We start from the raw sequence: 115343 nt of genomic DNA on the forward strand, positions 1-115343 counted from the left end.
TGATACGCGACGGTGTCGTGATCGATCTCGGAGATACCGCCTTCCTGAGCACGCACGGCGCCGGCGAAATAGCGGAAGTGATCGATCGCGAGCGGAATGTCGGCGGCCATGGTTTCGCGTAGCGGCTTGCCGTTGTCGATCGTCTCGGCTACGGCCAGGCGTTGGAGGTTCGCTTCCATGCGGTCGGCGATGCGGTTCAGGATGTTCGCGCGTTCCGCGACCGCGGTTTTACCCCACGCCGTTTTCGCTTTATGCGCGGCGTCGAGCGCGAGTTCGATATCGGCTTCGCGTGAACGTGGAATCGACGTAAACGGCTCGCCGGTGATCGGCGACACGTTGTCGAAATACTCGCCGCCCACGGGTTTCACCCATTCCCCGCCGATAAAATTCGCATACTGCTTTTTGTACGGGAATTCGGTGGTCAGAAATTGCATCTCTGCGTGATTCATCTGTGTGCTCCTCACATGTTTGAATGGGCTATATCCGGCGCGATATATCGCTCGGCCGTGACTGCCTAGAGCCAGAAGTGTGCCAATGCACCGCGCCGGTGAGCCGTGCACGCACAGCAAGCATCGGCGCACGACGTCATGCGCGCTGCCGTTCAAGCCGCAGCAGTGGAGCGTTTCGTTTCTGATCAGTGTGCGCAGTGGTGTTCATGAATTGAACAAGGCGCGTGGCACAGGCTGATACCACGCGCGCGGGAAAGCGGCCGATGCGTTTCGGCATGGGACTTGCCTTGCCGTCCTCTTCAATCTTCCGTTTGCGCAGATCCGGTATGACGACCGATACCCGACATGACAGCCCGACCAGTCCGATGCTCACACCGCAGCCCAGCTTTCGCGTGCAGACGCGCGTCGCGCATGACGCCGACGAACAGGCGGGCAACCTGCATGGCTGGAATCAGACCTACGATCAGTTGACCGCGGGCTGCTTCGTCGGCGGATTGACGGAGTTGTGCGTCGACCACATGCAGGTGTTCGTCGAGACGACGAGCCACACGTTGCGGCAAACCTGCGAGGTGCAGAAGGACGCGTACTGGTTCGGCATTCCGACGTGCCCAACGGGCTCGGGCCGCATCGACGCGCAGGTGATCGCGGGCGACGCGCTCGCGTTTCGGCCGGGCGGCGTCGAATTCGAATTGCTGACCTCGGCGGGCTACGAGATTTTCGGCGTGGTGGTGAAGGGCGACGTGCTGCGCCGGTACGCGGCGCAGGTGGAACGCGTCGGTCTGGCCGAGCATGTACCGGGTACGGAAGTCGTGCCGATCGGCGTCGCGCGCAAGGAGCGATTGTGCGCGTCGCTGCGTCAGTTGCTCGACGACGGAGCGGCGAGCGGTGCGCCACTGTCTCCGTTCGCGCGCAACAGTTTGCAGGCGTCGGTGCTGGCGGCGTTGTTCGACGTCGGCGCGCTACCCGCTGCCGAGCCGGTTGCGATGTCGGCACGTCCGCGTCGTCAGTCGATCGTGTCTGAAGCGCGCGAGTACGTGCTGGTCAATCGCGACCGCGCGGTGGGCGTGCCCGAGTTGTGCGAACGACTGCATGTGAGCCGGCGCACGCTGCAATACTGCTTTCAGGATGTGCTCGGCATGGCGCCCGCTACCTATCTGCGGGCAATTCGCCTGAATGGCGCGCGGCGCGATTTGTCGAATGCATCGCGCGAATCGCGTTCGGTGCAGGACGTTGCGGCGGCGTGGGGCTTCTGGCATCTGAGCCAGTTCGCGACCGATTACCGGAAGCTGTTCGGCATGCGGCCTTCGGAGACCTTGAAGGCAGCGGTGGGTGGTCGTCGGGGAGCGGATTCGTTCGCTCATTAGCCGCGCGGGCGCGGCAAACGCATCATCGCGTCTGCGCGCCTGCTCGCTTCAACTCACTTGCGCAACAGCCGCAACCCATTCCCCACCACCAGCAAGCTCGCGCCCACATCGGCGAACACCGCCATCCACATCGTGCCGAGACCCATCAACGTCAGCACGAGAAACACGCTCTTGATGCCGAGCGCCAACGCGATGTTCTGCACCAGCACCGCGTGCGTCGCCTTCGACAGCCGGATGAACACCGGCAGTTTGCGCAGGTCGTCGTCCATCAGCGCGACGTCGGCGGTCTCGATTGCGGTGTCGGTGCCCATCGCGCCCATCGCGAAGCCGATGTCGGCGCGCGCCAGCGCGGGCGCATCGTTGATGCCGTCGCCGACCATGCCGACCGTCGCGCCATCCGTCGACCATTGCGTGACCGCGTTCAGCTTGTCTTCGGGCAACTGGTTGCCGCGCGCTTCGTCGACGCCGACCTGCCGCGCGATCGCCGACGCGGTGTGCCGGTTGTCGCCGGTGAGCATCGTCGTCGCGACGCCGAGGCGCCGCAATTCGGCGATGGCGGCGCGGCTCGTCTCCTTCACCGTATCGGCGACGGCGAACAGCGCCAGCACCCGCTCGGCGTCGATTAGCATCACGACGGTTTTGCCTTCGCCTTCGAGCGAGTCGAGACGTGCCTCCAGCGCAGGCGAACAGCGCCCAAGTTCTTCGACCAGCCGATGATTGCCGAGCCAGTACGGCGAGCCGTCGATCGAGCCGCGCACGCCGCGTCCGGCGAGCGCTTCGAATGCATCGACCGGAAGCTGCGCAATGCCGTCGCTTTGCGCAGCCGTTGCGATTGCCATCGACACCGGATGATCGGAGCGTCCCGCGAGACTCGCCGCGAGCGTGCGGCAGCGGACGGTGTCAGTGACGTCAGCGCCATGCAACGGCTCGAACTCCGTCTGAGCCGGTTTGCCATGCGTGATCGTGCCGGTCTTGTCGAGCGCGAGCCGGTTCAGCTTGCGGCCCTGTTCAAGGTAGACGCCGCCTTTGACCAGGATGCCCTTGCGCGCGGCGGCCGCGAGTCCGCTGACGATCGTCACTGGCGTCGAGATCACGAGCGCGCACGGACACGCGATCACGAGCATCACCAGCGCCTTGTAGACCCACTCGTGCCACGCTCCGCCGAACAGCAGCGGCGGCACGAGCGCGACGGCGAGCGCGATCGCAAACACGATCGGCGTATAGACCCGCGCGAACCGGTCGACGAAACGTTGGGTCGGCGCCTTCGTGCCCTGCGCTGCTTCGACCGCGTGAATGATCCGCGCGAGCGTCGTGTTGCTGGCCCCGACCGTGACACGATAGTCGAGCGAGCCGGCCTGGTTGATCGTGCCGGCGAACACGGCGTCGCCGATGGTCTTGTCGACCGGCAGGCTCTCGCCGGTGATCGGCGCCTGATCTACGCTCGAACGGCCCGCGACGATCTCGCCGTCGAGCGCGATCCGCTCGCCCGGCTTCGCGCGCACCACCGCGCCGAGCGGGATCGCGTCGAGTCTGGTAAGTTGCCAGCCGCCGTCGGGCTGTTGCACGCTCGCCTGTTCGGGCGTGAGCTGCATCAAGCCCTGGATCGCGTTGCGGGCGCGATCGAGCGACTTCGCCTCGATCAATTCGGCGATCGTAAAGAGCACCATCACCATCGCAGCTTCAGGCCACTGGCCGAGGATCAGCGCGCCGGTCACCGCAATGCTCATCAACGCGTTGATGTTCAGGTTGCCGTTGCGGATCGCGAGCCAGCCCTTGCGGTACGTTGTGACGCCGCTGGCGGCGATTGCGACGATCGCCAGACCCGCAGCCAGCCAGGCCGGAGCGCCCAGCCAGCCAACGGCCTCTGAGGCCGCCGCGGCGACGCCCGCGAGCGCGAGCGGCCACCACGCCTTCGACGGCGCGGGCGGAGTGTCGGAGGGGGCTGTGCCGGCGGCGGTGTCCGCGAGTTCGGGCGTGAAGTCGAGCGAACGGAGCGCGGCGAGGATCGAGTCGAGCGCATGCGGCGCGTGGACGACGGTCAACACACGCTGCATCAGGTTGAAGTCCATGCTGCGCACGTCGGGCATCCGGCTGAATTTCTTGCGGATCAGCGCTTCTTCGGTCGGGCAGTCCATCTGCATGATGCAGATCGTGGTGCGCAGATCGTCGCCGACGGCTTCGGAGCGGGGCAGCGGGAGGGATGCGAGCAGCACGGTTGCGGGGGCGCAGCAGGCGGCGTGAGCGTGGGTTTCTGCGTGGGCGTGGCCCTCTGCATGCGCGTGGCTGTGCTCACGCTCGTGCGTGTGCGTTTTCTCGTGCGTATGCGTGTGCTCCTGCATCCGCGCATGCCCGCAGCACCCATCTTTCCCGTGCGCGTCCTCATGCACATGAGCCTGCCGCTCATGCTCCCCGTGCCCATGAGCACAGGCATTTCCCTCTTCATGACGGTCTGTTTCGGATTCGCTGGCGTGACGCATGGGTGGCTTCCTGGGTCGATTTGTGGTCTAGTAAACACCTTGAAGCCACTACAAGGTCAAGGCCGCCATCCGGAGGGTCCATGAAAATTGGCGAATTGGCGAAAATCGCCCATTGCACGACCGAAACCATCCGTTTCTACGAAAAAGAGGGCCTGTTGCCCGAAGCGGATCGCACCGAGGCCAACTACCGCAGCTATACGGCGAAGCATGTCGAGCGTCTGCGCTTCATCCGGAACTGTCGTGCGCTCGACATGACCCACGACGAAATCCGCGCGCTGCTGCTGTTGACCGACGCGCCGGCGAACGGCTGCGGCGGCATCAATACGCTGATCGACGAGCACATTGCGCACGTCGACACGCGCATCGACGAATTGAAACAACTGAAGCTGCAATTGACCACGCTGCGTGAGCAATGCCACGGCGAGCAGGCCGTCGAGGACTGCGGCATCGTCCACGGTCTGAGCGAAATGGATGTGAGCGCGCCGCGTGCGCGCCATACGCATCTGGGCTGAAACGTTCCGGCCGCGCCGCGTCGATCCGGCCGCGGCGACCCCATTCATGGCCGGGCCGTTCGTGCGGCCCGCCAATAAAACCACCGAATCCAGTTGGAGAATCAACGTGTTTACCTGTAGAAATCAGTCCTGCGACGCGCAGTGGGAACTGTCGGACGTCGTCATCAAAAACGAAGGGCAGGGGCTGCTGTTCCGTTGCCCGATGTGCGGCGCGCGCAATTACGTCGAGCGTTTCGACGGCGAAGACGGCTCGGTCCTGTACGAACAGATCGAAGGCCGTCCCGACGCCGGCCCCATGGCCGACTAGTCTCCAGTCAATAGCGAACCTCATCCTATGAACAGTCCCACCACCGCCGGCGCGCCGTTTAGCGAGTTGTCGCTGCCGAGCGCGACCCTCGCGAACCTGACGCAGCTCGGCTACGTCGAGATGACGCCGATTCAGGCCGCGAGCCTGCCGATCGCGCTCGCCGGCCACGACCTGATTGCCCAGGCGAAAACCGGCAGCGGCAAGACCGCGGCGTTTTCGCTCGCGCTGCTCTCGCGCCTCGACGCGCGCAACTTCGCCGTGCAGGCGATGGTGCTGTGCCCCACCCGCGAACTCGCCGATCAGGTCACGCAGGAAATCCGCCGCCTCGCGCGCGCGGAAGAAAACATCAAGGTGCTGACGCTGTGCGGCGGCACGCCGATGCGCCCGCAAACGGCGAGTCTCGAACACGGCGCACACATCGTGGTCGGCACGCCGGGCCGCATCATGGATCACCTCGAACGCGGCAGCCTGCCGTTGCAAGCGCTCAACACGCTGGTGCTCGACGAAGCCGACCGCATGCTCGACATGGGTTTCTTCGACGACATCGCGACCGTCGTGAAGCAATGCCCGAAAGAGCGGCAAACGCTGCTGTTCTCGGCGACCTACCCCGACGGTATCGTCAAGCTGAGCCAGCAGTTCCTGCGCAATCCGAAGGAAGTGAAGCTCGCCGAACGGCACGACAACACCAAGATTCGCCAGCGCTTCTACGAAGTGACCGAAGACGGGCGTCTGCATGCGGTCGGTCTGTTGCTGAACCACTATCGTCCGGTCAGCACGCTCGCGTTCTGCAACACCAAGCAGCAATGCCGCGATCTGCTCGACGTGCTGCGCGCGCAAGGTTTTCATGCGCTCGCGCTGCACGGCGAACTCGATCAGCGCGAACGCGATCAGGTGCTGATCCAGTTCGCGAACCGCAGCTGCTCGGTGCTGGTCGCCACCGACGTCGCCGCGCGCGGTCTCGACATCGCTCAACTCGAAGCGGTGATCAACGTCGACGTGACGCCGGACCCGGAAGTGCATGTGCACCGTATCGGCCGCACGGGCCGCGCCGATCAGGAAGGCTGGGCGCTGAGCCTCGCGAGCATGAACGAGATGGGCCGCGTGGGCAGTCTCGAACAGGCACAAAAGCGCGAAGTCGAATGGCACAAGCTGTCCGAACTCACGGCGGCGAGCAACGAGCGGCTGTTGCCGCCTATGGAAACGCTGCAGATTCTCGGCGGCCGCAAGGAAAAGATCCGCCCCGGCGACGTGCTCGGCGCGCTGACCGGCGAGGCGGGTTTCGCCGGCTCGCAGATCGGCAAGATCAACGTGACCGAAATGTCGACCTACGTGGCGGTGGAGCGCAGCATCGCGCGCGACGCGCTGCGCAAGCTCAGCGCGGGCAAGGTGAAGGGCAAGAAGGTCAAGGTCCGTCTGATGGACGACGCGTGATCGCCGCCTAGCCGGATCAGGGACGGCGGCGCTCGCGGCCGTCCCTTCCACGCATCACATTACGTCATACCTGCGCGTTATCCCGGGCGCTTCGCGCTGTCCCATTTCTTCCCTCAAGCTTCGATCCCACTGGTCTCGCCCGATGCGGCGCCCCTTCGCGCTAGCCATGACATAAACGCATGCCGCGCATGACAAAGTTTCGATTGTGACGGTTCTTTGGCTGATGCCTAATCACCGGACCGGAAGGACCGCCGCGTCGTCGCTGTGTCCGTGAATCCGCAGCTGGATGAAGAATGGGAGAAAGCCTTATGCAGAGCGCCACGCAAGCCCGCTCGAAACTGCCTGATGTGGGCACGACGATTTTTACCGTGATCGGTCAATTGGCCGCGCAACACGATGCGCTGAACCTGTCGCAAGGTGCGCCCAATTTCGCGCCGGACGCGAAGCTTGTCGACGGTGTCGCGCAAGCCATGCGCGCCGGCCATAACCAGTACGCGCCGATGGCCGGCATCGCCGCGTTGCGCGAAGCGCTCGCCGATAAGGTGGAGACGTTGTACGGCGTGCGCTACGACCCGGTCAGCGAAGTGACCGTGATCGCGAGCGCGAGCGAAGGGCTGTATTCGACGATCAGCGCGCTCGTGCACCCCGGCGATGAAGTGATTTACTTCGAGCCGTCGTTCGACAGCTACGGTCCGATCGTCCGGCTGCAAGGCGCGACGCCGGTGGCGATCAAACTGTCGTTGAACGATTTCCGCGTGGATTGGGACGAGGTCGCCGCCGCGATCACGCCGAAGACGCGGATGATCATCGTCAACACACCGCACAACCCGACGGCGACCGTGTTCAGCGAGACCGACGTCGCGCGGCTGAAGGCCATCACGCGCAACACTGACATCGTGATTCTGGCCGACGAGGTCTACGAACACGTGGTGTTCGACGGCGCGAAGCACCAGAGCATGGCGTGCCATTCTGAACTCGCGGAGCGCAGCGTGATTGTCTCGTCGTTCGGCAAGTCGTATCACGTGACTGGCTGGCGCGTTGGCTATTGCCTCGCGCCCGCCGAGCTGATGGACGAGATTCGCAAAGTCCACCAGTTCATGGTCTTTTCCGCCGATACGCCGATGCAATACGCGTTCGTCGATGCGTTGGCCAATCGCGAAAGCTATCTCGGCCTTTCCGCGTTCTATCAGAAGAAGCGCGATCTGCTCGCGCACGCGCTGCGCGAGTCGCGCTTCGAACTGTTGCCCAGCGAAGGTAGCTTCTTCATGCTCGCGCGTTTTCGCGGCTTCTCCGACGAAAGCGATAGCGACTTCGTGCTGCGCCTGATTCGCGATGCGCGCGTCGCGACGATCCCGTTGTCGGCGTTCTATACGGACGGCACGGATTCCGGCCTGATCCGCCTGAGCTTCTCGAAGGACGACGCGACGCTGCTCGAAGGCGCGCGTCGTTTGTGCGAGATTTGAGGGCTCGCGTGCAATGCGGCACGCGCCAGGCGTTGGCCATTTTTTTGAACGCAGTATGATCGTCGCGCTCCGGTGACGCCGCTATGTGCATCAGCGTATGGCGGCGCGGACGTTACGATGAAATTCGAAGGAAAAGGGATTTGCCATGAAGTTGCTCAAGCCTCTATTGGCGCTGGCCTGCGCATTCGCGTCGCTCGCGGCTTCGTCTGCCGCGAATGCCGCCGACACCGCGACGCTGCGTTTCGGCGTCGAAGCGCAGTATCCGCCGTTCGAATCGAAAGGCCCGAGCGGTGAGTTGCAGGGGCTCGATATCGACGTGGGCAATGCGGTCTGCGTCGCCGCGCACATGACCTGCAAATGGGTCGAGACCTCGTTCGACGGATTGATTCCCGCGCTGCAGGGTCGCAAGTTCGACGCGATCAATTCGGCGATGAACGCGACCGAGCAACGCCGTCAGGCGATCGATTTCACCACCGTCGTGTATCGCGTGCCGACGCAGTTGATCGCGCGGCGCGACAGCGGTCTGCTGCCGAAGCCCGAGTCGTTGAAGGGCAAGCGGGTGGGCGTGTTGCAGGCGTCGATTCAGGAGACCTTCGCGAAGACGCATTGGGAACCGGCTGGCGTGATCATCGTCCCGTATCAGGACCAGAACCAGGTGTACACGGATATGGTCGCGGGTCGTCTCGACGCGACGCTCGTGCTGGCGCCCGCGGGGCAAACGGGTTTTCTGTCGAAGCCCAACGGCAAGGACTACGCGTTCGTCGGTCAGCCGGTGCGTGACGACAAGATTCTCGGCAGCGGCATCGCGTACGGGATTCGCAAGGGCGATACGGCGCTGCGCGATCAGCTGAACGCGGCGATCGCGAAGGTGCAGGCGGACGGAACGGTGAAGACGTTGGCGACGAAGTATCTCGGCAATATCGATGTGAGCGCGAAGTAGGTCTTTGCGATGCGCGTCTGCGTGCGCAGGCCCGGCGCCGCTCACCGCTGCTGACGCTTCGCAGGGACTTGGTTGTTGACCGCGCGTTTGGCGGCTACGATAGGTAGGCTTCGCTATGGCGAGGTCTACGTACGGATCGGAGAGCACGCGCATGAGCGGGATGACAGAGACGGCAAGTCACGTTAAGAGCGCTTCCGCGCCGAAGTTCTGGCGCAGCGACGCATTGCCGTTCATCGAAGCGCGTTCCATCGACGACGGTCGCGAGGTCTGCTACGCCAAGCACTCGCACGAAACGTTTTCGATCGGCGCCGTGACCGGCGGCCGCAGCGTGTATCTGAATCGGCATGCGCGTGAGTGGATCGGCGCGGGCGCGGTCGTGATGATGAACCCGGACGACGTGCATGCGTGCAACCCGATCGCCGACGAGCGCTGGTCGTATCGGATGCTGCACGTCGAGGTCGAGTGGCTCACGAAGCTGCAACACGAACTGGGCTTCAGCGAAAACCACGCGTTTCGCGCGTTCTCGCAGACCATGACGCTGGACCCGGTGTTATTCGACGGCTTGAACCGGCTGTGCGCGATTCTCGTCGACGGTGACGCCGACACGCTGCGCAAGGAAAGCGCGGCGATCACCTTTTTCTCCGAAGTGCAGCAGAAGCTGAATCCGGCGTCCTTGCCGGATCACGACGCGAGCCGACAGCTGACACGGGCCGCGGAATTCATCGCCGAAAACTGTACGCGCTCGCTGACGCTCGACGATATGTGCGAAGTGGCGGAGCTGTCCGCGTCGCATCTGATTCGCGCGTTCAAACAGCGCTATGGGATGACTCCGCATGCGTACCTGATCAACCGGCGCATTCAGTACAGCCGCGCGCAACTCAAACGCGGCCGGCTGATCGCGGACGTCGCGCTCGATGCCGGTTTCGCCGATCAGGCGCATTTGCAGCGCACATTCAAGCGGCTGGTTGCGGCGACGCCGGGGCAGTACCGCAGTTGATCCGGCCAATGCGCCGGTCGGCGCGCCGCGTTATCTCACGCGTTCGGTCATTCATTCCATCAACAGATACAGCGCGCTGGCTGCGAGCAGCGCGGCCATCACGCGATTGAACAGCCGGACCTGTTTTGGTTCCTGCAAGTACCGGCGCAGGAACGTGCCGGCGTACGCCCAACTCGCTATCGACACGTAGCAGATCACGAAGTACAGCGCGGTGAATTGCCAGACGAGGCTGCTGTCACCGCCGGCCGCGTAGGCGCCCATGCCGGCCAGCGACGCGAGCCAGGCTTTCGGATTGAGCCATTGCATCGCCGCGCCGTGGGCGAAGGACGGTGCGCGAGACGGTTTGTCGGCGCCGAGTTGACCGTCGTCGACGGCGAGTTTGTAGGCCATGTACAGCAGGAAGCCGATGCCGGCCCACTTGACGAAGTCGATCAGGTTGGGGAAATGAGCCAGCATCTCATGCAGACCCAGGCCGATGAGCAGAAGCAGCACCGTGAAGCCGACGGTCGCACCGCTCACGTGCCGCATGCTCGCGACGAGCCCGTGCCGGGCGCCCGCGCTGAGCGCGACGACGTTCACCGGACCCGGGGTAATGGAACTGGCGAGCGCGAATGCGGCCATGGAGAGTAAGACGGTCATCTGATGCCTCGATACGTGAGTGCGTTGCGCAGGATTGGCGACGGTCAACGGTAACGGGCGAGGGGGCGGGGTGTATTGAAGGAAATTGCTTCGGGGGCAGATTGAGGGCTGCTGCCGGAAAGCAAAAAGCCCGGTCAGCTTTCGCTAACCGGGCTTCGGAATGCTTGGTGGGGCGTGAGTGACTCGAACACTCGACCTACGGATTAAGAGTCCGCTGCTCTACCAACTGAGCTAACGCCCCAACAGAAGCGAAATTATGCAGTAACTTTTCGAGCTTGCCAAGCCCCTTTAGTAAATTTCTTAAAAAATATTGGGGCAGCCGGTTCGAGCCATCCGTCCATAGCGCCGCGCGTGTGAAAAAGGCGCGGCGTTTATCGTCCCGGTATCATGTCGCGGACATCTCGCCGCGCGACGCGCTGCGGCTTTCGACCGGGAACTGCCATGGATGAGAAAGAGATTATCGAGTTGCTCGACCGCATCCTCGCACCTTGGGTCCGCGCACTCACGCTGACCCCGGTCAAGGTCGACGAAGAAAGCGCGACGCTGCGCCTGCCGTTTTCCGGCGGCCTGCGCCATGCGGGCGGCGTGATTTGCGGCCAGGTGTTCATGGCGGCCGCCGACACGGCGATGATCGTCGCCATTTCAGCCGCGCTCGGTGGCTTCAAGCCGATGTCCACGGTGTCGCTGAATATCAACTTCATGCGCGCGGTCCGCAAGGGCGACGTGATGATCACCGCCCGCGTGCTGCGCATGGGCCGCAATCTGGTGTTCGGTGAGGTCGGATTGTTCGATGAAACCGGCAATATGGCGGTCCACGCCACCACCACCTACGCGCTGCTCGACTGAGTCTGAAGTTGAGACAGCGCGGCAAGCCGTACAAGAGGAAAAACCAGGATGTTCGATCAGGTCGTATTCGCCGGCGGCGGCAACCGCTGCTGGTGGCAGGCGGGTTTCTGGGACGTGGTGCAGCCGGAGCTGCATGTCCGGCCACGCGTCATCACCGGCATTTCGGCCGGCGCCGCCACCGCGTGCATGCTCTACACGCGCGATTCCGACTGGGTGATGCGCTACTACCAGGACGCGCTGCGTCACAACACTCGCAACGCTTACTGGGGCAATCTGCTGCGCGGCGAATCGGTGTTTCCGCATTACCGGATCTACCGGCAGGCGCTGCTCGACATCTACGGCGATAAGTTTTCGACGCTCGCCGACGCGCCCGAAATCCGCATCGGCGTGTCGCATCTGCCGCGCTGGCTCGGCGCACGCAGCGCGGTCGCCGCGGGGTTGATCGCATACAACATCGAGAAATACGTGCGCAAGACGCTGCATCCGACCTTGGGTCAGACGCTCGGTTTTCATCCGGAATTCGTGCGGGCGCAGGACTGCGCGACAGTCGAGGATCTCGCGGATCTGATCCTGCAATCGTCGAGTACGCCGCCGTTCACGCCGGTTCTGCGGCGCAACGGCAGGCCAGTGCTTGACGGCGGCATGGTCGACAACGTGCCGGTCGGCGCGCTCGACGCCGACGCGCCCGGCAACGTGCTGGTGATGGTCACGCGCATCTATCCGCGGCCGCAGATGTTCGTCGTACCCCACGGCGTGCAGCAGCGGCTTTACGTGCAACCGTCGCGGAAGGTGCCGATTTCGAGCTGGGATTACACGAGCCCTTCGCAGATGGCGCACGCATACAACCTCGGCCGCGCCGATGGCGAGACTTTCCTTGAGCGCGTGCCCGAACTGTTGGAGGCCGGCGCGCGCGAAGCGCGCTAAGGTGCGTGGCGGCGCGGGTTTCTGACGGTAGAGCTTCTTGCAGGGTCATGCCGACGTGCGGCTTGGAGGGCGACACGTCGGCAAACCCGTCGCCTGCATCTGTGTGCGCGGAAGAGCCCGCGCATGCAGGCCCCGGCAAGCAATCGTCGCCGGACGCCGATGCACGTCTTCCGAAGTTACCGCCGCCGCCCGCCCTGCAATGCTTCCGGATTCGCGACGCTGGCGGTGTCGCCGGCATCGAACGCCAGAATGTTGTTGAACGCCGCCGTGAAGTAAAGCTCGTAGCTCTCGCGCTCCACGTAGCCGATGTGCGGCGTGCAGATCACGTTTTCCATCCGCAGCAGGCTGTAGCCCTGCAGGATCGGCTCGCTTTCGTAGACGTCGATCGCGACCATCCCCGGACGATTGTGGGACAGCGCGTTCACCAGCGCGTTTTCGTCGAGCAGCTCGGCCCGGCTCGTGTTCACGAGCAAGGCGGTCGGCTTCATGCGCATCAGGTCTTCCTGCTTGACGATGCCCCGCGTGTCGTCGTGCAGACGCAGGTGCAACGACAGCACGTCGCTCTGCTCGAACAGCGCGTCGCGGCTCTCGGCCACGCCGTACCCATCGGCGCGGGCGGCTTCACGCGAATGCTCGCGACCCCAGATCAGCACGTTCATGCCGAAAGCCTTGCCGTATCCGGCGACCAGGCGGCCGATCTTGCCGTACCCCCAAATCCCCAGCGTCTGACCGCGCAACACCTGACCCAGGCCGAAATTCGGCGGCAGCGCGGACGTCTTCAGACCGGATTGCTGCCAGGCCCCTTGCTTAAGGTTAGCTACGTATTGCGGAATGCGGCGCTGCGCCGCCATGATGAGAGCCCACGTGAGTTCGGCCGGCGCGTACGGCGAGCCGCTGCCCTCCAGCACGGCGACGCCGCGCTCCGTGCACGCCGCGAGATCGATGTGGCTGGACACTTTGCCGGTCTGGCTGATCATGCGCAAACGCGGCAATTTGTCGAGCAGTTGCGAATTGATGCGAGTACGTTCGCGTATCAGGACGAGCGCGTCGACTTCGGCGAGACGGCTTGCCAACTGACCGAGACCGCGCACGGTGTTGTTGAAAACTTTGACTTCGTGATCGGCCAGCAGTTGAAAGCAGTCGAGCTTACGAACGGCGTCCTGGTAATCGTCGAGGATGGCAATCTTCATGGTATGTGTCTTGCGGCGCACCATGACGGTGCGGAACCGAGTGTTATGCTCACTGTCCCACCATGTGACTTAGGTCACATGCCGGTGTGGCAGGATGCCTTACCGTAGATGCTGCTGCAAAGCACGGCAGCACCACGTTAAGGGCAAATTGAGATCGTTTTTAACAGTTTGTTGCGTGTTGAGGCAAGCCGCTTTACAGACGGTTGCAGAAGCCCCGCCCGTCAAGTGCCTCCGCGCGGCAAGCTGGCTGGCCCAGGATGACCTGCGCCATTGCGTCGAGTGGGCGTTACCTCGGCGTGATGAAATGAAATGCCTCTCGCATGCAGCGTCGCCGGGCTTGTACCGTTTTTCTATTGCTTTCAAACGGAGACAGGTCGATGAATCATCCCTCATTCGAAGGACAGCCCACCATCGAGGCGTCCACAGGGGCGCCCGCGTGGGTCAGGAACCGAAAACTGATCGACTGGGTCCGGCAGGTCGCTGCGATGACCAAGCCGGACAAGATCGTCTGGTGCGACGGCTCGCAAGAGGAGTATGACCGTCTTTGCACGCAGATGGTCGAAGCCGGCACGCTCAAGAAACTCAATCCGGCGAAACGTCCCAATTCTTACCTGGCATGGTCCGATCCTTCGGACGTCGCGCGCGTCGAAGACCGCACCTTCATCTGCTCGCAGCGAGCGGAAGACGCCGGCCCGACCAATAACTGGATCGCTCCGAACGAAATGCGTACCACGCTCGACGGGCTGTTCGACGGCGCGATGCGCGGCCGCACGATGTACGTGGTGCCGTTTTCGATGGGCCCGCTCGGGTCGCCGATCGCGCACATCGGCGTCGAATTGAGCGACAGCCCGTACGTGGCGACCAACATGCGCATCATGACGCGCATGGGCCGCAAGGTGTACGACGTGCTGGGTGAAGACGGCGAGTTCGTGCCGTGCGTCCATTCGGTCGGCGCGCCGCTCGCGGCGGGCGAGAAGGACGTCCCGTGGCCGTGCAACAAGACCAAATACATCGTCCATTTTCCGGAATCGCGCGAGATCTGGAGCTACGGCTCGGGCTATGGCGGCAATGCGCTGCTCGGCAAGAAGTGTTTCGCGCTGCGCATCGCGTCGACAATGGGCCGCGCCGAAGGCTGGCTCGCCGAACACATGTTGATTCTCGGCGTGACGTCGCCGGAAGGGCGCAAGCATCACGTCGCGGCGGCGTTTCCGTCGGCGTGCGGCAAGACCAACTTCGCAATGCTGATCCCGCCGGAAGGGCTGAATGGCTGGAAAATCTCGACGATCGGGGACGATATCGCCTGGATCAAACCGGGTTCGGACGGCCGCCTGTACGCGATCAATCCGGAGGCCGGCTATTTCGGCGTGGCGCCGGGCACGAGTGAGAAGACCAACTTCAACGCGATGGCTACGTTGAAGGAAAACGTGATCTTCACAAACGTCGCGCTGACCGACGACGGCGACGTCTGGTGGGAAGGCATGACCGACGAGGCGCCCGCGCACCTGATCGACTGGCAGGGCAAGGACTGGACGCCGGCAAGCGCCAAGGAAAGCGGCCGCAAGGCGGCGCATCCTAACGCGCGCTTCACGGCGCCGGCCTCGCAATGTCCGTCGATTGATGCCGACTGGGAAAACCCGGCGGGCGTGGCCATCGACGCGTTCATCTTCGGCGGCCGCCGTTCGACAACCGTGCCGCTCGTCACCGAAGCGCGCAACTGGATCGAGGGTGTCTACATGGCGGCGACCATGGGCTCCGAAACGACCGCCGCCGCAGCTGGCCAGCAGGGCGTGGTGCGGCGCGACCCGTTCGCGATGCTGCCGTTCTGCGGCTACAACATGAGCGACTACTTCGGTCACTGGCTGAAAACGGGCGAGCGGCTGGAAAAACTGAACGCGAAACTGCCGAAAATCTTCTGCGTCAACTGGTTCCGCAAGGGCGCGGACGGCAAGTTCGTCTGGCCGGGCTTCGGCGAAAACATGCGCGTGCTGAGCTGGATGGTCGGCCGGATCGAAGGCACCGCGCACGGTGAGGAGCACGCGTTCGGCGTGTCGCCGCACTACGAGGACATCGACTGGAGCGGACTCAACTTCACCCGCGAGCAATTCGAGCAGGTCATCTCGGTCGACGACGCCGCGTGGCGCGATGAACTCGCGCTGCACGCAGAGCTATTCGACACTCTGCAACAACGTTTGCCGCCCGCTTTGACGCAAGCGAAACGTGCTCTCGAAGGGAAGCTTGCGGCATGATCAGGTGAGTATTCACTTCGTGAGGAAAGCCGCCTTCGGGCGGCTTTCCTTTTTCGCACTGTCCTCGGCCGACGATTTTTTCTGATTCCGCAATGCCGGGACGACCTTTACGTCTATTCGAACAAATAAGACAGCGCTAACTGCGCCGCAGCAGATTGTTTCGTTTCGGGGAACAATTGACGATCCTGCCCCACATTGGGGAATACAGTCGCACGAAAATTGACAATATTTCGGGTTTCGCGGGCAACTTCTGCACGAATTTGAGAGTCGTAGGAGAATTCCAAGTTCGCTTCACTGGTTTTCACTAATTGTCAGGAAGCTGTAACACGGCAGGGAGTTGTCTTATGGATCATTTGCAGTCGATGCGAGTTTTCGTCAAAGTGGCGGACCTCGGCAGTTTTGCCCGCGCTGCGAGCGCGATGGATATTTCCAACGCGGTCGCCACCCGTCACGTTGCCGACCTCGAAGGCCGCCTTGGTACGCGGCTGCTCAATCGCACAACCCGCAGCTTGTCTCTGACCGAATCCGGACAGGTGTATCTCGAGCGTGCGCGCCAGATTCTCGACGAACTGGAAGACGTCGAACAGATGGTGGTCGCGCGCAATCACGAACCCGTTGGCACGTTGCGAATAGTTGCGCCGGTCGTGTTCGGCTTGCACAACCTCGCGCCAGTGCTGCAGACGTACGCGGAGCGCTATCCGAAAGTGATCCCGGACGTCACGCTGGTCGACCGCCAGGTCGATCTGGTCGAGGAAGGTTTCGACGTCGGCGTGGTGATCGCGCGGCAAATGCGCAGCGCCAGTATCGTCACGCGGCGTCTGACCACCGGCTGCATGACCGTGTGCGCGACGCCGGCCTATCTGGAGAAGCACGGCACCCCGACGCGTCCCGAGCATCTGCTGGAGCATCCGTGCCTGAGCCTGCCGTCCGAGTATTGGGGCGACGAGCGTGTGTTTACGGGCCCGGAAGGCGAAGTGCGCGTACGTCCGTCGAACGTGATCGTCGCGAACAACACGGAAATGCTGCGTCAGTTCGCGTTGCTCGGCATGGGCATCGCGATTCTGCCGAGCTATTTGATCGGCCGCGATATGACGCGCGGCAGACTGGTGCGTCTGCTCGGCGATTACCGCTTGCCGCAGGTCGAGATCAACATCGCGTACCCGAGCCGTCGTCACTTGCCGGCGAAGGTGCGCACGTTTATCGATCATCTGGTCGAGCATTTCAACCAGACGCCGAACAGTCTGCTCGGCGAGCAGTGGATCAAGGACGGCCTCGAGCGGCCCGCCACGTCGGCGGCATACGATTCCGCCGAGTCGCCCATGCCGCCGGAAGCGTTCGACGGCGCGGAGCCGCTGTCGCGATTGCTGGATAGCGAGTTGTCGCCGGTTCCGAAGACGTTGGCAAAGACGACCAATCGCCCCCGGCCGACGGCTCTATCGCCGCTGTAGTTGTCGGGACGATAGAAGTCAGCAGCGCAGGCGCAAGCTTGCAGATGTTAAAAAAGGCGCAGTCACTTGAAATGACTGCGCCTTTTTTCATGGCAAAAGCGAATGAAGCCGGCCGGCCGGAAGCGAAACGTCTTCCGGACTAGCCGCCAGCCCAAATCACGAGCCGGTTTTACGCGCCACCGCTTTCTTCGCGGGCGCTTTCTTGGCCGCCGCGGTTTTGGTTGCGGGTGCCTTCTTCGCCGCTGCCTTCTTGGCCGCCGGCGCAGTCTTCACCGCTACCGCCGTTTCTCCATCGTCCGACTCCGGCGCCGCTTTCGCAGCCGACTTGGCCGCCGCGGTCTTCGCGGCAGTCTTCGCCGACGGCTCCTTCTTCTCGAATTCGAAACCGATCTTGCCGTCGTTCTGCTTGACGAGGAACGCCTTGAAATTCCGTCCCGTGCGCGACGACTTGAAGTTCGTCAGCAGATCCGTGCGGCCTTCTTCGAGCAGCTTCGCCATCTGCTCGCGCGCGATTTCCTGTTGCAGGATCACCTTGCCCGAGCGGAAGTCGCAAGTCTTCGGATTAGCCACCGAGTTTTCGCAGACGTAGCTCATCCCGTGTTCAAACACGCGGGCCTTGCACTTCGGGCACGCGCCCACCGGCTGCTGATCGGAGAAGTCAGGCGGTTCGCCGTCTTCACCGCCCGCATCCTGGCCGAAATCGAACTCCAGCTTGTAGTTCTTGATCTCGTCGTCGAACGACAGCTTGAGGATTGCCGAGAACGGCCGGCCCATTTTGCTGCGGAAGCCCGACAGCGGTCCGATCGTCTTGTTCTGCAACAGCTCTTCGACTTCCGGGATTTCGAACTGGCGTCCGCCCGGAATCTTCGAAATCGAGAACTCGCATTTCGAGCAGGCAAACCGCCGATAGTTCTCCTTCACCTGACCGCCGCAATTCGGACACGGCGTTTCCAACGTCGCGTAATCGCCCGGGATCGTGTCGGAATCGTATTCCTTCGCGCGCTTGACGATGGTCTGCGTCATGCGGGCGATTTCCTGCATGAACGCGTCTCGCGGCAGGTTGCCCCGTTCCATTTGCGAGAGCTTGTATTCCCACTCGCCGGTCAATTCCGGCGCGGTCAGCTCCTTCACGCCGAGACCGCGCAACAGCGTCATCAACTGGAAAGCCTTGGCGGTCGGGATCAGATCGCGCCCTTCGCGGATCAGATACTTTTCGCCGAGCAGACCTTCGATGATCGCCGCGCGCGTGGCCGGTGTGCCGAGGCCCTTGGCCGCCATCGCTTCGCGCAACTCGTCGTCTTCGACGAGCTTGCCCGCGCCTTCCATCGCCGACAACAGGGTCGCTTCGTTGTAGCGTGCGGGCGGCTTCGTCACGAGTTGCTGGGCGGCGATCTTGTCCGTCTTGACCTTCTCGTCCTTCTGCACGGGCACGAGGTTCGCGTCTTCGCCGCTGATTTCGCGGCCGTAGACCTGCAACCAGCCCGGTTCGACGAGCACCTTGCCTTCGGTCTTGAAGTGATGGCCGACCACTTGTGTGATCCGCGTCGTCACCCGGTATTCGGCGGCAGGGAAGAACACCGACAGGAAGCGCTTGACGACGAGGTCGTAGAGCTTCTGTTCCGGCTCGGACAGATTCTTCGGCGCTTGCTGCGTCGGGATGATTGCGAAGTGGTCGCTGATCTTCGAGTTGTCGAAGATGCGCTTGTTCGGCTTCACCCAGCCCTTGTCGAGCACCTGCTTGGCAAACGGCAGATAGTTGTTGCTCTCCTTGAGCATGCCGAGCGTGTCCTTGACCGTATCCATATAGTCTTCCGGCAGCGCGCGAGCGTCGGTCCGGGGATAGGTCAGCACCTTGTGCTTTTCATACAGCGCCTGGGCCAGGCCCAAGGTGTTCTTCGCCGAGAAGCCGAAGCGGCCGTTGGCCTCGCGCTGCAAACTGGTCAGGTCGAACAGTGCCGGCGACAGTTGCGTGGACGGCTTCGATTCTTCCGTCACCGTACCGGTCTGGCCGCGGCAGGCGGCGACGATCGTTTCAGCCGCGGGCAACGCCCACAGACGCGAATCGCGCTTTTCCGGATCGAACTCGTCGCGCTTGAATTTCGGATCGAACCAGCGGCCTTCGTAGAAACCGGCCGCGCAGACGAACTCCGCCTTCACTTCCCAGTAGTCGCGCGGCACGAAGCGGCGAATCTTCTCTTCGCGCTCGACGACGATGGACAGCGTCGGCGTCTGCACCCGCCCGACCGTGGTCAGGAAGAAACCGCCGCCTTTGCTGTTGAACGCGGTCATCGCGCGGGTGCCGTTGATGCCGACCAGCCAGTCCGCTTCCGAGCGGCAGCGTGCCGCATCGGCGAGCGGCTGCATCTCTTCGTCGCTGCGCAGACGGGCGAAGCCGTCGCGGATCGCACCGGCGGTCATCGATTGCAGCCACAGACGCTGCACCGGCTGTTTGGCCTTGGCGTGCTGCGCGATCAGGCGGAAGATCAGCTCGCCCTCGCGCCCCGCGTCGCATGCGTTGATCAGACGGTCGACGTCCTTACGCTTGAGCAGCTTGGTCAGCACCTTCAGGCGCGACTCGCTCTTGGCGATCGGGTTCAGATCGAAATGCGGCGGAATGACGGGCAGATTGGCGAAGCTCCACTTGCCGCGCTTGACTTCATAGTCTTCGGGCGCGGCAATTTCCAGCAAGTGGCCGACTGCCGAGGAAAGGACGTAGTCGTCGCTTTCGTAGTACTCGTCATGCTTGGTAAAGCCGCCCAAAGCCCGCGCGATGTCGTTCGCGACGGAAGGCTTTTCGGCGATGATCAGTGCTTTGGACATGACTCGATGTGAGGTTGGTGGAACCGGGTTGATGGCCTTGAGTGCGCCAAATTAGCGCGCGACCCTCGTTTGCGACCTTTGGGACCCATTAACGACCGCTTTATAGCACACGGCGCGAAAGCAACGTGTCAAGTGCCATAAAAGCGCGCCATCATAATTGCGCGCTCAGCCGTTGGGCAAGCTGCGGCAAACATGCTGTGTACCGCTTCCGACACGCTGCTGCAACCTTCGGGCGCCGGCGCCGCCACCTTCAGGCGACCGTCAGCGCGGGCCGCAGCTTGGGCGCGCCGGTGACGCCGGGCACGGCCGTCAGGTCCAACAGCATCCGCTCCACAATCGACGCCTGCGGCAAAACGGTACCGAAAAAGCGTGTCGTGACCGAGTCTTCGATCAGGATGGTCGGGAAATTCTCGACATCCAGATCGTCGAAACGGTCCGCGTGGGTTTCGATGTCGATCCATGCGAAACAGATATCCGGATGCCGGTCGGCCAGTTTGTCGAACGCATCCCGATACTCACGGCAGGTCCCGCACCACTCTGCGCACAGGCAGGCAACGAACAACGTGTCGGGTTCGTTGACGCGCTCGGCGATCCGGTCTTGGTCGGTGTCGAGATTCAGCGCGGGCATGTAGTGGGTTCCTTGCGTACTTTGTGAGGTGCTTTGGCGCGAATGTAGCATGGCCGATCCCGAAGGGTGGTCAACCCTGATCAAGATGGGACCGGCCGTGGCCGGCCCGCATGAAGCGGCCGCCGGGCAGCACGCTTACCTGGCCGGCAAGTTCCAGTTGCAGCAGGGTGGTTTGCAGCGACGAGTCCTCCATCTCGGTGCGGGTGGCCAGAATTTCAAGCGTGGTGGGCGAGTGACCCAGTGCTGCGAGGAGTCGTTGCGCGTCGGTGTCGATGGGAGCGGTTGCCACCGTCGACTGATCCGCTCCGGCGGACCGCGCTGCCGCCAGTTCCCGCTGAACCATGGCCGAAGCTCCGACCGCTGGCGCATTCCGCGAAGTGGCGCCATCCCAAGGAACCGTCTGCCTCGAAGACGGAGCGGCAGCACGGACTGCCGGACGCCTTGCGAAGCCCAGTTCCTCCAGTACCTCCTCGGGTGTCTCAACGAGCTTTGCGCCCTGCTTGATGATCCGATGACATCCGCGCGACAGCGGCGCGTGAATCGAGCCGGGCAGCGCGAAAATATCGCGGCCCATTTCATTGGCGAGCCGCGCCGTGATCAGCGAACCGGAGCGCATCGCCGCTTCGACGATCACCACACCGCTAACCAGCCCGGCGATCAACCGATTGCGCTGCGGAAAATTGGCGGCGCGCGCGGGCGTGCCGAGCGGCCATTCCGAAAGAATCGCGCCCTGCGCCGCAATCTGCCGCGCCAGGGCGTGATGAGCTGCCGGGTACACGAGGTCCGCACCGGTACCGATCACGGCCACCGTACTGCCGATGCCGTCCAGTCCGCCCCGATGCGCGGCGCCGTCGATGCCGAGCGCCAGTCCCGACACGACGGTCACGCCCGCTGCCGACCAGCGCGACCGCCCGCGTATGCAGCAGATCGAGCCGGCCTTTTATATATAGCAGCGGTGGCGGATCGGGCATGGTCAGCAGCGCGGGCGGATACGCAGGGTCGTCGAGCGTCACGACCTGATTGCCGGGCAGCTCGCGCCACGCGATCACCGCGTCGAGTTGCGCGTCGAAATCGGGACCCGTCGGCGCCAGCGCGGCACGCGCCGCGGCTTCGCCGGCGACCCCGGCAAGCGCTTCCGGTGCTTGAGCGAAAATCGCTTCCGGCAGCCCAAAAGCGCTGAGCAACAGACGCAGCGCCGCGGGCGTCAGGCCCGGTGCGAGCGCCAGCCGCAGCCACGCGGCGAGTTCGATATTGGTTGCGGGCAAGGTGTGCATTGCGAGTCGCTCCTCTTGCAGGGCCAGCGGGCAGGCGGGCACCATGCTAAAATTTTCATCATCCGAAATAACCGCAGCGCCGCGCCCACCCGCGCGGGCTCGTCGTCTGGCGCATGTGGCGCGTTGAATCGAACCGGTTCGACACCATCTATCCTCGGCGCAATACGACGGGCTCACAACCTGGCCGAACGGCCAACGCGAGCCCTCCAACGGTCAGCGGCGCCTCAAATCACACTCAAAATCATGGCTTTACTGAACATCCTCAACTATCCGGACAAGCGTCTGCACAAGGTTGCGAAGCCGGTCGAAAAGGTCAACGACCGCATCCGCCGTCTCGTCGCCGACATGGCCGAGACCATGTACGCGGCGCCCGGAGTCGGCCTTGCCGCGACCCAAGTCGACGTGCACGAGCGCGTGATCGTGATCGACGTATCGGACGCGCACGATCAGTTGCTCGCTTTCATCAATCCAGAAATCATCTGGTCGAGCGACGAGCGCAAGCTGTCGGAAGAAGGCTGTCTCTCGGTGCCAGGCATTTACGACAACGTCGAGCGCGCCGAGAAAGTGCGCGTGCGCGCATTGAACGAGAAGGGCGAGACCTTCGAACTGGATTGCGAAGGGCTGCTCGCCGTGTGCATTCAGCACGAAATGGATCACCTGATGGGCCGCGTGTTCGTCGAGTATCTGTCGTCGCTGAAGCAGACGCGCATCAAGAGCAAGATGAAGAAGCTCGCCCACGCGATGTAATGCGCGTCCACCTCGCCTACCGTCCCCGTTCATGAGTCATTCGTTGCGCGTCATCTTTGCCGGTACGCCGGAGTTCGCCGCGGCGGCGCTGGCCGCGATTCACCGTGCCGGGTTTCCGGTGCCGCTCGTGCTGACCCAGCCGGACCGGCCCGCCGGGCGCGGTATGAAATTGCAGGCGAGTCCGGTCAAGCGCTTCGCGCAGGAGCACGGGCTCGACGTCGCGCAGCCGCCTTCGCTGCGCCGCGCCGGCAGATTCCCCGCGGAAGCCGCCGCCGCGATCGAACAACTGCGCGCCACGCCGCACGACGTCATGGTGGTCGCGGCCTATGGGCTGATCCTGCCGCAGGAAGTGCTGGATATTGCGCCGCTCGGCTGCATCAACATTCACGCGTCGTTGTTGCCGCGTTGGCGCGGCGCGGCGCCGATTCATCGCGCGATCGAAGCAGGCGACGCGGAAACCGGCATCACGCTGATGCAGATGGACGTCGGCCTCGATACCGGCGCGATGATCTCCGAGGCTCGCACGCCGATTTCCTCCGACGACACCACCGCCACGTTGCACGATCGCCTGGCGCAGGACGGCGCGAGGCTGATCGTCGACGCGCTGATCGAACTCGAGCGCAACGGCAAGCTGGCATCGACTCCGCAACCGGCGGACGGCGTGACCTACGCGGAAAAGATCGGCAAGCAGGAAGCCGCGCTCGACTGGCGCCGTCCGGCCGCGGTCCTCGCGCGCCAGGTGCGGGCGTTCGACCCGTTCCCCGGCGGCGTGGGGACGCTGGAAGACGGCAGCTCGGTCAAAATCTGGGCGGCTGTCCCCGTCGAGGCGCAAGGCGACAACGCGCCCGGCACGATTACCGAAGTCTCCGCGGACGGCGTGATCGTGGCCTGTGGAGAAGCTGCGCTGCGTCTGACGCAATTGCAGAAACCCGGTGGCAAGCGCCTGCCGGTGCGCGAATTCCTGGCCGGTTCGACGCTGGCCGCGGGACAGCGCTTTCAACTTCCTGAAGCAAAGTAACAGCCCGCGGATGTCTTGAACATCGACCGTTTGGCCGATGTTCGAGACCCTCCGCCGCGACCCCGCCGCGCGTTAGAATCCTCCATGCAGTCACCCCCAGGTTTCGAGGATTTTCAATGTTTGGCATTACCCATTTCGAGTTTTTCGTCGTCGCGGTCTTTCTTCTGAACGTGACGCCCGGTCCGGATACCGCGTATATCGTCGGGCGCAGCGTCGCTCAAGGCCGGGGTGCCGGCCTCATGTCCGCACTCGGCATCTCGGCGGGTTGCTGCGTGCATTCGCTGGCGTGCGCATTCGGTTTGACCGCGCTGCTGGCCGCTTCTACCACGGCGTTCACGGTCATCAAATTCGCCGGCGCGCTTTACCTGATCTATCTCGGCGCGCGGCTGATTTTCGCGCGGCCCGCAGCGCACGCGACAGCCGGCGACGCACGCGCGGCTGACGCGCCCAAATCGTTGAAGCAGCTTTTTCTGCAAGGCTTCTGGACCAATGTGTTGAACCCGAAGGTCGTGCTCTTCTTCGTATCGTTTTTCCCGCAGTTCGTAACGACCGGCAGCGAACACAAAACGTTCGCGTTCCTCACGCTCGGCGCGGTGTTCGTCGTGATGAGCATGCTTTGGAACAGTTTTGTCGCCTGGATCGCGGGCAGCGTGACGCAGCGTTTTTCCGGCAAGCCTTCGGTGAAGAAGTGGCTGGACCGCGGGGTCGGCAGCGCGTTCGTCGGCTTGGGCATCAAGCTCGCCACTGCATCACGATGACGATTGAATTTTCCCGATCCATCCTTATCTAACGTTTCGCTTACAATCGGGCGCTGCGTTCAGGCGGCGCAGATATGAGGCTCACGTTTTAGGAGTTGCAGACATGTTCAATTGGGTCAAAACCGCGATGTTGATGGCCGCGATCACGGCCCTTTTCATCGTGATCGGCGGGATGATCGGCGGGTCGCGGGGCATGATGATCGCGCTCGTAATCGCCCTTGGGATGAATTTCTTCTCGTACTGGTTTTCGGACAAGATGGTGCTGCGCATGTACAACGCGCAGGAAGTCGACGAAAGCAGCGCGCCACAGTTCTATCGCATGGTGCGTGAGCTCTCCACGCGCGCTAACCTGCCGATGCCGCGCGTCTATCTGATCAACGAAGACGCGCCGAACGCGTTCGCCACTGGCCGCAATCCGGAGCATGCGGCGGTTGCCGCCACCACTGGCATCCTGCGCGTGCTGTCCGAGCGCGAAATGCGCGGTGTGATGGCGCACGAGCTGGCGCACGTGAAGCACCGCGACATCCTGATCTCGACGGTGTCGGCAACCATGGCAGGCGCCATTTCCGCGTTGGCGAACTTCGCGATGTTCTTCGGCGGCCGTGACGAAAACGGTAATCGGTCGAACCCGATCGCCAGCATCGCCGTGGCGCTGCTGGCGCCGCTCGCCGGCGCGCTGATCCAGATGGCGATTTCGCGTGCGCGTGAATTCGAAGCCGACCGTGGCGGCGCGCAGATTTCCGGCGACCCGCAAGCGCTCGCTTCGGCGCTCGACAAGATCCATCGCTACGCGAGCGGCATTCCGTTTCCCGTCGCCGAGCAGCATCCGGCCACGGCGCAGATGATGATCATGAATCCGCTGTCGGGCGGCGGTATCGCGAATCTGTTCTCGACGCACCCGGCCACCGAGGAACGCATCGCGCGTTTGATGGAAATGGCGCGCACGGGGCGTTTCGAATAACGCCGAGTGAATTGACGAAAGGCGGGTCCGCGGACTCGCCTTTTTTATTCCAGCGGACGGCGAGTGAGAAGCGGGCTGCGGTGTAACGGGCCTGATTTCGCAAACAAGCTGCGAAAGTGGTGGCCGGCGACGCCACTCCTCCTTGCCGTTTGAGCAAACCGGCAGCCCGCATCACTGCCCCACGGCGCTGGGCCTCTGCACTATTTCCCGACCTCGATCTGCGGCCGCCCCACCGCCTGCCACCCAACCACGGCGGCCCACACACGACGCCACGCTACAATGTGTGCTGATTGCGCCGCGCGCACCGCGCGGCCTGCCTTTGCCTCTTTCATGACACCAAAGCCTTCTTCGCGTTCTGCTTCTCCGTTGGCGCGTCCGCGCGAATCCCGGTTGTCGATGCTGCATCTCGCGCCCGAGTCGCTGGGTTTCGCGCTCGACTGTGCCGGACAGGCGGTCGGCGCCGTGCGTCTCGGCGCGGCTCTGCCGGCCGCGCTGCAAGCCGTCTTCGTGCCCGCGCCTGAGGGCAGCGCCGCAGCCGCGCGCGGCGCGGTGCAGGACATCGCCTATCGCACGATGCGGCGTCTCGCGACCGTCGAATGGCTGATCGCGAAGCTGGTGAAGAAAGCGCCGCCGCCGCACGTCGGTCATGTGCTCGCCTGCTCGCTCGCGTTGCTGGTCGACGATGAAGCGAACGCCGCCTACGCGCCATTCACGGTGGTCGATCAGGCGGTAAGCGCCATCGGCGCGCGTCGCGAATTCGCATTCGCGAAGGGCCTGGTCAACGCGGTGTTGCGAAATTTCCTGCGTGAGCGCGAGACTTTGCTGAATGCCGCGCAAGCCGACGAAGTCGCGCGCTGGAATTATCCGGCGTGGTGGATCGACGCGGTCAAACGCGCATGGCCCGACACATGGCAAGCGGTGCTCGCGGCCGGCACCACGCAAGGTCCGCTCACGTTGCGCGTGAACGCGCGCCGCTCGACGGTCGACGCCTACCTGCAAGTGCTGCAGAACCATCACATTGCCGCGAGCCGGGCCGGCGACTACGCGGTCAAGCTCGACACGCCGATGCCGGTGGACCGCATCCCCGGTTTCAACGACGGCGTGGTCTCGGTGCAGGACGCCGGTGCGCAACTGGCCGCGCAACTGCTCGGCGTGCGTGACGGCATGCGCGTGCTCGACGCGTGCGCGGCGCCCGGCGGCAAGACCGGCCATCTGCTCGAACTCGCGAATCTGCAACTCGTGGCGCTCGAAAGCGATGCGTCGCGCGCGCGCCGCATCGGCGAAAACCTGCAGCGGCTCAAGCTCGAAGCGGAAGTGCGTATCGGCGACGCGGGCGCGCCCGCCAAATGGCACGACGACATCGATCAACCGTTCGACCGTATCCTCGCCGACGTGCCGTGTTCGGCGTCGGGCATCGTGCGGCGTCATCCGGACATTCGCTGGCTGCGCCGCGCGTCCGACATTCCCGCGCTGGTCGCCGAACAGCGCCGCATTCTCGATGCGCTCTGGCCGCTCGTGAAGTCAGGCGGCGAGTTGCTCTACGTTACGTGTTCGATCTTTCCCGAAGAGGGCGAGTTGCAGGCGCAGTGGTTTGGAGACAAGCATCAGGATGCGGTACGATTGGACGCGCCGGGGCAACTGTTACCCTCAGTTGCCCGCGCGCCCGCCGATACCTCGGCCGGTTCCGATGCCGGACAACCCGCTGAAGACAGCGCCGGTGCGAACTCAGACCACGACGGATTTTTCTACGCGCGCTTTCAGAAACGGTGACCATCAAACGCTTCTTCCCGCTTCGGCTCGCTGCCGTGCTCTGGATTGCGCTGGCCGTATGGCTGACGGCGCCGGGCGTGGCGCACGCCGACTCGATCGCGGTGCAGCGGGCGTCGCTGCAAGCCGACAACACTGGCTGGAGTCTCGACGCGCGTTTCGACTTCGACCTCAACAGCAATCTCGAAGACGCAGTCAACAAAGGCATTCCGCTTTATTTCACGACCGACTTCGAATTGAGCCGGCCGCGCTGGTACTGGTTCGACGAGCAGCCGGTGAGCGTGTCGCAGAGCATCCGCCTGTCGTTCCAGCCGTTGACGCGCGAGTACCGCGTGTCGAGCGTGTCGTCGGGCGGGTTGCAGCTTGCGTTCAGCACGCTCAAGGATGCGCTCGCGGTGATCAAGCACGTCACATCATGGCATGTGATCGAGCGCAATCAGGTGCGCGTCGGCGAGACCTACACCGCGTCTGTGCGCATGCAACTCGACATCGCGTTGATGCCCAAGCCGTTCCAGATCGACGCGGTCAACAACCGCGACTGGAACCTCGCTTCCGAATGGAAGCGCTTCACTTTCACGGCGACCGAACGTGCTAAATAAAGTGCGCTCAACCACCAGCGTCACCAGCATCGTCGTGCGCGTGCTGGTGTCGACGGTCGCCGTGACGGCCGTGTTGCTGCTCGTGCTGCTGGCCGCGGCGAGCGCGAATACCGAATTCTTCGACCGCTATTACCAGTGGCTGTACGGCGCGAACGTCGCGGTCGCGATGATCTTTCTGCTGGTGGTGGCGACCCTCATCATCATCATCATCGCGCGGCTGCGCAAGGGTAAGTTCGGCACGCGATTGCTGGCGAAGCTCGCGTTTTTTATGGCGCTGGTCGGTGTCGTGCCAGGTGGGATCATCTACGTGGTCTCATATCAGTTCGTGTCGCGCAGTATCGAATCGTGGTTCGACGTGAACGTCGAAACGGCGCTCACGGCCGGTCTGAATCTCGGGCGTGGCATGCTCGACGCGTCGCTGTCCGATCTGCAGACCAAGGGGCGCCTGATGTCCGAGCAGATCGCCAGCGCGGACGCCGCCGGCACCACGCTCACGCTGCTGCGTCTGCGCGATCAGTTCGGCGTGCAGGACGCGATCATCATCGAGCCCACGCGCAGCATGTCGGGCGCGACACCCGAAATGCACGTGGTCGCGCAGGCCTCCGGCAATTACGCGATGCTCGTGCCGAACGACCTGCCCACGCCGCTGATGATCGACCAGGCGCGCGGCCGCGGCTATGCGGCGATCGAAGGCGAAGTGGACGGCGATCCGCACGCGCATGGCAGCAAGGGCGCGCTGCGGCTGCGCGTCGTGCAGCGCATCCCCGACTCGAATGCTTCGCTGCTGCAGCCCGCCGAACGCTTCCTGCAACTCACGCAGCCGGTGTCGCCCTCGCTCGCGCGCAATGCGGACGCGGTGCAGCGCGCGTATCGCGAGTACCAGGAAAAGGCGCTCGGCCGCACGGGCTTGCGCAAGATGTACATCGGCACGCTCACGCTCGCGCTGTTCCTCGCCACTTTCATCGCGATGATGCTGGCGCTCGCGCTTGGCAATCAACTCGCGCGGCCGCTGTTCCTGCTCGCGCAAGGCACGAAGGAAATCACCGAGGGCGACTACACGCCGAAGCGCGAAATCAAATCGCGCGACGAACTGGGCTTCCTCACGCAGTCGTTCAATGCGATGACGCGGCAACTGTCCGAAGCGCGCGCGGCGGTCGAGAACAACCGCATCGCGCTTGAACACTCGAAGGCGTATCTGGAAAGCATCCTCGCGAATCTGACCGCGGGCGTGTTCGTGTTCGACCGGCAGTTCAGGCTCACCACCGCAAATCGCGGCGCCGAGCGCATTTTCCGGCAGCCGTTCCAGACCGTGCTCGGTTCGTCGCTCGATCAGATCGGCGCGCTGAGCGAGTTCGGCGGGATGGTGCGCAAGGCGTTTGCCGATCGCGAAGCGGCGAGTGGCGACGGTCACGACGATCGCGGTCACTGGCAGCAGCAGTTCTCGATTCAGGTGCAGGGCGAAACCGAACCGCTCACGCTGCTCGTGCGCGGCGCGCGCCTCGTGTCGGCAACCGACCGCGATGCCGAAGACATGCAGACCTCCGGCTACGTCGTCGTGTTCGACGATATCTCCGACGTGATCTCCGCGCAGCGTTCGATTGCATGGGGTGAAGTCGCGCGGCGGCTCGCGCATGAGATCAAGAATCCGCTCACGCCGATCCAGCTTTCCGCCGAGCGTTTGCAGATGAAGCTCGCCGACAAGCTGTCGCCGTCGGACGCCGACGTGTTGAAGCGCGGCGCGACGACGATCGTGAACCAGGTCGCCGCGATGAAGCAGATGGTCGACAATTTCCGCGACTACGCACGCACGCCTCCCGCCGTGCTCGCGCATTTGCAATTGAACGATCTGGTCAGCGAGGTGCTCACGCTGTACGGTATCGAGGAAGGCAAGGGCGCGATCCGGGTGGAACTCGCCACATTGCCGGCGATTCGCGGCGACGCGACGCAATTGCGTCAGGTCATTCACAACCTGCTGCAGAACGCGCAGGATGCGGTAGCCGATGTCGAGCATCCGCGTGTGTTGCTCGAGACGAGGACAGTAGAATACGGAGACCCCGACACGGAAGGCAAAGTACGTGTCGCGGTGCGTCTGACCGTGTCGGATAACGGACCGGGGTTCCCCGCGCGCATCCTCACACGCGCATTCGAACCTTATGTGACGACCAAGGCCAAAGGTACGGGTCTGGGTCTTGCAATGGTCAAGAAGATCGTCGACGAGCATGGCGCGCGCATCGACGTTCGCAACCGCATGAAAGCGGGCGACGTGATCGAAGGCGCGCAGATTTCGATCCTCTTCCTTCAACTGGCGGACGATGCCGCGGCACCTGGTACAGGGCCGCGGCCGGCGCACGGCAGCGGTGCGTCGCAGGGAAAGACAAAAGCAACAGTGCAGACAAGGGCAGCGTAAATGGCAACCATCCTGGTGGTAGATGATGAAATGGGCATCCGGGAATTGCTCTCGGAGATCCTGAGCGACGAGGGGCATGTCGTGGAGGCCGCTGAAAATGCGCAGGAAGCGCGCGAATTCCGTTTGCGTCAGGCGCCGGACCTCGTGCTGCTCGACATTTGGATGCCCGACACCGACGGCGTGACCTTGCTCAAGGAATGGGCCGCGCAAGGGCAATTGACGATGCCGGTCATCATGATGTCGGGCCATGCAACCATCGACACGGCGGTCGAGGCGACCAAGATCGGCGCGCTCAATTTTCTCGAGAAGCCGATTGCATTGCAGAAGCTGCTGAAGGCCGTCGAGCAGGGTCTCGCGCGCGGCAATTCGGCGAGTGCGCCCGGCGGCGCGGCGGCGAAGCCGGTGTTGCCGGTGAGCGCGTCGGCGGTGGCGTCGGCGGCCGCGTTACCGATGCTGTCCACCGACGGCATGGGCAGCGGCGCGCTGGCTGCGCAAACGGCATCGATCTCGTTCGACATTCCGCTACGCGATGCGCGCGACGCGTTCGAGCGCGCGTACTTCGAATATCACCTCGCGCGTGAGAACGGCAGCATGACGCGCGTCGCGGAGAAGACCGGCCTTGAACGCACGCACCTGTATCGCAAGCTCAAGCAGCTCGGCGTCGATCTCGGCAAGAACAAAGGGGAGTGACGACGTGTGTGAGCGCGTTGCTCCCGCCTCGACAGATTTTTTCACGAAGGGGCTTGTCAGACTGAAGACCCCTTGATATCATTTCGTTCTTCGTTGGCCCGGTAGCTCAGTTGGTAGAGCAGCGGATTGAAAATCCGCGTGTCGATGGTTCGATTCCGTCCCAGGCCACCAGGATTCAGCCCCAGGAAATCGCAAGATTCCTGGGGCTTTTCCTTTTCTGACGGGCATTCGTGGCTTCGGCTTGCTCGCACGATGCGCGAGGGCGCGCTCGGCGGCATTCGGCGTCGCGTGATAAAATCGCGCCGGTTCAAGGACTTGCGCGCAAGTGTGTCATCCGATTCGCGCCTGGATGCCACGCGGCACCGGCCGCCATCCGCACCGAACCCTTCGCCCGACGATTAACGGTATAAGCGCCCAGCGACTCTGCCCGCAGAAGGCGCGGCCTATACTGCTTTGGGCCGGCAGCAGTGCCGGCACGCGTCGCACCGCGTTGCTCGCATGGCGCACCTCGCGCAGCGCGACGCGGCACTCATCATTCACGGAGTTTCACGGTGATCCGCAAAGACGCCAAGCGTAGCGCTCTCGTGCTGTTTTCCGGCGGCCAGGATTCCGCCACGTGCCTCGCCTGGGCGCTCGATCGTTATGAAACGGTCGAAACGCTCGGCTTCGATTACGGTCAGCGACACCGCGTCGAACTCGAATGCCGCGAAGGATTCCGTCAGGCTGTCACGCGGTCGTTTCCTGCGTGGGCGGAGCGTCTCGGCGACGACCACATGATCGACCTGTCGGTGCTCGGCTCGATCAGCGATACCGCGATGACGCGCGAGATTGAGATCGAAGCCACGGCCAACGGTTTGCCGAACACGTTCGTGCCGGGCCGCAATCTGATGTTCATGACCATCGCGGCGGCGATTGCTTATCGGCGCGGTTTGCAGGTGCTCGTCGGCGGAATGTGCGAGACGGACTTCTCGGGCTATCCCGATTGCCGCGACGACACGATGAAGGCGTTGCAGGTCGCGCTAAATCTCGGCATGGACACGCGCTTCCTGCTCGAAACGCCGCTAATGTGGCTCGACAAGGCCGACACGTGGCGTCTCGCGCACGAGCTGGGCGGCGACGCGCTGGTCGAACTGGTGCGCGTCGAAACGCACACCTGCTACGTCGGCGAACGTGCGGAGTTGCATGCGTGGGGTTTCGGCTGCGGCGAATGCCCGGCGTGCCGCTTGCGCAAGCGCGGCTACGAAGCATACCTGGCCGGCGAAAAAGTCACCGAGCCGCCGCTCTGACATCCGGCGCACGGCGCAACAACGCACGGCGAATCGCACGGAAAAGCAGCGCCATGCAGGCCATCATTTTCAGGAACACAAGGCAGAAAGCAGCATGACTTACGCGGTCAAGGAAATCTTCTACACGTTGCAGGGCGAAGGCGCGAATGCCGGGCGTCCGGCCGTGTTCTGCCGGTTCGCCGGCTGCAATCTGTGGTCGGGCCGCGAAGAAGATCGTGCGGAGGCCGTGTGCCGCTTCTGCGATACCGATTTCGTCGGCACCGATGGCGAGAACGGCGGCAAGTACCGCAGCGCCGAAGAACTGGTGCAGATGATCGCGTCGCAATGGCCGCAAGGCGAGGGCGAGCGCTTCGTGGTCTGCACGGGCGGCGAGCCGATGCTGCAGATCGATCAGCCGCTGGTCGATGCGCTGCACGCCGCGGGCTTTGAAATCGCGATCGAGACCAACGGCTCGCTGCCGGTGCTCGACACGATCGACTGGATCTGCGTGAGCCCGAAGGCCGACGCGCCACTCGTCGTGACCAAAGGCAACGAACTGAAGGTCGTGTTTCCGCAGGACAACCAGCGGCTGTCCGACTATGCGAAGCTCGACTTCGAGTATTTCCTCGTCCAGCCGATGGACGGCCCGTCGCGCGACATCAACACGAAGCTCGCGATCGACTGGTGCAAACGCCATCCGCAATGGCGCCTGTCGATGCAGACCCACAAGTACCTGAACATTCCCTGATTTGCCGTGCTGACGATTACACGAAAACTCGAATTCGACGCGGGTCACCGCATCCCCGATCACCGCAGCCAGTGCCGCAATCTGCACGGCCATCGCTATGTGCTCGAAATCACGCTGCAAGGCGATCTGGTCGACACCGAGGGCGCGCCCGATCGCGGCATGGTGATGGACTTCGCCGACGTGAAGTCGCTCGCGAATGAGCATCTGGTCGACAAGTGGGATCACGCATTCCTCGTCTACGAAGGCGACACGCAGGTGCGCGGCTTTCTGGAAAGCATGACGGGCCACAAGACGGTGGTGCTCGACCGCATCCCGACGGTAGAAAATCTCGCCGCCGTCGCGTTCGATATTCTCGCGAACGTGTACGACGCGCACTACGGCGTGAATCTGCGTCTGCACAAAGTGCGTCTGTACGAGACGCCGAATTGCTGGGCCGACGTGGTCCGCGATTAAACCGCGGGTTCTGCCGCGCGCCGCATAGAAAGCCCGCTTCGGCGACGGCCCCACCGCCGCGTTATTGACACGGTATGATCGCTCCGATAACCACACGGAGCGAGACATGCCGGTCACCGCATTGCGTCGCAGCAGCTTTCCAGGCCGACACGGCCTGCGCCTTGGTCCTTACCTGATTCCTTGCTCGGCCCACGAGGCCAGCCCGTTTTCCCGCACTGCAGGCGAGGTGTTCGGTCATCGCCAGGGAGTGCGGCGATGAGCACCTTCACCAATCCCCTCAAGCAACGCCTGCGCGAAGCCGATCCGCTGTTCGGCCTATGGCTGTCGCTCGGCAGCGATGCCGCCGCCGAAGCGCTCGCGCACGCCGGTTTCGACTGGCTGCTGATCGACATGGAGCACGCGCCGAACGATAGCGTCGACGTCGCTTCGCAACTGCGCGCGATCGCCGCCGCGCATCTGCCGAGCGAGCCGGTGGTGCGCGTGCCCGCCAGCGAAGGTTGGCTCGTCAAGCGTGTGCTGGATGCCGGCGCGCGCACGTTGATGTTCCCGAACATCGAGTCCGCCGAGGACGCCGCCCACGCTGTGCGCCTTACGCAATATCCGACCGCCGAGGCGCTCGACGGTCAGCGCGGGGTCGCCGGCGTAGTGCGCGCGTCGGGCTACGGCATGCGGCGCGATTATGTGCAGACGGCTAACGCGCAGATCGCGACCATCGTGCAGATCGAGTCGGCGCGCGGCTTGCAGGAGGTCGAGAAGATCGCGGCGACGCCGGGCGTCGATTGCCTGTTTGTCGGACCGGCCGATCTGGCCGCGAGTCTCGGTCATCTCGGCGACTCGAAGCACGCGGACGTGCAAGCCGCGATGGCGCGCATCGTCAGCGCCGCCGACAAGGTCGGCATCGCAACTGGCATCTTCGCCATGGACGTCGCGAGCGCAAGGCAGCATCGCGACGCCGGTTTTCGTTTCATCGCGCTGGCCGCCGACGTCATGTGGATGTTGCGCGCGACCCGTCAGGCGTTGCAGGAGGTGAGGTCATGAAGGGCTGGGTGCAGGGTGTCGTCGTGCGGGCGGCGCTCACGGCGGCGGTGCTGGCGAGCATGGTGGCGAATGGCGCGGCCCATGCGCAGGACCGCGTCGCGAAGCCGAACGATCCGGAGACGCAAACCGCAGTGGCCGACTACAACGCCGGCAACCTCGGCGCGGCACTAGCCGAATTCCGTAAGGCCGCCGAGCGCGGCAGCCGGCTCGCCGAATTCAATTACGCGATGATGCTGCTCAACGGCGAAGGCACAGCGGTCAATGTCGACGAAGGCAAGAAGTGGCTGCGCAAGGCCGCCGACGCCAACATGTCGCACGCGCAATACGTGTACGGCAAGATGTATGACGATGGCGAGTTCGTCGGGCGTGATCCGGTCGAGGCGCACCGCTGGTTCCTGAAGGCAGCGGAGCAGGGCCACGTGCAGGCGGAACTCGCGCTGGCCAACCAGTTCCTCGACGGACGCGGCACCGAGCGCGACAACAAGCAGGCGTTCGTCTGGTACAAGAAGGCGGCGCAGGGCGGCGATATGACCGCGCAATACGTGACCGGTTCGTTCTATGAGCGCGGCGGCGACGGCGTCGACAAGAATCTGAACGTCGCGCGCGCCTACTATGCGGCTGCGGCGGCGCAAGGCGATCCGGCGGCGCGTCTGAAGTATCAGCAACTCAGCGCGCAGTTGCGGGATCAGAAGGAAGTGAAGCCGCAGTAAATGAAAAAGGGGCGCTCCCGTGAACGGTGCGCCCCTTTCTGCATTTTGCTTCTTCGTTTGCCTGCCTACTCGAGTCTGTTCACTCAAGCCCGGCTTCGATTTCGGCGATTGCCGCGCGCCGATCGTACGCCGCGCTAGCTCTGCATCAACCGCTTCTGCCGCGCGACGCTCATGATGAGGCCGATCGCAACCCCCAGCGTCGTCAGCGCAGTGCCGCCGTAGCTCATGAACGGCAACGGCACGCCGACCACCGGCAAGATCCCGCTCACCATGCCGATATTGACGAACGCGTAAGTGAAGAACGCCATCGTCAGCGATCCGGCCAGCAGCCGCCCGAACAGCGTCGCGCCGTTCGCCGCGATGTACAGCCCGCGTGCGATCAGCAGCATGTAGAGCGTAAGCAGCACGATCCCGCCGGCGAGGCCGAACTCCTCGGAGAACACCGCGAAGATGAAGTCGGTGTGCTTCTCGGGGATGAACTCCAGATGCGCCTGCGTGCCCTTCAACCAACCCTTCCCGAGCGGGCCGCCAGAGCCGATCGCGATGACCGCCTGAATCGTGTGGAAGCCCTTGCCGAGCGGATCGGACGTCGGATCGAGCAGCGTGCAGATGCGGTGCTTCTGATAGTCGTGCATCAGCGGCCATTGCACTTCGGGCTGACAGATCTTGTCCTGAAACGCCGCAATCGAGCCGACCGCGATCACACCCGCAATCAGCACCGGCACGATCAGCTTGAAACTCAGGCCCGCGAAGTAGATCACGAAGAGGCCGGCCGCGAACACCAGCACGGCTGTCCCCAGGTCGGGCTGCTTGGCGATCAGGCCGACCGGCACCGCGAGGATCAGCAGGCCGACCAGATAGTCGTACCAGCGCATTACGCCTTCGCGTCGCTGGTAGTACCAGGCGAGCATCAGCGGGGTGGCGATTTTCAGAATCTCCGACGGCTGGATCACCACGCCGACGTTGATCCAACGCTTCGCGCCCTTGCGTGTGAGGCCGAACAGCGCCACCGCGATCAGTAGCGCGATTCCGAATGTGTAGAGCGGAACCGCGAAGCGCATCAGCGTGGTGGGCGGCACATTGGCGAGTCCCCACATCAGCACGAACGTCAGCAGGATGTTCCGCAACTGATCTTCCACACGACCGGGGACGTCCAGACTCGCGCTGTACAGCGTGACGATGCCGACGCACAGCAGCAGAAACACGATCAGTGCGAGCGGGCGGTCGAAGCCCGCGAACATCCGCTTGATGCGGTCGAGCCAGGCGCGCTTGTCGATTTGCATGCCTTTCTCCTTACTCGTCGATGCCGCCGGTCACCGGCTGGCGTGGCGACGTGGCCTGAATGTCGTCGTCGCGCGACGGGGCCGCGGCGGTTGGCGCGGATTCGCTGGCCGGACGAGGTTTATGCGGCGCGCCGGATTTACGCGGCGCGGTTTTCTTTGCGGTGGCGGAGGCGGGCACTGCCGCTGATGCCGATGCGCCTGTGGCCACCACAGCGGAAGCTGCCGCCGGTGCGGACGCGGCGGTCGCAGCCGAAGCAGCCGCAGCCGCGGAAGCAGCCGCCGCCGCCGAAGCCGCGCCGGGCATCGGCAGCGCGGTGAAGCCCGCGGCGATCTTGACCGGCTGCGCGCCTTCGGCCGGCGCCGGTGCGTCGCCGACCTGAGGTGCGGACGCGTCCTGAGTCGCCGACGCCGCCGCCGCGATGGCCGCAGCAGCAGCGCCCGGCTTGTTCTTGCCGACGAGGTAATAGTCGAGCACCTTGCGAGCAATCGGGCCTGCCGACTCCGCACCCCAGCCGCCGTTTTCGACGATCAGCGCGAGCGCGATCTTCGGCTGCTCGGCCGGAGCGAACGCGATGAACAGCGCGTGGTCGCGCAGATGCTCGGCGATCGCGTGACCCTTGTAGTTCGCGCCTTGCAGCGAGTAGACCTGCGCCGTCCCCGTCTTGCCGGCCGCCTGGTACGGCGCGCCGATGAACAGTTTGGATGCCGTACCGTTGGTCACGACGCCCATCATCGCGCGCTTGATGATGTCGATGTCCGACTGCTTCACCGCGATCTTGTCGCTCGGATCGCGCACGACCGCGCGGGTGTCCTTGGTAATGGGATTTTCGATGTCGCGCACGAGGTGCGGTTTCATCACGACACCGTTGTTCGCGAGCGTCGCGGTGGCGTGAGCAAGCTGCAGAATGGTGAACGAGTTGTAGCCCTGGCCGATGCCGAGACTGATCGTTTCGCCTTCATACCAGCGCTGCTGCTCGGGCCTGCGGTACGCCTTGCGCTTCCAGTCCGTGGACGGCAGGATGCCCTTCGCCTCGCCCGAGATATCGATGCCGGTGATCTGGCCGAAGCCCCACGGCTTCATGAAGTTGGCGATGTTGTTCACGCCGAGGTCGTGCGCGAGCATGTAGAAGTACGTGTCGTTCGACACCACGATTGCGCGGTTCATGTCGACCCAGCCCTGGCCTGAGCGCACGTCGTTGCGGAACGTGTGGCCGCCGAACGTGTACGAGCCCGGATCCTGGAAGCCCCAGCCCGGCGTGCGCTTGTGCAGCGTCAGCGCGGCGAGCGCCATGAACGGCTTGTAGGTCGAGCCCGGCGGATAGGTGCCGTGCAGCGGCCGGTTCAGAAGCGGATGGTCCGGCGAGTTATTCAGTTCGTCCCAGGTCTGCTGGTCGATGCCGTCGACGAACGAATTCGGATCGAAGCTCGGCGCCGACACGAACGCGAGCACGTCGCCGGTCGACGGTTCGATCGCGACGAGCGCGCCCCGGCGTCCGGCGAACGCCTGCTCGGCCACTTGCTGCAAGCCGATATCGAGCGACAGCACCAGGTTGTTGCCCGGCGTCGCCTGAGTGCGCGACAGCGTGCGCACCGGCCGGCCGCCGGCCGTCACTTCCACTTCCTCGAAACCGGTCTGACCGTGCAACTCGGTTTCGTAGCTCTGCTCGACGCCGATCTTGCCGATGTAGTCGGTGCCCTTGTAGTTGTTCGCGTCCAGACGCGGATCGTAGTGATCCGGATCGCTGTCGTTCTGGTCGCTCGCGTCGTCGATGCGGTCCTGGTCGCGCTGGGAAATCCGGCCGATGTAGCCGATCACGTGCGCCGCGGTCGGCCCGAGCGGGTATTGGCGGAACAGCCGCGCGCGCACTTCGACGCCGGGAAAACGGAAGCGCTGGGCGGTGAAGCGCGCGACTTCATCGTCGGTCAGGCGGGTGCGGATCGGCAGGCTTTCGAAGTTCTTCGAATCTTCCTGCAGCTTTTTGAAGCGGCGGCGATCGCGTGCGTCGATCGACACGACCGTGGCCAGATTGTCGATCACGTTTTCGAGCGAGTCGTTCAGCTTCGACGGCGTGATTTCGAGCGTGTAGGCGGAGTAGTTCTTCGCGAGCACCACGCCGTTGCGATCGGTGATGATGCCGCGGTTCGGCACGATCGGCGCGACGGAGATGCGGTTTTCATCGGCCTGCAGCGAGTACTTGCTGTAGTGCCAGACCTGCAGGAACAGGAAACGGAAGCCGATCAGCCCGAAGCAGACGAACACGAACAGGCCCGCCGCCGCGACGCGCAGGCGGAATTTCGAGAGCTGTTGCTGGGTGTCCTTGAATTCGGTCATGCGATTCTGCAAAAGGCCGGACAACGGCCATCATGAGTGTGCGCCCGATCCGGCCGGAACCGGAAGGCATGAACAGCGATGCGCGTCGGGCGGGCCGGGCGGATGAGTTCCATCAGAACGGAACGGCCGGCGAGCCCGATGCGGGATCAAATGGGCCGCGTATCGTCCGGATCGGCCGGGCGGCGTTGCGGCATCAACAACAGCACGCTGGCGATGGGCCACAGCGCGGCTTCGACGAAACCGTCGATCAGGTAACCCCAGCCCGGAAATGCCGCGCCCGCGAGGAGCCGGATCAGGAACGGCACCAGTTGCGCGGCGACCAGCAGGGGCATCACCGCGAAAGTCTGCACGCCGAGCGACATCCACAGCACGCGGCGGTGGATCGTGATCGCACCATACGACAACAGCGTGTACGCCAGCGCGTGCTCGCCGAGCAGGCTGGCGTTGTGAACGTCCATCAGCAAGCCAAGGAAAAACGCGATGCCCATGCCGACTTTGCGCGGCTGGTGCACGTTCCAGAACAGCAGCACGAGCGCGACGAAGTCAGGCACGCCGACGAGACGCCCCCACGGCATCAGGTTCAGCAGGAACGCCGCGGCGAGGCTGAACGCGATGAAGTACGGATTGACCGGCTGCAGAATGTATTGCGGTCGGTTCATGGCTTGGCCCCCGGTGCGGCTTGCGGCTTCGCGTTCTTGTCGGCGGCCGGTTTTTTCTCGGCGGCGGACTTCTTCTCAGCGGCGGCCGGCTTGGCCGGGGCTTTGTCGGCGGGCTTCGCGGCGGGTTTTTCGGCCGCGGTCTTGTCGCCCGTGGCCTTTTCACCCGGCCTGGCGGCGGATTTATCCGCCGGGCCCTTGCCGTCCGCCGGCTTGCCGCCCTTTTTCTTCGCTTCCTTCGCGGTGGTGGCCGCGTCCGGTTCTTCGGGCGGACGCGCCGGCACATCGTTCACGTAGTGCAGCACCAGCAACTGACGCGCGCCGCGCACCGGTGCGACCGGCACGCAGACCACGCGCGCGAAAGCCGTGTCCGCCTGCTTGTCGACCCGCATGACCTTGGCGACCGGCAGTCCCGGCGGATACACGCCGTCGAGTCCGCTGGTGACGAGTTCGTCGCCGGTTTGCACGTCGGCGCTGATCGGCACGAAACGCAGGTCGAGCGTGTCGCCCTTCGGCGTGCCGTAGATCACGCTGCGCAAGCCGGTCCGCACGATCTGCACGGGCACGGCCTGATCCTTGTCCGTGAGCAGCGTGACTTCGGCTTGCAGCGGGAATACGCGCGTCACCTGGCCGATTACACCGTCTTCGTTGACGACCGGCGAGCCGTTCTGGATGCCCTGCTGCGCGCCGCGCCCGATCACCACCTTCTGCGTGAACGGATCGCGCGTGTCGTACTGGATCTCGGCGGGCAGCGATTGCGTGGTTGCACGCTGCGACAGTTGCAGCAGCGAGCGCAAATGGGCGTTTTCGGCGGCGAGCTCGCCGGCCGTATTGGCCTGCTGCGAGAGCTGCAGGTCTTTGGTGCGCAGCTTGTCGTTTTCGCTGCGCAGCGTGGCGCTGGTCACGGCCAGATCGGCCGCGCCCATGAAGATGTCGCGCGGTACAAGCGCCGCGCGTTGCAACGGATAAAGACCCGCGCCGAGCACGCCGCGCACGATTTCGAGCGTCTGGAAGCGGGCGTCGGAGATCAGCAGGGCGAGCGCCAGCACGACGAAGAACAGCAGTCGTGCGAGTGCGGACGGGCCTTGCTTGAACAGGGGCGGCGGACTGTATTCCATGGTCGGCGCCGGGGGCGTGAACAGTTGGGTGAGACAGCGGCGCGCGACTAACGCGCGGTCAGCGCGCGGCAGCTGGTTGGGCCAGCCAACGGCAAACCGGCCCGCAAGGGGCCGTGTGCCAGATCCGCGCTACTGACATGGAGGGAGGCTCGCTTACTCGTACGAGAAGATGCTGCCGAGCTTGTCCATGCGTTCGAGCGCCATGCCCGAGCCGCGCACGACGCAGGTCAGCGGGTCTTCGGCGACGAGCACCGGCAGGCCGGTTTCTTCGGCGAGCAGGCGGTCCAGATCGCGCAGCAGTGCGCCACCGCCCGTGAGCATCATGCCGCGTTCGGCGATGTCCGCGCCCAGTTCCGGCGGCGTTTGTTCCAACGCGATCTTCACCGACGACACGATCTGGTTCAGCGGATCGGTGAGGGCTTCGAGGATTTCGTTGCTGGAGATCGTGAAGCTGCGCGGAATGCCTTCCGACAGATTGCGGCCCTTCACTTCCATTTCCTTGACTTCGGAGCCGGGGAATGCGGAGCCGATTTCCTTCTTGATGGCTTCGGCGGTTTGCTCGCCGATCAGCATGCCGTAGTTGCGGCGGATGTAGTTGACGATCGCTTCGTCGAACTTGTCGCCGCCCACGCGCACCGAACCCTTGTACACGATGCCGCCGAGCGAGATCACGCCGACTTCCGTCGTGCCGCCGCCGATGTCGACGACCATCGAGCCGGTGGCTTCCGATACCGGCAAGCCCGCGCCGATTGCGGCGGCCATCGGTTCTTCAATGAGATAAACCTGCGAAGCGCCCGCACCGTGCGCGGCTTCCTTGATCGCGCGACGCTCAACCTGGGTCGAACCGCACGGCACGCAGATGATGATGCGCGGCGACGGCGAGAACATACGCGATTCGTGAGCCGTCTTGATGAACTGCTTGATCATCTGTTCGGTGACGGTGAAGTCGGCGATCACACCGTCTTTCATCGGGCGGATCGCCTCGATGTTGCCCGGCACCTTGCCAAGCATCTGCTTGGCTTCCTTGCCGACTGCCTGGATGGTTTTCTTGCCGTTGGGACCGCCTTCCTGGCGGATCGAGACCACCGACGGTTCATCGAGGACGATTCCCTTGCCACGCATGTAGATGAGCGTGTTGGCGGTGCCGAGGTCAATCGCCAGATCGTTGGAGAAGTAGCTGCGCAAAAAACCGAACATTCAAAATCCTGTCTCGCTTGGGGCCGGGGGCCTCGCAACGTATGCGTAGGGCGGCGGCGGAAAAATAACAGCTTCAACCGGGCGGAAGCGGCGCCACAGGAACTTGAAGCTGCGAGGGAGTCTACCGGAGGCCGTTGCAAAGCCAGGGCGGAAAAATCCGAACGATCTTTGGGAATAGTTCAGAAAGGCCTTGGTAAGTCGGTCCGGGTTTGAATCGAACGCGTAATGATACCTTATAATTTTGGATGTTTTGAAGGAAACGGATGGCACTTTTTGCCACCGCCGACCCCTTTTTCGAGGTCGTCCTATTGCGTCGTAACCTGCTGTCGCAGCGTCGTTTTTTCCTTGCTGCGGCGGTCCACCACATTTTCCGGTGACTGCATGGCTCTGACCCTGACCGATGTTAAGCGCATCGCGCATCTCGCGCGGCTCGAACTGGCCGACGCCGACGCTGAGCACACGCGTGCTCAGCTCAACGATTTTTTCGGCCTTGTCGAGCAAATGCAGGCGGTCGATACCACCGGCATCGCCCCGCTTGCCCACCCGATCGAGCAGATCGAAGACGTCGCACTGCGTCTGCGTGACGACGCCGTGACCGAAACGGTCGAACGCGAAGCCTTCCAGCGCCCGGCGCCGGCCGTGCAGGACGGCCTGTACCTCGTGCCGAAGGTGATCGAGTAAGACCCGCGCAGCAAGCCCGGCGCGGCTCGCCAGCCCGCGGCATGCCGCCCGCTCCCGCAGCGCGCGCGTGTCCGCCGCCGGCTTCTTCGGCCCGGGCCGCCGGCGGGCAGCCGGACGCCTCCACGGCAGCGTGACCACGCTGCCGCGCTTTCCAGGATAAAACGCAATGTATGAAAAGAGTCTGACCGAACTGCGCGCCGCACTGACGGCCAAGGAATGCTCCGCCGTCGAACTCGCGCAGCTGTACCTGAAGCGGATCGACGCGGCCAATAGCCTGAACGCGTTCATCCAGGTCGATCAAGATTTGACGCTCGCGCAGGCGAAAGCCGCCGACGCGCTGCTCCACACCGGCCATGCCGGTCCGCTGGTCGGCCTGCCGATCGCGCACAAGGACGTGTTCGTCACCAAGGGCTGGCGCTCCACTGCCGGCTCGAAGATGCTGGCGAACTACGAAAGTCCGTTCGACGCCACCGTGGTCGCGCGTCTGCAGAACGCCGGCATGGTGTGCGTGGGCAAGACCAACATGGACGAGTTCGCGATGGGCTCGTCCAACGAGAATTCGTACTTCGGCCCGGTGCAGAATCCATGGGACCGCAAGTCGGTGCCCGGCGGTTCGTCGGGCGGCTCGGCGGCGGCGGTGGCCGCGCGGCTCGCGCCCGCCGCGACCGGCACCGACACGGGCGGCTCCATCCGTCAGCCGGCGTCGTTCTCGGGCATCACCGGCATCAAGCCGACGTACGGCCGCGTGTCGCGTTACGGGATGATCGCGTTCGCGTCATCGCTGGATCAGGGCGGCCCGATGGCGCAAAGCGCCGCGGATTGCGCGACGCTGCTCAACGCGATGGCCGGCTTCGATGAGCGCGATTCCACGAGCCTCGTGCGCGACGACGAAGATTACACGCGCTACCTCGGCAAGTCGTGGAAGGAAGACGGTGCGGACAAGCCGCTCGCCGGCCTGCGTATCGGCCTGCCGAAAGAGTACTTCGGCGCGGGTCTCGCCGACGACGTGCGTGCATCGATCGACGCCGCCCTGAAGCAATACGAAGCGCTCGGCGCCACGCTGGTCGACGTCTCTCTGCCGAAAACCGAACTGTCGATCCCGGTCTACTACGTGATCGCGCCGGCCGAGGCGTCGTCGAACCTGTCGCGTTTCGACGGCGTGCGCTTCGGCCATCGCGCTGCTGAGTACCGCGATCTGCTCGACATGTACAAGAAGTCCCGCGCCGAAGGCTTCGGCCCGGAAGTGAAGCGTCGCATCATGGTCGGCGCGTACGTGCTGTCGCACGGCTACTACGACGCGTACTACCTGCAGGCGCAAAAGATCCGCCGCATCATCGCGCAGGACTTCCAGGAAGCGTTCAAGCAGTGCGACGTGATCATGGGACCGGTGGCGCCGTCGGTGGCGTGGGACATCGGCGCGAAGGGCGACGATCCGGTGCAGATGTATCTGGCCGACATCTACACGCTGTCGGTGAGCCTCGCCGGCTTGCCCGGCATGAGCGTGCCGTGCGGTTTCGGCGCCGGCGCAAATGCGCAGCGTCCGGTGGGTCTGCAGATCATCGGCAACTATTTCAATGAAGCCCGGATGCTGCAAGTGGCCGACGCGTTCCAGCGCGCGACCGACTGGCATCGCAAAGCACCGGCAGGAGTGTGAGCACCATGGCCAAACAATGGGAAGTCGTGATCGGTCTGGAGACCCACGCGCAACTGTCGACTCAATCGAAAATTTTCTCGGGCGCCGCCACGCGATTCGGCGCGGCTCCGAACACGCAGGCTTGCCCCGTCGACCTCGCATTGCCGGGCACCTTGCCGGTGATGAATCGCGGCGCGGTGGAACGCGCGATCCAGTTCGGCCTCGCGATCGGCGCGACGGTGGCGCCGCGCAGCATCTTCGCGCGCAAGAATTATTTCTACCCGGATCTGCCGAAGGGCTATCAGATCAGCCAGTACGAAATTCCCGTCGTGCAAGGCGGCCAGGTGACGATTCAGGTGCCGGCCAATGAGAAGGCGGGCAAGGAAGCGTACGAGAAGGTCGTCAATCTCACGCGCGCTCACCTCGAAGAAGACGCGGGCAAGTCGCTGCACGAAGACTTCGCGGGCATGACCGGCATCGACCTGAATCGCGCCGGCACGCCGCTGCTCGAAATCGTCACCGAGCCGGAAATGCGCAGCGCGGCCGAAGCGGTCGCCTACGCGAAGACGTTGCATACGCTCGTCACGTGGCTCGGCATCTGCGACGGCAACATGCAGGAAGGCTCGTTCCGTTGCGACGCGAACGTGTCGGTGCGCCCGGTCGGTCAGGCGGAATTCGGCACGCGTGCCGAGATCAAGAACCTGAACTCGTTCCGCTTCCTCGAAGAAGCGATCCAGTACGAAGTGCGCCGTCAGATCGAGCTGATCGAAGACGGCGGCACGGTGGTGCAGGAAACGCGTCTGTACGATCCGGACAAACGCGAAACGCGCTCGATGCGCAGCAAGGAAGACGCGCACGATTACCGCTATTTCCCCGACCCCGATCTGATGCCGCTCGTGATCGACGCGGCTTGGGTCGAGCGCGTGAAGGGCGAGATGCCGGAACTGCCGGAAGCGATCCAGCAGCGTTTCGTGTCGCAATACGGCCTGACGCCGTACGACGCCAACGTGCTGACGTCGAGCAAGGCGATGGCCGCGTACTACGAAGCGGTGGTCGTCAAGGTCGGCCCGGCTCACGCGAAGGTCGCGGCGAACTGGCTGATGGGTGAGGTGTCGTCGCAACTGAATCGCGAAGGGCTGGAGATCGACGCGTCGCCGGTGTCGTCCGCGCAACTCGCGCTGCTGTTGCAACGCATTGCCGACGGCACGATCTCGAACAAGATCGCGAAGGAAATCTTCCTCGCGATCTGGGAAGAGAAGGCCACCGACGAAGCCGCCGCCGATCGCATCATCGAAGCGAAGGGCCTCAAGCAGATCTCGGATACCGGCGCGCTCGAAGCGATCATCGACGAAGTGCTCGCCGCGAACCAGAAGTCGGTCGAGGAATTCCGCGCCGGCAAGGAAAAGGCGTTCAACGCGCTGATCGGTCAGGCGATGAAGGCGACCAAGGGCAAGGCCAATCCGGCGCAGGTGAACGAACTGCTGAAGAAGAAGCTGTCCTGAGTTGAAGAAGCGCGGCCCGGGCGTTGCCGCTCGGATCATCACGGGCTGTTGCCGGAAACGAAAGTGGGGCAACGGCCCGTTTCATTTTGCGGGCCCGCCGGGAGCCGCATGAACGTACCGCTGAACGCAGATCACGGAGTGTGTGGATGGCCAAGCAACCCGAACTCGACGATTTCCGCGTGCCGTACTTCGACGGCGGCAAGAAAAACAGCAAGTTCTCGCTCGATGCTTTCGATCCCGCCGCGAAGCCATTTTCAACCGGCTCGAAGGACTCGGACCGCGTGCGTCTCTCGGCGATCGGCGCGGAGCTCGAAACCCTGCAGGAGTGCCTGCACGCGCAGCAGAAGCGTCGTGTGTTGCTGGTGTTGCAAGGCATGGACACGAGCGGCAAGGACGGCACGATCCGCGCGGTGTTTCACGACGTTGATCCGCTCGGTCTGCGCATCGTGCCGTTCAAGGCGCCGACGCCCGTCGAAGTCGCGCACGACTTCCTCTGGCGCGTGCATGCGCAGGCGCCGGCCGCCGGCGAACTGACGATCTTCAACCGCAGTCACTACGAAGATCTGCTGGTGCCCACCGTTCTCGGCGAACTGGATGCGCAGGCGTTCGAGCAACGCTGCCGTCACATTCGCGAGTTCGAGGAGATGCTTGCCGACAGCTGCACGACGATCATCAAATGCATGCTGCACATTTCGAAAGACGAGCAGCGCACGCGTTTGCAGGCGCGTATCGACGACCCGACCAAGCACTGGAAATTCGACCTCGCCGACCTCGACGCGCGCAAGCAGTGGGATGCGTATCAGTCGGCGTATCGCGACGCGCTGGCCGCGACGTCGACGGAATACGCGCCGTGGTACGTGATTCCGGCCGACTCGAAGACGCATCGCAACGTGATGGTCGCCGAGTTGCTGTTGCGCGCGCTGGAAGCGTTGAAGCTCGAATATCCGCCTCCCAAAGAATCGCTGAAGGGGATCAAGGTCGAATGAGACCGTTGCGCCCCTCGGCTCCAGAAACGAATCGAACATAAAGGAACGACATGTTGCGTGTGATTACCGCGAACCTGAACGGCATCCGCTCGGCGGCGAAGAAAGGTTTTTTCGAATGGTTTGGCGAACAGAATGCCGACGTGCTGTGCGTGCAGGAAATCAAATGCTCGCAGGACGACATGACGCCGGAATTCCTGGCGCCGCACGATTTCACCGGCTATTTTCAGCACGCAGTAAAGAAGGGCTATAGCGGCGCGGGCGTGTACACGCGACACGAACCGGACGAAGTGGTGATCGGCTTCGGCAGCGAGGAGTTCGATCCGGAAGGGCGCTATGTCGAACTGCGTTTCGGCAAGCTGTCGGTGATTTCGGTGTATGTGCCGTCCGGTTCGAGCGGCGATGAGCGCCAGCAGGCCAAGTACCGGTTCATGGACGAGTTCATGCCGCATCTGACCGAGCTGGCCAAGGAGCGTGAAGTGATCGTGTGCGGCGACGTGAACATCGTCCACAAGGAAATCGACATCAAGAACTGGAAGAGCAACCAGAAGAACTCGGGCTGCCTGCCGGAAGAGCGCGCGTGGCTGACCAAACTGTTCGACGAAGTGGGTTACGTCGACGTGTTCCGCACGCTCGACCAGCGCCCGGAACAATATACGTGGTGGAGCAATCGCGGTCAGGCGTACGCGAAGAACGTCGGGTGGCGCATCGATTATCAGATCGCGACGCCGGGCATCGCGGGCAAGGCGAAACGTACCGACGTGTTCCGCGATATCAAGTTCAGCGACCATGCGCCGCTGACGGTCGACTACGACCATAAGGTCAAGAAATAAGCGTTTCCCGGCCCGTGCCGTTCAAGCCGCTCAACGTCTGTCGATCAATCGCGGATCGGCTTGCGGCGCGGACGGCCCATGCCGGCGTAATCCGGCAGCGCGTCCACGCTCTTGCCGATCGCCTTCGCATAGAGCGGCAGCATGTCCGGCAGGCGCTTGATGATGTCCTGACGCCGCGCCGGCGTGTACGGATGCACGTAGATAAAGCCGCGCTCGCGATCGCCGCGCGTCGCTTGTGCGAGGGTGTCCCATAGCGTGACCGCCGCGCGCGGATCGAAGCCGGCACGCGAGGCGATGTCGCTGCCGATCACATCGGCCTCGGTTTCGTCGGTGCTCTCGTACTTCATTTCCAGCAGGCGCGATCCGATGCCGAGCGGCGCCGCGCCGAGGTCGGCGAGGCCAAACAACTGCGGGATCGTGCCGGTCGAATCGAGCTGGCTCGCCTGGAGCTGGCCGAGCCGTTCGCGTGCATGCTCGCGCAATGCGTGCGCGATCTCGTGGCCGATCAGCATGCCGAGTTCGTTGTCGTTCAGGCGCAGGCGGTCGAGCAGCCCACCGTACACGACAATCTTGCCACCCGGCAGACAGTACATGCGGATATCGGGCGAGCGCACCACCGCCACATCCCACTTCCAGTTTTTGGCCCGCTCGTTCCATTTCAGCGAGTACGGGATCATCCGGTCGACGATCGAGCGCACGCGCGTGACGTGCGCGTCGGTGTCGGCGTACAGGCGGTTTGCGTGCTCCGCGCCGTAGGCGATCTGGCCGAACTCTTCGGCGGCTTGCGCCTCCAGCATCGGCGACGGAATCAGGTTGCGGAACACCATGTAGCCGCCGAAGCGCAACTGGTTGTTCGGGGTGTACGGCGGCGGCGAGGATGCGGACGGTGCGGAGGTTGCTGCGGGTGTCTTCGCGGTGACGGGCGACTGGGTCGGCGCCGCCGCGGCCGGTGCGCTGCCGGCGTTGGGCGTGCCGGGTGCGCTCGTGGCGTTGGCCGCATTGGCCGTGCCGTTTGTGCCTGGGCCTGCAGGTGTCGTGCTCTCGGCGTTTGTCGGGCTTGCCGCGCTCGCCGCGGACTTCGCGCTCGGCGCGGTCGCGGTACCGGTCGCGGCAGCCTGTGCGGTTGCCGCCGGCGCGGACGCCGCGTCGGCGCTCGACGGCACGACCAACGCGAGACTACCCGCCCACCCGAGCGCGCATGCCGCGCGCCACGCCTTGCGGCTCGCGTCAAACGACGCCACGCGGTTCATGGCGAGGCGCAACGCGCGCAGAGTGGTCCGCGTCTTCACGAGCGGGTTCTCCACGGCGCGATCCGCACCAGCAGCAACATGCCGGGCAATGCCAGCACCGTGCACGCGATGAAGTAATCGAACCAGCCGATCTGCGCGACCACATAGCCGCTCGCCGCCGACGCCAACGTACGCGGCACCGAAGCCAGACTCGTGAACAGCGCGAACTGCGTGGCCGTGTAGCGCGGATCGGTAGTGCTGGCGATGTACGCGGTGAACGCCGCCATCGTCAGACCGGTGGTGAAGGTTTCGAAGCCGTAGACCAGCGCGAGCGCGACCGAGCGGGGTTCCAACTGCACGGTCCAATCGATGCCGACCAGCGCGAGCAGCTTCGTCGTCCCTTCGCTGAGCCAGACGGCGATGTTGTAAATCTCCGTGAGCCCCGGCGATGCCGGACCGAGATGCGCGAGCCACGCGAAGCCGAGCGTCGACACCATTTGCAGGACGCCGAAGATCCACAGGCCGCGGCCGATGCCGATCTTCATCAGCCAGATCCCGCCGACAATGCCGCCCGCGAGACTCGCGCCGAACGCAGTCGTCTTCGCGATCACGCCGATCTGCGTGCGCGAGAAACCGATGTCGAGGAAGAACGACGTGGACAGCGTGGTCGCCATCGTGTCGCCGAGCTTGTACAGAAAGATGAAGCCGAGCACGAACAGCGCGCCACGCCAGCCGTCGCGTTGAATGAATTCCTTGAACGGCTGCACGATCGCTTCGCGCAGGTTCTTCGGCGGCTTGCCGTGCACTTCGGGCTCGCTGACCACCAGCGTCATCACCATGCCCGGCAGCATGAACGCGGCGGTGACCATGAACACGGTGGTCCACGGCAAATGGTCGGACAGAATCAGCGCGAGCGAGCCGGGCACCAGCGCCGCGATCTTGTACGCGTTCACATGCACCGCGTTGCCGAGACCTTGTTGCGTGTCGCTTAGCAACTCGCGCCGATACGCGTCGATCACGATGTCCTGGCTCGCGCCGAAAAACGCGACCAGTGCGGTCAACGCCGCGACGGTCCAGATCGACTCGCGCGGCGACACAAAGCCCAGAGTCGCGATCGCGCCGGCCACGAGAATCTGCGTGACCAGCATCCAGCCGCGCCGTCTGCCCGGCCGCCAGCCCGGAAAGCGCGGCACGTAGCGGTCCATCAGCGGCGCCCAGATGAACTTCCAGGTGTACGGGAACTGAATCAGCGCAAACAGGCCGATTTCCTTCAGATTGACGCCTTCGGAGCGCAGCCATGCCTGCACCAGATAGACGAGCGTGAACAGCGGCAATCCCGACGTAAAGCCGAGAAAGACACAGATCAGCATGCGCGTATTCAGGAACGCGCGCCAGCCGGGATGTTCTTCGTGAGCGTTAAGTGCAGGCGCCTCGTGCGGCGGGTTCGACATGTGGATAACTTGCGTTAGCTTTTCTTGACGCGATAGACCGCAAGACTACCACGCCAGTTCACGCCCCAGCGCACGGTCTGCCCGTCGTGCAGCACGACTCGATCAAGAATTTCGATGCCGACTTCGGGCGCGAGCGCTTCAAAGTCTTCGATCGTGAGCACCCGCACGTTCGGCGTGTTGTGCCACTGATAAGGCAGCGACTTCGACACCGGCATGCGCCCCTGCAACACGGACAGCCGATGCGCCCAGTAGCCGAAATTCGGAAAAGACACGATGCATTCCTTGCCCACCCGCACCGTCTCGCGCAGGATCGCGGCGGTCTGATGAATGGTTTGCAGCGTCTGCGACAGAATCGCGAAATCGAAACTGCCGTCCTCGAACAGCCGCAGGCCGTCTTCGAGATTCTGCTGGATCACGTTGACGCCGTTTTGCGTCGAGGCCAGCACGCCCGCATCGTTGATTTCGATGCCGTAGCCCTGCACTTCGAGTTCTTCGGTCAACAGCGACAGCAGCGAGCCGTCGCCGCAGCCCAGATCCAGCACGGTGGCGCGCGGTTCGACCCAGCGGGCGATCGCGCGGAAGTCCGGGCGCAGCGCCAGGTAATCGAGTGCTCGCTGGTTCATGCGTTCACCTCGTTCGCAATACGTTCGTAGTAGGCGCGCATCAGGTTGTGATAGCGCGCGTCGTCGAGCAGGAAGGCGTCGTGGCCGTGCGGCGCGTCGATCTCCGCGTACGTGACCGTGCGCTTGTGGTCGAGCAGCGCCTTCACCAGTTCACGCGAGCGGGCCGGCGCGAAACGCCAGTCGGTCGTGAAACTCGCAATCAGGTATTTCGCCGTGGTGTGCGCGACTGCTTTGGTCAGATCACCTTCAAAGGCTTTGGCCGGATCGAAGTAATCGAGCGCGCGGGTGATCAGCAGATAGGTGTTCGCGTCGAAGTAGTCGGCGAATTTGTCGCCCTGGTAGCGCAGGTACGATTCCACTTCGAACTCGACGTCGAAGTTGAAGTTGTACGCGTCCAGCGCGCCTTCCGCGCGGCGCAGCGAGCGGCCGAATTTCTCGGCCATGTCGTCGTCCGACAGATACGTGATGTGGCCGATCATCCGCGCGACGCGCAGGCCGCGCTTCGGCTTCACGTTGTGCGCGTAGTAGTTGCCGCCGTGGAAGTCCGGGTCGGACAGGATCGCCGAGCGGGCGACCTCGTTGAACGCGATGTTTTGCGCCGACAGCTTCGGCGTGGACGCGACCACGATGCAATGTGCGACGCGCTCCGGATACATCATGCTCCACGCAAGCGCCTGCATGCCGCCGAGGCTGCCGCCCATGACGGCGGCGAAACGCGTGATGCCGAACTGATCGGCGACGCGCGCCTGGGCGTTGACCCAATCTTCGACTGTCACGACCGGAAAGGTCGCGCCATACGGATTGCCGGTGGCCGGGTCGATGCTCATTGGCCCGGTCGAGCCGAAACACGAGCCGAGGTTGTTCACGCCGATCACGAAGAACTTGTCGGTGTCGAGCGGCTTGCCCGGACCAACCATGTTGTCCCACCAGCCGACGTCCTTCGGATTCTCCGCGTAGACGCCCGCCACGTGATGCGACGCGTTGAGCGCGTGGCACACCAGCACCGCATTGCTGCGCGCGGCATTGAGCGTGCCGTAGGTCTCGACCATCAGGTCGTAACCGGCTAGCGAGCTGCCGTTCTGCAACTGCAGCGGCTCGGGGAAATGCATTTTTTGGGGAGCGACGATACCGATCGATTCCATTCATCCGCCATTAAAAAAACAGGGCGGCTAGACGGCGTCGGCGAAGCACGGAGGAGAGACTGTGTGCGCGGCTGACGACCTCTTTAGCCGCATTTATAGTGAACCGCGGGAGTATTCCCAGTGGTTCGCGCGCCCGCAATCGAGTCAGCAAATCGGCGCGTGATGGATGTTCAGGGTGTTCCGGATCGCGGTCTTATGTGCTTCAAGGGGCCGCGGTCAGGCGCAAAGTATAGCGGAAAATCTCGCGCGGGGAGCGTCGCCGACGGCCCTCCGCGCGATGCGTGCCGCGCGGCCTACTGGAGGATCAGCAGCAGTTGCGCGTCGGCGTGTTCGGCGGGCAGCCGCGCGAAACCGCTGCGCACATAGCGATGCCAGCGGCCGATGATGTAGCTCAGCAGCAAGCTCGCACGGATCGCGGGATCGTAGTCGGCGGGCAATGGCGCTGTGGCTTGTGTAGTGGTCTGGACGGCGGAGGTCGCGCCTTCGCTCGCGGCCGCGTGCGCTTCCATCTGCGCGAGCCGCAAGCACTGCTTCAGGGACGCCTCCACACGTTCGAGCATCTGATTAACGCGTTCAGTCAGCCGCTCATGTTCGCCGACCAACGCCTCGCACGTCAGCACACGCGTCATGCCCGGATTCTTTGCGGGGAAGTTGAGCAGCATCAGCGCGATGGCGCGTGCCTGGAGCACGCCGTTGCTTTCCTTATCGGCGATCTGGTTGATGAGGCCGAACAGCGTCTGCTCGATGAACTCGATCAGCCCTTCGAACATTTGCGCCTTGCTGGCGAAATGGCGGTACAGCGCGGCTTCCGATACGCCGAGCCGGGCGGCCAGCGCCGCCGTGGTGATCTTTTCGCTTTTCGGCGCTTCCAGCATCGCAGCGAGCGTCTGCAGGATGTGCACGCGGCGCTCGCCGGGCTTCAGGCGCTGCGCGCGCGTGGCGCCCGGTGCAGTGGCTTCGTGTTCGGCTAAGGCTTCGTCAGGCTTGTCGATCGGCTGCATGGCTGTCGTCCCGGCTGCTGTCCCTTCAATCGAACCGAGCGGGTGCCCAGTCGTAGCGATTTTAACGAACGAATGCACCGGTCAACATAATGCGGCCGGCCCGTGCCCGGTAGGCGCGTCGGCACGCCGTCCGCGTGTGGCTTGCGCGGCAGATGGCCGGTGATCCACACCGTGCGGATGCCGAGGCGCCGGTAGTTCTTCAGATGCGAGCGCGTGTCTTCGACCAGGATCGCATCCTTGAGCGACACGTGCGCGTCGCGCATCGCTTTGCGCAACATTGCGTGATCGGGCTTGGCGCGCCAGAGGCGGCGATCGCGCATGTGCTCGATCGCGATCACCTGCTCGAACAGTCGCTCGATGCGCAACTCGGCCAGCACCGCGCGCGCATACGCCTCAGGCGCGTTGGTCAGCACGATCTTGCGGCCCGGCAGCGCCGCGACGAGGCGTGCGATGCCGCGCTCGTGACGGATCATCGAGCCGAGATCGGGGAACGTGTGCACGACCTTCAGGAAGTCGTGCGCGTCGAGCGGATGGTGGCGCGTCAGGCCGAGCAACGCCGCGCCGTAACGCTGCGTGTAGCCGGTGCGCAGACGGTTGGCTTCGTCGATATCCACTTGCAGCGCGTCGATGATGTACTGCGTCATCCCGTGATTGATCGCCGGGAAGATCGCGTGCGATGCGTGGTGCAACGTGTTGTCGAGGTCGAACAGCCAGACCGGTGTGCCGCTTGCGATGTGCGGACGACGCCGCCGGGAAGTGGGAGTGCGCATGGTGGAAAACGCCATTCAGGCGCGGACGGTTGCTGCACGCGCCGAACGCGGAGGGTTCGCGATGCGGGCGGCGGGAAAGGAGGGGAGAGCTTGCGGGTGCAACGCGGCGGCGCGTGACGGGCCGTCGGATGGGCCGCACTGGCAGGACGGCGGCGCCGTGTTGCCAGATGACACACGCGGCACACAGGACGCGCCATTGCGACGCGCCGCGTGTGCCGGATTTGAGGCAGGGATCAATGAGGAATCAGTGCGAGCGGATCATCGTGCCGAACGGCTGTTCGGTGAGAATCTCCAGCAGCACCGAGTGCTCGATACGGCCGTCGATGATGTGCACCGAGCGCACGCCGCTCTTGGCCGCGTCCAGCGCAGACGAGATTTTCGGCAGCATGCCGCCGGAGATCGTGCCGTCGGCGAACAGGCCGTCGATTTCGCGCGCCGACAGATCGGTCAGCAGATTGCCTTCCTTGTCCATCACGCCGGGGATGTTGGTCATCATCACGAGCTTTTCGGCGTTCAGCACGACCGCCAGCTTGCCCGCGACCAGGTCCGCGTTGATGTTGTACGACAGGCCGTCTTCGCCGAAGCCGATCGGCGAGATCACCGGAATGAACGCGTCGTCCTGCAGCGCCTTCACGACCGCTGGATTGATCGCCTCGACTTCGCCCACCTGGCCGATGTCGACGTACTGGCCGGGGTTGTCGCGATCCGGCATCAGCATCTTGCGAGCGTGGATCAGGCCGCCGTCCTTGCCGGTCAGGCCGACCGCATGGCCGCCGAAGTGGTTGATCAGCGTGACGATGTCCTGTTGCACTTCGCCGCCAAGCACCCATTCGACGACTTCCATCGTCTCTTCGTCGGTGACGCGCATGCCCTGGATGAACGTGCCCTGCTTGCCGATCTTTTTCAGTGCCTGGTCGATTTGCGGACCACCGCCGTGCACGATGACCGGATTGATGCCGACCAGCTTCAGCAGGATCACGTCGCGCGCGAAGCCCTGCTTCAGACGCTCCTCGGTCATGGCGTTGCCGCCGTATTTGATGACCACGGTCTTACCGTGATACTGGCGAATGTAGGGCAGCGCCTCGGCCAGGATTTCAGCCTTCAGGGTGGGCGCGATCTGCGAAAGGTCGGGAAGCTCGGACATGGCGGCAGGCTCAGGCACGGAACAGTTAAAACAGCGCGAATTGTACAGGACTGGCGCGCCGCAACAGGGTTTTCGATAGTAGCGCGGGCGACGGCGGCGCGGGCTTTGCGCGCCGCGCAACGGTAGGCGGCGGGCTTTGCATGACGGTCAAGCTTAACTCCCTCGCGTGACCTCTGTGAATTGGCCGAACGGACGACTCACGCGGGGCGGGCAGTCGTGGCATCATTTCCGGAACTTACCCGCAATACCCTTCAGGCCGTCATGAAACCGTCCGCTTCCCGCTCGACCAGCAGCGCGCGCTGCCCGCGCTGCGGTAATGCGTTCGACTGTGGCAGGCATGGGCAGCCATTCGAGTGCTGGTGCCGCGAGATGCCGTCGTTGCCAGCCGACCAGCTCGATGCGGCCCGCCCCTGCCTGTGTCCTGAATGTCTGGCCGCGGAGATCGCGCGCGCGTCTCACGTGGGGCCGGCGGCCGATTCGCGTTGAGCGCTAAGCCGTGAGCCGTGAGCGTGCCGCGACCGCTGGCTCGCTTAGCGCCGCGTTGGCGAAGCCGAAGCGGGCCTATGCCGCGCGATGTCGAGCCGCCAGCGCGCGCAGATCGCGGGCGACGGCTTCCAGCACCGGCTCCCATTCGCCGAATTGCAACTGCCGGTACAGTGTCGCGCTCGGATACCACGGGCTGTCGCTACGCTCGAGCAGCCATACCCAGTGCGGGTTGACGTCGAGCAGCACCCAAGTGCGCTGGCCGAGCGCGCCGCTCAGATGCGCCGCGGACGTGCACACCGAGATAACGAGATCGAGCTCGCTGACGAACGCGGCGGTGTCGTCGAAGCTCGTGAATTCGGCGGTGTAGTCGGTCATTGCGAGACCCGCTGCTCGCGCGGCGGCCACGTCGGTGTCCGCACCCGGTTGCAGCGAATAGAACGCGACGTCCCGCATGCCGCCAAAATGCGCGGCATAGCGCTCCCAACCCACGCGCCGGAACGGATTGCGTTGATGGCCGAGGCTGCCGGTCCACGTGAGTCCGACCTTGAGCCGCGATTCTCCTGCGAGCCGCTTGCGCCACGACTCGCGCGCAGCCGCGTCAGCGAACAGATACGGCGACACAGCCGGGATCGTTGCCTCGCGCGTGTCGAATAGCAAGGGCAGGCTGAGCAGCGGCATTTCATAGTCGAACGGCGGCAGTGTTTCGACCTCGCCGCCGCAACAGTACTCGTCCACATGGCCGCCAAGGCTGCGCGCGAGCAACGCGCCCATGTGCGGGAACGAGTTCCACACCAGCCGGCCGCCTTCGCGATGAACGCGTGCGGCCAGCGTCGGGATATAGCGGCAGAACTGCAGGACGTCGCCCATGCCCTGTTCGCCCCACACCAGCAGAGTCCTGCCGGCGAGCGGTTCGCTGCGCCAGGTCGGCGCGGGCATTCGCGGACGATTGCCGCCGAGTTCGTGCGAGCCGTCCCAGCGAGCCTCGTGCGACACCCAGCCGTTCGCGTAATCGCCGAGCATGAGCTGCAGCATCGCGAGATTGGAGCGCATCGTGGCGTCGTGCGGAGCCAGTGCGTGAGCCGTCGTCGCGACTTGCTGCGCTTCGTTCCAGCGTTGCGCTTCGCGTAGTGCTAGCGCATAGTTGTTCTGCGCCAGCGGGCTGTGCGGCGCACATTGCACCGCGCGCGCACCTGCTTCCAGCGCAGGCGCCAGCTCCAGACTCATCCGGTATGCGTTGGTGAGATTGGTCCAGGCGTCGCTATTAGTGGGGTCGTCGCGGACCGCGCTTTCCAGCAGTGCCCGTTGTTCGCTCAGGTCGCCGCCGCTGAGCATCAGTGCGCCGGCGAGGTTGCTGCGCAGTTGCGGCAGCGTGGGGTCGATGGCGAGCGCGCGGCGATACGGGGCGACGGCTTCATGATGTCGGTTGACCATCTGCAAGGTATAGCCAATTCGAAAGTGCGCCACAGCCCTGTGCGGATCGAGTTGAGCAATAATGGCGGCGAGTTCGAGCGCGTCGGCATGACGATGCTGTTCGAGCAGGGAGCCGATGAGTGATGCGAGCGAAGCGTCGTCGAGCGGATGCAGTTGTGCCGCTGCATTCAGACATTCGGCTTCGGTGGCTGCGCTGGCGCTTTCCCGGGCCGCGGCGGCGTCGCGCAAAAAATTCAGGAAAGCTGATGAGGTGTCGGCGTCGTGATTGGAAGTAGGCTGCATGGAATGGATGCGCGGCGCAGGAGCCGATGGCAAAGAACCGGCCTCTGCGGCGCTGTCGCAAAAGCGATATGTTAGCGGCGGCGCAGCGTGAAGCAATTCGGATCAGTCCGAACGGGTAGACAAAAGTGATGCATCGTATAACTAACACCGGCCGGGTCAATCTAGGCCATCTGTTCTGGCTGCGCAGCCTTGCCATTATCGGTCAACTGGTGACGATCGCATTCGTGCAGATCTTCATCGGCGTGAAGTTGCCGTTGCCCGCGATGCTGCTCGTGATCGCGCTCGAAGTGGTGTTCAACGCGCTCACATGGTGGCGGGTTTCGCAGCAGCGTCCCGAGTCCAACATGGAATTGTTCGGCCAGATCTGGGTCGATCTCGGCGCGTTGTCAGCGTTGCTGTTTCTCTCCGGTGGCACCACCAATCCCTTTGTTTCGCTGTACCTGCCATCGCTCGCGATCGCCGCCGCGGTGTTGCCGTGGCAACTGATGGCGTGGCTCGCGGCGTTCGCGGTGGCGTGCTACGCGGTGCTCGGTTTCGATTCCGTGCCGCTCAATCTCGATAATCCCGCGAACCTGTTCGACTACTACCGCGCCGGCATGTGGGTCAACTTCATGGTCAGCGTCGGACTGATTGCATGGTTCGTCGCGCGCATGTCGCGTGCTCTGCGGCTACGTGACGCAGCGCTCGGAGAAGCGCAGCAGCGCTTGCTTCACGACGAACGCGCGGTCGCACTCGGCGTGCAGGCGGCGACTGTCGCTCACGAAATCGGTACGCCTCTGTCTACAATCGCGATGTTGTCCGAAGAATTACGCGACGCGGCGCGCGGCGACAAGGGGCTCGCTCCGTATAGCGCCGATCTCGAATTGCTCGAACAGCAGATGACGTTGTGCACATCGGCGCTGGCCCGCTTGCGCAGCCGCGCGTCGACCACGACGAATCGGCAGCCGGTCGGCGAGTGGCTCGAATCGTTCGGCGAGCAGTGGCGCTTGCGGCATCCCCATGTGAAGTTCGAACGGATCGGCGTGCCGCCCGCGGATGTCAGTCTCGACGACACGGTGGCCGTCAGTCAGATTCTCACGATTCTGCTCGACAACGCCGCGCGTGCGAGCCGCGATCACGTGACGCTGTCGTGCTCGCTCGGAGCGCACGGCGAGCAGATCGTGTTCGAAGTCTGCGACGCGGGTCCGGGCATTCCGGTCGCGTTACGCGGCTCGCTTGGCGCGATGCCGGTGGACAGCACCCAGGGCGGACACGGCGTGGGCCTCTATCTGGCCTTCTCGGCGGCGTCGCGCCTGAAGGGTTCGATCGAGCTGAACGACGTCAGTGCGATCAAGCCGCGAGGCACGCGTGCGGTGTTGAAACTTCCGCTCGCTGCCGGGCGCACATTTTCTGGCGTGGGCCGTCAAGGCGCCGCGCCATCCAACACGGAGAAACAGGCATGAGCGAAAAGAATTTTCTGGTGATCGACGACGATGAGGTGTTCTCCGGCATCCTCGCTCGCGGTCTGACGCGGCGCGGTTATACCGTGAGCGAAGCGCACAACGCGGATGAGGCGATCAAACTGGCGAACCAGCAGAAGTTCAGCCAGATCACGGTGGATCTGCATCTCGGCAACGACTCCGGCCTGACGCTCGTCGCGCCGTTGCGCGATCTGCAGCCCGACGCGCGCATGCTGGTTCTGACCGGCTATGCGAGCATTGCCACCGCGGTGCAGGCGGTGAAAGACGGCGCGGATAACTACCTCGCGAAGCCCGCCAACGTCGAGACGATTCTGTCAGCGCTGCAGGCGGAAGCCAGCTCGCTGCAAGCAGAAGATGCGATCGAACATCCGATGCCTTTGTCGGTGGCGCGTCTGGAGTGGGAGCATATTCAGCGCGTGCTCGCCGAACACGGCGGCAATATTTCGGCTACGGCGCGAGCGTTGAACATGCATCGTCGAACGCTGCAGCGCAAGCTCGCGAAACGGCCGGTCAAACAGTAAGCGCCGCGTCTGTGCTTTCGCACAGGCGATGACAAAATGAAACGGGCTGCCTTAGCAAAGGCAGCCCGTTTTTTTGTGCGTCAGATTTGATGTGCGTCAGGCAATCTGTACCGACTGACGCAGCATGCACATTCTCACGGCGTCACAGCACGTAACGCGACAGGTCCTCGTCTTCCGCTACTTCGTTTAGCGCGCGATCGACATACGCTGCGTCGATCTGCACGGCCCGACCCGAGTGATTGCCCGCCGAGAACGACACTTCTTCGAGCAGCTTTTCGATCACCGTGTATAGACGCCGCGCGCCGATGTTCTCGGTCTTCTCGTTCACCGAATAAGCGATTTCAGCGAGACGGCGAATTCCGTCGTCGGCGAAATCGAGATGCACATCTTCGGTGGCGAGGAGTGCCTGGTATTGCTTGACGAGGCTCGCATCGGTGGACACGAGGATCGATTCGAAGTCGTTCACCGACAGCGAGTCGAGTTCGACGCGAATCGGAAAGCGGCCTTGCAGCTCGGGAATCAGATCGCTCGGCTTGGCCAGATGGAACGCACCGCTTGCGATGAACAGAATGTGATCGGTCTTCACCATCCCGTACTTGGTGTTGATCGTCGTGCCTTCGACGAGCGGCAGCAGATCGCGCTGCACACCCTGACGGGACACTTCGCCGCCGCCGGCTTCGTTGCGCGACGCGATCTTGTCGATCTCGTCGAGGAAGACGATGCCGTTCTGCTCGACGTTCTGCACCGCTTTGGTTTTCACCTCTTCGTCGTTGAGCATCTTGCCGGCTTCTTCGTCGGTGAGCACCTTCAGCGCTTCCTTCACCTTCATCTTGCGGCGCGTTTTTTTGCCGCCGCCGATGTTCGCGAACATCGAGCGGATCTGCTCGGTCATGTCTTCCATGCCCGGCGGCCCCATGATGTCCATGCCCGCTTGCGGCTGTTCGACGTCGAGTTCGATTTCCTTGTCGTCGAGCAGGCCTTCGCGCAGACGCTTGCGGAAGGTCTGGCGCGTGCTGCCACTTTCGTCGGCAGTATCGGTCGCGCTCGAACTCGCACCGAAACCGATCGGGCGTGCGCCCGGCAGCAGGATGTCGAGGATGCGGTCTTCGGCCTGGTCTCCGGCCTTGGTCCGCACTTTGCGCATTTCCGTTTCGCGGGTCTGCTTGACCGAGATTTCGATCAGATCGCGCACGATGCTGTCGACGTCGCGGCCCACATAGCCGACTTCGGTGAACTTGGTGGCTTCGATCTTGATGAACGGCGCGTCCGCGAGCTTCGCCAGACGCCGCGCGATTTCGGTCTTGCCGACGCCGGTCGGTCCGATCATCAGAATGTTCTTCGGCGTGATTTCCTGACGCAGCGGATCTTCGACCTGCTGACGGCGCCAGCGATTGCGCAGCGCGACGGCCACGGCTTTTTTCGCGCGGCCTTGGCCGATGATGTGTTTGTCGAGTTCGGAGACGATCTCGGCAGGGGTCATTGTGCTCATCGTGGGTCCTTACTCGATCGTCTCGATAACGCGGTTGTGGTTCGTGTAGATGCACATGTCGCCGGCAATCTCCAGCGACTTCTCCACGATTTCGCGGGGCGACATTTCGGTGTTGTCGGCGAGCGCTTTCGCCGCCGCTTGCGCGTAGGCGCCGCCCGAACCGATCGCGCAGATGCCGCCTTCGGGATCGAGCACGTCGCCGTTGCCGGTGATGACGAGGGTAGTGGTCGCGTCCGCGGTGATCAGCATCGCTTCCAGACGACGCAGCATGCGGTCGGTGCGCCAGTCTTTCGCGAGTTCCACGGCGGCGCGCGTGAGGTTGCCTTGGTGTTTTTCCAGCTTCGCTTCGAAGCGGTCGAGCAGCGAGAAGGCGTCGGCCGTGCCGCCGGCGAAGCCGACCAGCACCTTGCCGTTATAGATGCGCCGGACTTTCTTCGCACCGCCTTTCATGACAATGTTGCCCAGCGTCACCTGGCCGTCGCCGCCGAGCGCGACTTTGTCGCCGCGGCGCACGGAGACGATCGTCGTGCCGTGAAATTGCTCCATATGCGTTCCTCTTTGCAAAACGGGTAGGACGCGGCAGCGCGACGCGCTACCGCATGAATCCTGAAAACGGACGGCGCGCGACGTGAAGTCCAACCGGTCGGCGCGCGCTCGTGCAGCGCATGTCCGATTTATTTTAGGGCGTGCGCGGTCATATCAAGAGCTGCCAAATGGCATAAGACAAAAAACTGGGGATTCGGTGCAGGCGCGGGACTATGGCGGAGGCGGGCAGCGAGGCGAGTGGCGGGCCGGAAGGTCATAGTTGCGCAGCGGCGGACGCGCGGCAGAGGCAGCAACGGACATCCGCATGGCGGCTGCATGAAGCCGCACATGAACGGCGCGTGGTCGCTCCGCCCCAAACGCAATATAAAACGCAGTCCAAAAGCGCCGCACAAAAGAAAAGGCGCACGGTTCACCGTGCGCCTCTCGACGAAGCAGCGTGTCAGGGCGCGGAGCCGAAGCCGCGCCGCAAGCGTTCAGTCGCCGAACAGCTTCTGGCGCAGTTCGCGGCGTTCCTGCGCTTCGAGCGACAGGGTTGCCGTGGGGCGCGCGAGCAGACGCGGGATGCCGATCGGCTCACCGGTTTCCTCGCACCAGCCATAGTCGCCCGAATCGATGCGTGCGATCGATTGCTGCACCTTCTTCAGCAGCTTGCGTTCGCGGTCGCGCGTGCGCAGTTCGAGCGCATGCTCTTCCTCGATCGTTGCGCGGTCGGCCGGGTCCGGCACGATTACGGTTTCGCGCAGGTTCTCGGTCGTCTGGCCGGCATTGCGGAGAATGTCCGCCTGTAGCTGTTCGAGCTTGTTCTTGAAGAAGGCGAGCTGATCCTCATTCATGTAATCCTTGTCGCTCATCTTCAGGATTTCGGCTTCGGTCAAGAGTCGTTTCGTCGTCATCTGGCTTACTTCTTCAATGTGAGGCAAAACTCTTACATAGTGCCCGCACTTTCGTATTGCCCGCAAAGGCGCATCGAGGACGCGGAGCGCGAGGGCGGGCACGGACGGTGGACTGTCGTGACGCCGAAGCGCCGGGCGCCCACACGCCGGGCGTCGCAACGCCAATGCGGGGCCGAACTCCTCTGGAAACCGATTCTCAAATGCTCCTGAGGTATTGCTTGCCGGCAGCGCACCTTTTCAGGCTGTACCAGCCGGCATTGTCGGCGTGTCTCCGGACAAGATTTTCCGGCGCCGCTTCAGGCCCGATGCAGCGTATGCGCTGGCCGGGCAATTCGTTGTCATTCTCCAGTGGGGTCGTATTGTAACTGAATCACAATCCGGCACCGCAACTAGCGAAAATCTCCTTGCCGCGCACTGATATCCCGAAAATATAACGCGCGCACGAGCAAAAAGCGATGGTCGTGCACGTATTAATACAGCAGGGTTTTCACGCGCTTTTCATACGCACGACTTTTCCGCGGCTCTCACCACGGACGTCGCGCGCATTCAGCAGATGATTAACGCCGCGCGCGTATCACGGCGCGTTTGCCGAGGGCAGTAGCACGCTGCGTGCCGCGCTGTCGGAGAGCGGCGCGGCAGGCCCAGGTCGAGCAACCGGAGCGCGACTTCAGGCGAGGCAGGCGTCCAGACCGTCGGTGATCAGGTCTTGCGGCAGTTCGATGCCGATGAACACCATCTTGTTGGTCTTCTTCTCGACCGGCTGCCATTTCGCGGCCAGATCGCTGCCCATCATCTGATGCACGCCCTGGAACACGACCTTGCGATCGACGCCCTTCATGTACAGCACACCCTTGTAGCGCAGCAGACGCTCGCCGTAAATCTGCAGGATGCCGCCGAGGAAATCTTCGAGCTTGTTCGGATCGAACGGACGATCGTTGCGGTACACAAACGACTTGATCTTGTCGTCATGATGCGCGTGGTGATGGTGCGCGTGATCGTGGCCTTCGTGGTCGCACTTGCCGTGGTCGTGATCGCAGTTCTCGTGATCGTGGTCGCCGTGGGTATGACCGTGTTCGTCATGCGCATGCGCGTGGCTGTGCGCGTGTTCGTCTTCGACGAGGAAGTCCGGATCGATCTCCAGCTTCGAATTCAGGTTGAAGCCGCGCAGATCGAAGATTTCCTTGATGTCCGCTTCGCCGAAATTGACGACCTTGATCGCCGCCTTGGGGTTCATGTGCAGCAGACGGTGACGCAGATCGGCCACGTGCTGCTCGTCGACCAGATCCGCCTTGGTGATGAACAGGCGATCGGCGAAACCGACCTGGCGCTGCACCACTTCGTGCTCGTCCAGTTGATGATTCGCGTGCTTCGCGTCGACCAGCGTGATGATCGCGTCGAGCAGGAATTCGCTGGCGATCTGATCGTCCATGAAGAACGTCTGCGCGACCGGGCCCGGATTCGCGAGACCGGTGGTTTCGATCACGACGCGGTCGAAGTCCACTTCGCCCGCCTGCTTCTTCGCAGCCAGATCGTTCAGCACACGCGACAGGTCGCCGCGAATCGTGCAGCAGATGCAGCCGTTGCTCATCTGGATGATCTGCTCGCTGGTGTCTTGCACGAGGATCTCGTTGTCGATGTTCTCTTCGCCGAACTCGTTTTCGATCACGGCGATCTTCATGCCGTGTTTTTCATTCAGGATGCGCTTGAGCAGGGTGGTTTTGCCGCTGCCGAGAAAGCCGGTCAGGATGGTGACTGGGATCATGTTGGTCGCCTGTAGGTCGTGAAACGGTGCGTGTTCGAAAGCGTAGGCGGGGCGCGGCTGCCGGATGGCGCGCAGCCCTGTCTAGCCGGTTATTGAAACATATCTGTCAAGCCTGCGCTGACGGGCGGCGTTCGAGCCCGCTTGCGCCAGCGCCGCCCTTGCGCGAAATAGCTGTGAAATTATGGGCGATCAGGCGATTTGCAACAGCAGGCCCTTCAGGTATTCGCCTTCCGGGAACGCCGTGAGCAGCGGATGATCGACGCCCGCGCCGAGACGCTTCAGGATGCGCGCATCGACGCGCGCGTCGGCGGCCGCGCTCGCGACGATCTTCTGGAACAGCTCCGAATCGATCGCGCCCGAGCACGAGTAGGTGAACAGCAAGCCGCCCGGGCGCAGCAGCTTGAGGCCGGTCAGATTGATGTCTTTATAAGCGCGCGACGCGCGGTCCACGTGTTCGCGCGACGGCGCGAATTTCGGCGGATCGAGCACGATCAGGTCGAAGCGCTCGCCGTCGTCGTACAGCTTGCGCAGCGTCTTGAACGCGTCGGCATCGAGCCACGCGGCGCGTTCGGCGTCGAAGCCATTGGCCGCCACGTTCTGCTGGGCGAGCGCCAGCGCTTCGCCCGACGAATCGATCGACACCACCCGTTTGGCGCCGCCTTTCAACGCCGCGAGCGAGAAGCCACCGGTGTAGCAGAAGCAGTTCAGCACGTCGCGATCCTGCGCGAGCTGCTGGACCAGCAGGCGGTTGTCGCGCTGGTCGACGTAGAAGCCCGTCTTGTGGCCGTTGCGCACGTCGACGTGGTAGCGCACGCCGTTTTCGCTCGCGATCAGCACGTCCGACGGCGGCTCGCCGGCCAGCACGCCGGTGATCTGCTCCAGCCCTTCCTTCTGGCGAATCGCCACGTCCGAACGTTCGTAGACATTCGGGCAACCGGTCGCGCCGACCAGCGCCGCGACGATCGCGTCCTTCCACACCTCGACGCCCGCCGCCATGAACTGGCAGACCAGCTGGCTGCGCTGACCTTCGTCCTCGGCGACGTAGTGATCGACGATCAGGCCGGGCAAGCCGTCCGCTTCGCCGAAAATCAGCCGCACCGCGCCGGTGTCGTGCACCATCGTCCGACGATGCGCGAGCGCGCGTTGCACGCGGCGCTTGAAGAACGCGTGATCGATCGGCTCGGCTTCGTCGAAGCTCCACACGCGCGCGCGAATCTGCGAGTGCGGGCTATAGGCGGCGCGCGCGAGAAAGCGGCCGTCGTGCGCGCGCACCAGCACGGTCGCGCCGGGCGCGGGATTGCCATCGACGCGGTCGATCGCGTTCGCATAGACCCACGGGTGGCGGCGCAGCAGCGACTTTTCTTTCGACGGTTTGAGCGTAACGGTATTCATCAGGGTGTCAGAGAGAGCATTGGGCCGCGTCGCGAGGCGCACACGGCGGGTGAAGCGAAGCGGAGAAGACTGCCGGCCGCAGCAGGCGGCGTCAGTCGCGTTTTTTGGCGCGCGGATGCGCCTGGTCGTAGACGTGGGCGAGATGCTGGAAATCGAGCGCGGTGTAGACCTGCGTGGCGGTGATGCTGGCATGGCCGAGCAGTTCCTGCACGGCGCGCAGATCGCCGCTCGACTGCAGCACGTGCGTGGCGAACGAATGCCGCAGCACGTGCGGATGCACGTTCGCGGGAATGCCCGCAACCAGCGCCGCGCGTTTCACACGCTCGCGCACGACATTCGGCGACAGCCGGTTGCCGCGCGCCGACAGAAACAGCGGATGCGGATCGTGCTTCACCATTTCGCCGCGCACCGCGAGCCAAGCGTTCAGCGCGTCGACCGCTTTGCTGCCGACTGGCACGACACGGCGCCGGTTGCCCTTGCCGAGCACTTCGACTTCAGCGGAATCGAGCTTGAGCCAGCCGGCGGAGCGGTAGCCGTCGCTGTCGGCGAAACGGACGTCGAGGCCGACCAGTTCCGCGAGACGCAGCCCGGACGAGTAGAAGAGTTCGAGCATCGCGTGATCGCGCAAACCTTCGGGTGAGGCGGGGGGCGGCCTTTCCATCAGACGCGTGGCGTCGTCGACGGACAGCGCCTTGGGCAGCGTTTTGGCCTGCTTCGGCGCGCGCACGGTGGCGACCGGATTGGCCGGCAGATCGACGCGGCCGGCGAGCCAGCGGTAAAACGCGCGCCATGCCGAGAGCCGGTGGCTGATCGAGCGCGCCGTCAGACCGCCCGCATGCGCGCGTGACACGGCGCCGCGAATGTCGACGGCGGTGAGGCTTTCGAGCGGCCGGCCTTTGGCCAGCAGCTTGAGTTCCTCGAGTTCGTGCGTGTAGCCGCGCAGCGTATGCGCCGACAAGCGCCGCTCATGTTCGAGATTCGACAGGTAGGCGGCGATCGGGTCGGCGGCGGTCACGGTGGCGGGCTTGGGCGGCTGGCGCGGGGGAGCGTGCGTGCGGGTGCCGGATCAGCGCGGCAGCAGACGGCTCAGCGCGGCGCTGGCCAGCGCGCCGATCTGCGTCAGGAAATCCGTAGCCATGCCGTCGTGAAAGCGGCGCGCGTCGGCCGAACCCATCACGAGCAGGCCGAAAGTGGGCGCATCTTCGCTGCCCTCGGGGTCGCGCAACGCGAGCAACGCGATCGACTCGGTGACGTGCGCCGACTCGGATGTGGCGACGCCGGATGCGTTCTCGTCGGCCACGGCGCTCATCGCCGGAACGAGCCATTGCGCGGCTTCGAAGCCGGTGTTCGCGCCGCAATACGGCGTGGTCAGGCTGCCGGCGAAAATGCGCACTTCCTCGCCGACATGGCGCGCGAACTCGGCCTGAGCGTAGGGCTCGGCGACATCCCACACGCGCAGCGCGGCTTGCGGCACGTCGAAAATCTCACGCAGGCCGGTGGCGATCGTGCGCGGCAGCGCGTACGGATCGCGCTCGGCCATCACGCGGATGGTCCAGCGGTTGAACTTCGACGCGATGCTGTCGTTCTCGTGACCGTAACGCAGCAGCTCGGCAAGGCGCCGTTCAAGATGCTTGTTCTTGTCGCGCAGCATTTCCATCTGCCGTTCCTGCAGCGACACCGCGGCTTTGCCGTGCGGGTTCCCGAGCCGGATGGTCGCGAGCATTTCCGCGTTTTCGGCGAAAAATTCGGGGTTGGCGAGCAGGTATTCGGCGACTTCGCGATCGTTCATGGTTTCGGCTAAAGGACTACGGGACGACGCCCTGAGGCGGCGCATCGGTCAATGGGTTTTAAGCGGCCAGTGAGTCGGCCAGTTCAATCTCGCCTTCGAAGACGGTAGCGGCGGGGCCCGCCATTAGCAGCGGCTCGCCCTCGCGGGTGCTGTCCCACGTGATCGTCAGCTTGCCGCCGTGCGTGTGGACCAGCACCGGCGCGTCGAGCAGTCCGCGGCGGATACCGGCCGCGACCGCCGCGCAGGCGCCCGTGCCGCACGCGAGCGTTTCGCCGGCGCCGCGCTCGTACACGCGCAGCTTGATCTCGCTACGGCCGACGATCTGCATGAAGCCCGCGTTCACCCGCTGCGGAAAGCGCGCGTGGCGCTCGATCGCCGGGCCTTCGACCAGCACCGGGAACGCTTCGGCGTCGTCGACCACCTGCACCGCGTGCGGATTGCCCATCGATACCACCGAAATCCAGCGCGTCGTGCCGTTCACGTCGAGCGGCCAGAGCGTGTCCGCGCCTTCGCGGCGACCTTCGATGCCTTTGGTGGCGAAGGGTACGCATTCCGGGTCGAACACTGGCGAGCCCATGTCCACGACGACTTCGCCGTTGTCCTGCATGGTCAGCGTGATGATGCCCTTCTGCACCTGCACGCGCACGCTGCGCCGATCGGTCAGGCCGCTGTCGCGCACGAACTTGACGAAGCAGCGCGCGCCGTTGCCGCAATGCTCGACCTCGCCGCCGTCGCAATTGAAGATGCGATATCTGAAATCGACGCCATCCACGGTGGGCTTTTCGACCAGCAGCAATTGATCGGCGCCGACGCCGAAATGCCGGTCCGCGAGCGCGCGCACCTGCGCCGGGCTCAGGTTGACCGGTTGTGTGTAGCCGTCGAGCACGACAAAGTCGTTGCCCGCGCCGTGCATTTTGGTGAATTTCAGTTTCATCGCGCTATTGTAAGTGACGCGCCAGCAGGTGCGCCGGACGCCGCGTTATTTCCGGGTTCGGGCGTCTTTTCGGTTGGCGGCGCCAAGGGCCGTGCGGCCAGAGTCCAGGCTTTCGGCTCAGTACACGCTCGGCACACCCGGCGGCCGGGTCTTGAAGCGCTTGTGCACCCAGTAGTACTGCTCAGGCATCGACGGAATCTGCTCTTCGAGAAACGCGTTCATGCGCCGCGCGTCCGCGTCGTCGTTGCCGGTCGGATAGTTGTCCCAAGGTTTGAACACCTTGAGGCGATAACCCTTGTAGTTCGGCAGCACTTCGCCGATGAACGGCACCACCTGCGCATGGCCGACCTTCGCGAGCCGCCCCACGGCCGTCAGCGTGCAGGTCGGCACGCCGAAGAACGGCACGAAGGTCGAATTGCGTGCGCCGTAGTCCATGTCCGCGCCGAGCATCACCGGCTTGCGCTCGCGCAGCCAGCGCAGCACGATGCGTGCGCTGTCGGCGCGGCTCGCCATATCTGCGCCGAAACGCGCGCGCGCCGCTTTGGCGACTTCTTCGAGCTCCGGGTTCGACATCGGCTGATAAAGCGACCCGCATTGACGCTTGAGCGAGTAGTTCAGGAAGATCGAGCCGGCCTCGATCCCGACGAAGTGAAAACCGAGAAACAGCGTGGGCGGCAGATTCGGGTCCGTCAGATCGATCGCGCTGTCCAGCTGGATCAGCTTTTCCAGCTTCTTCGCGGAGCCGAACCATTGCACGCTGCGTTCGAGGTAGCTGCGGATCGCGTGACGGAAATGCTTCTGCGCGACGTCTTCGCGGCGCTCGTCGGACCATTCGGGAAAGCACAGCTTCAGATTGGTGTGGACGATGCGCTTGCGGCGGCTCGGAATCTGGTAGAGCAGCCAGCCGAGCCCATCGCCGAAACGGGCGACGAGACCATAAGGGAGCAGTGCAAAAAGTTTCAACAGCCCGATCGCGAGCTTTGCGCCATAGCGGCTCAGCATGCGGCCTCCGCAAAAGAGGCGCTGCGCGTGACGGAATTCAGGAAAGCGGAAAAATTGACGTAATACCGCACTCGTGGACACTCTGTGACAATCGAAGGAAGTCGCTATAATAAGGGCTTCGCCGAGTTAATAGACAACTTGCGGGGCGAAGCTGGCAGGCGCGATCCATGCGATACGCGCCGGTTGGTCAAAGTAATCCGCTAAAGCGTCGCCGCTTCAAGGCTCCCCGAAGCTGGCTACGTGAAACTCAACCGTAACCACCAAACAGGAGTCTGCAACGTGGCAAACGACTATCTCTTCACTTCCGAATCCGTCTCCGAAGGCCACCCCGACAAAGTCGCGGATCAAATCTCGGACGCTATTCTCGACGCAATTCTGGCTCAGGACAAATACTCGCGTGTCGCAGCCGAAACGCTGTGCAACACGGGTCTGGTGGTCCTCGCCGGCGAAATCACCACCACCGCGAACGTCGATTACATCCAGGTCGCGCGCAACACCATCAAGCGCATCGGGTACGACAACACCGACTACGGCATCGACTACCGCGGCTGCGCGGTGCTCGTCGCGTACGACAAGCAATCGCCGGACATCGCCCAGGGTGTGGACCGTGCGCACGACAATAACCTCGATCAAGGCGCCGGCGACCAAGGCCTGATGTTCGGTTACGCGTGCGAAGAAACGCCGGAACTGATGCCGTTGCCGATCCACCTGTCGCACCGTCTGGTCGAGCGCCAGGCGGATTTGCGCCGTGACGGCCGTCTGCCGTGGCTGCGTCCGGATGCGAAGTCGCAGGTCACCGTGCGCTACGTCGACGGCAAGCCGCATGCGATCGACACCGTCGTGCTGTCCACCCAGCATTCGCCGGACATCGATCTGGACACGCTGCGCGAAGCCGTGATCGAAGAAGTCATCAAGCCGACGCTGCCGGCCAACCTGATCAAGGGCGATATCAAGTTCCTGGTGAACCCGACCGGCCGTTTCGTGATTGGCGGCCCGCAAGGCGACTGCGGTTTGACCGGCCGCAAGATCATCGTCGATACATACGGTGGCGCGGCGCCCCACGGCGGCGGCGCGTTCTCGGGCAAGGATCCGTCGAAGGTCGACCGTTCGGCGGCTTACGCCGGCCGTTATGTCGCGAAGAACATCGTGGCCGCCGGCCTTGCGTCGCGTTGCCTGATTCAGGTGTCGTACGCGATCGGCGTTGCTCAGCCGACTTCGGTGATGGTCAACACGTTCGGCACGGGCCGCGTGTCGGATGCGACGATCACGCGTCTGGTGCAGGAGCATTTCGACCTGCGTCCGAAGGGCATCATCCAGATGCTCGACCTGCTGCGTCCGATCTACGAGAAGAGCGCGGCGTACGGTCACTTCGGCCGCGAAGAGCCGGAATTCACGTGGGAAGCCACTGATAAGGCGTTGGCGCTCGCCGAAGCGGCTGGCACCGAACCGATTGCCGCGCTGGCCGAATAAGCGCGAGCTGTCCGCTTCAAGCAAAAAACCCCGCCGGCGCGAGCCGGGCGGGGTTTTTTATTGGGCGTTGCGTACGCTGTCTTTGTCGCGCGGGTCTGATTCACCGCAAGCCAGGCGCGGTAGGCGGCCCTGCAAACCTGCAAGCCTGCAAAAACTCACTCATGCTGCCGACACGGCAGCGCCTTCGATCACCGCCTTAACGGCTCGCGAACGCAAACACAAACCAGCCGCTGCTACTGCTCGTCGACATACGGCGCGGTCGGCGGCTCGTGTTCTGCGGCACGACGACCGGTGCGCGTTGCGCGGCGCTCAGACGCAGCGGCGTCGGTTTGCGCAACAGCGTGCGCAACGAAAAACGGCGCGAGCCGCCTTGCAGACGCAGCGCGGAGAAGAACGTATTGAACCAGGTGCGAATGCCGTCGACCGCTTTGGCATCGCGCCATTGTTCGCCCAACGCGCGGGTGCGCGTCGCATGGTGACGCAGCGCTCGCACGACGTGGCGGCGCGCAGGGCGTGCCGCTTTCAGTGCGGCGCGGGTAAGTCGGGTGCTCAGAAGGGTATGCATGGCTTCACAGGTAGGCAACGTGTCGCGCGTCGGAAAATGCGCCAAGAGCAGCACCAAATGTGCCAATGGCGGTGTCTCGATGGACGGCGCGAAGGCCCGGAATTCGTCGGGAGAAAGCACGGAGATCGGCGGCGCGGGCCTGGACGGCCAGCGCACGGCGCAAGAGTGCGGGAGCGGCGATCAACATGCGTGCAGGCTACACGTGATTCATGACGCCAGAAAGTCGGGTTTTTACCCTGCGAGCCGTAACTCACGAGAATCGACCGTCGCGCGCAGCGATGCGCTCGGGCGGTTTGCGGTCGATTATCGTGCGTGTTTGCCCCTTCACTGTGCCGCGCGATCGCTCGCTGCACCTGAAAGTAGTGCGTAAGGCGTCGCTGCCGCAGGGGCGAAACTGCGCGCAGTGCGATCGCGCCCGCTTTACAATCGAGCATCAGCTAGTCGACAGTAACGGATCACCATGTCACTCCATTCGAAGAAAGAGCAGATTTACACGTTGCGGGAGCAGGGCTTTGTCGTGGTGCCGGGGTTGGTGTCGCCCGAGCGTTGCGCGGAATTGAAGGAGATCGCGCAGCATCAGTTGCAGGAAGCCGCGGCGCCGATCGAGCTCGAAGCGGATCTGCAATACCCCGGCGCGCCGTCGTCGCGCGGCGCGCCCGGTGGCCATACGGTGCGGCGGCTGCTGGATGCGTATGGGCGTCATCCGGCTTTCGCGCAATGGGCGACCGCGCCGGAAATTCGCGGCTGGATGGAGTTGTATTTCGGTGAAGAGCCGCGTCTGTCACGCGCGCATCACAACTGCATGATGACCAAGCATCCCGCGTACGGCAGCTTGACCGGCTGGCATCGCGACGTGCGCTACTGGTCGTTCGAGCGTGACGATCTGGTGTCGGTGTGGCTCGCGGTCGGTCCGGAAACCGTCGATAACGGCGCGCTGTGGTTCGTGCCGAAGTCGCATAGCGAACCGTTCACGTCCGAGCGTTTCGACGAAGCCAAGTTTTTCCGCTCCGACCTCGAAGAGAATCAGGCCTGGATTCGCACGGCGGTGTCGCCCGAGCTGAAGGCCGGGGACGTCGTGTTCTTCCACTGCAACACGCTTCATTCGGCCGGCAAGAATCTTAGCGATCAGGTGAAGTTTTCTCTGGTGTACACGTATCACGGCGCGAGCAACGTGCCGTTGCCGGGCACCCGTTCGGCGGCGAAACCCGAGGTGGCGTTTTAGATCTTTCGAAGACGGCGCTTGTGCGCATTCATTCGGCCGGACGCCGAACGAACGCAGAGCGCCGCCTCCGCTCGCCGCGCCTAGCGCTTGCGCCCAGACAACGCAAATCCGGTCAGCCCGGCGAGCGTCGCGACCACGCCAGCCACGATCAGCATGATCGCCTTGTTGCTCGGCGACCCCGTGAACACGCGCGCGACGTCGCTGCTCACCGAGTTGAACGCCTGCCCGCCGAAATACAGCAACACGATGCCGCCGACAATCAGCGCGATTGAAATGGCCTTCGTCATGCACTCCTCCCATAAGCTTCGATCGGCCAAAGTGTAGGGGACCTGCAAGCCATCGTCCATCCCGCATACTGAGCGTCTGCACGTATCGCTTCGATTGGCTACCATAGCGCTCTAGCCGCACGTCGGCACATACCTATAAACAGTCTGCCTCTCGCAACGTGTGATCGCCTCACGCCCGCATGACCGGGCGACTTCACCAACAAGGACACTAGCAATGGCTTACGAAGCAGCTTCAGAACGCTATTCGGACATGCAATACCGCGTCTGCGGCAAGTCGGGTCTTAAACTGCCGGCGCTGTCGCTCGGCTTGTGGCACAACTTCGGCGATACCACGCCCATCTCCACGCAGCGCGACATCCTGCGCACGGCGTTCGATCTCGGCATCACGCACTTCGACCTCGCGAACAACTACGGCCCGCCGTACGGCAGCGCGGAAACGAATTTCGGCCGTCTGTTCAAGGACGATTTCAAACCGTATCGCGACGAGTTGCTGATTTCGTCGAAGGCCGGTTGGGACATGTGGCCGGGTCCGTACGGCCAGGGCGGCGGCTCGCGCAAGTACGTGCTCGCGAGTCTCGATCAGAGCCTGCAGCGCATGGGTCTCGACTACGTCGACATCTTCTACTCGCATCGTTTCGATGCCGACACGCCGCTCGAAGAAACCGCCGGCGCGCTGGCGAGCGCCGTGCAGCAGGGCAAGGCGTTGTACATCGGCATCTCGTCGTACTCGGCTGCCAAGACGCTCGAAATGACGAAGCTGCTCGCCGAGTACAAGGTGCCGCTGCTGATCCATCAACCCGCGTACAACATGCTCAATCGCTGGATCGAGCACGATCTGCTGGATACGCTGGAGAAGGTCGGCGCGGGCACGATTGCGTTCACGCCGCTTGCGCAGGGACTGCTCACCGGCAAATACCTGAACGGCGTGCCGGACGATGCACGCGTCAACAAGCCGGGCGGCGGTTCGTTGAAGCAGGAGCATTTGAGCCCGCAAAACATCGAGCACGTGCGCAAGCTCAACGACATCGCGCAGCGTCGCGGACAGAGCCTCGCGCAGATGGCGCTCGCGTGGGCGTTGCGCGATTCACGCGTGACGTCGGTGCTGATCGGTGCGAGCCGTGCGGAGCAGGTGCGCGAGAACGTCGGCGCGTTGAAGAATCTCGCGTTCTCGAAGGATGAACTCGCGGAGATCGATCGCTACGCGACCGAAGGCGGCGTCAATCTGTGGGAGAAGCCGTCGACGGATCAGGCGATCTGATCCGGTCGTCGCGACCCGCGCCTCTGCGGGAGCAAACAGGCAGAAGCGAAAAAGCCGCCCGTGAGGCGGCTTTTTTTTGCAGCGCTACACCAGCGCCGGCAAACCTTCGACCAGTGCGACCGCGCACATCACGCCGATCAGCGCGCCGAGCACACGCAGCGCGTTGTGCCGCATTTCCGTCTTGCAAGGCAGCGCACCGACGAATAGCGCGCCTGCCAACGCCATCGGAATGACGAGGATGAAATCGCCGATCGTGAAGTAGGTCGTCATGTTCGTCTCCTTATGTTTTACCCGCGAAGGGACGGCTCGAATGCCGGAGCCATGTCCACATCATGCGCGCCTCCGCTCGATTTGAGTATAGAAGACCGTTAGAACGACATAGCACCGACGCGCGGCGTGACAGCAACTTTTCGCAAGGCGCTGAACCCAGCGCGGCAAGGCTTGCGGCGATTGGCGCAGCGCAGCAAACAGATCGAAAAAAATGAAGTGTTTGCTTACGCCGGCCTTACTTTTTGATTCGATTCGATGCGTGCTGAATCGCGAGGCCTATGGCTCGCGGTCGACGAGTCAAAGCTCACGCGCCGGCCTGTTCGCGTCCACGCAAACGCATCGCCGCAATCAGGCCGATGACGAGCAGAGCGCCCACGAGTCCCGCGACACCATTCCATCCGTGACCGGCCCACACGTGACCGCCATACGAACCGATCACGCTCGACCCGATGTAGTACGCGAGCAGATAGAGCGCGGCGGCCTGGCCCTTCGCGTCCTTGGCGAGACGTCCTACCCAGCCGCTCGCGACCGAGTGTCCGGCGAAGAAGCCGAACGTCACGCATGCAATGCCGGTTGCGATCATCGCCAGCGGATGAAGCATCGTGAGCGCGAGACCGAGCAGCATCAGCAGCAAACTGCCGGTGAGCACGCGAGCGCGGCCGAACGTGTCGGCCATGCGCCCCGACCACGGCGACGCGATCACGCCGGTCAGATACACGACGAAGATCGCGCCGATCTCCGTCTGATTCAATCGATAAGGCGGCGCCAGCAGCCGGTAGCCGATGTAGTTGTACAGCGTGACGAAGCTGCCCATCAGCACGAAGCCGAGCAGGAACAGCAAGGGCAGACCCGGCCGGGTGAACTGCCTGAGCAGTGCGGTGCGATGATGCGTGAAACCAAGCCCGCGCCGCGGCACGAAGTGACGCGACGGCGGCAGCAGCGCGCGAAACGCGAGCATCGATAGAAGGCCGAGCACGCCGATCGTACCGATCGCCATGCGCCACGAAAACAGATCCGCGACGACGCCGGTAATCACGCGTCCCGCCATGCCGCCGATCGCGGTGCCGCCGACGTAGAGACCCATCGCGAGACCGAGACCGTCGGGATGCACTTCCTCCGCGAGGTAGGCCATCGCGACGGCCGGCACGCCGCCGAGCGCGAGGCCGAGGAGCGTGCGCAGCACGAGCAACTGATGCCAGTGCGGTGCAATCGACACGCCGATGGTCAGCAACGCCGACACGGTGAGCGACAGCGTCATCAGCTTGTGACGGCTCCAGCCTTCGGAGACGAAGCCGGCGACGAACACGGCGAGTGCGAGCGCGGCGGTGGTGAGCGAGAGCGACAGACTGCTTTGCGCCGGTGTCACGTTGAACGCCTCGGAAAACGACGGCAACAGGGGCTGCACGCAGTAGAGCAACGAGAAGGTCGCATAACCGGCGAACAGCAGCGCGATGCTGGCGCGCCAGTAAGCGCGCGTACCGCGTTCGAGGAAGGGTATGTCGGGCACGGCGGAAGCGTTGGAAGAAGCAGATGAAGCAGGAACAGCCGAGGTAGCGGTCCGCTGGGATTCCGGCGGCGGGGTCACGAAAAAAATCTCCTTGGGGAAAGCAGCATACGCAAAGGAGTTAAGGATACGCTGAAATGGCGGTACAGGCCGGCGCCGCATGCAGCGTGGCTCGCTGAACCCGCACGCCTGCGCAACCTAACACCGTGCAACGTACAGCACATACAGCGGCCTTTTCGATGCAGCGAACCCACTGAGCTGACCACTACCCCTGCGTCGCAGTCTCGCTGGCCGGCGCGGACGGATGCACGAGCTGTTCATCGGTTGGCAGCGCGGATGCGTCCCAACCGCCGCCCAGTGCCTTGACCAACGCGACGCTCGCGGCCATCCGGCGGCGCGCGATCGACACCGCGTTGCGCTCGTTGGTGAGCGCTGTCGTTTGCGCGACGACGACGTCGAGATACGTGATCGCGCCGTTCTTGTAGCGGTCCGACACGACCGCCAGCGCTCGCTGCGCGGCGGCTACCGCGTCGTCCTGGGTGGCGGCTTCCTGTTCGAGCACGCGCAGCGCGGCGAGATTGTCCTCGACCTGGCCGAACGCCGTGAGCACCGTTTGCCGGTATTGCGCGACGCTTTCGTCATAGTGCGCGCGGGCCTGTTCTTTCACCGACGCGCGTCCGCCGAAGTCGAGCAGCGTGCCCGCTAGCGCCGGCCCGAGCGACCAGAGACGGCTCGGCGCGAGCAGCCATTGACTGTAGTTGGTCGCTTCAAGGCCGCCTGTCACCGACAGAATCAGGTTCGGAAAAAACGCCGCCGTCGCCACGCCGATCTGTGCGTTCATCGCGGCGACCTGCCGTTCCGCAGACGCGATGTCGGGCCGTCGTTCGAGCAGCGCGGAGGGCACGCCGGTTTGCGCGACTACCGGCACGGCGGAGAGCGGCGCGACCGGCAGCGAGAACGTCGACGGTGGCTGGCCGATCAGGATCGCGATCGCATGCTCGAGTTGCGCGCGTTGCACGCCGAGGTCGAGTGCTTGCGCCTGGGTGGTCTTCAATTGCGTTTGCGCCTGCGCGACATCGGCGTCGGTGGCGATGCCGCCCGCGTAGCGGTGCTGCGTCAGATCCAGCGCTTCGCGATAGGCGGCGATCGTGTCGTCGAGAAGTTGGCGCTCCTGATCGAGTCCGCGCAACTCGAAGTAGTCGGTCGCGAGTTCGGCCTGCATCGACAGGAGCACGGCCTGGGCGTCGGCGGCGCTGGCCTGCGCGTCGGCCTTCGCGCCCTCGACGCTGCGCGATACGCGGCCCCACAGGTCCGGTTCCCATGACGCGTCGGCTTGCACGAGGTAGTCGTTCAGCGTGAGGCCGGCGGTCGATTTGTGCAGCACGTTCTCCGAGGACCGCGCGCGCGAATAGGCGGCGTTCGCGGTGACCACCGGGAAATAGCTCGAACGATATTGCGCGACGGTGGCGCGCGCGGCGCGAAAGCGCGCTTCGGCGGCCTGCACGTTCTGGTTCGCGCCAGCGACCTGCTGTTCGAGCGCATCGAGCGATGGGTCCGCGTAGAGGTTCCACCACGCGCCGCGCGTGAGCGTGTCGGCGGGTTGCGCGGGCTTCCAGCCGGTGCCTTCGAGTTCCTTGTACGTGGCGGCGATAGGTGTCGGCGGTTTAACGTAGTCGGGGCCGAGCGTGCAGGCGGAGAGCGCGCACGCGAGGAGCAGTGCGAATGCCGGGGTGCGTGTGGGAACTCGCGTGACGGTACGGGTGCGCGGCGACGCGATAGCGTGTTGTCGTGCTCGCGCGTTCATGACGGTGTCCTCGCGGACGGTGAAGCTGCGATGTGCGTCGGGGGTGAGGTTGTTAATACTGGTGCTGTTGCTGTTGCTGTTGTTGGTACTGAGGCGCTTGCGGTTTTCTCGTCGCTCATCGCTGCGCCGGAAGCGCCTGCGCTTTTCTCACCAGTCGCCGCCCCAGTCGCGTCCGCTCCACCATCACCCTTCGCCGCCGCGCCCGAAGCGCCGGAACCACCCGTCGCCCCTTCCGCCTTGCGTGGCACGATCCGCACCGGCGCGCCATCGACGATCGAGTCCTGCGGATTCAGAATCACCTGCTCGTCGCCCTTTAAACCCGACGCAATCGCGACCCGCGTGCCGAAGTCCGTCCCGAGCGACACCGGCATCAGCTTCACCTTGCGCTGCGCATCGACGGTCGCGACCTTCACGCCGTCCGGCCGGAACAGCAGCGCGTTACCCGGCAGCGTGAACGGCGCCGCGCCCGCGCCCAACGCGAAATGCACCTGCGCGTACGCACCCGGCAGCAAATCGCCGTTGCGATTGTCGACGTCGACTTCGACCAGCATCGTTCGTTGTTGCTGATCGACTGCGCCCGCGGTGCGCGCGACCGTGCCCGGATAATGCCGCGACGGCGTCTCGGTCAGCGTCAGGAACGCTGTCTGCTGTGCGCGGACCTGCTGCGCGTAGGCTTGCGGCACATTGACGTACACACGCAGACGATCCGCCTGCGCGACATGAAACAGCTCCTTCGCCGGACCGCCCGCGCTGCCCGCATCGATCAGTGCGCCGACGTCGATGTTGCGCGCCGTCACCGTGCCGTCGAACGGCGCGTAGACCTTCTGGAACGACTGCGTCTTCTCCAGGCGCGCCACATTGAAACGCGCCGCGTCGAGCGTGGCCTTTTTTGCGAGCATGTCGCCGACCTTCTCGTCGGTCTCCTGCTTCGACACCGATTTGCTCTTCAGCATTTCCGTCCAGCGATCGGCGGTGCTTTTCGCTAGCGCATAGTTGGCGTTGGCGTTCGCGAGATCGGCGCGGGCCGCGCGCAATTGATCGTCGACTTCAGGCGTGTCGATTTCCGCGAGCAGCTGGCCGCTTTTGACGCGCGCGCCGATGTCGGCGTACCACTTCTTCAGATAGCCGTTGGTGCGCGCGTAGATCGGCGTGTCGAGAAAGGCCTGCACGTTGCCGGGCAACACGAGATCGAGCCCGGCCGACGACTTCTGCGGCCGCACGACTTCGACGCTCATCTGGCTCGCATGCTCGGCATCGCGTTCGAGCGCCGCGTGCGCGCTGTGACGCGACCAGATGCCTTGGGCCGCGAGCGCGATCACCACCACGGCCGCCACGACGACGAGCCAGCGCGTGCGCTTCGCTTTCGCGGGATCGCGCGCGCTGCCGGAACCGTCTGGACGTTGTGCTTCCATCAAACTTTCCCCTTGAATTGGCGTGGGCAGTCGATGCTGCCTCTTGTGGTACATGCGGTGCTAAACGCGGTGATACATGCGATATCGCATGCGGCGCTACCTGCTGCCGTTTTCGCGCGCCGCATCATGGCTTGCCCACCACATGCTTGGCCGCGCGTTGGCGCCGCGCCGCGAGCCGCCGGTAGATCATCGAGAACACCACCGGCACGAAGATCAGCGTCGCCAGCGTGCCGACCGTCAGCCCGCCGATCACCGCGCGCCCGAGCGGCGCGTTCTGCTCGCCGCCCTCGCCGAGACCGATCGCCATCGGCACCATGCCGATGATCATCGCGAGCGCCGTCATCAGCACCGGACGAAAACGCGTGAAGCCTGCTTCGACCGCTGCGCGCGTCGCGTCGCCGTGTTCGAGCAACTGTTCGCGCGCGAAGCTGATCACGAGAATCGAGTTGGCGGTCGCGATGCCTATACACATGATCGCACCCGTCAAGGCGGGAATCGACAGCGTGGTGTGCGTGAGAAACAGCATCCACACGATGCCCGCCAGCGCGCCCGGCAGCGCGGTGATGATGATGAACGGATCGAGCCACGACTGGAAGTTCACTACGATCAGCAGATACACCAGCAGGATCGCGAACACGAGACCGGCGAACAGGCCCGAGAACGAATCGTTCATGGTCTGCACCTGGCCGCGGATTTCGACGGTCGAGGTCTTCGGCAACTCGGCGCGAGAGTCGTCGACAATCTTGCGGATGTCGTCGGAGACGCCGCCGAGGTCGCGGCCGTCGGCGGTGCCGAAGATGTCGATGGTGGTCTGCGCGTTGTAGTGTGTGAGCACCGCGTTGCCGGCCTCGCGCCGCATGGTCGCGAGCGAGCCGAGAATATTGGTGCGGCCGTTCGCGTTCAACGGAATGTTCGCGAGCGCCTGCAGCGAATCGATCGTGTATTGCGGCGCTTCGGTGATCACGTTGTAGCTCACGCCGTTGCGCGGATTGAGCCAGAACGTCGGCGTCGTTTGCTGGCTGCCGGACAGCGTGATCAGCAAATTACTCGCGATGTCGCGTTGCGAGAAACCGGCTTGCTGCGCGCGCGTGCGATCCACGTCGATAAAGATGCGCGGCATGTCGGCGGGCTGCTGGATGCGTACGTCGGCGAGTCCCGGCACCGTGCGCAGACGGTGCAGCAGGTTCGCGGCGAACACGCGGTTTCCCGCCACGTCGCGGCCGACGATCTGAATATCGATCGGCGACGGCATGCCGAAGTTGAGTGTCTGGCTGACGATATCCGCGGGCAGAAACGCGAACTGCACGCCGGGGAATTCGTCGGTGAGCGTGCGCCGCAGCGTCCGTACGTAGTCGGCGCTCGGACGGTGATCGGGATTCAACGTGATGAGCACGTCCGCATCCGACGTGCCGATCGTCCCCGTGTTGCTATACGACAGGTTGATGCCCGACACCGGCAGGCCGATGTTGTCGATGATCGAATGCAGTTCGTCCGCCGGGATCAACTGACGAATCCGCGTATCGACGCGATCGGTCATCACCGCGGTTTCCTCGACCCGCATGCCGGTTTTCGCGCGCAGATGCAGCGCGATCGTGCCGGCGTCGACGGCCGGGAAAAAGTCGCGGCCGAGGAACGGCATCAGCAGCATCGACGCGCCACAGCACAGCAGAAACAGCGTCACGAACAAACCCGGCCGCGCGACGCGCGCTTCGAGAAACACGCGATAACGCGCGCGTAGCCGCGCAAAACCGCGCTCGAAAGCGTAGTGCACACGCATGAACGGATTGCGCGTTTGCGCGGGCGCGTGATGCAGGTCCGCCGGTTTGTGGTGATGACGCAGCAGATACTTCGCGAGCGTCGGCACGAGCGTACGCGAGAAGAAATACGAAGCCAGCATCGCGAACACCACGGCCTCGGCGAGCGGAATGAACAGGTAATGCGCGACGCCCGTCAGCAGAAACATCGGCACGAACACGATGCAGATCGACAACGTCGACACCAGCGTCGGAATCGCGATCTGATGCGCGCCGTCGAGAATCGCCTGTTCGAGCGTCTTGCCCTGTTCCAGTTGATGGCTGATGTTTTCGATCGCCACCGTCGCGTCGTCGACGAGAATCCCGACCGCGAGCGCGAGCCCGCCGAGCGTCATGATGTTGATGGTTTCGCCGAGCAGCGACAGCGCGATGATCGACGTGATCATCGACAACGGAATCGACACGGCGATGATCAGCGTCGCGCGCCAGTTGCCGAGGAACAGCAGAATCATCAGACCGGTCAGGCACGCGGCGATCAACGCTTCGCGCAGCACGCCCTGCACGGAAGCGCGCACGAACAGCGATTGATCGGCCACCGGATCGATGTTCAGTGACGCCGGCACGAGATTGCGCAGCGTCGGCATCATCGTCTTGATGCGATCGACGATTTCGAGCGTGGACGTGTTGCCGCTTTTGTTGATGGTCAGCAACGCGGCGCGCTGGCCGTTCACGCGCACGATGTTGGTCTGCGGCTGGAAACCATCGCGCACGTGCGCGACGTCGCGGATATAGATGGTGCCGTTGGCCGTCGAGCGGATCGGGAGGTTGTTCAGGCCGGCCAGCGAATCCGGGCTGCCGTTCATTTCCACCGAGTATTCGGTCGAGCCGATTTTCGCGGTGCCCGAAGGCAGGATCAGATTCTGCGCGCTGACGGCGTTGACCACGTCGAGCGGCGACAGATTGCGCTCCTGCAACTTGCGCGAATCGATATCGACCATGATCTGCCGCTGCTTGCCGCCATAGGGCAGCGGCGCCGATGCGCCCGGCACGGTGGCGAGCTGCGTCTTAAGGAAGTTGTTGCCGAAGTCGAACAGCTCCTGCTCGGTCAGCGACGCGGACGACAGCGCCAGCCGCAAAATCGGCACCGTCGACGCGTTGTAGCGCAGGATGTTCGGCGGCGTGATGCCGGGTGGCAGCGAGCGCAATTGCGTTTGCGACAGCGCGGTGACCTGCGCGAGCGCTTCGTCGATATTCGCATGCGGCTGAAAAAAGATCTTGACCACCGCGATGCCGTTCAGCGAGGTCGATTCCGTGTGCTCGATATCGTTGACCGCCGTCGACAACCCGCGCTCGTAGTTGAGCACGATGCGCTTTTCCATCTCGTCGGCGGGCAGGCCGTTGTACGACCAGATCACCGAGAGCACCGGAATGTCGATGTTCGGGAAGATGTCGGTCGGCGTGCGCAAAATGGTCAGCGGCCCGACGATCAGTAGAAGCAGCGCCAGCACGACGAACGTATAGGGGCGCCGCAGCGCGAGACGAACGATCCACATGACTAGTGCGCCTGCGTGATATCACGGAGAGCGGCGCGGCGCGTGCGCGCAACGCGGCGGCCATACTGGACATGGTGCGAGCCGCTGCGCGATGCGGCCGCGATGCATGGATTGAGCGAGTCGTTCTGGCAGTACACGTTTTTGATATCCCACCCCAGCAGGGTTTATGATGATCTCGTTACGGGGATTGACGCCCCAGATCATCGGTCGCGCGCACCGTAATTGGAATAGGGCGAAACGACGGTTGAAGAGCCTTTAATTCGCGCTTTCCAAAGCCCCGCAAAACGGGAACAATGACTCGAACCTCTCACGCGTATCACGCGCAGCAGATTGGGTGCGTACGCAACGTTAGCGGCGAAGCGGCGCTTTTATCATCACCTTGACCGGCATGAAATCACAAAGCCGGCTACGGGAGAAACGGGGAAACATCATGCAAATCGGTTCCATTGTCCGGTCGGTGCATATTGCCGTGCCGCAAGGCGCGCGCGGAATCGTCATGCGCATTCTTGGCGACATGGCGATGGTGGCGTGGTATGCCGGCGAACCCGGCGCATCGCCGCATCTGAATACTGAACCCTTTTTCCTCGAAGACCTGATCGATACGGGCGAGCAGGTTCGCCCGTCGAGCGCGCAAATGCATTGACGGCATTTCCCTGTCAAAGTGTAGGCTCGTTGTAGACGCGATGTAATCCGTATCGTGAATCGTCGCGCTCGTCTTTGACGCCGGCGCGGCGCACAATGCGGGCATGAACGACGACAACCTCGACTCACAGAACGGCGCGCAGAGCGCCGTGCCTTTCACCCGGCTCCAGCCGGAGATCGTGCTCGACGCGCTCGACAGCGTGCTCAGCACGGTCGGCGTGCGCACCGACGGTCGCATGTTGCCGCTCAACAGCTACGAGAACCGCGTGTACCAGGTGGGCGTCGAAGATGGTCCGCCGGTGGTCGCGAAGTTCTATCGTCCTGAGCGCTGGAGCGATGCCGCGATTCTCGAAGAACATGCGTTCGTTGCCGAGCTCGCCGCGCGCGAAATTCCGGCGGTGCCCGCGCGCGAGTTGGACGGCCGCACGCTGCATACCTTCGACGGTTTCCGCTTCTCGATCTTTGAGCGTCGCGGTGGCCGCGCGCCGGATCTCGACCGGCGCGACACGCTCGAATGGCTGGGGCGTTTCATCGGCCGTATTCATGCGGTTGGGCAAACGCAGAACTACGCCGAACGTCCCACGCTCGACATCCATACGTTCGGCTACGAGCCGCGCGACTTCCTGCTCGCGCAGCGCTTCGTGCCTGCCGACGCGCGCACCGCGTGGGAAACCGCAGTGAACCTCGCGCTCGAAGACGTCGAGCGCGCGTTCGAGCGAGCCGGCGATATCCGCATGTTGCGCATGCATGGCGACTGCCATCCGAGCAACGTGTTGTGGACCGATGCGGGGCCGCATTTCGTCGACTTCGACGATAGCCGCATGGGTCCGGCGGTGCAGGATTTGTGGCTGCTGCTGCCGGGCGAGCGCGCGGAAGCGTCGCGCGCGCTGGCGGATCTGCTCGCCGGTTACGAGGACTTCTGCGAGTTCGAGCCGCGCGAACTGTACCTGGTCGAAGCGTTGCGCACACTGCGGCTGATTCACTATCAGGCGTGGCTCGCGCGTCGCTGGGACGACCCGGCGTTTCCGGCCGCGTTCCCGTGGTTCAACACGCAGCGCTATTGGGAAGACCGCATCCTCGAAATGCGCGAGCAGATCGGCGCGATGCAGGAAGGGCCGCTCTGGCCGGTGTGAGTGTCAGCGTTTGCCGTGCTGGGCGTGGCCGTGCATCGGGTGCAACGGACGGCGGCAACGGAGAGCGATGCAACTCGCGCATCCGAAAACCCGCGCGTTTCAAGGCGCCCGCGACACCACGCTCGGCGATTCCACCAGCGTCGACTTGACGATCACCTCGGCGCGCACGTCGCGCCCGATCGCTTCGAGCGCGGGACGCATCTGCGCGAAGTCGTCGGGCGTGCAGACGTCGCTGTCGAAATGCGTGACGCCGTCGCGTGTCATCGTGACGACATTGCTGAGCGGGTCGAACGTGTACTGCGACTGGAAATCGACGAAGCGGTCCTGCGTGCGCTTCGCCTCCGGCATGTCGAGCACGCGAAAGTTGGCGGGCAACTCGATACGCGCGCGTTCATGCATCGCGAGGTTGTGGCAGATGAACGGCTGCGTGCGCTGACGTTCGCCGAGCCAGTAGCGCGTGTCCGCCTCGACGCCACCCGCGAGACTCGTCAGCGCGCGAATCGACGCCGCCGTGCCGGGCACCACGAGATTTTCCAGCGTGCCTTTCATCGTCACCGTGAGTGGGCCGTCGGCCACTGTCAGGTCGCTGGTGGAAAGCGTAGCGGTGCCGCGCAGATTGGCGCTGCGCAATTCGGCTTCGATCGATTCCTCGCGCTGCGCGGGCGACTGCGTGCGCAACCTCGCGCGCGCCTGTTCGGCGAAGGGTCCGGCGTCGTCCATGCGATACGTGAAGCTCGCGGAACCGTCCGGTTCGACCTTGATCGACAGATCGGTGCTGCGCGTCATCAACGCGGTGGCGGGCGTACGGGCGAGCACGCCCTGATCGACCAGCACGGTCGGCCGGTTCATATCCGACGACGGCAAAAACCCGAACTCGACATTCGACGCGGTCGAATCCGCGTATTGCTGCAGATCCGGCAGCCACGTGATTACGTGATTGATGACGCCGTAGCCGGGCACGCTCGGCAGCGTGTAGATTGTCCCGCTGCTGATCAGCGCCGGCTCGTTACGCACGCCGACCGCGTCGAGTAGCGCGCCGTACAGCGCGACGTGATCCTTGCAGTCGCCGTAGCGGTTCGCGAGGATCGCGCTCGCGCGATGCGGCACGACCGCGCCGCGTCCCACGTTGATCGCCACGTAGCGGACATTGCGGCGCACCCAGTCGTACAGCGTCTTGGCTTTGTCGCGCGGCGCGGGGTCGTGCGCGGTGAGCTGCTGCGCGAGACGCGTGACGGCGGCCTCGTGGATGCTCGGGTCCGCCGCGGACTCGCGATAGCTGGCGGCGAACGCGGCGTAGTCGGGGAAAGTCGAGACCATCAGCCGGTCGCCGTACGACACGTAGGCGATCGAGCCGCGCTCCAGCCGGCTGAAATGCGCCTTGTCGTAGCGATACTCGTAGCGCGTGCGACCGTCGCGCGTCACGGGTGGCTGCGCGATGAAACCGCGCGCGTCGGCGTAGAGCGGTTTGCCGGCGGGCAGATCGTAGATCAGGCGGAAGTTGTGGGTCGGCGCGAGGTCTGGCGGCGTGAAGTCGCTGAACTCGCCGGGCACGATCGGCTGCTTCTGCGTCTTGCGGTACGTGAGATGCACGCGCGCCCCCGGCTCGACAGCAGGGAACACGATCACCTTTTCCTGGATGTCCTGGAACATCGGTGCGTCGAACGAGCGGGCCTCCTGCACGTCGCGGATCTGCTCGGGCTCCACGTCGTGGCGCACGCCGTCGGCGGTGGTCGTGTAGGCCTCGAGAATCTCCACGTCGGCCATGTTGCGGTTAAACCAGACGTATTGCTGCGCGGCCCGCGCGACGCCGGCTTCGTTGTTCACGCGCAGCGTCATCGAGTTGAGCTTGGTGTAGGAGCCGTCGGCGTTGACGGTGAAGGTCTGCGTTTCGCCTTCGTTCGTATAGGGATCGTCCAGCCGGGTCGGCACCGCGCCGCTCGCCGCGTGGACGCCAGCAAGCCAGCCGAAAGAGGCAACACAGACCACGGAACAGAGGCGCATGGCGGGCAGATGTCCGAACGGTGACGTTGACGGGATCTGACGGCTAGAGTCGGTTTGCCCCGTGCGGATGTCAAGCGGTTGTCACGCTTTGAAATAGAGCGAAGATTGAGCAAATCGCTTAGTTGTGTAATGATAGTCGTTCTCAATTGAAAGGCGTCGCCAGCTATTTGTCACATTTCTCCTCCTCTGTGACTGCCAGCCAGCCTCTCAACCGGACGACCTGGACCGCAAGCCGGGTCGTTCGGTCCCTTCCCTCAAAAGACTTTTATAACCGCAGCCGGTAAGCGCGCGTGACGTGCCGCGCGCCGGCGACGGCGTATCCCGTTGCGCCGCCTGGAGCCCGAAGTGAACGCGCCTGATTCGATCGAAATAAAACCAGCCGCCGGCAGCGGCACCCAGTACACCGCCCATACGCCCGAGCGCGACCATCATCTGATGGACGACGCCGAGCAGGCGGCGCGGCGTCAGCGTTCGCGCCGCGCGACTTTCATCAAGTGGCTGCGCAAGGTGCATGGCTGGGTCGGTTTGTGGGGCGCGGTACTCGGTCTGATGTTCGGCGTGACCGGCTTCCTGCTGAACCACCGGGGCGGTCCACTAAAGGTGCCGACCGGCGAGCCGCAGGTCGAGGAAATGCAGATTCCCGTGCCGCAAAAGCCGCTACGTTCCCCGATGGAAATGGCGAAGTGGCTTAAGAAGGAGCTGAACATCTACGGCAAGCCGGGGCGCTCACGGCGCGAGCCGGCGCATCCGGTCGCGTGGGGCGACCGCAGCACGATTCAGCCGGAGTTCTGGCAGATCGGCATCATGGGGCCGTCGCATGGCGTGCAAGCGGAGTATTGGGTCGGCAACGGCTTCGTCTCGGTGAAGCGCACGCAGAACTCGTTCCTCGCGACGATGAACAATCTGCACAAGGGCGTGGGCTTGAGCGTCGGTTGGGTGTTGCTGATCGACACGATCGCGGGCAGCCTGATTCTGCTTTCGCTGACCGGTGTGCTGCTGTGGACCGAGCTGAATAAACGCCGGGTGGTAGGCGTCGTGCTGATTGGCGGATCGGTGATCGCGGCCGTTGTGTGCGGGTTGATGTAAGCGGCTGGGTCGTGCGGCGCGCTGTGCGCTGTGCGAAGCGTACGGCACGCAGCACATAGCAATGGCGGCGCGACACGCGCCGCGGCAACCCGCCAGCCACCAACCGCCATCCTTCACCGCGCTTCCAAAAAAGCCTCCGCTAACCCCTAAACGCTACACGCCCTGCCACCTGAAGCGGCGATCTCCCGTGCCGCCTTCGCGCCTTCGACCTGAAGCAGCGTAGGCAGCGAAACCCCATTCTTCGCCGCCGTCACCTCGGCGAGAATCGACACGGCGATCTCCGGCGGCGTGCGGCTGCCAATATAAATCCCGACCGGCCCATGCAACCGGCCCAGTTCGTTATCGTTCAGATCAAACTCTTTCAGCCGCTCGCGCCGCGCTTGGTTATTCCTGCGCGAACCCAGCGCGCCGACATAGAATGCCGGCGTCTTTAGCGCTTCCATTAGCGCGAGATCGTCGAGCTTGGGATCGTGCGTCAGCGCAATCACCGCGCAGCGCTCGTCGAGTTTCATGTCGATCACCGTGTCGTCCGGCATGGTCCGCACGATCTTCGTGCCGGGGATGTTCCACTCCTCGGTGTACTCCTCGCGCGGATCGCACACCGTCACCTGATAATCGAGTCCCACCGCGATGTTGCACAGATAGCGCGACAATTGCCCCGCGCCGATCACCAGCATCCGGTAGCGCGGGCCGTGGATCGTCAACAGCCGCGCGCCGTCGAAATGCACGCCGTCGGTCGCCTGCGCATCGTCGAGCCGCACCGCGCCGGTCGTCATGTGGACTTCGCGCGCGACGAGCCGGCCGCTCTCCACCGCCTTGCACAGTTCGGCGATGCCGCTTTGCGGCGTCAGCGGTTCGAGCACCAGCTGAATCGTGCCGCCGCACGGCAGCCCGAAGCGATGCGCTTCCTCCGCCGTGATGCCGTACTTCACCGCTTCCGGATGCGTCTGCTCGATACCCCTCTGCCGCACGCGGTCGATCAGATCGTCTTCGATGCAGCCGCCCGATACCGAGCCCACCACGAGTCCGTCGTCGCGCACCGCGAGCATCGCGCCCTCGGGACGCGGCGACGAGCCCCACGTCTTGACCACCGTCACCAGTAGCGCGCGATGTCCCTCTTCCAGCCAGCGCGCGCTGGACTTCAGGACTTCGAGATCCACGCTGTCCATGATTTTTTCCTCTTGCTCGTATCGGTTGTGTCGCTTGCCTCGGCGCCGGACTCGTTGTCAGCGGCGTCGTTCGATTCCGCGTCGGTCTGCCCAGTTGTGGCGGTGGCTTCAGCACCCTCTCCCACAAGCTGCGCGCCAAAGCGCTTGAAGAACTCGCCGGCGATTTTACGCGCCGCGCCGTCGACCAGCCGCGAGCCGATCTGCGCGAGCTTGCCGCCGACCTGCGCGTTCGCCGTGTAGGTCAGCTTCGTCGCCGCGTCGCCGTCGGGCTCCAGGGTGACGCGCGCGTTGCCTTTCGCGAAACCCGCTGCGCCGCCCTGGCCTTCGAACACGATGTTGTACGCGTTCGGCGCGTCGATGTCGGCGAGTTGCATGCGGCCTTTGAAGCGCGCCTTGACTGGACCGACGGCGGCGCTCAGCGCCACCAGATACGCGTTCTCGCCGTCCGGGTCGATGCTTTCGCAGCCCGGGATGCATGCGCGCAAAATCTCCGTGTCGTTCAGCGCGTCCCACGTGCGCTGCTGCGGCACCGGCAGCGTGTGGGTTTCGGTCAATTCCATGACGTTGCTCCTGCGGTTGTCGTGGCCGCGCGAGTCGGACGAGGCGCGCGCGCGCGTTGCGCGAGGTCGCGGCCGAACGCAGCCAGACTGTCCAGATTATGAACCGGCCGATGCGCGTCGACGTACGGCAGGATCGCCTGCACGCCGCGCGCCTTCGGAGAAAAGCCGCTGAAACGCAGCAGCGGATTGAGCCAGACGATGCGGTGCGCGAAGCGGCGCAGACGCGCCATCTCGGTGTCGAGCACGTCGATCGCTTCGTGATCCAGGCCGTCGGTGACGAGCAGCACCGTCGCCCTGCCTGTGAGCACGCGGCGCGCCCAGCGGCGATTGAACTCGGCGAGCGTCGCGCCGATCCGCGTGCCGCCCGACCAGTCGAGCACCTGATCGGTGAGTGTGGCGATCGCCACGTCGGGGTCGCGCTCGCGCAGCGCGCGCGTCGCGTTGGTCAGGCGCGTGCCGAACAGGAACACCTGCAGGCGTTCGCGCGACTGCAAAAGCGCATGGCAGAAATACAGCACCGCGCGCGAATAGCTGCTCATCGAGCCGGAGATGTCGAGCAACAACACGAGCGGCGGCTTGCGCTCGACCACCGCGCGGTACTTCCACACCGTCCAGTCGCCGCCCGCGCGCACCGCATGCCGCGCGCTCGCGCGCAAGTCCGCATGCGTGCCGTGCGACGCGGCCTTCAGGCGACGCGTCCGCTCGGTCGCGAGCGGCAGCCGCTGGCCGCGAATCAGATGACGCAAGGTGCGCCATTCATCGGCGGACAGCGTGTCGAAGTCGCGATGACGCAGCCGCTCTTCGGCGCTGAACGTGACGTGTGCGCGCAGTTCGTGCTGCTCGGTTTCCTGCGGCGCGTTGCTGTGCGGCGATGGCGGCGCGCGGACCGCGAGCGCATCGGCGAGACGATTGTTGCGTTTGGGCGGCGGCAGGCCGTCGCGGACTTTCGGCAACAGCAGCGCGCGCAGCTTGCCTTCCCAATCCGGATCGCGCCAGAACAGGTCGAAGGCCGCGTTGAACAGGTCGCGCTCGTCGGGCGCGGACACCAGCAGCGCGGCGAGGGCAGCGCGCACGTCGTCGCGGCGGCCGAGGTCGATCCAATGCAGGGCGGCGAGCGCGTCGACGGCTTGCGCGGGCGACATCGGCAAACCCGCGCCGCGCAGCACGCGCACGAAATGGACGACGTTGCGGGCGAGGGTGGGGGTGGTTTCGAGCGGCGGCGTGGTGGGTTCGCCTGCAGATGTCGTTGTGGTTCGGTTGTCGGCCAGGCCGGCGGCGAATGAGCTGATGCCCGCGTGCGCGTCGAAGCCCGTGGATGAGGCGCTGTCCGTGGCGTCGCTGTCGCCGGGTGCGGTTGGCTTAGACATGCTAACTATTCAGGCGCCGCAAGACACTGCGCGATTTGCGCGGCGTCCACGCGCGCCAGATCGTCCTGATACTTGAGCAGCACACCGAGCGTGTTCTGCACCGACTGCGGGTCGAGTTCCGTCACCGACAGCGCCTCCAACGCGCGGCACCAGTCGATCGTTTCGGCGATGCCGGGCGCCTTGAACAGATCCATGCCGCGCAGCCGATGCACGAAATCGACCGCGCGCCGCTGCAATTCCGCCGACGTGTGCGGCGCGCGTGCCGCGACGATTTCCAGTTCCCGATCGCGCTCGGGATAGCCGATCCATTGATAGAGGCAGCGGCGCTTCAACGCGTCGTGCACTTCGCGCGTGCGGTTCGACGTCATCACGACGAGCGGCGGTTGCGCCGCGCGCACGGTGCCGTACTCGGGAATCGACACCTGGAAGTCCGACAGCAGTTCCAGCAGGAACGCTTCGAACGGTTCATCGGCGCGGTCGATCTCATCGATCAGCAGCACGCGCCGCGCGCCGGGGTGATGTTCGTCTGGCATCAGCGCCTGCAATAGCGGCCGCTTCAGCAGAAATTCGCCGCGATACAACGTGTCGTTGTCGGGATGTTCGCCGGCGGCTTCGGCGAGACGCAGCGCCATGATCTGGCGCGGGTAGTCCCACTCGTAGAGCGCGCTGGCCGTGTCGAGGCCCTCGTAGCATTGCAGCCGCAGCATCGTCGTACCGAGCATGCCCGCCGCGGCCTTCGCAAGCTCGGTCTTACCGACGCCCGGCTCGCCTTCGACGAACAACGGCCGCTCCATGCGCAACGCGAGATACAACGCGGTCGCCAGCTCGCGGCTGGCGAAATAGCGTTGGGCGGCGAGTTGCGCGAGGGTGTCGTCGATCGAGGCTGGCTGCATGGTGGTCCTGAATCTGCGCGCTGCTCGCGCGGTGATGCGCGACGCGGGCGAGACGCGCAGCGGGCGGGGCGGCGCCGCCACGCTTTGCGTCGCGTGTGATAGCGAAACGGCCGGCGTGCTGAAGCAGCAAAGCAGGCACGACAGCACGTCAGCCGCCGATAGCAAGGATCGCTAAGCGTTCGCCTTCGTCACCGCGCGTGCGGCCAGCACCGGGATCAGATGCGCGCGGTACTCGGCGCTCGCGTGCATGTCGGTGTTCAGATCGGCGGCCGACACGCTGACCGCGCGCGCGGCGTCCGGCGTGAAATTCGCCGACAGTGCGCTTTCCAGCTCCGGCACGCGAAATACCGATGACGCGGCGCCCGTCACCGCGACGCGCACGCCGCTCGCGAACTTTGCGACGAACACGCCGACCAGCGCAAAGTGCGACGCGGGATTGCGGAATTTCTCGTAGGCCGCGCGCTCGGGCACCGGAAACTCGACCGAAACGATCAACTCGTCAGGCTCAAGCGCGGTCTCGTACATGCCGACGAAGAAGTCGCTCGACGAGATGCGCCGCCGGTCGGTGACGATGGTCGCATCCAGCGCGAGCGCCGCCGCCGGATAGCAGGCGGCGGGGTCGTTGTTGGCCAGCGAGCCGCCGATCGTGCCGAGCGCGCGCACCTGGCGGTCGCCGATGTGCGCGGCGAGATCCGCAAGTCCCGGCGACACGCGCCGCAATTCGGCGTGATCGGCTACATCGGCATGACAGACGGCCGCGCCTATCGTCACTTTGTTGGCGTCGACGGCGATCGACTTGAGCGCGGCAATCCGCGTCACGTCGACCAGTTGCGACGGCTGCGCGAGACGCAGCCGCATCGTCGGCAAGAGGCTTTGGCCGCCGGCCAGAAACTTCGCGTCGCTGTCGGCGGTGAGAATGGCGGCGGCCGCTTGAGGATCCGTCGCGCGTTGATATTCGAATGAATACATGTCGATTGCTCCGCTCAGGATCTCAGAGGGTTTTCGCCGCCTGGCTTGCCGCGTGAATCGCGGACCATACGCGATGCGGCGTCGCCGGCATTTGCAGGTCGGTCACGCCGAGCGGCGCGAGCGCGTCGATGATCGCGTTGATCACCGCCGGCGGCGAGCCGATCGCGCCCGCCTCGCCGCAGCCTTTGACGCCGAGCGGATTGTGCGTACACGGTGTGCCTTTCGACGTCTCGACGGTGAAGTCCGGCAGATCGGACGCATGCGGCATCGCGTAGTCCATGTACGAGCCGGACAGCAACTGGCCGCTGTCGTTGTCGTACACGCAGCGCTCCAGCATCGCCTGGCCGATACCTTGCGCGAGGCCGCCATGCACTTGCCCTTCGACGATCATCGGATTGATCACGTTGCCGAAATCGTCCACTGCGGTGAACTGCTGGATGCGGCACACGCCTGTGTCCGGATCGACTTCGACCTCGCAGATGTACGCGCCCGATGGATACGTGAAGTTGCTCGGATCGTAGAACGCGCTTTCTTCGAGGCCCGGTTCGAGCACGTCGAGCGGATAGTTGTGCGGCACGTACGCGGCGAGCGAGATTTCGGCGAACGCCTTGGTGCGGTCGGTGCCCGCGACGCGGAACACGCCGTCCTTGAACTCGATGTCTTCGGCCGCGGCTTCGAGCAGATGCGCGGCGATCTTCTTTGCCTTCGTTTCGATCTTGTCGAGCGCCTTCATGATCGCCGAACCGCCGACCGCGATCGAGCGCGAGCCATACGTGCCCATGCCGAACGGAATCCGGCCGGTGTCGCCGTGGACGATCTCGACGCTTTCCAGCGCAATGCCGAGCCGGTCGGCGACCACTTGCGCGAAGGTCGTCTCGTGTCCCTGGCCATGACTGTGGGAGCCGGTGAACACGGTGACCGAGCCCGTGGGATGCACGCGAATCTGGCCGACTTCGAACAGACCTGCGCGCGCGCCGAGCGCGCCCGCGATGTTCGACGGTGCGAGGCCGCATGCTTCGATGTAGCACGAGTAGCCCAGACCGCGCCGCTTGCCATTTCTTTCGGATTCCTGCCGACGTGCTTCGAAGCCTTTGACGTCCGCGAGTTCGAGCGAGCGCGCGAGGATGGTTTCGTAGTCGCCGGTGTCGTAGGTGAGGCCCACTGGCGTCGCGTATGGAAACTCGCGGATGAAATTGCGGCGGCGGATTTCCGCCGGATCGAGCTTCATCTCGCGCGCAGCGGTTTCGACGAGGCGCTCCACGACGTAGGTCGCTTCAGGGCGGCCCGCGCCGCGATAGGCGTCGACGGGGACGGTGTGGGTGAAGACCGCTTTCACTTCCGCGTAGATCGCGGGGGTCGCGTACTGGCCGGCGAGCAACGTCGCGTACAGTATGGTCGGCACGCTCGACGCGAACGTCGACAGGTACGCGCCCATGTTCGCAATCGTGTGGATGCGCATCGCGAGGAACTTGCCGTCCGCGTCCATCGCGAGTTCGGCTTTCGTCACATGATCGCGGCCGTGCGCATCGGAGACGAACGCTTCCGAGCGCTCGGCGGTCCATTTCACCGGCCGGCGGATCTTCTTCGAGGCCCACGTCAGCGCGACGTCTTCGGCGTACAGGAAGATCTTCGAGCCGAAGCCGCCGCCGACGTCCGGCGCGATCACGCGCAGTTTCGATTCCGGCAGCGACAGCACGAACGCGGCCATCAACAGACGCTCGACGTGCGGATTCTGATTCGCGACGTACAGCGTGTAGCTGTCGTCCTGCACCGAGTAGCTCGCGTTGACCGCGCGCGGTTCGATCGCGTTCGGGATCAGCCGGTTGTTGACGATGTCGAGCGTGGTGACGTGCGCGGCTTTGGCGAACGCGGCGTCGGTTGCGGCTTTGTCGCCGTGGCCCCAGTTGTAGCAGACGTTGTCGGGCACTTCGTCGTGAACCGCGGGCTGTCCGGCGTCGGCCGCATGCGCCGTGTCGACCACGGCCGGCAGCACGTCGTAGTCGACTTCGATCAGTTCGGCGGCGTCTTTCGCGGCCTTGATCGAATCGGCGATCACGAGCGCGACCTGGTCGCCGACGTGCCGGACTTTCGTATGCGCGATGATCGGATGCGGCGGCTCGTTCATCGGCTTGCCGTCGGTGCTGTGGATCAGCCAGCCGCACGGCAGGCCGCCGACGTTCTCCGCGGCCATGTCCGCGCCGGTGAAGATCGCGACCACGCCCGGCGACTGTTTGGCGGCCGCGATGTCGATGCTGTTGATCTTCGCGTGCGCGTGCGGCGAGCGCAGAAAGATCGCGTAGGTTTGCTGGGGCAGGACGATGTCGTCGGTGTACTGGCCGTTGCCGGTCAGAAACCGGTAGTCTTCCTTACGTTCGACGGATGCGCCGATGAGGTGGGTGTCGGGTGCGTTCATCGTCGGCTCCTCAGGCGGTGGCCGGCGCGGCGGCCGTGGCGGTGGTCGCTGCGTCGGCACTGGCGCTGGCCGTGCCGGCGGACTTCATGCCTTTGGCGCCTTCGAGGACTGCCTTGACGATGTTGTGATAGCCCGTACAGCGGCACAGATTGCCGTCGAGCTGGCTGCGCACGTCGTCGCCGGTGAGATCGGGCTGACGTTCGACGAGCGACACCGCGCTCATCACCATGCCGGGCGTACAGAAGCCGCACTGTAGACCGTGGCAGTGTTTGAAAGCGGCTTGCATTGGGTGCAGTGAGCCGTTCTGCGCGAGCCCTTCGATAGTGGTGACCGTTGCGCCTTCGGCTTGCACCGCGAGGATGTTGCAGGATTTGATCGCGCGTCCGTTCAGGTGGACCGTGCAGGCGCCGCACTGGGCCGTATCGCAGCCGACGTGTGTGCCGGTGAGGCGAAGTTGGTCGCGCAGGAACTGGACAAGTAGGGTGCCGGGGTCGATTGAGGCGCTGATGGGCGCGCCGTTCACCGTCAGACTGATGCTGATCGCCATGAACTGTCTCCTGTCGACCAGAGTGAGCGCTTGAGCGGTTACTCTGGTCCCATGCAAGTGATTGCTGATTGGGGTGAGACCGGACCTTTTATTTCTTTCCTTCAGCTGCCTGTTCGTGGGGTCCGATACGGGTGCTTCGGTTTTTATGAGTCTGCCGAAAAGTAAAGCACAAATCGGGCGGGCGCGCTATGAGGGGAAGTGTGCGACACGGTTCTGGTGTTTGTTCTTCTAGGTGGAGGTTGGCCTTTCCTTGAGGTCACGGTGGTCTATTGGTGCCGCCCCGCACAGGGGCAACGCTGAAAGACCACCGTGAAATCAAGGAAAGGCCAACCCCGAGAGAACACAACCAACTCAGCGCCGCACAGGCAAAAAACCTTCACTTCGCAAGCTTCGAATTCCGCCGCGAATAACCAAAATAAACAACCATCCCGATCAGCAACCAGATAGCAAAAGCAGCCCAAGTCACGCCTTGAAGATTAAGCATCAAAAACAGACAAGACGCCACAGCCAAAACCGGCACAACCGGCACACCCGGACACCGAAACGCCCGCGGCAGCTCAGGATGCGTCTTACGCAAAACAAGCACCGCAATCGACACCATCGAAAACGCGGCCAACGTGCCGATATTGATCAGCTCCGCCAGCACATTCAACGGTACCAACGCCCCGATCAGCCCGAAGAAAATCCCCACCAGCCACGTAGTGAAAAACGGCGTCGCAAAACGCGGATGCAACCGCGACAACCGCGCCGGCAACAACCCGTCGCGCGACATCGCGAAGATCACGCGCGTCTGACCATAGGCCATCACCAGAATCACGGTCAACATGCCCAGCACGGCGCCGAGGTCGATAAAACCCGCGACCCACGTCTGCCCGGCTTCCTGCAACGCATACGACACCGGATGCGAAATATTGGCGAACTTCGCCGACGGCACGATGCCCGTGACCACCGCCGCCACCGCGACGTACAGCACCGCGCACACACCGAGTGACGCGATAATGCCGACCGGCAGATCGCGCTTCGGATTCTTCACCTCTTCCGATGCCGACGACACCGCATCGAAGCCAATGAACGCGAAGAACATCACCGCCGCCGCGCCGAACACGCCGTTCCAGCCGTTCGGCATGAACGGATGCCAGTTGGCCGGCGTCACGTGGAATACGCCCACGGCAATCACCAGCAGCACCACGGTCACCTTGATCGCCACCATGATGTTATTGATCCGCGCGGATTCGCGAATGCCGACCGACAAGAGTGCGGTAATCGCCATCATCACGAGGAACGCGGGCAGGTTGAACAGCGTGTGGTGACCCGGCACCGCACCCGGCGCAGCACTCAGCGCGACCGGCAGCGAAATGCCGAACCCCGACAGCAGCGACTGCAGATAGCCCGACCAGCCGACCGATACCGCCGACGTCGCCAGCCCGTATTCAAGCATCAGGTCCCAGCCGATAATCCACGCGGCCAACTCGCCGAGCGTCGCGTACGAATACGTATAGATGGATCCGGCGACCGGAATCGTCGACGCGAATTCCGCGTACGAAAGCGCGGCGAATCCGCAAGCGATCGCCGCGATGATAAACGAGAGCATCAGCGCCGGGCCGGCTTGGACCGCCCCCGTGCCGGTCAGCACAAAAATGCCGGTGCCGATGATGGCGCCGACACCGAGGAAGGTCAGATCGAGCGCGCCGAGCGCCTTTTTCAGGCCGGCGTTCTGAGCGCTCGTCGCGATCATATGCTCGACGCTCTTTTTGCGAAACAGGGACATTGGCGTGGGTCTCCAGTAGTGCACGCGTGTTGCGCGCCGAATGTCGGGAAACCCACGATTTTAACGGATACGAGTCGCCACTTATTTTGGGACAGCATGCCGGTTGCTTGGGCGATGGGCGGAAACCCCCGGCCCGGCGAGCAGCGCGCGTGGTGTTCGTGCGCGACAGGCAGGGCGGCCGCAAAGCTTTCGCTCGATGCGCGAATAATGGGGAGGGAATCTCTCTTGCAAACGAGCCCGGGCGGCGGCGCGGTATTCAGCCGGCGCGGACCTGCGCCAACTCACGCGAGCGCGAACTGTCAGCCGGCCATCGCCGGATTCAGATCGACGAGGCGGTTGCTCATCACATAGAACGTGAGTTCGGCGTTGTTGCGCAGCTTCATTTTCTCGAGCAGGCGCGTGCGGTACACGCTGACCGTCTTCACCGACAGCGACAGCGCCGCCGCGATATCCGTCAGCCGTTTGCCCGACGCGAGCATGCACAGCGTCTGATATTCGCGGTCGGAGAGCTTTTCGTGCGGCAACTGCTCGCCGTCGAACGACACGTAGTCGGCCAGCGCTTCGGCCATCGCCGGGCTCACGTATTTGCGGCCCGCGGCGACCTGCTGGATCGCACAGATCATCTGCGCGGCGTCAACCGTCTTCGACAGGTAGCCGGCGGCCCCCGCTTTCAACGCGCGCACCGCATATTGATCCTCGCGGTACATCGAGAACATCAGCACCGCCACGCGCGGCGCCTTGCGCTTCAGGCGCTTCAACACTTCGACGCCGTTCATGTCGGGCAGCGAAATGTCGAGCAGCACGACGTCGTAGCTTTGCAGGCCGACGGCGGCGAGGGCTTCGGCGCCGCTTTGCGCCTCGATGACTTCGCGCGCCACTCCGCGGTCGAGCAGCAATTGACGGACGCCTTGGCGAACCACGGCGTGGTCCTCGGCGATCAGGATGCGCAGGCTCATGACGGCATGCTCACGATTGCAACGCGCGCCGCTCGGCGCGAGGCGCCGGCGCGAGCAACGCGTCCCACGCGAAGCGCGCCTGCACGAGCGTGCCGCGTGATGCGTGGCCATCGGCCGTGCTGTGCTGCGAACCGCTGCGGCGGCCGCTGACGCGCAGCGTGCCGTCGAACGCGGCGCAGCGCGCCTGCATGCCGCTCAGGCCGAAATGACCGGCCTCGCCCGCATGGCCTTGGCGCTGGCGAGCGCTGCGCGTGAGCCCGATGCCGTCGTCACTGACGAGCAGCGTGAGGTGGCGACGGCTGGTCTCGATGCGCACGTCGGCGGATTCGGCGCGCGCGTGCTTGACGATGTTGTTCAGCGCTTCCTGGGCGACGCGGAACACGGCCAGCGCCGCATCGGCGGGCAGGCGTGTGAGACGCGCGTCGGCGGCGCAGACGAAACTCGTGCGCAGTTGCGTGCGGCTCGCGAAGTCGGCAGTCCAGTGCGCCAGCGCGCCCGCGATGCCTATTTCCAGCGACGGCGCATGCAGTTCCGCGACGGCCTGGCGGCTCGCGGCGCACACGGCGTCAAGCGAGCGGTTCGCGACGGCGAGCGCGGCGGCGCATTGCGGAGGCGCGTCGGCGGGCAGCCAGGTTTCGACGCCAGCCAGCGCGAAGCGCGCTGCTGTCAGTTCGGCGCCCACGCCGTCGTGCAGCTCGCGCGCCACATGACGGCAGGCGGCTTCGTGCGCCCGCACGAGTTCGGCCGACAGTTCGCGCACCCGCGCGCGCAGTTGTGCGAGTTCGCGCCCGGCAGTTGCGGCGGGCGCGTCGAAGCCGTCACGAGCCGATGACGAAGAAAGCGGAGCGTTGAACGGGAGGACAGTCGACGTATCCATGAGTCTGCCTGTCAGGAAAGCGTGCGGGTAGCGAAGCGGATGCGCATCGGCGGCGCGAAGACGAAAGAACGCATGCGGGTCTCCAGCCTCCAGGCGTGGCCGTTACGCGTAACGCGCGACAGGCGAAACGCTATGGTGCGAGGTAACGAAATTTACATTCAGTAACAACTACGTCAGACCGCGACAGGTCGTCAAATTGACTGATCGTGCGGCGCGATGATATCTCAAAAACAATAAAAATGCAGTCGTACCAAGTGTTAGCGCCTACTCTTCAGGCAATGCTTGATGTTTATGAAACGCGCATATGTAGGAAGAATACCGACACCAAATGTCAAATGTACGGCGTGAATTTGTAACCGGCAACAAAAAAGGAGCCCGAAGGCTCCTTTCCGATGAATCCGCGGCGCGAGCCGCAAAAAGACTGCGCGTGGCTTAGCCGACGAACGCCTTTTCGACCACATAGTGACCCGGCGCGTTGTTGCTGCCTTCCTGGAAGCCCAGGTCGTCCAGCAGCTTGCGTGTGTCGCGCAGCATGTGCGGGCTGCCGCACAGCATCACGCGGTCGTCTTCGAGCGAGAAGCCCGGCACGCCGAGGTCGGCGAACAGCTTTTCGGTCTCGATCAGCTCGGTAATACGGCCGCGGTTCTGGAACGCTTCGCGCGTGACCGTCGGGTAGTACAGCAGCTTTTCCTGCACCAGTTCGCCCAGATGCTCGTGCGCCGGCAGGTGGTCGGTGATGTATTCCTTGTACGCCAGCTCGTCGACGAAACGGCAGGTGTGCGTGAGCACCACGCGCTCGTAACGGTCGTAAATGTCCGGATCTTTGATGATCGACATGAACGGCGCGAGGCCCGTACCGGTGGACAGCAGCCACAGCGTCTTGCCCGGCAGCAGGTTGTCGGCCATCAGCGTGCCGACCGGCTTCTTGCCGATCAACACTTCGTCGCCGACCTTCAGATGCTGCAAACGCGACGTGAGCGGGCCGTCCTGCACCTTGATGCTCAGGAACTCGAGATGTTCTTCGTAGTTCGCGCTTGCGAGGCTATAGGCGCGGATCAGCGGCTTGCCGTCAACTTCGAGGCCCACCATCGTGAACTGGCCGTTTTCGAAACGGAAACCCGGGTCGCGCGTGCAGGTGAAGCTGAAAAGCGTATCGGTCCAGTGATGGACGCTCAGGACGGTTTGTGAATTCAGGTTGCTCATGGCTTCTTGGATAGTGCGAAAACAAAGGCGGCCAGTCGTTTGAGCCGGCCGGCACGGCAAGGGCGATGCTGCGTTCACCCAAGGACGGGAGTCACGCGCAATCCGCTATTTTACCGCGCCCGCTGCCGGAGGGCGGCGGCGCGGCGGTTGAGCGTGATGATGCGGGTTGCCGGACCTGGAAGCGGTGGCGCCGGCTGTCGATACAATCGGGCGCCGCGAACGACGTTGGCGGGAATGCAGCCGCGCTTCAGCAAGGGTACGGCGATGGGCGAAAGCCGCGCTGGGCGGTTGCCATCGGCTGTCCGGCATGCGCCGGATAGGCGCGCCGCGCGGGCAACATGGTCGGAATCATACCGAAAGGCAGCGTGCGCTGCAGCATTGACCCTGCTGATAAAACTGGCAAATGGGGTAGAGAGAGCGAGGACGGATGGCGGTCCGACCGTCGTCGGTAAGCGCCGGGCCCTTTGCCCTTCGCGGTGCGCGAAGCGGGCGTTGTTGGTACACAAGAACGGACTCGCAGCGCCTGGATACCGATAAATCGTAAATTAGATGGGGATCCGCTCTTTATGTGCTTGGTTGACGCCGACTCGTGCGAAGGCCGGCAAGCGGTCCATCTGCCCGGTCTGAAACCGCCTGCACGCCCGTAAAGCCAGCCGACTCGGCGAGCAGCCTAAGCCGCTGCCGTCACCCGCTTTTTCCCGCGCTGCTTCAGCACGCGCGCCTGCAACACGATCACCAGCAGCAGGAACACCCCGCGAATCACCGACTGCCAGTAAGCCGACAAGCTGATGAAGCCCAGTCCGTTTTCGAAGTTCAGTAAGTTGAACACGAGCCCGAGCAGCAGCACGCCGGCGATCGTCATCGCCACCGAGCCTTCGCCGCCGGTGAGCAGCGTGCCGCCGAGCACCACAGCCGAAATCGCGAACAGCTCCCAGCCGACTCCCTCGTTCGGCTGTCCCGCGCCGAATTGCGCGGCGAGAATCACGCCCGCCATGCCTGCCAGCAGGCCGCTCACTGCATACGCCATCACGAGTGTGCGGTCGACGTTGAGCCCCATCAGCCGCGCCGCTTCCTCGCTGCCGCCGATCGCCAGTGAATGCCGGCCGAAGCGGCTGCTGCGCAACGCGAGCCAGCCTGCTACCGCGGCGACCGCCGCGACGATCCCCGGGATCGGCAGTCCGAACAGATCGCCCTGCCCGAAGTCGCCGAAGTTCGACTCCGCCGCAATCGACACCGCGTCGTTCCTGCCGAGCAGCAAAGCGACGCCGTGCGCGCCGAGGCTCGTCGCGAGCGTCACGATGAAGGGCAGGATTTTCAGCCGCGTGATGATCAGGCCGTTCAGCACGCCAACCGCGAGTCCCGCCGCGCAACCCGCCAGCACCGCGACCCAGCCGCCGTACACGCTGGTCAGCGCGGCGACGACGCTTGCCAGCGCGGCCACGGTGCCGACCGAGAGGTCGATACCGCCGGTGATGATCACGAACGCCATGCCGATGGAGATCAGCGCGAACATCGAGTTGTAGCGCCAGAACGACGTGATGTTGTACGCCGAGCCGAAATGCTCGTAGCGCACGAGGCCGAAGACGACCAGGGCCGCGAGCGCGAGCAGGATAGGTAGATTCTTTTTCATCGCATCGAGTCCGGAGAGGGCGTTAGCGCGAGCGCCGTTGCACATAAACGGCCGCGACGATAATGCCGGCCTTCACCACCAGCGCCGCCGCGTCCGGAATGCCGTGCGCGAGCAGGGTGTAGCGCAGCAACTGGATGATCAGCGCGCCGATCAGCGTGCCGCCGATGTACGCCTTGCCGCCCGTCAGCGCGGTACCGCCGACGGCCACCGCCGCAATCGCATCGAGTTCGACGCCGAGGCCGACCACGTTCGCATCGGAAGACGAATTCACCGAGATCGAGATCAGTCCGGCGAGACCTGCGAGCGCCGCGCACAACGTGTAGGCGATCAGCTTCACGGTGGCGGTCGGCACGCCGCACAGGTACGCGGCTTTTTCGTTGCCGCCGGTGATCAGCAGATACTGGCCGAACAGCGTCTTGCGCACGACCCACGCGAACAACACGACCAGCGCGAGCATCAGCAGCACCTGGAACGGCACGCCCGCGATCTTGCCGAGCGCGATCCACTGGAAGGCCGGCGTGTTGAACGCTTGCAGGCTGCCGTCGGTGACGACTTGCGCGATCCCGCGTCCGGCGATGAACAGCACCAGCGTCGCGACAATCGGCTGGACGGATAGCCTCGTCACCAGCAAGCCGTTGAACACGCCGCACAACGCGGCGGCCAGCACCGGCAGCACGAATGCGAGCGCGATGCCGCCGGGCCCCGGTATGTTGAGGAACAGCATCGGCGCGAGCGCGCCGGAGATCGCCATCGACGCGCCCACCGACAGGTCGATCCCACCCGTCGCTACCACCAGCGTCATGCCGATGCCGACGATCACGATCGTCACCACCTGGGTCATGTTCACGTTGAAGGTTTGCAGCGACCAGAAGTGCGGCGTGAAGATCAGATTGAACAGCACCATCGCGAGCAGCACGATGACTTCGCGCTGCATCGCCAGTTGCCGCCATTTGCGCACCGTGCTCGCGGAAGTGGCGCCGGGCGCGGCGCTGAGGGTTGCGGCGGTGTCGACGGGGCGCGCCGGGTCGGTTTGCAACGATTCGGTGTGCAGCTTAAGCGCCATGACGGTCGCCCTCCAACGCGTCTTCGATATGGGCGGCGTTGGCGGTTTGCGCCGCTTCCGCCAGTTGCGAATGTCCTTCGCTGCCGTAGGCGATCGCGTCCATGATCGCGGTCTCGCTCATGTCGGCGCCGTTCAGTTCGGCGACGGTGCGGCCGTCGCGGATCACCACCGCGCGGTCCGCCACGGCAGTCAGCTCTTCCAGTTCCGATGCGGACAGCAGCACCGCCAGCCCCGCGTCGCGCAACTCGCGCACGATCTTCGCGACGTCGGCCTTGGCGCCGACGTCGATGCCGCGCGTCGGTTCGTCGAGCAACAGCAGCGAAGGTTCGGCGGCAAGCCAGCGCGCGAGCAGCACCTTCTGCTGATTGCCGCCCGACAGTTCGCGGATCGGTTGATCGGCGGAGCGCAGCTTGATGCCGAGCGACGCGATGAAACGGTCGACGATCGCCTGCTGTTTCTTCACGTCGACCACGCCGTTCTTCGCGAGCGTGCGCAGGCACACCAGCGTGAGGTTGTCGCGCACCGACAGTTCGGGGACGATCCCTTCCCCCTTGCGGTCTTCGGTGAGATACGCGAGGCCGCGCCCGATCGCGTCCTGCGGCGACTTCAACGTGACCGCCGCGCCGTCGATCGACAGCGAGCCGCGCTCCAGCGGATCGGCGCCGAACATCAGCCGCATGGTCTCGGTGCGGCCCGAACCGAGCAGGCCCGCAAGACCCACCGCTTCACCCGCATGCACTTCGAGCGACACGTCGCTCACCTTCGGATGCGCGCTCAACTGGGTCGCGGCAATCGCCTGCTTGCCACGACGCGCGAGGTTTGCTTCGCGCGACGCGGTGTCTTCCTGCACGACGGCAGCGAGTGTGCGGCCGAGCATCGTCGTGACGAGTTGCAGTTTGTCCATGTCGGCCATCGTGCTTTGCGCGACCGTCTGGCCGTCGCGCATGACGGTGACGCGATCGCACAGCGCGTAGAGTTCGTCGAGCCGGTGGGAGACGAAGATCACCGCACGGCCGTCGTCGCGCAGCTTGCGCACCACGGTGAAGAGCAACTCCACTTCGCGCTCGTCGAGCGACGAGGTGGACTCGTCCATGATCACCATCTTCGCGTCCGACGACACCGCGCGCGCGAGCGCCACCATCTGCTGGATCGCGGTCGAATAGCGGCCGACCGGTTTCTTCACGTCGATCTGCAGACCGAACGATTCGAGCAGCGCGGCGGCGCGCTGCTGCACCGCGCGCCAGTCGATCAGACCGAAGCGGCGCGGCTCGCGGCCGAGGAAAATATTTTCCGCCACCGAGCGGAACGGCACCAGGTTGATCTCCTGATAGATCGTGCTGATGCCGGCTTCGCGCGCCTGCTTGGGCGTGCGGAAATCGACTTCGCGGCCTTCGAAGCGCACGCTGCCCGAACCGCGCCGATACGCGCCGGTCAGGATCTTGATCATCGTCGATTTGCCGGCGCCGTTCTGGCCGATCAGCGCGTGCACCTCGCCCGCGGCGACGCTCAGATTCGCGCCGCGCAACGCGGGTACGCCGCCGAAGCTGATGCCGATGTCCTGCATCTCGAGCAGCGGCGAATGGGTAAGGGGGGAGTGGGGTGTCTCTTTGCCGGATTCCGTCACGGAGTCCTCCTGATGCGGGTGCTGCTCAGGCACGCACGGACGAGTCGCCGTGCGTGTCCGGGCTTGATGCAGGGGCGTGGCCGAAGCTTCGCGGTTGGGTCATTCGCGTTTGGGTCATGTTACGCCGCATAAGTTACGCGGCATAAAAGCGAAGCGACGGTCCGTGCAGTCACGGGCGCGTCGCTTCGAACCCTTCCCGTCACCCGCTTCGTCGAGGAGACATCTTCAAAGCGGGTGACTTCCTGCCTGCAACGCTAGCTGCTCGATCAATAGCCGTACTGCATGCTCTGCTGCACGTTGCTCTTGTCATAGAACCGGTCGGAGACCTTGACCCACGTCGGGATCTTTTCGCCCTTCGCGAAACGTTGCGCGACGTCGCAGGCAAGCGGGCCGAAGAACGGGCTCGATTGCACGCTCGCGCCGAGTTCGCCGGCCGCGATCGCGTCGAGGCCACCCTTGGTGCCGTCGATCGTGACGATCTGGATGTCCTTGCCCGGCTGCTTGCCGGCCGCCTTGATCGCGGCGATCGCGCCGAGCGCCATTTCGTCGTTATGCGCGTAGACCGCGGTGACGTCCGGATGCGCCTGCAACAGCGTCTCCATCACCTGGCGACCCTTGTCGCGCGCGAAGTCGCCGCTTTGCGACGCGATGATCGTCATGCCCGGATTCTTCGCGATGACTTCGTCGAAGCCCTTCTTGCGATCGTTCGCGGCGGACGCGCCGGTCGTGCCTTCGAGTTCGATGATCTTCGCCTTGCCGTTGGTCGCCTTGACGAGCCAGTCGGCGGCGCGGTGGCCCTGGTCGATGAAGTCCGAGCCGATGAACGTGATGTAGTCGCGGCCCGCTTTCGCAACCGACTGGTCGACGTCGCGGTCGACGAGGATCACCGGAATGCCGGCCTTTTTCGCCTGCAACACGATCGGTGCGAGCGGCTTTTCTTCGCGCGGCGGGAACACCAGCAGATCGACGTGCTGCGCGATCATGCTTTGAATGTCGGAGACCTGTTTGGAGTTGGAGCCGTTGGCGTCGGTCATCACGACCTGCCAGCCGCATTTGGCGGCGATGTCCTTGAAGCTCTTGGTTTCCGCGAGACGCCACGGATTGTTGCTTTCGGTCTGCGCGAAGCCGACCTTCAGCGGCGTCTTGGTGGACAACTTCGGCAATGCATCGTCGGCGTGCGCGGTGGCGACGCCGAGACCGATTGCGAGTGCCAGCAGCGAACCTGCCAGCGGACGAATCTGCTGCTTGCGCGCGAGTTTGCGCGATTGCGTGTTGAGCGACGCCATGTCTTCCTCCAGTACCTGGTGAGGTAGGTTGTATTTGCTTTTTGTGTTGCTCGTAATCGGTCAGCGCAATTTTTCGCCCGACCGGTTGTGCCGATTATTCCACCTGGAATTATTATCGGTCAATCACTAATAATATTAATTATTGGCTTTTTTGCCTCGGTAATTACCCTGACCGACGCGCGTTCGACGAGCGGGCCGTCGAGCTTGACCATCCGATGCCGCACCGGCGCGCCGGCCGCGCGGTTGTGTTCCTCCTGCAGCAGTGTTTCGACGGCCCAGCGCCCCAGTTCGTAGTTCGGCAGCACCACCGTCGAGAGCGGCGGATGCGTGTGGCGCGCGATTTCCTGGTCGTCGTAGCCGAGCACCGATACGTCTTCCGGCACACGCAAGCCGAGTTGCTTCAGCGCTTCGATCGCGCCGATCGCGGTAAGGTCATTCGCGCAGAAAATGGCGGTCGGCGGATTGGCTTCGCGCATCAGCGAGAGCGTCAGTTCGAAGCCGAGGCCCGAGCTCCAGTCGCCGTCGCGCACGAGTTCCGGTGCGAAAGGCAGGTCGGCGGTGGCAAGCGCGGTGCGGTAGCCTTTCAGCCGGTCTTTCGACGCGTCTTGCCACGGCTCGCCGTTGATGTAGCCGATCCGCCGATGGCCCGCTTGCAGCAGATACTCGGTGGCCAGATGGCCGCCCGCGACCTCCGCCGGCACCACCGACGAAAAGCCGCCTTCGCCCGTGTAGCAGTTCAGCAGCACGGTCGGCACCTGCGAGAGCGCCGCCGGCGGCGTCACCTTGCGCGTGTAAACGGTCGCGTAGATCACGCCGAACACATGCGGATTCGCAAGGATCGTGTCGAGCACCTGCTTTTCGATGTCGGCATTGCCGTGCGTCGAATAGACCGCCAGCATCTTGCCGCTTGCATAGGCCGCGTCGCGCGCGCCGTCTGCGTTGACCACCGGGTGCGGACTGGTCGAGATTTCGTCGGCCAGATAGACGATCAGATTGCGCTCGTCGGTCGAGGCCGCGACCGGCTCGCGCAGCGACAGCCGGTAGCCGAGATCGTGCGCGGCCTTCAGCACCTTGTTGCGGGTGGCTTCGGAGAATTTCGCGCCGGTGGCGTTGTTCAGCACGAGCGAGACAGTCGATTGCGACACGCCGGTGAGCTTGGCGATGTCGGTCATGGTCGGACGGCGTTGAGTTGATTTTTTCATTGGGCAGGCCGCGCTGCGGCGGCGCAAAAGCTGAGACATGCCGTGGGCATTCGTGGTGCTGACGGTACCACTAATAATATGCGCCCGGCAACGCGCGGTAACCCGCCATTTGGGAGCCTTTGATGAATGCCCCGCTCGCATCCTTACGATAAATTTATTACTAATAATATTGACCGCTGCGCTTTGTCGTGCGATTCTCGGTCGCGCGGACATTGAAGGTCCGCCGGTCGCGCGCTGGGCGCGGCACGTCACAGAAAGCACCTTTCATGTGACCGGCGTCGGTGCGGTGAAGCACTCGTCCCGGTCGACACAGGAGACACCGATGCGCGTTATTGCCGCCATCCGCCCGAGGCCTCGCCTCTTTTGATCATGCGCGACGTTTCCCTGAATCCGATCCGACCACTCGCGCCGGAGCTCGCGTGGCTCGACGATGCGGCGCTGGCCACCACGCTCGTCACGCTGACGGCGGGCTCGCTGCGGGCCGTGCTTGCCCCCGAAGTGGGCGGCGCGCTCGCGGCCTTCTACGAAGTCACGCCCGATGGTCCGTTGCATTGGCTGCGGCCCGCCGTGCCCGCCGCGTTCGAACAACGCGATCCGCTGCGGATGGCGAGCTTTCCGCTGTTCCCCTACTGCAACCGGATTCGCGATGCGCGTTTCGAATTCGACGGCGGCACCGTCGACCTGTCCGGCAACGACGCGCGCTTCGCGCATGCGCTTCATGGCAATGCGTGGCGGCATCCGTGGCAGGTGGGAGCGCGCACCGCCAGCTCGGTGGAGCTTCACTTCGACCATGAGCCCGATGCGCGGGTGCCCGGCGATTGGCCGTTTCGTTATCGGGCGCAACAGCGCATCGAGTTGCGCGATGGCGCGTTGCGTATCACGCTGTCCGCGCAGAATCTGGCCGGGCGGCCGATGCCGTTCGGCATGGGCCATCACCCGTACTATCCGCGCACCGCAGAGACCCGCGTGTACGCCGACGTGCAGGCGATGTGGCACGCCGACGCCGACGTGCTGCCGACGCATCTCGGCCCGCATCCCGCCGTCGACGCGTTGCGCGAAGGGATGTCGCCCGATGCGTTCGACCTCGACAACAACTTCGCGAACTGGACGCGCGAGGCGACGATTGCGTGGCCCGACGAAAACCGCCGCCTGACGATGACCGCCGACGCGCCGTTCGATCACATGGTGGTGTTCGCGCCGGCCAACGATGCGCAACTGTGCGTGGAGCCGGTGACGAACACCACCGACTGCTTCAACGCGGTCGGCATGCAGGAGTTGGTGGGCGGCTGTGTGCTTCAGCCGGGCGAGGAGATCGCCGCCACGCTGAAGTGGACGCCGCAACGCGGGTAAGGCGTAGGGCCGGGTTGTGTATTGATGTCCATGCTCTTGCCTGTGTACGTTTTCGTATGCAGGCGCGCGGGCAGGACGAGCATTCAACCAGGCGCGACCATCCGGAAGCGTTCAGCAAAACAAAAAGGGCGGCCCAAGCCGCCCCTTCCACCTGAACCAACCCGCGTTATTCCACGCGCAACCGGGCCATGTATGGCAAGTGATCCGACAGCCACGCGGTTTCCTGCGTCGGCTGGATCCACTCGATCGGCCGCATGCCGCGCACGAACATCTTGTCGAGCGCGAGCGCCGGCGAGAAGGCCGGAAACGTGCGGCCCGATTCGCCAAGCAGCGTCGCCACTTCATGCATTCCGTGTTCGCGAAAGAGCGGCACCGAATCGTTGCGCCAGTCGTTGAAGTCACCGGCCAACACCAGCGGACCGTCCGGCGCTTCCTTCTCGATCCAGTGCGCGATCCAGTTCATCTGCCGCAAGCGCGCCGGCCGCGTGAGCGCGAGATGCGCGCACAGCAGCGTGACCGAGTGGCCGCCGAAGGTCGCTCGCGCCACCAGCAGGCCGCGCTTTTCGAAGCGATGAGCGGAGATGTCCCAGCGTCCGCCGAGATCGAGCGGATGCGGCGACAGGATCGCATTGCCGTGTCGCCAGGACGGCTTGAACACGTTCGGGCCAAGCGCCACTTCGAGTTCCAGTGCGCGAGCGATCTCGGTGGCCTGGCAGTGCCAGACATCGTTCAAAGGATCGTCGATCGGTGAGCCGAAGCTGCTTGCCAGCACCGGCGACGGCATGCGCCGCGCCATTGCTTCCTGCAAAAAATAGGCGTCGGCGTGAGTCGACTGGACCCAGCGCTGCATCGCCTGCCAGGCCTGAAAGCCGAGCGGTGTGCGGCCTTTGTGAAGGTTCCAGCTCACCGCGACGAAATCGTTCGGCGCGAAGTTCTCGCGGATCAATTCTTCTGGGTTTCGCATGCCGCGTTATCCACGTGTTCTGTTTGAAGGCTTGAGTTGGGTGCGCGTCGCTCGCATCACATCACTTCGCGTCACTGGCGCCGTCCGCGAGACTGGCTCGCACGCGGTAGACCAGGTTCGGATTCGCGTCGACGAGCGTCCAGCTCGCCCACTGACCGGGCGTCACCAGCAGGCCCGGATGGCTCGCGTTCACCTGGCGCGGCTGCGGCGGCAACTTGCAACCGATGTCGGTTTGCCGGGCCGCGGCGTCCTCGAGCGTTTCCTGAGTGTCGATCGACAGCATGATCTCGTTCGCATCCGCGCGCAGCGGCGAGACGGTCAGCGTGCGCGACAGATCGATACTGCCGGCGGGCTGGTCTTTGCAGCCGACGTTATGCTGCACTGTCCGGTGATGCGTGTCCGTGCGCGCCTGGCCGACCGTGGTCGTCGCGTCGAACGCGTCGATCTGCTGGCCGTCGCTGATCACCTGTAACTGCCATTGCACCACCTGCTGCGCCGGCCGTTGTTGTGCGTTCGCAAGCAACGAAGTGCCAAGCAGCATGGCGACGATACTGGTTTTCCACATAGAAGGAATCTCCGGCTCTAGCTTGGCCTGAATGGTCAGGAGCCATCTTACCCCTGATAGCGGCAACGGTTTTCTGACACTTCAGAGGCGGCCGGGTTCAGCAACACAACATTGCGGATAAGGGCAGCAATTCCGGGGAGGCTTGATTCGCGGGCCCGGCCGGAAGCTGCCTGTTGTTAGCAGCAGAGCGGCAGGACTGCTGGCTTGCAGATGAATATGTCGTCGTTACACTGGACTTGAAAACGGCGCCCACGAGGCGCCGCCGCAGCAGGACCAGCCAGACGGGGTGAGCGATGACAACAGCAATGGTCAAACAGGAAATCGCCGTGGCATCTTTCAGCCGGGTGTACGACCTCGATCAGGTCGAGACCGCGCTGAACGATCTCGGCGACGGCGCCAACGACGCGCTGCGCGCAACGTACGAGAAGATGCTGAAGACCGGCAATCTGCGCTTCTGCGTGAAGCCGAACCGGATGCCGTCGATCGACGATCTGATCGCCGCGCTGCCGAATTTTTCGGCGCCGCTCGACGACATCCGCAAGCAGGTCGCGTTGTGTCTCGAGACCGAAGACCGGCTCGAACTGATGCCGATCCTGCTGCTCGGCGACCCCGGCATCGGCAAGACGCACTTTGCAAAACAGTTGGCGCGCCTGCTCGGCACCGCTTACCAATACGTGGCGATGAGTTCGCTGACGGCGGGATGGATTCTGTCGGGCGCGTCGTCGCAATGGAAGAACGCGAAGCCGGGCAAGGTGTTCGATGCGCTCGTGAACGGCAGCTACGCGAACCCGGTGATCGCCGTCGATGAAATCGACAAGGCCACCGGCGATTCGCAATACGATCCGCTCGGTGCGCTGTACGCGCTGCTTGAACACGACACGGCGCAGAGCTTCATCGACGAATTCGCCGAGATTCCGATCAACGCGGGCAACGTGATCTGGATCGCGACGGCCAACGACGAGCGCTCGATTCCCGAGCCGATCCTGAACCGGATGAACGTGTACGAGATTCCGCCGCCGGATCGCGACGGCGCGCGGCGCATCGCTCAGGCGATCTACAACGAGATCCGCTCGGCGCACAACTGGGGACTGCGTTTTCCCGACGTGCTCGGCGACGCCGCGCTCGACGCGTTGAAGCCCGCGTCGCCGCGTGAAATGCGCCGCGCGATTCTGAACGGCTTCGGCGCGGCGCGGATCGATGGACGCGATTGCATCGAAGCCGGCGACATCCGGCTCGATTACGGAAATCGGCGAAAACCGATTGGTTTCTGAGCAAATTTGCCCCTTTTTCGCACCAAAGTCGCCCTCGGGCGGCTTTTTTTCGTTCCGGGAGGGCAATCTCTGCTGGAAACGAAGTGAATGTCGCAGCAATTGTTGCTGTTTTTGAGATGTACGCGCGGCATGCGCGGCCAGCGAGTTGAATCAGAATCCGTACGCGCCGATTTCACCCGACAGCGTGAGCGCCACCGCCGGCAACGGTCCAAAGGCGGGTGCCGAAGTGAAGGCCGAATTTGCTGAAGCGCGCGCCAGCGGTCAGTTGAGCCTGAACCCCGATCGCGCCGGTGCATGCGCAGCAAGCCGCACTCGACAGCTATACACCGCCGCGCGCACAAGCGAGGACCGGTTTGATCGCGGCCGCGCATCGTACGCTCGGCACGCGGAGCACGCAGAACTGAGCGAGAACTGAGCGGCCTTTGCATCGGCCTGTTCTTGGGGCGAGTCCATCCATGCATCCATGTCCGCTCCCCGTCGAAGGCACGCCTCATGTTCATTGGATCCGCGAAGAAGCGAGCGCCCTGAGCTTCGACGGCGTACACTGAATCAGTCCGGCCGGTACGCTTGAGATGCGCTCAAGACCGAATGCCCGCAGTCGTTCCGACTGGCGGGCATTTCTGTCTGTACGGCGTCGTACAATTTTGCGTTGCGGTTGCGAAAGGGCAGGTGCGTTCGACAGCGAGCGGTGAGCGGCGCGCGAGGATCACATCCTGTCTTCCTCTCTATCGGATGAACGAGGCAGTGCGCGGCGAAGCCTGCCGCGTCAAGGGACATGGACCAAATCGAATGTGTAGTGATCGGCGCGGGCGTGATCGGTCTCGCGGTGGCGCGCGCGCTGGCGGCGCGCGGGCGCGAGGTGATCGTGCTGGAAGCGGCCGAAGCGATTGGCGTGGGCACCAGTTCGCGCAACAGCGAAGTGATTCACGCGGGCATCTACTATCCACGCGGTTCCCTGAAAGCCGCGCTCTGCGTGCGCGGCCGCGAGATGCTCTACGACTATTGCACCGAGCGCAACGTCCCGCATTCGCGTTGCGGCAAGCTGCTGGTTGCCACCTCGCGCAACCAGGTACCGCAGCTCGAAAGCATCATGGCCAAGGGGCGCGACAACGGTGTGCTCGATCTGATGCGTATCACCGGCGACCAGGCGCAAGCGCTCGAACCGGCGCTCGAATGTGTCGAGGCGGTGTTCTCGCCGCAGACGGGTATCGTCGATAGCCATCAATTGATGCTGGCGCTTCAGGGCGACGCGGAACGCGACGGCGCGGTCTTCGCGTTTCATGCGCCAGTGACCGCAATCGAGGCGAACAATGGACGCTTCGTCATCACCGTCGGCGGCGATGCGCCGACCACGATCAGCGCCGCGTGCGTGATCAACAGTGCTGGACTCCATGCGAACAAGCTGGCCCGCAAGATCCGTGGACTCGACGCGCGTCACGTGCCGCCACTGTATCTGGCGCGCGGCAACTACTTCAGCATCTCGGGGCGCGCGCCGTTCAGCCGGCTGATTTATCCGATGCCGAACGAGGCCGGGCTCGGCGTGCATCTGACCATCGACCTCGGCGGCCAGGCGCGCTTCGGTCCCGACGTCGAATGGGTCGACGCGATCAATTACGACGTCGATCCGCGTCGCGCGGATTCGTTTTATGCAGCGATTCGCGCCTACTGGCCCGCGCTTCCCGACGACGCATTGCAACCCGCGTATGCGGGTATTCGTCCGAAGCTTTCCGGCCCGGGCGAGCCCGCCGCCGACTTCGTGATTCAGGGACCGGCCGCGCATGGCGTGCGCGGGCTCGTCAATCTCTTTGGCATCGAGTCGCCGGGTTTGACGGCGTCGCTCGCGATTGCACAGCGGGTCTGCGAGTTGAGCGGCCGCGCCTGATCGGCTGACGTTTGACCGGTTCACACTTGAGCCGGTCGCGCAATCCTCTGGGCAGACGCGGGCCTGCGCGACTCATCGGTACTTCACACTCCGTAGCCGTCCGCTCGTCGAGGGCGGCGGCACAGTGCGCTGTACCGATTCGCTTATCTCTATCATTTGGGGCGTCACGCGCGACGGCTTCGTTGCTATGCTTGGGGACCGCTGTCACTAGAACGGCGATCAGTTCATAAACGGAGTGAGTCCCCATGAAATCTTCCCGTCGTACGTTTTTGATCACCAGCATAGGTGTGGCATCCACGTTCGCTCTGTCGCGTCAGGCTTTTGCCGATGCGCCGAAAGTCGCCGAAACCGATCCGACCGCACAAGCGCTCGGCTACAAGGAAGACGCGAGCAAGGTCGATAAAGCCAAGTTCGCCAAGTACGCCGCCGGCCAGGACTGCGGCAACTGCAGCTTCTACCAGGGCAAAGCCACCGACGCTTATGCCGGCTGCCCGATGTTCGCGGGCAAGCAGGTCTCGAGCAAGGGTTGGTGCAGCGCATATAACAAGAAGAGCTAGGCATGCTTTCGCGCGGCACCTGGTCAGTGTCGCGCGAGATGCGCCGCAACATCGCGGTGCCCGATCGAAGTCCGATCGACGAGGCGTCTTCCGTCACGTGCGGCAGACGCCTTTTTGCCGCTTGAAAACGGCTTGCGCGCTCTTTACACTCCAAGGCGATCACGCACGCTGGTTCTGTTTTAGGCTCTGGCGCGCTCACGCGTTTGTACGCGCGACGGCGTGCGCAACGATCTACGTCGAGCACTTTTCGCAGGCTGGAGATTCGCATGACACCCGCGTCGAGAAGTCTCAATACACGTGCCGTCGTCGCTGCTGTGATCGGCAATGCGCTCGAATGGTATGACTTCACCGTGTTCGGATTCCTCACGGTGGTAATCGCCCAATTGTTCTTCCCGGCAAGCAACGACTACGCGTCGCTGCTGCTGACCACCGCGACCTTCGGCGTCGCTTTCGTGATGCGGCCGATCGGCGGCATCGTGCTCGGACTCTACTCGGATCGCGCGGGGCGCAAGGCGGCGTTGTCGCTCGTGATCGCGCTGATGACGCTCGGCATTCTGCTGCTCGCGATTGCGCCGCCGTACTCGGCGATCGGCATTGGCGCGCCGCTGATGATCGTGCTCGGGCGTCTGTTGCAGGGCTTTTCCGCCGGCGGAGAATTTGGCAGTTCGACGGCCTTGCTGATCGAAGCGGCGCCGTTCTCGAAGCGCGGCTTTTACGGCAGTTGGCAGATGGCGAGCCAGGCGGCCGCGCTGCTGCTCGGCGCGCTGGTTGGTGCGCTGATCACGCGCGGCTTGCCGCCCGACGCGTTGAAATCATGGGGCTGGCGCGTGCCCTTCGTTCTGGGTTTGATCATCGGGCCGATCGGCTTTTACATCCGCCGGCATCTCGCCGATTCCGACGTCTTTCTGCTCGCGCAAAAGACCGCGCCGCGCGCGACGCTTGGCGAAGTGTTCAGAAGCCATAGCCGTGACGTGCTGTGCGGACTCGGCTCGGTGATCGCGCTGACCGTGACGATCTATGTGCTCATCAGCTATCTGCCGACCTTCGCCGTGAATCAACTGAAGCTGCCTTACGCGCAATCGTTTTATGCGGTGATCGTCGGCAATCTGCTGTTGACGGTGCTCTCGCCGCTGACCGGCGCATGGTCCGACAGGATCGGGCGCAAGGGACTGTCGCTATGGTCGCTGACGATTACGCTCGTGATCATCTATCCGCTGTTCGTGTGGCTCGCGGCGGCGCCGAGCGTGTCGAAACTGATTCTCGTGCAGGCGCTGCTGTCGATCACGCTGTCGGGTTACTACGGTCCGTTCGGCGCGCTGATCGCCGAGCTGTTTCCGGCCAACGTGCGCTCGACCGGGTTATCGCTCGCGTACAACATCGCGGTGATGATGTTCGGCGGGTTCGGGCCGTTCATCGTGACGTGGCTGATCAACACGACCGGCTCGCCGCTTGCGCCGACTTATTACGTGATGGGTGGTTTGGCGCTGTCGATCGTCGCGGTCGCGTGCATTCCCGGCAAACGGCATGTGGATCTCGATGCGCAGCGTAAGGCGGCTTGAGGGGCGGGCGGCCTGGATGGCTTCTTCTTTTAACTAACTCCGCGCCTTCATCAACGGCGGCCGCTTGTCGAACCACGGCCGTGCCGCTTCAAGTTGCGCCGCGAGCCGTAGCAGCGTCGCTTCGCCACCAGCCCGCGCCGCGAATTGCACGCCGACCGGCAGTCCGCGCGCATTCCAGTAAAGCGGCACCGACATCGCCGGTTGCCCGCTCAGGTTGAACAACTCCGTGCATCCGGCCCACGCGAACGCCTTGTTTGACGCTTCATTCAGGAGTCTTTTCAGCAGCGCTTCGAGCGGCATCGCGGTGACGGCGCGCATCTGTATGCGTTCCGCGGGAGTCGGCTGCATCTCGCCGATCTTGATCGGCGGCGCGGCCAGCGTCGCGCACAGAACCGCGTCGTAGCGATGCAGCAGGTCGGTGAGGCGCTCGGTGATGCGCCGCTGTTCTTCGAGCGCGCCGGGCAGGCCGCGTTCGCCGAGTTTGCGGCCGACATGCGCCATCGCCCACGTCGAGATTTCGAACTCGGCGCGCTGGGGCTTATGCCCGCTGATCCGTTCGGCGTTCAGCACCAGGTCTTCCGCAGTCACGGACCACAGCGTGAGAAACGCATGACGCACGCTCGCGAAATCGATGCCGAGCGACACCGGCTCGATGTTATGACCGAGCGAGCTGGCGAGTTGCGCGGCGTCTTCGAGCGCGGCGCGCGAGTCGGCGGAGAGCGTCGGCGCCAGCATCGCTTCGGTGACGTACGCGATGTTCAGCGGCTTGCACGGCTCGCGGCTCGCGCCGAGGAAAGTGCCTGGCGCGCCGAGCGGCCGGTCCGCGTTACCGGCCAGCAGATCGAGCAGCAACGCGCTGTCGCGCGCGCTGCGCGACAGCGCGTGATCGATGCCGAGTTCTCCCGCGCCCGCCGGCGTCGCGCGCGGTACGCGTCCGCGTGAAGGCTTGAGGCCGAACAGTCCGCAGCACGAAGCCGGAATGCGGATCGAGCCGCCGCCGTCCGACGCGTGTGCGAGCGGCACGAT

The 115343-nt window shown here is 64.1% G+C and carries 101 protein-coding genes, 2 tRNA genes and 1 pseudogene (2 of these 104 only partly in view); 46 read left to right on the forward strand and 58 right to left on the reverse strand.

All coding sequences use genetic code 11. The features are described from left to right. A protein-coding gene (adh, locus tag BGI01S_RS17700) for an aldehyde dehydrogenase (RefSeq protein WP_042327265.1) crosses the window boundary here: on the reverse strand, window positions 1-449 show its 5' portion. It extends 1072 nt beyond the left edge of the window; the window shows 449 of its 1521 coding nt (coding positions 1-449); its start codon is at window positions 447-449; its stop codon lies off the left edge, out of view. Between the two features lie 326 nt (window positions 450-775). On the opposite strand from adh, the gene BGI01S_RS17705 reads away from it, so the two are divergent. Beyond that, window positions 776-1813 carry a helix-turn-helix domain-containing protein gene (locus tag BGI01S_RS17705; protein ID WP_042327266.1) on the forward strand — a complete coding sequence of 346 codons (1038 nt, stop codon included), beginning with the start codon at window positions 776-778 and terminating at the stop codon, window positions 1811-1813. Window positions 1814-1866: 53 nt separating this feature from the next. Here the strand turns inward: BGI01S_RS17705 and BGI01S_RS17710 are convergent, their stop codons facing one another. Next, window positions 1867-4290 carry a heavy metal translocating P-type ATPase gene (locus tag BGI01S_RS17710; protein WP_084585412.1) on the reverse strand — a complete coding sequence of 808 codons (2424 nt, stop codon included), beginning with the start codon at window positions 4288-4290 and terminating at the stop codon, window positions 1867-1869. Window positions 4291-4370: 80 nt separating this feature from the next. Here BGI01S_RS17710 and cadR point away from each other — a divergent pair, with 80 nt between their 5' ends. The 6 genes from cadR to BGI01S_RS17745 all read left to right on the forward strand — a co-directional run bounded on the left by cadR (window position 4371) and on the right by BGI01S_RS17745 (window position 9940). Next, window positions 4371-4802, forward strand: coding sequence for a Cd(II)/Pb(II)-responsive transcriptional regulator (gene cadR / locus BGI01S_RS17720; RefSeq protein WP_042327268.1), 432 nt, complete (start codon window positions 4371-4373; stop codon window positions 4800-4802). Window positions 4803-4908: 106 nt separating this feature from the next. Then, window positions 4909-5109 carry a hypothetical protein gene (locus BGI01S_RS17725; RefSeq protein ID WP_042327376.1) on the forward strand — a complete coding sequence of 67 codons (201 nt, stop codon included), beginning with the start codon at window positions 4909-4911 and terminating at the stop codon, window positions 5107-5109. A gap of 27 nt (window positions 5110-5136) precedes the next feature. Then, on the forward strand, window positions 5137-6540 hold the full coding sequence (gene dbpA / locus BGI01S_RS17730) for an ATP-dependent RNA helicase DbpA (protein ID WP_042327269.1): 1404 nt from the start codon (window positions 5137-5139) through the stop codon (window positions 6538-6540). A gap of 308 nt (window positions 6541-6848) precedes the next feature. Further along, a complete protein-coding gene (locus BGI01S_RS17735; protein ID WP_042327270.1) occupies window positions 6849-8003 on the forward strand; it encodes a pyridoxal phosphate-dependent aminotransferase in 1155 nt (384 codons plus the stop codon). 145 nt (window positions 8004-8148) lie between these two features. Beyond that, on the forward strand, window positions 8149-8943 hold the full coding sequence (locus BGI01S_RS17740) for an ABC transporter substrate-binding protein (RefSeq protein WP_042327271.1): 795 nt from the start codon (window positions 8149-8151) through the stop codon (window positions 8941-8943). Window positions 8944-9094: 151 nt separating this feature from the next. Continuing rightward, the gene (locus BGI01S_RS17745; RefSeq protein WP_042327272.1) at window positions 9095-9940 is read left to right on the forward strand and encodes an AraC family transcriptional regulator; all 846 of its coding nucleotides are present in this window, start codon (window positions 9095-9097) and stop codon (window positions 9938-9940) included. 51 nt (window positions 9941-9991) lie between these two features. Here BGI01S_RS17745 and BGI01S_RS17750 read toward each other — a convergent pair whose 3' ends face one another. Then, window positions 9992-10579, reverse strand: coding sequence for a LysE family translocator (locus BGI01S_RS17750; RefSeq protein WP_042327273.1), 588 nt, complete (start codon window positions 10577-10579; stop codon window positions 9992-9994). 165 nt (window positions 10580-10744) lie between these two features. Then, window positions 10745-10820, reverse strand: a tRNA-Lys gene (locus tag BGI01S_RS17755). Window positions 10821-11020: 200 nt separating this feature from the next. Here BGI01S_RS17755 and BGI01S_RS17760 point away from each other — a divergent pair. Continuing rightward, window positions 11021-11425, forward strand: a complete 405-nt coding sequence (locus BGI01S_RS17760) for a PaaI family thioesterase (protein WP_042327274.1) — start codon at window positions 11021-11023, stop codon at window positions 11423-11425. Window positions 11426-11473: 48 nt separating this feature from the next. Continuing rightward, window positions 11474-12349 (forward strand): patatin-like phospholipase family protein, encoded by an 876-nt coding sequence (locus tag BGI01S_RS17765; protein ID WP_042327275.1) that lies wholly within the window; start codon window positions 11474-11476, stop codon window positions 12347-12349. Window positions 12350-12525: 176 nt separating this feature from the next. Here the strand turns inward: BGI01S_RS17765 and BGI01S_RS17770 are convergent, their stop codons facing one another. Then, the gene (locus BGI01S_RS17770; protein ID WP_042327377.1) at window positions 12526-13539 is read right to left on the reverse strand and encodes a D-2-hydroxyacid dehydrogenase family protein; all 1014 of its coding nucleotides are present in this window, start codon (window positions 13537-13539) and stop codon (window positions 12526-12528) included. 377 nt (window positions 13540-13916) lie between these two features. Between BGI01S_RS17770 and BGI01S_RS17775 the strand changes: the two genes are divergently transcribed. Next, window positions 13917-15785: a phosphoenolpyruvate carboxykinase (GTP) gene (locus BGI01S_RS17775; protein ID WP_042327276.1), complete on the forward strand. Its 1869-nt coding sequence runs from the start codon at window positions 13917-13919 to the stop codon at window positions 15783-15785. 113 nt (window positions 15786-15898) lie between these two features. Here the strand turns inward: BGI01S_RS17775 and BGI01S_RS30270 are convergent, their stop codons facing one another. After that, a complete protein-coding gene (locus tag BGI01S_RS30270) occupies window positions 15899-16069 on the reverse strand; it encodes a hypothetical protein (protein ID WP_157004216.1) in 171 nt (56 codons plus the stop codon). A gap of 60 nt (window positions 16070-16129) precedes the next feature. On the opposite strand from BGI01S_RS30270, the gene BGI01S_RS17780 reads away from it, so the two are divergent. Next, the gene (locus BGI01S_RS17780) at window positions 16130-17233 is read left to right on the forward strand and encodes a LysR family transcriptional regulator (RefSeq protein ID WP_042327277.1); all 1104 of its coding nucleotides are present in this window, start codon (window positions 16130-16132) and stop codon (window positions 17231-17233) included. Window positions 17234-17389: 156 nt separating this feature from the next. Here BGI01S_RS17780 and BGI01S_RS17785 read toward each other — a convergent pair whose 3' ends face one another. The 3 genes and pseudogenes from BGI01S_RS17785 to BGI01S_RS17795 all read right to left on the reverse strand — a co-directional run bounded on the left by BGI01S_RS17785 (window position 17390) and on the right by BGI01S_RS17795 (window position 21955). Continuing rightward, complete coding sequence (locus BGI01S_RS17785; RefSeq protein ID WP_042327278.1) at window positions 17390-20053, reverse strand: DNA topoisomerase III; 2664 nt, start codon at window positions 20051-20053, stop codon at window positions 17390-17392. Window positions 20054-20303: 250 nt separating this feature from the next. Beyond that, window positions 20304-20681 carry a thioredoxin family protein gene (locus BGI01S_RS17790; protein WP_042327279.1) on the reverse strand — a complete coding sequence of 126 codons (378 nt, stop codon included), beginning with the start codon at window positions 20679-20681 and terminating at the stop codon, window positions 20304-20306. Window positions 20682-20751: 70 nt separating this feature from the next. Further along, window positions 20752-21955, reverse strand: a pseudogene (locus BGI01S_RS17795) (DNA-processing protein DprA). Window positions 21956-22198: 243 nt separating this feature from the next. Here BGI01S_RS17795 and def point away from each other — a divergent pair. The 14 genes from def to BGI01S_RS17865 all read left to right on the forward strand — a co-directional run bounded on the left by def (window position 22199) and on the right by BGI01S_RS17865 (window position 35116). Continuing rightward, window positions 22199-22702 carry a peptide deformylase gene (def, locus tag BGI01S_RS17800; protein WP_042327280.1) on the forward strand — a complete coding sequence of 168 codons (504 nt, stop codon included), beginning with the start codon at window positions 22199-22201 and terminating at the stop codon, window positions 22700-22702. Window positions 22703-22733: 31 nt separating this feature from the next. Continuing rightward, entirely contained in the window at window positions 22734-23720 is a 987-nt protein-coding gene (gene fmt, locus BGI01S_RS17805; protein ID WP_042327281.1) for a methionyl-tRNA formyltransferase, read from the forward strand. Window positions 23721-23836: 116 nt separating this feature from the next. Next, the gene (locus tag BGI01S_RS17810; RefSeq protein ID WP_042327282.1) at window positions 23837-24478 is read left to right on the forward strand and encodes a LysE family translocator; all 642 of its coding nucleotides are present in this window, start codon (window positions 23837-23839) and stop codon (window positions 24476-24478) included. Between the two features lie 103 nt (window positions 24479-24581). Then, window positions 24582-25439 (forward strand): zinc metalloprotease HtpX, encoded by an 858-nt coding sequence (htpX, locus tag BGI01S_RS17815; protein WP_042327283.1) that lies wholly within the window; start codon window positions 24582-24584, stop codon window positions 25437-25439. A 330-nt stretch (window positions 25440-25769) separates the two neighbouring features. Then, entirely contained in the window at window positions 25770-27209 is a 1440-nt protein-coding gene (gene rsmB, locus BGI01S_RS17820) for a 16S rRNA (cytosine(967)-C(5))-methyltransferase RsmB (protein ID WP_042327284.1), read from the forward strand. Beyond that, window positions 27206-27805, forward strand: coding sequence for a DUF4390 domain-containing protein (locus BGI01S_RS17825; protein ID WP_042327378.1), 600 nt, complete (start codon window positions 27206-27208; stop codon window positions 27803-27805). The genes rsmB and BGI01S_RS17825 overlap by 4 nt, the downstream gene beginning before the upstream one ends. Beyond that, the gene (locus BGI01S_RS17830) at window positions 27795-30212 is read left to right on the forward strand and encodes a sensor histidine kinase (protein WP_042327285.1); all 2418 of its coding nucleotides are present in this window, start codon (window positions 27795-27797) and stop codon (window positions 30210-30212) included. The genes BGI01S_RS17825 and BGI01S_RS17830 overlap by 11 nt, the downstream gene beginning before the upstream one ends. Beyond that, on the forward strand, window positions 30213-30902 hold the full coding sequence (gene esaR, locus BGI01S_RS17835; RefSeq protein WP_042327286.1) for a response regulator transcription factor EsaR: 690 nt from the start codon (window positions 30213-30215) through the stop codon (window positions 30900-30902). A 95-nt stretch (window positions 30903-30997) separates the two neighbouring features. Next, window positions 30998-31073 (forward strand) — tRNA-Phe (locus tag BGI01S_RS17840). Between the two features lie 380 nt (window positions 31074-31453). Beyond that, complete coding sequence (queC, locus tag BGI01S_RS17845; protein ID WP_042327287.1) at window positions 31454-32188, forward strand: 7-cyano-7-deazaguanine synthase QueC; 735 nt, start codon at window positions 31454-31456, stop codon at window positions 32186-32188. Window positions 32189-32282: 94 nt separating this feature from the next. After that, the gene (gene queE, locus BGI01S_RS17850; RefSeq protein WP_042327288.1) at window positions 32283-32915 is read left to right on the forward strand and encodes a 7-carboxy-7-deazaguanine synthase; all 633 of its coding nucleotides are present in this window, start codon (window positions 32283-32285) and stop codon (window positions 32913-32915) included. A 9-nt stretch (window positions 32916-32924) separates the two neighbouring features. Further along, window positions 32925-33368, forward strand: a complete 444-nt coding sequence (gene queD / locus BGI01S_RS17855) for a 6-carboxytetrahydropterin synthase QueD (RefSeq protein ID WP_157004221.1) — start codon at window positions 32925-32927, stop codon at window positions 33366-33368. Window positions 33369-33623: 255 nt separating this feature from the next. Beyond that, window positions 33624-34406: an HpcH/HpaI aldolase family protein gene (locus tag BGI01S_RS17860; RefSeq protein ID WP_042327290.1), complete on the forward strand. Its 783-nt coding sequence runs from the start codon at window positions 33624-33626 to the stop codon at window positions 34404-34406. Further along, window positions 34403-35116, forward strand: a complete 714-nt coding sequence (locus tag BGI01S_RS17865; RefSeq protein ID WP_042327291.1) for a tetratricopeptide repeat protein — start codon at window positions 34403-34405, stop codon at window positions 35114-35116. The genes BGI01S_RS17860 and BGI01S_RS17865 overlap by 4 nt, the downstream gene beginning before the upstream one ends. Before the next feature lie 134 nt (window positions 35117-35250). Here BGI01S_RS17865 and rodA read toward each other — a convergent pair whose 3' ends face one another. The 5 genes from rodA to BGI01S_RS17890 all read right to left on the reverse strand — a co-directional run bounded on the left by rodA (window position 35251) and on the right by BGI01S_RS17890 (window position 41702). Next, window positions 35251-36399: a rod shape-determining protein RodA gene (gene rodA, locus BGI01S_RS17870; protein WP_042327292.1), complete on the reverse strand. Its 1149-nt coding sequence runs from the start codon at window positions 36397-36399 to the stop codon at window positions 35251-35253. Window positions 36400-36409: 10 nt separating this feature from the next. Then, window positions 36410-38731 carry a penicillin-binding protein 2 gene (gene mrdA, locus BGI01S_RS17875; RefSeq protein ID WP_042327293.1) on the reverse strand — a complete coding sequence of 774 codons (2322 nt, stop codon included), beginning with the start codon at window positions 38729-38731 and terminating at the stop codon, window positions 36410-36412. Between the two features lie 146 nt (window positions 38732-38877). Then, window positions 38878-39390 (reverse strand): rod shape-determining protein MreD, encoded by a 513-nt coding sequence (mreD, locus tag BGI01S_RS17880; RefSeq protein WP_042327294.1) that lies wholly within the window; start codon window positions 39388-39390, stop codon window positions 38878-38880. Then, on the reverse strand, window positions 39387-40505 hold the full coding sequence (mreC, locus tag BGI01S_RS17885) for a rod shape-determining protein MreC (RefSeq protein ID WP_042327295.1): 1119 nt from the start codon (window positions 40503-40505) through the stop codon (window positions 39387-39389). The genes mreD and mreC overlap by 4 nt, the downstream gene beginning before the upstream one ends. 153 nt (window positions 40506-40658) lie before the next feature. Continuing rightward, window positions 40659-41702, reverse strand: a complete 1044-nt coding sequence (locus BGI01S_RS17890) for a rod shape-determining protein (RefSeq protein ID WP_004189550.1) — start codon at window positions 41700-41702, stop codon at window positions 40659-40661. A gap of 381 nt (window positions 41703-42083) precedes the next feature. Between BGI01S_RS17890 and gatC the strand changes: the two genes are divergently transcribed. The 5 genes from gatC (at window position 42084) to BGI01S_RS17915 (ending at window position 47334) form a co-directional block, all read left to right on the forward strand. Next, window positions 42084-42383, forward strand: coding sequence for an Asp-tRNA(Asn)/Glu-tRNA(Gln) amidotransferase subunit GatC (gene gatC / locus BGI01S_RS17895; protein WP_018419087.1), 300 nt, complete (start codon window positions 42084-42086; stop codon window positions 42381-42383). 166 nt (window positions 42384-42549) lie between these two features. Further along, on the forward strand, window positions 42550-44037 hold the full coding sequence (gatA, locus tag BGI01S_RS17900; protein WP_042327296.1) for an Asp-tRNA(Asn)/Glu-tRNA(Gln) amidotransferase subunit GatA: 1488 nt from the start codon (window positions 42550-42552) through the stop codon (window positions 44035-44037). Between the two features lie 5 nt (window positions 44038-44042). Further along, window positions 44043-45518, forward strand: a complete 1476-nt coding sequence (gatB, locus tag BGI01S_RS17905; RefSeq protein WP_042327297.1) for an Asp-tRNA(Asn)/Glu-tRNA(Gln) amidotransferase subunit GatB — start codon at window positions 44043-44045, stop codon at window positions 45516-45518. A gap of 146 nt (window positions 45519-45664) precedes the next feature. Then, on the forward strand, window positions 45665-46504 hold the full coding sequence (locus BGI01S_RS17910) for a PPK2 family polyphosphate kinase (protein ID WP_042327298.1): 840 nt from the start codon (window positions 45665-45667) through the stop codon (window positions 46502-46504). 50 nt (window positions 46505-46554) lie between these two features. After that, entirely contained in the window at window positions 46555-47334 is a 780-nt protein-coding gene (locus BGI01S_RS17915) for an exodeoxyribonuclease III (protein ID WP_042327299.1), read from the forward strand. Between the two features lie 44 nt (window positions 47335-47378). On the opposite strand, the gene BGI01S_RS17920 is transcribed toward BGI01S_RS17915, so the two are convergent. The 7 genes from BGI01S_RS17920 to argB form a co-directional block, all read right to left on the reverse strand. Next, window positions 47379-48638: a M48 family metallopeptidase gene (locus BGI01S_RS17920; protein WP_408638594.1), complete on the reverse strand. Its 1260-nt coding sequence runs from the start codon at window positions 48636-48638 to the stop codon at window positions 47379-47381. Next, window positions 48620-50014 (reverse strand): AmpG family muropeptide MFS transporter, encoded by a 1395-nt coding sequence (locus BGI01S_RS17930; RefSeq protein ID WP_042327301.1) that lies wholly within the window; start codon window positions 50012-50014, stop codon window positions 48620-48622. The genes BGI01S_RS17920 and BGI01S_RS17930 overlap by 19 nt, the downstream gene beginning before the upstream one ends. 14 nt (window positions 50015-50028) lie before the next feature. Next, the gene (metW, locus tag BGI01S_RS17935; protein WP_042327302.1) at window positions 50029-50637 is read right to left on the reverse strand and encodes a methionine biosynthesis protein MetW; all 609 of its coding nucleotides are present in this window, start codon (window positions 50635-50637) and stop codon (window positions 50029-50031) included. Continuing rightward, window positions 50634-51779, reverse strand: coding sequence for a homoserine O-succinyltransferase MetX (metX, locus tag BGI01S_RS17940; RefSeq protein ID WP_042327303.1), 1146 nt, complete (start codon window positions 51777-51779; stop codon window positions 50634-50636). Before metX ends, metW begins: the two co-directional genes overlap by 4 nt. A 293-nt stretch (window positions 51780-52072) precedes the next feature. Then, the gene (slmA, locus tag BGI01S_RS17945) at window positions 52073-52780 is read right to left on the reverse strand and encodes a nucleoid occlusion factor SlmA (RefSeq protein WP_042327304.1); all 708 of its coding nucleotides are present in this window, start codon (window positions 52778-52780) and stop codon (window positions 52073-52075) included. Further along, a complete protein-coding gene (locus BGI01S_RS17950; protein ID WP_042327305.1) occupies window positions 52747-53550 on the reverse strand; it encodes a pyrimidine 5'-nucleotidase in 804 nt (267 codons plus the stop codon). The genes slmA and BGI01S_RS17950 overlap by 34 nt, the downstream gene beginning before the upstream one ends. A 244-nt stretch (window positions 53551-53794) precedes the next feature. After that, entirely contained in the window at window positions 53795-54694 is a 900-nt protein-coding gene (gene argB / locus BGI01S_RS17955) for an acetylglutamate kinase (RefSeq protein ID WP_007179687.1), read from the reverse strand. 261 nt (window positions 54695-54955) lie between these two features. Here argB and BGI01S_RS30610 point away from each other — a divergent pair, with 261 nt between their 5' ends. Then, on the forward strand, window positions 54956-55180 hold the full coding sequence (locus tag BGI01S_RS30610) for a cysteine-rich CWC family protein (protein ID WP_084585414.1): 225 nt from the start codon (window positions 54956-54958) through the stop codon (window positions 55178-55180). A gap of 75 nt (window positions 55181-55255) precedes the next feature. Here BGI01S_RS30610 and BGI01S_RS17960 read toward each other — a convergent pair whose 3' ends face one another. Further along, complete coding sequence (locus BGI01S_RS17960; protein ID WP_042327306.1) at window positions 55256-56893, reverse strand: tetratricopeptide repeat protein; 1638 nt, start codon at window positions 56891-56893, stop codon at window positions 55256-55258. A gap of 128 nt (window positions 56894-57021) precedes the next feature. Between BGI01S_RS17960 and BGI01S_RS17965 the strand changes: the two genes are divergently transcribed. Both BGI01S_RS17965 and BGI01S_RS17970 read left to right on the forward strand, forming a co-directional pair. Beyond that, window positions 57022-58335: an ATP-binding protein gene (locus BGI01S_RS17965; protein WP_042327307.1), complete on the forward strand. Its 1314-nt coding sequence runs from the start codon at window positions 57022-57024 to the stop codon at window positions 58333-58335. Next, window positions 58332-58874 carry a response regulator transcription factor gene (locus tag BGI01S_RS17970; protein ID WP_042327308.1) on the forward strand — a complete coding sequence of 181 codons (543 nt, stop codon included), beginning with the start codon at window positions 58332-58334 and terminating at the stop codon, window positions 58872-58874. The genes BGI01S_RS17965 and BGI01S_RS17970 overlap by 4 nt, the downstream gene beginning before the upstream one ends. Window positions 58875-59016: 142 nt before the next feature. Here the strand turns inward: BGI01S_RS17970 and hslU are convergent, their stop codons facing one another. The 9 genes from hslU to BGI01S_RS18015 form a co-directional block, all read right to left on the reverse strand. Continuing rightward, on the reverse strand, window positions 59017-60363 hold the full coding sequence (hslU, locus tag BGI01S_RS17975; protein WP_042327309.1) for an ATP-dependent protease ATPase subunit HslU: 1347 nt from the start codon (window positions 60361-60363) through the stop codon (window positions 59017-59019). Between the two features lie 9 nt (window positions 60364-60372). After that, a complete protein-coding gene (gene hslV, locus BGI01S_RS17980) occupies window positions 60373-60909 on the reverse strand; it encodes an ATP-dependent protease subunit HslV (protein WP_042327310.1) in 537 nt (178 codons plus the stop codon). Window positions 60910-61382: 473 nt separating this feature from the next. After that, window positions 61383-61802 carry an RNA polymerase-binding protein DksA gene (gene dksA / locus BGI01S_RS17985; protein ID WP_012431412.1) on the reverse strand — a complete coding sequence of 140 codons (420 nt, stop codon included), beginning with the start codon at window positions 61800-61802 and terminating at the stop codon, window positions 61383-61385. Between the two features lie 667 nt (window positions 61803-62469). Then, on the reverse strand, window positions 62470-63564 hold the full coding sequence (locus BGI01S_RS17990; RefSeq protein WP_042327311.1) for a CobW family GTP-binding protein: 1095 nt from the start codon (window positions 63562-63564) through the stop codon (window positions 62470-62472). Between the two features lie 189 nt (window positions 63565-63753). Continuing rightward, window positions 63754-64956 (reverse strand): class I SAM-dependent rRNA methyltransferase, encoded by a 1203-nt coding sequence (locus BGI01S_RS17995; protein ID WP_042327312.1) that lies wholly within the window; start codon window positions 64954-64956, stop codon window positions 63754-63756. 91 nt (window positions 64957-65047) lie between these two features. Next, the gene (gene xerC / locus BGI01S_RS18000; RefSeq protein ID WP_042327313.1) at window positions 65048-65971 is read right to left on the reverse strand and encodes a tyrosine recombinase XerC; all 924 of its coding nucleotides are present in this window, start codon (window positions 65969-65971) and stop codon (window positions 65048-65050) included. A gap of 51 nt (window positions 65972-66022) precedes the next feature. Further along, a complete protein-coding gene (locus tag BGI01S_RS18005) occupies window positions 66023-66745 on the reverse strand; it encodes a DUF484 family protein (protein ID WP_042327314.1) in 723 nt (240 codons plus the stop codon). Between the two features lie 58 nt (window positions 66746-66803). Beyond that, complete coding sequence (gene dapF / locus BGI01S_RS18010) at window positions 66804-67679, reverse strand: diaminopimelate epimerase (protein ID WP_042327315.1); 876 nt, start codon at window positions 67677-67679, stop codon at window positions 66804-66806. A gap of 117 nt (window positions 67680-67796) precedes the next feature. Next, a complete protein-coding gene (locus BGI01S_RS18015) occupies window positions 67797-68681 on the reverse strand; it encodes a lipid A biosynthesis lauroyl acyltransferase (RefSeq protein WP_042327316.1) in 885 nt (294 codons plus the stop codon). A 279-nt stretch (window positions 68682-68960) separates the two neighbouring features. Between BGI01S_RS18015 and metK the strand changes: the two genes are divergently transcribed. Beyond that, window positions 68961-70151, forward strand: coding sequence for a methionine adenosyltransferase (gene metK, locus BGI01S_RS18020; protein WP_042327317.1), 1191 nt, complete (start codon window positions 68961-68963; stop codon window positions 70149-70151). Between the two features lie 196 nt (window positions 70152-70347). Here metK and BGI01S_RS18025 read toward each other — a convergent pair whose 3' ends face one another. Next, window positions 70348-70716: a hypothetical protein gene (locus BGI01S_RS18025; protein ID WP_042327380.1), complete on the reverse strand. Its 369-nt coding sequence runs from the start codon at window positions 70714-70716 to the stop codon at window positions 70348-70350. On the opposite strand from BGI01S_RS18025, the gene BGI01S_RS30275 reads away from it, so the two are divergent. Next, a complete protein-coding gene (locus BGI01S_RS30275) occupies window positions 70715-71086 on the forward strand; it encodes a hypothetical protein (protein WP_157004217.1) in 372 nt (123 codons plus the stop codon). The genes BGI01S_RS18025 and BGI01S_RS30275 overlap by 2 nt on opposite strands. A gap of 90 nt (window positions 71087-71176) precedes the next feature. Then, window positions 71177-71938, forward strand: coding sequence for a phytanoyl-CoA dioxygenase family protein (locus tag BGI01S_RS18030; protein WP_042327318.1), 762 nt, complete (start codon window positions 71177-71179; stop codon window positions 71936-71938). Between the two features lie 80 nt (window positions 71939-72018). On the opposite strand, the gene BGI01S_RS18035 is transcribed toward BGI01S_RS18030, so the two are convergent. After that, complete coding sequence (locus BGI01S_RS18035) at window positions 72019-72225, reverse strand: DUF3185 family protein (protein WP_042327319.1); 207 nt, start codon at window positions 72223-72225, stop codon at window positions 72019-72021. Between the two features lie 214 nt (window positions 72226-72439). Between BGI01S_RS18035 and mgrA the strand changes: the two genes are divergently transcribed. Continuing rightward, the gene (gene mgrA, locus BGI01S_RS18040; RefSeq protein WP_042327320.1) at window positions 72440-73483 is read left to right on the forward strand and encodes an L-glyceraldehyde 3-phosphate reductase; all 1044 of its coding nucleotides are present in this window, start codon (window positions 72440-72442) and stop codon (window positions 73481-73483) included. An 84-nt stretch (window positions 73484-73567) separates the two neighbouring features. Here mgrA and BGI01S_RS18045 read toward each other — a convergent pair whose 3' ends face one another. From BGI01S_RS18045 to BGI01S_RS18065, 5 genes are all read right to left on the reverse strand, one after another. Further along, on the reverse strand, window positions 73568-73753 hold the full coding sequence (locus tag BGI01S_RS18045) for a hypothetical protein (RefSeq protein ID WP_042327321.1): 186 nt from the start codon (window positions 73751-73753) through the stop codon (window positions 73568-73570). Window positions 73754-74057: 304 nt separating this feature from the next. Further along, window positions 74058-75338 carry an MFS transporter gene (locus BGI01S_RS18050; RefSeq protein WP_084585415.1) on the reverse strand — a complete coding sequence of 427 codons (1281 nt, stop codon included), beginning with the start codon at window positions 75336-75338 and terminating at the stop codon, window positions 74058-74060. A 184-nt stretch (window positions 75339-75522) separates the two neighbouring features. Beyond that, a complete protein-coding gene (locus tag BGI01S_RS18055) occupies window positions 75523-77061 on the reverse strand; it encodes an efflux transporter outer membrane subunit (protein WP_157004218.1) in 1539 nt (512 codons plus the stop codon). After that, the gene (locus BGI01S_RS18060) at window positions 77058-78473 is read right to left on the reverse strand and encodes an efflux RND transporter periplasmic adaptor subunit (RefSeq protein WP_042327323.1); all 1416 of its coding nucleotides are present in this window, start codon (window positions 78471-78473) and stop codon (window positions 77058-77060) included. Before BGI01S_RS18060 ends, BGI01S_RS18055 begins: the two co-directional genes overlap by 4 nt. Window positions 78474-78597: 124 nt before the next feature. Next, window positions 78598-81780 (reverse strand): efflux RND transporter permease subunit, encoded by a 3183-nt coding sequence (locus tag BGI01S_RS18065; protein WP_042327324.1) that lies wholly within the window; start codon window positions 81778-81780, stop codon window positions 78598-78600. Between the two features lie 430 nt (window positions 81781-82210). On the opposite strand from BGI01S_RS18065, the gene BGI01S_RS18070 reads away from it, so the two are divergent. Together BGI01S_RS18070 and BGI01S_RS18075 are read left to right on the forward strand one after the other, a co-directional pair. Beyond that, entirely contained in the window at window positions 82211-82423 is a 213-nt protein-coding gene (locus BGI01S_RS18070) for a hypothetical protein (RefSeq protein ID WP_042327325.1), read from the forward strand. A gap of 103 nt (window positions 82424-82526) precedes the next feature. Beyond that, window positions 82527-83555 (forward strand): serine/threonine protein kinase, encoded by a 1029-nt coding sequence (locus BGI01S_RS18075; protein ID WP_042327326.1) that lies wholly within the window; start codon window positions 82527-82529, stop codon window positions 83553-83555. Between the two features lie 99 nt (window positions 83556-83654). Here BGI01S_RS18075 and BGI01S_RS18080 read toward each other — a convergent pair whose 3' ends face one another. Continuing rightward, window positions 83655-85556, reverse strand: coding sequence for a DUF3857 domain-containing transglutaminase family protein (locus tag BGI01S_RS18080; protein WP_042327327.1), 1902 nt, complete (start codon window positions 85554-85556; stop codon window positions 83655-83657). 345 nt (window positions 85557-85901) lie between these two features. On the opposite strand from BGI01S_RS18080, the gene BGI01S_RS18085 reads away from it, so the two are divergent. Further along, window positions 85902-86642 (forward strand): PepSY-associated TM helix domain-containing protein, encoded by a 741-nt coding sequence (locus tag BGI01S_RS18085; protein ID WP_042327382.1) that lies wholly within the window; start codon window positions 85902-85904, stop codon window positions 86640-86642. A gap of 146 nt (window positions 86643-86788) precedes the next feature. On the opposite strand, the gene BGI01S_RS18090 is transcribed toward BGI01S_RS18085, so the two are convergent. The 4 genes from BGI01S_RS18090 to BGI01S_RS18105 are packed head-to-tail and all read right to left on the reverse strand — an operon-like array spanning window position 86789 to window position 90631. After that, on the reverse strand, window positions 86789-87811 hold the full coding sequence (locus BGI01S_RS18090) for an XdhC family protein (protein WP_042327328.1): 1023 nt from the start codon (window positions 87809-87811) through the stop codon (window positions 86789-86791). Then, the gene (locus tag BGI01S_RS18095) at window positions 87784-88371 is read right to left on the reverse strand and encodes a CoxG family protein (protein WP_042327329.1); all 588 of its coding nucleotides are present in this window, start codon (window positions 88369-88371) and stop codon (window positions 87784-87786) included. The genes BGI01S_RS18090 and BGI01S_RS18095 overlap by 28 nt, the downstream gene beginning before the upstream one ends. Then, window positions 88362-89738, reverse strand: coding sequence for a vWA domain-containing protein (locus BGI01S_RS18100; protein WP_232624322.1), 1377 nt, complete (start codon window positions 89736-89738; stop codon window positions 88362-88364). The genes BGI01S_RS18095 and BGI01S_RS18100 overlap by 10 nt, the downstream gene beginning before the upstream one ends. Before the next feature lie 5 nt (window positions 89739-89743). Further along, entirely contained in the window at window positions 89744-90631 is an 888-nt protein-coding gene (locus BGI01S_RS18105) for an AAA family ATPase (protein ID WP_042327330.1), read from the reverse strand. On the opposite strand from BGI01S_RS18105, the gene BGI01S_RS30280 reads away from it, so the two are divergent. Further along, window positions 90630-90806, forward strand: a complete 177-nt coding sequence (locus BGI01S_RS30280) for a hypothetical protein (protein ID WP_157004219.1) — start codon at window positions 90630-90632, stop codon at window positions 90804-90806. The two genes, BGI01S_RS18105 and BGI01S_RS30280, sit on opposite strands and share 2 nt — an antisense overlap. On the opposite strand, the gene BGI01S_RS18110 is transcribed toward BGI01S_RS30280, so the two are convergent. The 12 genes from BGI01S_RS18110 to BGI01S_RS18165 all read right to left on the reverse strand — a co-directional run bounded on the left by BGI01S_RS18110 (window position 90803) and on the right by BGI01S_RS18165 (window position 106139). After that, window positions 90803-91600 carry an FAD binding domain-containing protein gene (locus tag BGI01S_RS18110; protein ID WP_042327332.1) on the reverse strand — a complete coding sequence of 266 codons (798 nt, stop codon included), beginning with the start codon at window positions 91598-91600 and terminating at the stop codon, window positions 90803-90805. The two genes, BGI01S_RS30280 and BGI01S_RS18110, sit on opposite strands and share 4 nt — an antisense overlap. 22 nt (window positions 91601-91622) lie before the next feature. Further along, window positions 91623-94013 (reverse strand): xanthine dehydrogenase family protein molybdopterin-binding subunit, encoded by a 2391-nt coding sequence (locus tag BGI01S_RS18115; protein ID WP_042327333.1) that lies wholly within the window; start codon window positions 94011-94013, stop codon window positions 91623-91625. Between the two features lie 10 nt (window positions 94014-94023). Then, window positions 94024-94560, reverse strand: a complete 537-nt coding sequence (locus BGI01S_RS18120) for a (2Fe-2S)-binding protein (protein ID WP_042327334.1) — start codon at window positions 94558-94560, stop codon at window positions 94024-94026. Between the two features lie 376 nt (window positions 94561-94936). Beyond that, window positions 94937-96328, reverse strand: a complete 1392-nt coding sequence (locus tag BGI01S_RS18125; RefSeq protein ID WP_042327335.1) for an amino acid permease — start codon at window positions 96326-96328, stop codon at window positions 94937-94939. Window positions 96329-96627: 299 nt separating this feature from the next. Continuing rightward, window positions 96628-97284 (reverse strand): response regulator transcription factor RqpR, encoded by a 657-nt coding sequence (gene rqpR / locus BGI01S_RS18130; protein ID WP_042327336.1) that lies wholly within the window; start codon window positions 97282-97284, stop codon window positions 96628-96630. Window positions 97285-97294: 10 nt separating this feature from the next. After that, the gene (locus BGI01S_RS18135) at window positions 97295-98161 is read right to left on the reverse strand and encodes a sensor histidine kinase (protein WP_042327337.1); all 867 of its coding nucleotides are present in this window, start codon (window positions 98159-98161) and stop codon (window positions 97295-97297) included. A 432-nt stretch (window positions 98162-98593) separates the two neighbouring features. Further along, window positions 98594-99364, reverse strand: coding sequence for a ferredoxin--NADP reductase (locus BGI01S_RS18140; RefSeq protein ID WP_042327338.1), 771 nt, complete (start codon window positions 99362-99364; stop codon window positions 98594-98596). Window positions 99365-100034: 670 nt separating this feature from the next. Beyond that, entirely contained in the window at window positions 100035-100994 is a 960-nt protein-coding gene (locus BGI01S_RS18145) for an ABC transporter permease (RefSeq protein ID WP_042327339.1), read from the reverse strand. Between the two features lie 22 nt (window positions 100995-101016). Continuing rightward, a complete protein-coding gene (locus BGI01S_RS18150) occupies window positions 101017-102057 on the reverse strand; it encodes an ABC transporter permease (protein WP_174447420.1) in 1041 nt (346 codons plus the stop codon). Next, complete coding sequence (locus BGI01S_RS18155; protein ID WP_167335662.1) at window positions 102047-103621, reverse strand: sugar ABC transporter ATP-binding protein; 1575 nt, start codon at window positions 103619-103621, stop codon at window positions 102047-102049. The genes BGI01S_RS18150 and BGI01S_RS18155 overlap by 11 nt, the downstream gene beginning before the upstream one ends. 326 nt (window positions 103622-103947) lie before the next feature. Then, window positions 103948-104967, reverse strand: a complete 1020-nt coding sequence (locus tag BGI01S_RS18160) for an ABC transporter substrate-binding protein (RefSeq protein ID WP_042327341.1) — start codon at window positions 104965-104967, stop codon at window positions 103948-103950. Between the two features lie 119 nt (window positions 104968-105086). Further along, window positions 105087-106139: a LacI family DNA-binding transcriptional regulator gene (locus BGI01S_RS18165; protein ID WP_042327342.1), complete on the reverse strand. Its 1053-nt coding sequence runs from the start codon at window positions 106137-106139 to the stop codon at window positions 105087-105089. Window positions 106140-106538: 399 nt separating this feature from the next. On the opposite strand from BGI01S_RS18165, the gene BGI01S_RS18170 reads away from it, so the two are divergent. After that, a complete protein-coding gene (locus BGI01S_RS18170; RefSeq protein ID WP_084585417.1) occupies window positions 106539-107519 on the forward strand; it encodes an aldose 1-epimerase in 981 nt (326 codons plus the stop codon). Window positions 107520-107685: 166 nt separating this feature from the next. Here BGI01S_RS18170 and BGI01S_RS18175 read toward each other — a convergent pair whose 3' ends face one another. Continuing rightward, window positions 107686-108483, reverse strand: a complete 798-nt coding sequence (locus tag BGI01S_RS18175) for an endonuclease/exonuclease/phosphatase family protein (protein ID WP_042327343.1) — start codon at window positions 108481-108483, stop codon at window positions 107686-107688. Between the two features lie 61 nt (window positions 108484-108544). Then, window positions 108545-109048 carry a hypothetical protein gene (locus tag BGI01S_RS18180; RefSeq protein WP_042327344.1) on the reverse strand — a complete coding sequence of 168 codons (504 nt, stop codon included), beginning with the start codon at window positions 109046-109048 and terminating at the stop codon, window positions 108545-108547. 293 nt (window positions 109049-109341) lie between these two features. Here BGI01S_RS18180 and BGI01S_RS18185 point away from each other — a divergent pair, with 293 nt between their 5' ends. From BGI01S_RS18185 to BGI01S_RS18205, 4 genes are all read left to right on the forward strand, one after another. Next, window positions 109342-110319: an AAA family ATPase gene (locus BGI01S_RS18185; protein ID WP_042327345.1), complete on the forward strand. Its 978-nt coding sequence runs from the start codon at window positions 109342-109344 to the stop codon at window positions 110317-110319. Between the two features lie 775 nt (window positions 110320-111094). Then, window positions 111095-112201 carry an NAD(P)/FAD-dependent oxidoreductase gene (locus tag BGI01S_RS18195; protein WP_042327347.1) on the forward strand — a complete coding sequence of 369 codons (1107 nt, stop codon included), beginning with the start codon at window positions 111095-111097 and terminating at the stop codon, window positions 112199-112201. A 245-nt stretch (window positions 112202-112446) separates the two neighbouring features. Beyond that, on the forward strand, window positions 112447-112758 hold the full coding sequence (locus BGI01S_RS18200) for a high-potential iron-sulfur protein (RefSeq protein WP_042327348.1): 312 nt from the start codon (window positions 112447-112449) through the stop codon (window positions 112756-112758). A gap of 266 nt (window positions 112759-113024) precedes the next feature. Next, the gene (locus BGI01S_RS18205) at window positions 113025-114317 is read left to right on the forward strand and encodes an MFS transporter (protein ID WP_042327349.1); all 1293 of its coding nucleotides are present in this window, start codon (window positions 113025-113027) and stop codon (window positions 114315-114317) included. A gap of 33 nt (window positions 114318-114350) precedes the next feature. On the opposite strand, the gene BGI01S_RS18210 is transcribed toward BGI01S_RS18205, so the two are convergent. Continuing rightward, a protein-coding gene (locus BGI01S_RS18210) for an amidase (RefSeq protein ID WP_042327350.1) crosses the window boundary here: on the reverse strand, window positions 114351-115343 show its 3' portion. Its footprint extends 525 nt past the window's final position; only the last 993 of its 1518 coding nucleotides appear in the window; its start codon lies beyond the right edge, outside the window; it ends in the stop codon at window positions 114351-114353.

The organism is Paraburkholderia ginsengisoli NBRC 100965 (assembly GCF_000739735.1).
Taxonomy (GTDB): Bacteria; Pseudomonadota; Gammaproteobacteria; order Burkholderiales; family Burkholderiaceae; genus Paraburkholderia; species Paraburkholderia ginsengisoli.

Coding starts and splice junctions, on each gene's coding strand:
- BGI01S_RS17745 (WP_042327272.1), top strand. CDS start 9,095: ATGAGCGGGATGACAGAGACGGCAAGTCACGTTAAGAGCGCTTCCGCG.
- BGI01S_RS17970 (WP_042327308.1), top strand. CDS start 58,332: ATGAGCGAAAAGAATTTTCTGGTGATCGACGACGATGAGGTGTTCTCC.
- BGI01S_RS18025 (WP_042327380.1), bottom strand. CDS start 70,716: ATGCATACCCTTCTGAGCACCCGACTTACCCGCGCCGCACTGAAAGCG.
- BGI01S_RS17950 (WP_042327305.1), bottom strand. CDS start 53,550: ATGCGCACTCCCACTTCCCGGCGGCGTCGTCCGCACATCGCAAGCGGC.
- BGI01S_RS17890 (WP_004189550.1), bottom strand. CDS start 41,702: ATGTTCGGTTTTTTGCGCAGCTACTTCTCCAACGATCTGGCGATTGAC.
- BGI01S_RS18205 (WP_042327349.1), top strand. CDS start 113,025: ATGACACCCGCGTCGAGAAGTCTCAATACACGTGCCGTCGTCGCTGCT.
- BGI01S_RS17735 (WP_042327270.1), top strand. CDS start 6,849: ATGCAGAGCGCCACGCAAGCCCGCTCGAAACTGCCTGATGTGGGCACG.
- BGI01S_RS17865 (WP_042327291.1), top strand. CDS start 34,403: ATGAAGGGCTGGGTGCAGGGTGTCGTCGTGCGGGCGGCGCTCACGGCG.
- BGI01S_RS18125 (WP_042327335.1), bottom strand. CDS start 96,328: ATGTCCCTGTTTCGCAAAAAGAGCGTCGAGCATATGATCGCGACGAGC.
- BGI01S_RS18080 (WP_042327327.1), bottom strand. CDS start 85,556: ATGCGCCTCTGTTCCGTGGTCTGTGTTGCCTCTTTCGGCTGGCTTGCT.
- gatC (WP_018419087.1), top strand. CDS start 42,084: ATGGCTCTGACCCTGACCGATGTTAAGCGCATCGCGCATCTCGCGCGG.
- mreC (WP_042327295.1), bottom strand. CDS start 40,505: ATGGAATACAGTCCGCCGCCCCTGTTCAAGCAAGGCCCGTCCGCACTC.
- BGI01S_RS18165 (WP_042327342.1), bottom strand. CDS start 106,139: ATGACCGACATCGCCAAGCTCACCGGCGTGTCGCAATCGACTGTCTCG.
- queE (WP_042327288.1), top strand. CDS start 32,283: ATGACTTACGCGGTCAAGGAAATCTTCTACACGTTGCAGGGCGAAGGC.
- BGI01S_RS18180 (WP_042327344.1), bottom strand. CDS start 109,048: ATGTGGAAAACCAGTATCGTCGCCATGCTGCTTGGCACTTCGTTGCTT.
- BGI01S_RS17785 (WP_042327278.1), bottom strand. CDS start 20,053: ATGTCCAAAGCACTGATCATCGCCGAAAAGCCTTCCGTCGCGAACGAC.
- BGI01S_RS18200 (WP_042327348.1), top strand. CDS start 112,447: ATGAAATCTTCCCGTCGTACGTTTTTGATCACCAGCATAGGTGTGGCA.
- BGI01S_RS17965 (WP_042327307.1), top strand. CDS start 57,022: ATGCATCGTATAACTAACACCGGCCGGGTCAATCTAGGCCATCTGTTC.
- BGI01S_RS30280 (WP_157004219.1), top strand. CDS start 90,630: ATGGTGGTCCTGAATCTGCGCGCTGCTCGCGCGGTGATGCGCGACGCG.
- esaR (WP_042327286.1), top strand. CDS start 30,213: ATGGCAACCATCCTGGTGGTAGATGATGAAATGGGCATCCGGGAATTG.
- BGI01S_RS18160 (WP_042327341.1), bottom strand. CDS start 104,967: ATGGCGTCGCTCAACACGCAATCGCGCAAACTCGCGCGCAAGCAGCAG.
- rodA (WP_042327292.1), bottom strand. CDS start 36,399: ATGCAAATCGACAAGCGCGCCTGGCTCGACCGCATCAAGCGGATGTTC.
- htpX (WP_042327283.1), top strand. CDS start 24,582: ATGTTCAATTGGGTCAAAACCGCGATGTTGATGGCCGCGATCACGGCC.
- BGI01S_RS17990 (WP_042327311.1), bottom strand. CDS start 63,564: ATGATCCCAGTCACCATCCTGACCGGCTTTCTCGGCAGCGGCAAAACC.
- BGI01S_RS18170 (WP_084585417.1), top strand. CDS start 106,539: ATGCGCGACGTTTCCCTGAATCCGATCCGACCACTCGCGCCGGAGCTC.
- BGI01S_RS18100 (WP_232624322.1), bottom strand. CDS start 89,738: ATGTCTAAGCCAACCGCACCCGGCGACAGCGACGCCACGGACAGCGCC.
- BGI01S_RS18060 (WP_042327323.1), bottom strand. CDS start 78,473: ATGGAAGCACAACGTCCAGACGGTTCCGGCAGCGCGCGCGATCCCGCG.
- BGI01S_RS17770 (WP_042327377.1), bottom strand. CDS start 13,539: ATGAAGATTGCCATCCTCGACGATTACCAGGACGCCGTTCGTAAGCTC.
- BGI01S_RS18045 (WP_042327321.1), bottom strand. CDS start 73,753: ATGACGACCTACTTCACGATCGGCGATTTCATCCTCGTCATTCCGATG.
- BGI01S_RS18155 (WP_167335662.1), bottom strand. CDS start 103,621: ATGCAGGACATCGGCATCAGCTTCGGCGGCGTACCCGCGTTGCGCGGC.
- BGI01S_RS17790 (WP_042327279.1), bottom strand. CDS start 20,681: ATGCCCGCGCTGAATCTCGACACCGACCAAGACCGGATCGCCGAGCGC.
- mgrA (WP_042327320.1), top strand. CDS start 72,440: ATGGCTTACGAAGCAGCTTCAGAACGCTATTCGGACATGCAATACCGC.
- dbpA (WP_042327269.1), top strand. CDS start 5,137: ATGAACAGTCCCACCACCGCCGGCGCGCCGTTTAGCGAGTTGTCGCTG.
- BGI01S_RS18145 (WP_042327339.1), bottom strand. CDS start 100,994: ATGAAAAAGAATCTACCTATCCTGCTCGCGCTCGCGGCCCTGGTCGTC.
- BGI01S_RS18015 (WP_042327316.1), bottom strand. CDS start 68,681: ATGCTGAGCCGCTATGGCGCAAAGCTCGCGATCGGGCTGTTGAAACTT.
- BGI01S_RS18115 (WP_042327333.1), bottom strand. CDS start 94,013: ATGAACGCACCCGACACCCACCTCATCGGCGCATCCGTCGAACGTAAG.
- BGI01S_RS17710 (WP_084585412.1), bottom strand. CDS start 4,290: ATGCGTCACGCCAGCGAATCCGAAACAGACCGTCATGAAGAGGGAAAT.
- hslU (WP_042327309.1), bottom strand. CDS start 60,363: ATGAGCACAATGACCCCTGCCGAGATCGTCTCCGAACTCGACAAACAC.
- BGI01S_RS18175 (WP_042327343.1), bottom strand. CDS start 108,483: ATGCGAAACCCAGAAGAATTGATCCGCGAGAACTTCGCGCCGAACGAT.
- BGI01S_RS17780 (WP_042327277.1), top strand. CDS start 16,130: ATGGATCATTTGCAGTCGATGCGAGTTTTCGTCAAAGTGGCGGACCTC.
- mreD (WP_042327294.1), bottom strand. CDS start 39,390: ATGAACCGACCGCAATACATTCTGCAGCCGGTCAATCCGTACTTCATC.
- BGI01S_RS18110 (WP_042327332.1), bottom strand. CDS start 91,600: ATGTATTCATTCGAATATCAACGCGCGACGGATCCTCAAGCGGCCGCC.
- BGI01S_RS17705 (WP_042327266.1), top strand. CDS start 776: ATGACGACCGATACCCGACATGACAGCCCGACCAGTCCGATGCTCACA.
- gatA (WP_042327296.1), top strand. CDS start 42,550: ATGTATGAAAAGAGTCTGACCGAACTGCGCGCCGCACTGACGGCCAAG.
- BGI01S_RS18105 (WP_042327330.1), bottom strand. CDS start 90,631: ATGCAGCCAGCCTCGATCGACGACACCCTCGCGCAACTCGCCGCCCAA.
- BGI01S_RS30275 (WP_157004217.1), top strand. CDS start 70,715: ATGGCTTCACAGGTAGGCAACGTGTCGCGCGTCGGAAAATGCGCCAAG.
- BGI01S_RS17995 (WP_042327312.1), bottom strand. CDS start 64,956: ATGAATACCGTTACGCTCAAACCGTCGAAAGAAAAGTCGCTGCTGCGC.
- BGI01S_RS18140 (WP_042327338.1), bottom strand. CDS start 99,364: ATGAGCAACCTGAATTCACAAACCGTCCTGAGCGTCCATCACTGGACC.
- BGI01S_RS18035 (WP_042327319.1), bottom strand. CDS start 72,225: ATGACGAAGGCCATTTCAATCGCGCTGATTGTCGGCGGCATCGTGTTG.
- BGI01S_RS18185 (WP_042327345.1), top strand. CDS start 109,342: ATGACAACAGCAATGGTCAAACAGGAAATCGCCGTGGCATCTTTCAGC.
- dapF (WP_042327315.1), bottom strand. CDS start 67,679: ATGAAACTGAAATTCACCAAAATGCACGGCGCGGGCAACGACTTTGTC.
- BGI01S_RS18075 (WP_042327326.1), top strand. CDS start 82,527: ATGAACGACGACAACCTCGACTCACAGAACGGCGCGCAGAGCGCCGTG.
- BGI01S_RS17810 (WP_042327282.1), top strand. CDS start 23,837: ATGTTTGGCATTACCCATTTCGAGTTTTTCGTCGTCGCGGTCTTTCTT.
- dksA (WP_012431412.1), bottom strand. CDS start 61,802: ATGACGACGAAACGACTCTTGACCGAAGCCGAAATCCTGAAGATGAGC.
- BGI01S_RS18055 (WP_157004218.1), bottom strand. CDS start 77,061: ATGAACGCGCGAGCACGACAACACGCTATCGCGTCGCCGCGCACCCGT.
- BGI01S_RS18090 (WP_042327328.1), bottom strand. CDS start 87,811: ATGGACAGCGTGGATCTCGAAGTCCTGAAGTCCAGCGCGCGCTGGCTG.
- BGI01S_RS18030 (WP_042327318.1), top strand. CDS start 71,177: ATGTCACTCCATTCGAAGAAAGAGCAGATTTACACGTTGCGGGAGCAG.
- BGI01S_RS17910 (WP_042327298.1), top strand. CDS start 45,665: ATGGCCAAGCAACCCGAACTCGACGATTTCCGCGTGCCGTACTTCGAC.
- slmA (WP_042327304.1), bottom strand. CDS start 52,780: ATGCAGCCGATCGACAAGCCTGACGAAGCCTTAGCCGAACACGAAGCC.
- BGI01S_RS17915 (WP_042327299.1), top strand. CDS start 46,555: ATGTTGCGTGTGATTACCGCGAACCTGAACGGCATCCGCTCGGCGGCG.
- rsmB (WP_042327284.1), top strand. CDS start 25,770: ATGACACCAAAGCCTTCTTCGCGTTCTGCTTCTCCGTTGGCGCGTCCG.
- metX (WP_042327303.1), bottom strand. CDS start 51,779: ATGGAATCGATCGGTATCGTCGCTCCCCAAAAAATGCATTTCCCCGAG.
- gatB (WP_042327297.1), top strand. CDS start 44,043: ATGGCCAAACAATGGGAAGTCGTGATCGGTCTGGAGACCCACGCGCAA.
- BGI01S_RS18135 (WP_042327337.1), bottom strand. CDS start 98,161: ATGGATACGTCGACTGTCCTCCCGTTCAACGCTCCGCTTTCTTCGTCA.
- cadR (WP_042327268.1), top strand. CDS start 4,371: ATGAAAATTGGCGAATTGGCGAAAATCGCCCATTGCACGACCGAAACC.
- BGI01S_RS30610 (WP_084585414.1), top strand. CDS start 54,956: ATGAAACCGTCCGCTTCCCGCTCGACCAGCAGCGCGCGCTGCCCGCGC.
- BGI01S_RS18065 (WP_042327324.1), bottom strand. CDS start 81,780: ATGTGGATCGTTCGTCTCGCGCTGCGGCGCCCCTATACGTTCGTCGTG.
- BGI01S_RS18150 (WP_174447420.1), bottom strand. CDS start 102,057: ATGGCGCTTAAGCTGCACACCGAATCGTTGCAAACCGACCCGGCGCGC.
- argB (WP_007179687.1), bottom strand. CDS start 54,694: ATGTCCGAGCTTCCCGACCTTTCGCAGATCGCGCCCACCCTGAAGGCT.
- BGI01S_RS17750 (WP_042327273.1), bottom strand. CDS start 10,579: ATGACCGTCTTACTCTCCATGGCCGCATTCGCGCTCGCCAGTTCCATT.
- BGI01S_RS17740 (WP_042327271.1), top strand. CDS start 8,149: ATGAAGTTGCTCAAGCCTCTATTGGCGCTGGCCTGCGCATTCGCGTCG.
- BGI01S_RS17760 (WP_042327274.1), top strand. CDS start 11,021: ATGGATGAGAAAGAGATTATCGAGTTGCTCGACCGCATCCTCGCACCT.
- BGI01S_RS18195 (WP_042327347.1), top strand. CDS start 111,095: ATGGACCAAATCGAATGTGTAGTGATCGGCGCGGGCGTGATCGGTCTC.
- BGI01S_RS17960 (WP_042327306.1), bottom strand. CDS start 56,893: ATGCAGCCTACTTCCAATCACGACGCCGACACCTCATCAGCTTTCCTG.
- BGI01S_RS18120 (WP_042327334.1), bottom strand. CDS start 94,560: ATGGCGATCAGCATCAGTCTGACGGTGAACGGCGCGCCCATCAGCGCC.
- BGI01S_RS18095 (WP_042327329.1), bottom strand. CDS start 88,371: ATGGAATTGACCGAAACCCACACGCTGCCGGTGCCGCAGCAGCGCACG.
- rqpR (WP_042327336.1), bottom strand. CDS start 97,284: ATGAGCCTGCGCATCCTGATCGCCGAGGACCACGCCGTGGTTCGCCAA.
- BGI01S_RS18005 (WP_042327314.1), bottom strand. CDS start 66,745: ATGAACGATCGCGAAGTCGCCGAATACCTGCTCGCCAACCCCGAATTT.
- BGI01S_RS17775 (WP_042327276.1), top strand. CDS start 13,917: ATGAATCATCCCTCATTCGAAGGACAGCCCACCATCGAGGCGTCCACA.
- mrdA (WP_042327293.1), bottom strand. CDS start 38,731: ATGACCGAATTCAAGGACACCCAGCAACAGCTCTCGAAATTCCGCCTG.
- BGI01S_RS17930 (WP_042327301.1), bottom strand. CDS start 50,014: ATGTCGAACCCGCCGCACGAGGCGCCTGCACTTAACGCTCACGAAGAA.
- BGI01S_RS17765 (WP_042327275.1), top strand. CDS start 11,474: ATGTTCGATCAGGTCGTATTCGCCGGCGGCGGCAACCGCTGCTGGTGG.
- BGI01S_RS18070 (WP_042327325.1), top strand. CDS start 82,211: ATGCAAATCGGTTCCATTGTCCGGTCGGTGCATATTGCCGTGCCGCAA.
- metW (WP_042327302.1), bottom strand. CDS start 50,637: ATGAACCAGCGAGCACTCGATTACCTGGCGCTGCGCCCGGACTTCCGC.
- fmt (WP_042327281.1), top strand. CDS start 22,734: ATGAGTCATTCGTTGCGCGTCATCTTTGCCGGTACGCCGGAGTTCGCC.
- BGI01S_RS17860 (WP_042327290.1), top strand. CDS start 33,624: ATGAGCACCTTCACCAATCCCCTCAAGCAACGCCTGCGCGAAGCCGAT.
- def (WP_042327280.1), top strand. CDS start 22,199: ATGGCTTTACTGAACATCCTCAACTATCCGGACAAGCGTCTGCACAAG.
- hslV (WP_042327310.1), bottom strand. CDS start 60,909: ATGGAGCAATTTCACGGCACGACGATCGTCTCCGTGCGCCGCGGCGAC.